We start from the raw sequence: 114196 nt of genomic DNA on the forward strand, positions 1-114196 counted from the left end.
CGGTTTAAGTCTGCGCTCTCAACCCACCAGTGAATCGACTCGTCTCGGCGGTCTGGATTATAATACCAAGGTCAGTGTGGTGGGAACCAGCAGCGATGGCCAATGGCAGCGCGTGCGTCTGTCCGATGGTCGCGAAGGTTGGATTAAAGCGGGTAATATTTCCAGAGTCCAGTAAATATTTGGAAGGGTTAGGTTTTCTAAATCTACCCCTTTCCCTAATCAGTAAATCCGTTGAGTAACGCACAGAAAACGGGTTTCTCCGAGAAACCCGTTTTCTACTCATGCAATAGGCACTCTTGCAATAGATAATCAGTCTTTAATAATCGAATTTGGTGTGATTAATTCTGTCTGGTTACTTAATAACTGCTTCAAGAACGATTATCGCGATTAACTTTTCTGATTAACCAATAACTTGCCGCTAAAGCTAAGGTTCCCACGGTGAGGGCAATTAAATCATCTTTACTGTATTTATTGGGATCGAAAATAATAATTTTTCGAGAGATGGCAATCAGGGCAGTAACTACAACTAATTCAACCTGTACGATGTGTTTTCTTAGGTAAGCAGTGACGTTTTCTAATAACTCTAAGGCAATTAAAATATTGAGAAATAATCCGAAAATTTCAATTAAAGTTTTGCTAAAAAAACCGATGGGTTCCGTAGTAAATAAATCTTGGATTAGGATAACTACTAGATCATAAAGAGAAACAATAATAACAACAATTAAGGCTACGGATAAAACCTTAGAAACTAAGTTTTCAATGAGATGAATCGACTTCATGAAATTTTCATCGCGCCATTGTTGACCAAAATTGATAATTAGTTTCCGTATCTGTTTGAGCATGATTGATTAAGTAAAAAGTAAAAATTATTATTGTATTTGATTGCTAATTGTTCTATTTAGTTGACAAGTAAGCTGATCCCCCCTTAATAAGGGGGGTGCTGATCCCCCCTTAATCCCCCCTTGACAAGGGGGGTATCTGACAATTTTTAACATCTATCTACTTAAAAATGATTTTACTTGAAGAAGGCTTCCCTAGAAAAAAAATCTAGGTGCGATCGCTTTTAAGTCAACCGCACCCCAAACTAATACAAATGCTCGCATCTAGCTGACATCATCGTGAGCGAAACGATTATAGAGGAAGTCGAGGGCATAGTTACGCAGACGATAATATTCAGGATCCTCCATAATTCTCTCCCGATCGCGGGGACGGGGGAAAGGAATATTCATCACTTCGCCGATTTTCGCTTCTGGTCCATTGGTCATCATTACCAGCTTATCAGCGAGGAAAAGAGCCTCATCGATATCGTGGGTAATCATCAACACCGTACAGCGTTTATCTTGCCAGATTTTCAGCAATTCTTCCTGTAATTCCTCTTTGGTAATCGCATCCAACGCGCCGAAAGGTTCATCGAGAATCAACACTTCCGGACGGATAGAAAGGGCCCGAGCAATCGAAACCCGTTGTTTCATCCCCCCGGAGATTTGGGGAGGGGTTTTGTCCATAGCTTCGGTTAAACCCACCATAGCTAAATGTTCGCGCACGATCGAGCGTTTTTGCGCTTCGGTCGCATTGGGAGACACCGCATCTACCGCAAGATAGACATTTTCAAAAACGCTTAACCAAGGCAACAAAGCATAGTTTTGAAACACTACCATGCGATCGGGCCCAGGTTTAGTAATTTTCTTACCGTTAACTTTAACAATGCCATCGGTGGGAGAAGAAAAACCCGACACCATATTTAATAGCGTCGATTTACCGCAACCGGAGTGACCGATCACGCAGATAAATTCACCTTCATTGATGCTGAGATTAACATCCTTGAGGACGGTGTAGGGGCCTCTAGCAGTGGGATAAACCTTAGAAACTCCTTCAATGGTGACAAAAGCTTCTTTAGTGGGGGTCTGGGTTGCTCGGTTAATTGTCTCGGTGGTGGTGTACATGATTAGTCTTTGGGGGAAATTAGTTAATAGGGGCAATGACTGGGGATAATTGGCTAGGAATTATCCCCTTAGTCGATTTTTAGGCAATTTTGCGAGATTCGCCGGCACTAGGACGAGCATCAATAGCCACTTCGGCCATGGTGATGTTTTGTTTGATCTCTAAACTATTGAGATAACCGATCGGATCCTCGGCATCAAACTCGATACCATCGAATAAAAGAATCGGTGTGCGACGATATTTAATATCCCCTAGACCCAATTCCCGGGCCGCGGTACTAAAGACACCCACCCGACAGACGCGTTCAAGAATTTCTACCCAGTTACGGGGGAAAGGAATGTGGCCCCAGCGCGCCATTTGGGTCATCATCCAGAGGTGTTCGGTACGACTGGGACGATTTACCCCTTCTCCATAGAACAGATGGTGTGCATATTCTTTCATCGGTTGATCGAGACTGCACGCGTAGGAGTTGGGATCACCCAGTTGGATATAATCGATATTGGTACTAAGATACTGACGACTGGCGAGGATTTGACGAATTTCTTCCTGATTCCCTTCCTCAGCACAGTAGCGACAACCTTCCAGCAGTGCTTTGACTAAAGCGACATGGGTATTAGGGTATTTATTGGCCCAATCTTCCCGGACTCCCAGGGCCTTACCCGGGTGGCCCTGCCAGATTTCTAAGTCGGTAGCGACGGTGTAACCGATACCTTCCATGGCGGCCCGTAGATTCCAGGGTTCACCGACACAGTAACCGTCAATACTGCCGGTTTTCAGGTCAGCTACCATTTGGGCCGGGGGAATAGTTTCGAGGTGAACATCTTTATCCGGGTCAATACCAGAGGCCGCTAACCAGTAACGCAGGAGCAAATTGTGCATGGAGGAGGGGTGAACCATGCCAAAAATATGGCGCTGCTCCCGGGATTCCAATAGCATCTGTTTTAAAGCATTACCGTCAATCACTCCCTCGTCATAGAAGCGTTTAGCGAGGGTGACACCGTTACCGTTACGAGTCATAGTCAGGGCGCTGACAATCGGCAAAGGTTGATCCTGATAACCACCGACGGTTAACCAGGTGGCCATTCCTGAGGGCATTTGCGCCCCGTCGAGGAATCCCCCTGCGATCCCGTCCACAATGCCCCGCCAACTGGTTTCCCGGACCAAATTCACCTCATCTAGACCATGTTTAGTAAAGAATCCCTTTTCTTTGGCCACTGCTAGGGGCGCGCAAGCGGTGAGGGGAACAAAACCGATTTCTAGATTGACTTTTTCTAAACCGTGACGGGCAATAACTTCGACTTTGCGAGCGCGTAGTTTTTTGATCCGTTTTTGTTGGTTGAGGAAATAGATAATTTCGCTCCGGAGACTGTAGTAACTGGGGTGTTCTACCACTTCCATGCGTTTGCGGGGACGGGGGATATCTACTTCCAAAATACCGCCAATTTTTGAGCCGGGACCGTTGGTGAGCATGACGATGCGATCGGATAATAACACCGCTTCATCCACATCGTGCGTCACCATTACCGAGGTCATTTCGTATTCTTCGCATAGTTGCATTAACTGTTCCTGTAGATTACCTCTAGTCAGGGCATCTAACGCGCCAAAGGGTTCGTCTAAAAGCAGCACTTTCGGACGGATGGCTAGGGCGCGAGCGATCGCTACCCGTTGTTTCATCCCCCCCGATAATTCGTTGGGACGTTTATCCACTGCATGACGAAGATTGACCAGATCGATATATTTTTCGACTTCGGCTTTTCTTTCATCTTCTGATAGTTGGGTGAGAACTTGATCGACGGCGAGGGTGATATTTTCTTTGACGGTTAACCAGGGCAAAAGGGAATAGTTTTGGAAGACTACCATGCGATCTGGCCCTGGTTTTTTAATGCTTTGACCTTGCAAAGTCACCACTCCTTCCGTGGGCAAATCTAAACCGGCGATCATGTTTAAGAGGGTGGATTTTCCGCAACCAGAGTGACCGATAAGGGAGATAAATTCCCCTTTTTTGATCTGTAAATCGATCCCTTTTAAGGCCACATATTCACCGCCACCACTGAGGGGGAAGACTTTATCAATGTTATCGACAGCAACAAACAAACTCATGGTTTTTTCTCCTTAAATTGGCTCAAGTTTTAGTTATTTAGAAATGGGGAAATTTTCCCCATCAATTCCCTATTGACGAACGATTTGAGTTTGCAACCAAGCCATAAAGCGATCGAGTAATAAACCCACACCACCGATATAAAACAGAGCGAGAATAATATCACTTATGTAGTTATTTTGGTAGGCATCCCAGATAAAGAAACCGATACCGACGATACCCGACATAACAATTTCAGCCGCAATAATCGCTAACCAAGCTAAACCGATCGCAATTCTCAAACCAGTGAAGATGTAGGGAAGTGCCGAGGGAATTAATATCTTGAAAAAGAATTTTTTGCTGGACAATTGCAAGACTTGTTTAACGTTGATATAGTCCTGGGGAATTTGTTGGACACCCACAGTGGTATTAATCAAAATCGGCCAAACTGCGGTAATAAAGATAACGAATAAAGCCGCGGGTTGGTTTTGTTGTAAAGCGGCCAAAGATAGGGGAACCCAAGCGAGAGGAGGAACTGTTCTCAGGAATTGAAAAAGGGGATCGAGTGCCTTATTTAAGAAAGGATTTAAACCGACCATAATCCCCACTCCAATACCCACCACTGCGGCAAAAAAATAACCGATTAATACCCGTTGGAGACTCGCTAAAGTTTGCCAGAATAGTCCCTTATCAATGCCCCCACGATCAAAGAAAGGATACATTAAATAAGTACGAGTCCGTTCATTGGTGATTAGGTCGGATGGGGGGGGTAATTTGATTAATCCCAGCATCGAGACTAATTGCCAAACAATCAGAAAACCCAAGGTACCGATAATAGGGGGAAGAATATCTTGGGAATGCTTTTTCCAGAATTTACCGAAGTTGAAACCACCTTTACCTGTTCTGCTGACGCTACTTGCCATTTTGCCGTTTTCCTTTGTTGAAGATAAAGTTACTTGATTGGGGAGAGAAGAAAACACTTTTGAGATTAATAGACTAGATTTTTTATGCACCTAACCTATCGGGAAAAACTCGCTATTTTTTAATCTCCAAACTATCGAGATAAGCTTGGGGATTGGCGGGGTCAAAAGTTTTGCCATCAAAGAATTTTTCGACACCGCGGGAGGTACTGGTGGGAATATCGGCCGCGGGAACTCCTAATTCCGTGGCTGCCGCTTTCCAAAGCTCCTCGCGGTTAACTTTGTCGATTAATGCTGAGGCAGTGGTTAAAGTTTCTTTCGGCAAGAAACCCCAACGAACACTTTCGGTTAAAAACCAGAGATCATGACTCTTGTAGGGATAGGAAACGCTACCAGCAGGATCTTTCCAGTAGAAAACCCCTTTATTTTTGTCGGTGATTTCCGGTTTACCGTCACCCATTTTCTGTATTCCTTTGAGGGGACCGGCGATAAGTTCTTCTTTGAGGTTGAAATAAGCCGGTTTAGCGAGAATTGCCGCCGCTTCTGCTCGATTTGCCTCTTGATCTAGCCATTGCTGCCCTTCCATGACTGCTTTTAACACCGCTTTGGTGGCTTTCGGGTTTTTATCCACCCAATCGGCGCGGATAGCGAGGTATTCTTCCGGGTGATAGGGCCAGATTTCTGCGGTTAAAGCTGACATAAAACCGATCTGATCAGCCACAATTCTCGCCGGCCAAGGATCGCCGGTACTAAACGCATCCATGGTTCCCGTTTTCATGTTGGCCACGGTTTGGGCTGCGGGTACGGCAATTAGGTTAATATCCGTATCGGGGTTAATACCACCGGCGGCTAACCAGTAACGAATCCAGAAGTCTTGGTTAGCTTTCGGGAAAGTATAGGCAGCTTTGAAGGGAGTTCCCGTCGTTTTCATGCCGAGGATGTAATCTTTGGCGGGTTTCAGGTCTAAACCGATATTTTTGCCCTCGTGTTTACCTGCGATCGCAATTCCGTTACCCTGGGTGTTTAACTGCGCTAACACATACATGGGGACTTTAACGTTATTTTTGGTGATTAGTCCCTCGGAAATTAGGTAAGGCATGGGCATTTGCCACTGTCCTCCGTCAATTCCGCCCGCATCTGCACCAATTTCGACGTTATCCCTAGCGGATCCCCAGTTTGCTTGTTTGGAGACTTCCACATCGGGCATCCCGTGTTTAGCGAAAAAGCCTTTTTCCTTGGCAATAATTAAAGGTGCGGCCTCAACAATAGGAATATAACCTAATTTAATTTTGGTGGTTTCGGGGGCCTCTCCGGGAGCCACCGCTACGGGAGAGGCTGCTGGGGAAGCGGGCGCGGTGGTGGTGGTTCCACCCGTACTGTCGGGGGGATTACCCACACAACCTTTCAGGACAACAGCCCCTGCCGCTGAAACTGCCGCCGTGGTTAAAAATTTCCGTCTCGAAAAATTTGACATAGAATCTCCTACCTGCTTACTAAAGCAAGTATGTGTGCTGAATTATGGGTAAAGGAATCCCTCGCTAAACTTTCCCTCTAGCCCGTGCTATAGAAATTTAGCTATGGAATATTGAGTCTCAATTGAACTTACTAAATAAGTCTAGCGGAATTTGGAAAAAATAATTAATCTGAGCGAGAATTTTATTTACAAAAATTTAATTCGATTGATAAGAATTAATTAAGACCATTGATATATCTAGTTTCTAGGCACTTAAGCCCGTCTGTGGACTTGGGGTGATGGGGAGGTTGGGGGAGTGGGGAAGTGGGGAGGTTGGGGAAGTGGGGAGGTTGGGGAAGTGGGGAGGTGGGGAAGTGGGGAGAAACAATAAAATGAGCCAAGGGTGAGTTTTAGGAATGCGGCTCCTTCCGGCTTGGTAGAATGGACAATATGCTTTCACCCCAAAGTAATGACCAGATCTAAAAAGCCGAAATCACCGAACTGCTCTGATTCGCCCACCTCACCTTCCTTGGCTCTCTCTTCCCTACATTTTCGTCTCCAAGCTTTAGAGGAGGAGCATCAGTGGCTCCTCAAGCAGATTGCCAGAAAACGCACCGAACTGAAGAAATTCCTCGACCAAATGCGTTCCTTGGCGACGGAGATTTTCCAGAGAGGGCAACCCCTCTATCAAAAACTTAGCGACCTCGACAGCGAAATACACGCCCTTTTTGACGAAATCCTCACTGCGAGAAAATTGGGGCAGCAGACGAAGAAAAGCATTCTCGGAATTTACCAGACACTTCAGTTAACGGGGGTGATTAGCCCAAAATTTGAGGATGGAGATGAAGAACTAGACGAACTTTTTGGAGACGAAGAACCAGAAGGATCATCGGAGCAATCCGCGCAGGATTTCTTCTCTGGGGGAGACTCATATAGCCGTCACGATGATGGAACAGAGCTATCACCTGAAAGCTCGCCTAAATCTCCTGAATCTAGACAAATACGCCGCACTTTCCTGAGAATGGCCGAGATTTTTCACCCCGACAAGGTTACAGACCCCGAAACTCGGATGCGTCACAACGAGATTATGAAGGAAGTCAACCGCGCCTATAAAGAGGGAGATATTGCCAAACTGCTAGAAATCGAACGACAGCATCAAATGGGGGACTCTTTCGCGGTTGAAGGCTCATCGGAAAGCGACCTCAAACGACAGTGCGAGAGGGTTGAAACCAATAACGAACTACTCAAAAAGCAATACGAGAACCTGAAAAGAGAACTGCGCTCGGTGCGAAATACTCCAGAAGGCGAGATGGTGAAGGCCAGTCGCGCTTGTGAGAAGGATGGCATCGACCCGATTGAGCAAATGCTAGAGGAGATGAAATTACAAGTTCAATCCACCGAAAAAATCTATAATTTTGTCCGGGACTTCCGCGATAAAAAGATAACGGTTAAAGAGTTTCTGCGCGGACCTGCCAGGAATATGGGCAGCAGCCCGGAAGAGATGGAAGAAATTTTTGAGCAACTTCTGGAGGAACTTTACAGAATTAGCCGTTGAAGAGAAAAAGCCAGTATTTAGGGTATGCTGAAAAAGTTTTTCGTGGGGGCTGAGTGTAGGGTTTTACCTAATTTTCAGGGAAAAAGTCCCTGAATTTTCCCCCCGATTATTCCTATATCTGGCACTTTTTGATTTTCAAAAAGTCTCAAAGTCTTAGCCAACAAGGTTTTTAGATTTATTCAGCAAACCCTATATATTCTCGAATTAGTTAGGCGATTAGCTTTAACGCCAATTTTCCCACGATAATCCTTGAATACGAGCAAATTCTTGGGGATTGGCCGTAATTAATTTAAGATTATGAGTAATCGCCGTTGCACCTATTAACAGATCGTAAGCACCAATGGGAGTCCCGGATTGTTTGAGAGCTGCTCTAATTTGAGCGGCGCAAATGGCTTCTTGATTGCCAAAGGCAAGAATTGAGATAGAAGCAAGAAATTCGTCAAGAATGGGTCTTATTTTCTTTGCCTTCGCTGGATTAAGAAATAGTCCATATTCGATTTCCATTAGAGTTATCGCAGAAACGGCAATTTCCCTAGGAGAGTGATTTTTGATCTGCACTAGAGTGTTGCTATCACCTTTGACAAAATCACTAATCGTACAAGTATCGAGTAAAACCAGCACTAAATCACCTCATCTTCTCTAGGTGGGGAAAGTTCCTCTCTATAAGCTTCAAAAATAATACCATCACTTACCCCTTGAAAATTAAGGATAGTTGACGACCATTGCGACTGTTCTTTTGTGGTAATTAAAAGCTGTATTGCTTCTCGAATCAAAGCATTCTGGGATTTGCCTGTAGAGCGAGATAAAGCCTGTAGTTGCTGACTTAATTCCTCTTCCAGATAAAGATTGAAGTTCATAACTTAAATTAAGCAAATAAGTAGCTGGTTATAATTAAATGAAAAATGGACTTTAGGTTCGATCCCCCCTGCCCCCCTTGATAAGGGGGGTGCCGGTAGGCGGGGGGATCCCCCTTGATAAGGGGGCATCTGATAATTTTTAACGCCTACCTACTTAATTTGCTGGCGTGGGTTGAACAGTGAAGCTTCTGCCTCGGTTTCTGGGTCAATCCCCGTTGTGAAGTTATAACGCCTTTCATTGCAACGACGACAGGCTAGGGCGAGGTTGTCCAGCGTATCGCTACCACCGAGGGATTGGGGTTGAATATGGTCGATCGAAAGAGGGGCGGAACTGAGGAGTTCGGGATAGTGACAGTATTCACACCGGAACCTAGCGCGTTGTCGAACAATATGGTAGAGCGATTTAGGAATGACCATTTACTCTGGCGGCAATGACAGCGTTGATGTAGCTGAAAATTTGGTCGAGTTCGCCAATCGCTTCTAGCTCAAGGACTTCCTCCGGGGTGAGATCATCAGCTTTTTTTTGTCAAGAAGCGTCTGCATCCGATCGCCCAGTTCATCTGTAAATTTGAATAGGGTGAGATTATTAATCTGTTGCACCCGCAATCCTTTGGGAATCAGGCCAGAGGGTTTGACAAGAGCGCTCATGGTTCTAGCTGGCTTTTTGATCAACTTTACTACCCATAATATCACACCACCTTCCCAACTGATAACCGATAACTCTTTCATTGCCTTAATAAAATTTAACATTAACGCCATTTTCCCCAAAAAATCGACCCGCCTAAGGGCGGGAAAGAAAGGAAAAGAGAAAAAAATAGGGAATGAGGGTAAACTATCGGCGCACCATTCCCATACGTTCCCGTGCATATCGTAGAGTCCGAAGGCATTGGGCGGAAATTGCCCGACTGGGGTGGTTTTTTCTCGATATTTTCCTTTGGGTTCATTGGCGTAGGTATTACTGGCATCATAGTTGGCCAATTCTCCGGTAATAGTTTCCCCAAAGTAAAATGGGGTGGTTGTCCCCGCTCTACAGGCGTACTCCCATTCTGCTTCGCTGGGTAGCCGATATTCCTGTTTTGTTTCCCTTGATAGTCGTTTACAGAATTCTGTTGCTTGATACCAGTTGACTTTTTCTACGGGTAGCTCATTCCCTTGAAATTTAGAGGGATTTGTCTTTAGGTCGATGTCTATTTTAGCGGTTGCGGCGATCGCTCTCCCCTAGGCCTGGGTGATGGGATATTTACCCATAAAAAAAGGGGGGACGGTCACTTGATGTTGTGGTCTTTCCCTTCTATATCCTTCCCAATTAAATTTTTTCACCAGTCTTTCGATTTCCTCGTCTTCTGTTCCGATCGTGAATGTGCCTCCCGGGATGGCAACCATTTCTAGGGTGATGTCGTTGCCCAAATCTTCCCTGAAATATTGGGACTGTTTCCACTCTTTTTTAATTTGCTCACCCTTCGTATTTACTCCCACCACCTCAAAGTTAAATACTGATAACGGTTGTTTTGGCTCTTCCGGTTCAAGCTTGAATTGATGGATAATTGCTCTTTCTAGTTGCTCAAATCCGTCTTCTTCCCAATAATCAAGCCGGTGAATATCTCGCAGATTCAAGCCAACCTCTGCAAGTCGCAGATCAGGAATTTCCCATTCTTCTAACCTCATGGGAATAAAAAAAATTGTCCCCGGTAGCATCTCTCCCAAGGTATCAACCTTCCGGTTATTTTTCTTAACGAACGATCGAATGGCGAGCTACTTGACAGACCAGTAGATGCTCTGAAACTATGCAGGACCGCTGCTTGAGATATTTGTTGTTTAGCATTGTCTTTCACCATGTCCTCCTCATCTCTATCTTGATTCTCTCACTCCTGTTGGTGATTACTCACCTCTTTGGTCGCAATAAACCTATACCTGTAAGCTCCTCCCCTCTCCCTGCTCCCTGCTCCCCCGCAACGCGCACGAAGTGGTCTCCCATCTCCCATCACCTCACCCCTAGAGGACTCGATTAAGCTTGCCGCTTTGATAACCTTCTAGATCGAGGGTGACATAGATAAAGCCTAATTTTTGCAGATCAGCGACTAATTGGCTTAAATTTGTCCGATTAATAAAGTCGGGAATTTGTGCCGAGGGTAATTCAATCCGTGCTGTATCGCCGCTCGATCGCACCCGTAATTGACGATAACCTAATTTTCGCAGATAAATCTCCGCCCGTCCGACTCTTTGCAATTTCTCCAGGCTAATTTCCTCCCCGTAGGGAAAACGGGAACTTAAACAGGGTTGCGCCGGTTTATCCCACCAAGGTAAATTTAAGTAACGAGATAGTTGACGAACTTCGCTTTTTGTGATAGCAATTTCCGCCAAAGGTGAACGAGCGCCGCGCTCCCTAGCGGCCTGAATCCCGGGACGATAATCCCTTAAATCATCAGCATTAACGCCATCAATGACGTAGGAATAACCACGAGCGAGAGCAATGGGTTTAAGGGTGTCGTGTAGCTCACTCTTGCAGAAATAACAGCGATTAACGGGATTACTGGTGTAATTGGGGTTATTCATTTCCTCGGTTTCCACCAATTCGTGCCGAATACCGATATAATCGGCTTGAGCGATCGCTTCTTCTAATTCTTCCGGCAGTAGGGAAGGGGAAACCGCCGTAATTGCCAATGCTTGACTCCCTAGCAGATCATAGGCCACTTTGGCCACTAGGGTACTATCCACGCCCCCAGAATAGGCAATCAGAGCTTTTTCACTGGTTTTTAAGAGGTTTTGTAATTGTCCGAGTTTATCAAGTAATTGACTGTCCATGGCGGCGATTTTGGCAACTGGTTGAGGCAATGCGGTAAGTAGTAGTGCAAAATAAATTTCCTAGTCAAGATAGGCACTCATGCAAGAGGCAAGAGGTGGTTAGATATGTGTAATTAATTTTGCGTGCGCTACTTAGTATAATTATAAATGTGTTTTAGCTTAACCCTCTCTACATGACAACAACTCTCACAGACTATAAACATATTGCAATTGATCATCGGGGAGTACCAATAATTGCGGGTTCTACCCTGAAAGTGATTGATCTAGTTATGGCACAAATAGCTTACGGTTGGACTCCAGCAGAAATTCACATTAACCATCGTGATTTAAGTATGAGTCAAATTCACTCAGCATTAGCTTACTATTGGGAACATAGAGATGAATTAGATCAAGCTATCCAAGCTGATTTAGAATTTGCCCAAAAAATGCGAGAAAAAGCTGGAGATTCTCCCTTTGTTACCCGACTTAAAGCACAGGCAATAAAGTAGTGAATCTCAAACTTTATCAAGAGTGATTTTTACCCAAGATAGCGATTTTTTAATAGAAGCAATTGAATTTATAGGAATTGGGGACTGTATTAGAGATTTAGAATTAATTGCCAAACTGGGAAAAAGTGAAGAATTTATCAATTAATTTTTGTTGATGATAAAATTTAGCTTGCTTCAAATGATCCCCGGATTAGGATAAAGCGATGATACCAAGATTTTGATCTCCCTCAAAAGATAAAATAGCTTTGTAGTTATCTCTTAACAATGATTCTATAGTTTTAGTAGAGCAATTTCCCAAACGAATCCAAATTACTTTAGGCGGAAAACCTTTAAGAATTAGTAATTCATTAAAATCAGAATCTTTGGTGACAATAATATAGTCTTGTATTTTAGCGATTTCCCAGACATAATAATCAGATTCTTGGTCTAATCCCAGCAAGTAAAGATGATTTGAATCGGGATAAATATCAACTAATAGACTAACTAAGCGAGGTGATAAATTGTGATCAAAAAGTAATTTCATTAGTTAACTAAAATGGTTTGACGTTCACGCTCGGCAGCATAACTCAAACAGGCTAAAATATCCGCCTTGGTTAAGTAAGGAAAATCTTCTAAAATTTCTTCATAAGTCATTCCCGAAGCCAGATAGGAGAGAACATCATAAACAGTAATTCTCATTCCTCTAATGCAAGGTTTTCCGCTTCTTTTTCCCGGTTCTATGGTAATAATATCTTTGTATGACATAATGTTGATTAACTGGTGATCAAATCTAAAATTGATGATAGGATATCGGGGCAACCCCTCTGTAGTTGCCCCTCTTAAGGATAATTTATCCCCGACGACGAAGGGAAGCGGCACCCAACGCACCCACAGCAATTAAACCCACTATACCACTAGGTTCCGGGGTTGACACAGGACCGCCACCAGTGGGAGTGATATCCCCATTAATAGCCACAAACCCACCACCTGGAATATTAGATGCGCTTACCCTGAGTTTATTCCGCTTTCCCAAAGATTCAATCCTGACAGGGATCTGACTGGGGAGGATGCCACCCTGCCACAACCCAAAACTGGCGCGCTGTTTGGATAGATGGTTCATCCCTTTGTTCATCATTAAAGTCAAAACGATAACAAGTCGCTCTACCTAGGGCTGGCTGAATAAATGTGAAATGTATGCAAAGTAAGGGTTTTGGGGCTTTACGAGCGAAACAGGTGCAAGATTTTGAGAGAATCGTGGTTCAAAACCTTGCATCTTCATCGGCCCGCGTCCTGTAGGGGCGAAGCATTCGGGCAATAACCTATCGGTGAAACCGTAGATTTTCTATCCGAATGCTTCGCCCGTACTTTTTGCTGCAAACCCTACCTATAGGAGTTATGCCGATAATTTTTAGTCCGTCTTTTGTCCAGATAAAATGTTCTCCCCACTGCTGTACTCTGGGATTAAATAGAGAGACTTCTGTTTGAGTAGAAGGGTCAATCGCTGTGGTAAAGTTATAGTGTCGCTCGTTACAACGATGACAAGCCAAACAAAGATTGTCAGGATTATCAGTCCCCCCCAAGGACTTTGGCAATATGTGGTCAAGGGTAAAAAGGTCTGGACTCAAGTATTCTGGAGAATGACAATATTCACAAAGATATTTAGCTCGTTGTCGGACTATTCTTCGAGTTGATAGGGACACCATTGACTTTTTGTGGCAAGTTGGGCGTTAATAAGCGTAAAAACGCGCTCTAGTTCAGAAAGTCCTGCATACTCCGCTTCTTCGTCAACAGAGAGACTGTCAGTTTTCTTCTTAGCTAATAACTGCTCAAAACGAGATTGTAGCTCTGAAGTAAACCTGAATAAATAAATGTTACCAAATTCGCGGAGTTCAACCCCTTCTCTCATTAAAGACGAAGGTTGAATCATTAATTGGGGAGTCATTGGCTCTATTGATTGTTATTTCTCTTTCACCTTATCACCTTAACAAATTGCCGAGGAAATGCAAAAGAATATTGATAATATTTAACCAATGTCGGGGCAACCCCTGTAGTTGCCCCTCTTAAGGATAATTTATCCCCGACGACGAAGGGAAGCGGCACCCAACGCACCAACAGCGATTAAACTCACTATACCACTAGGTTCCGGGGTTGATACAGGACCGCCACCAGTGGGAGTGATATCCCCATTAATAGCCACAAACCCACCCCCGGCAACATTGGCAGAGTTTTCACCAAAGAGGAAGACTATAAATGGATCAGCATTCAGTCCATAGAGACGGAACTGCACTGGTCCGGTTTGGGGTGCTAAACTGCTTAAGTCAAAGCTGTAGGTATTGAGGATATTTGTTAGGCTAACTTGTGTGCCTAAATTACTGGTGAACCCATCAATACTAGAGCGCAAGACTAAATTTAGCGCAGTTTCATCCTGAGCCGCATTGAGTTGCAAGTTAGTAAAATCGACTTGAAAACCTGCACCCGGTTGTACGGCAAATTCGACGTATTGGTTGGTATTAACAGTGCCACCTGTATTCCATCCAGACAGCACGAACGAAGAACTAATCACCCGATTTATCCCAGCGGTATCTAACCCAGTGCTGGTTATATTCGCACCTACAGTATCGGCTGCTTTGGGATAGGATGCGGTATTGGCATTAAATTGATTCCAACCAGCTACTATTGCCGCTTGAGCAGGAGTAACCCCAGCTAGTCCCATCAGAGTCAAGGGGGTTAACATTGTCAGGAATTTTTTCATGGATTTGATGACAGTAATGATACAAAAATATGATCATATTCAACGCTAGTTTTGCGCCAATATACTACACCCGAAGCTATCACAAGGGGGGGGGAAGTCAAGGGTTATTTAATCATTATTTATTATGATTATTATATTTAGGATAGTTTTAGCTTATATAAATATTTTTGAGTCGTTGCAAGGTTAGAGCTTGCAATGCAGATAAGCGAGGTTCTACCTCTACTTATTTCTTTGACCGAAATTATCAAAATGAACTGCTTTGGTTTTGAAGTTAAATTTTAGGGGGATGCCATCCTGCTAAGATCCATTGTTGTCTAACTGTGGTGGCAATCAAATTATTGAGTTTTAATGCCATAACTGTTGCACGTCCACAAGGCGTTTTTCCTAAAATTTGTGTTCCCTCTTGACTCCATTGAAAATGTTCTGACCATATTTGTTTTCTTGGATTAAAAAGGGGAACTATTTGCTCAGTTTCGGGGTCTTTTGCTTCGGTTTGTCTGCCCTTATAGCCATTGCATAAACGACAAGCTAACCAGAGATTATATTCATCATCGCTTCCCCCTTTAGCTTTAGGAATGATATGTTCAATCTCCAGCAATCCTAACACATATTTTTGTAAACTTAAACAATACCCACAGCGATTATTAGCTTGTTGGCGAATTTTATCTTTAATATAGTCGGGAATAGGGCTAGGATTCATGCTTCTAAGGGTGAAATTAATCCTCTTTTAACCGCTTCATTTAATCCTTGAGACTTCTTTAACAAGTTTATTTGATAAATTTGCATCAATGACCAAAGTTCCCTATTTTCAAAGGTTGATAAATCCCTCTCTTGTTGTTCATTGAGCAACTCGCTTAATCTTTGATCCTGTTCTGATGCCATTTGTAATTGAGTTAATTTGATAATTTCTTCATCTGATAATGAATTTAGGGATGAGATTTTTTCGCCTTGATAATTGGGACTAATAGAAAAAGCGATCGCTTCTACTAATATATCATTAAGATCACGGTTAATTGAATGGGCTAAGGATTGAGCTAGATTAAAAATCTCATCAGGTAAAGTTAAAGTAATTGAAATAGCCATAAGCTTTTTTGATGCTGGTTTATAGAGATATTATAATTATAACTCAAATTTTTGTTACCTCTAGGGATAAAATGGTTCAAAAGTAACAAAATAGCTCCTTTAAGCTTCTTTTATCAACCTCAGATTTCGAGGCAAGATTTACCGATAACTTAACTTACAGGAAAACTGATTAAATTTCGATATAAAATATATTGTCCTAAAGCTAGGGACTTATACTAAATCTGGTTATTAAAGACTGATTATTTATTCCCCTTTTTGCATGAGTGCATGAGTAGAAAACGGGTTTCTCCGAGTAGAAAACGGGTTTCTCGGAGTAGAAAACGGGTTTCTCCGAGTAGAAAACGGGTTTCTCGGAGAAACCCGTTTTCTGTGCGTTACTCAACGGATTTAGTATTAAAAAGCTTTTGATTTCTACAACAATTTTACGTCCATTTCTTTCAGCAGGCAAAGGTTTTTCTGCTGCTAAATCAGCAAAAATTCAACATCTTTATATTTAATTTTATAAGGGTGCTGATACCCCCTGCCCCCATAGTAGGGTTAATTCATGAATTAACCCTACCTTGGGGATTGATTCATGAATCAACCCTACCTTGATAAGGATGTTGATCCCCCCTTCCCCCCTTGATAAGGGGGGTGTTGATCGCTGGGTGGATCTGAATTAACACCCACTTACTTAGGGGAGGATTGTTGATTACTTCCCTCTAGTTTTTTCAGCCCAAACTTTGCTGGGTAATCCCCAAACATAGATGAAACCTTCGGCAGCTTTATGATCAAATTGATCCTCGGCCCCATAGGTAGCTAAATCGGGAGAATAGATAGAATTGACTGACTGACGACCGACCACTTTAGCGTTACCTTTAAACAGTTTCACTCGCACCGATCCCGTTACCTGTTCTTGGGTTTTGAGGATAAAAGCATCGATCGCTTCCTTTAAGGGACTGTACCACAATCCTTTATAAATTAACTGTCCGTAGGTCTCTTCAATTCCCCGTTTATATTGGGTAACATCTCCAGTTAAAGTTAAACTTTCTAAGTCCCGGTGAGCATCAATTAAAACTAATAAAGCTGGGGCCTCGTAAATTTCTCGGGATTTAATTCCCACTACCCGGTTTTCGATCATATCTAACCGACCAACACCGTGTTTACCCACTAGGTCATTTAATTGACTAATTAGCGTGACAGAATCGAGATTTTCTCCGTTTAAACTGACGGGAATCCCCTGATTAAAACCAATATCGACGTATTCTGGCTCGTTGGGAGTATCGGCGATCGCTTTGGTCATTAAATAGATTTCTTCCGGGGGTTCCGTCATCGGATCTTCCAAGGGACCGGCTTCAATGCTGCGCCCCAACAGGTTACGATCGATACTAAAAGGCGAGGATTTTTTCACGGGAGACTCGATCCCGAATTTTTCCCCGTAGGCAATGGTTTCTTCCCGGCTCATGCCCCATTCCCGGGCGGGAGCGAGAACTTTTAAACTAGGATTGAGGGCCATAATGCCCACATCAAAACGCACTTGATCGTTACCTTTGCCGGTGCAACCGTGAGCGACGGCATCGGCCCCGTATTTCTCGGCGGCCTCTACTAATAATTTAGCGATTAAAGGACGAGCCAGGGCGGTAGAAAGGGGATAACGATTTTCGTAGAGGGCATTAGCTTGAATTGAGGGAAAAGCGTATTCTTTGACGAATTCTTCCTGGGCATTCACCACTAAGGATTCGATCGCTCCGCAGCGCAGAGCCTTTTCTTGAATTGGTCCTAATTCGTCTCCCTGTCCTAAATCGGCGGCTAGGGTAATCACTTCTTCTACTCCCCATTCCTGTTTGAGATAGGGAATACAGACGGAAGTATCGACTCCTCCGGAATAAGCTAAAACCACTCTCTTGGCGCGTCCCATAATTTTTTCACCTAAAAACGACTGATTGATTACTCTTTTAAGTTTATTATATATCTTGGGTATTTGATGCTTCTTTTTTAATGCTTTTTTGTTGAGTTTTTGATGAAGAAAAGGCATAGGAAGTCATACTAAATCCGTTAGGTATATGCTACATATCAGGACAGGCAAAAGGCAAGAGGCAAGAGGGAAAAGGGAGAATACATAATCAGTTTTTAATAACTGGATTTAGTATCACGAGTAAAGAGCAAAAACTAAACGGGTAATCAGCCGCTATTTACGTTTACTGGCCGGACGACGAGAGGATTTTTTCGGAGCGGTATTTTGGGGATTATCGTTAGTTTTATCTTTAAATATTGGAATAGTAAAATGAAACTGACTGCCGTGATTTTTGCCCCTGGATTCTGCCCAAATTTTGCCGCCCCAACCATTAACGATCTGACGACAGATAGCCAGTCCTAACCCGGTTCCCCCGGCACTGCGTCGCAGGGCCCCTTCCTCTTGGTAAAAGCGATCAAAAACCTGTTCTAAACGATTGGGTTCGATCCCGCGTCCAGTGTCAGAAATGGTTACTTCTAGAGTTTTTGGTTTTCCCGAAGCGACTTCGATCGAGACATTTCCCTCCCGTCCGGTAAACTTACAGGCATTATCGAGCAGTTTGGAGAGTAATTCCACTAACCACTCGCCATCGGCTAAAACAAAGGGCAGATTAGGGGGGACAAGATTGCTAATTTTTGGGTTGTCGTTGTCGAGATGGCGGGAGTGAACGTGACTGATGGCTAATTCCACACATTCCGATAAAGATAAAGCTTCGGGATTCCAATTAACCCGGCCACTTTCTAACCTGGAAAGAGTTAAAAAATCTTGGATTAACTTACGCATTCGTTCCGCATCTTTCAGGGCAGTATCAAGCATAATTTGGCGCATTTCCGCCGGCATATCTGGTTCCGAGGCCAAACTTTCTAGACAGACTTGAATGGTGGACAGGGGGGTGCGTAATTCATGGCCGGTAATGGCGACTAAATTAGAACGAGTGCGATCGAGGGCAGCTAATTGTTCGTTTAAATCCTGTAAATTAGCGTATGCCTCTGCTTGAATGAGAGCGACTCCGATTTGAGTGGCCACCGCGTCCACAAGGGCGACATCCTCGCTTTTCCAAGTGGTGGTATAGGGTCCACAGTGATGCAGTTCCAACATTCCCAAGAGACGACTTTGGTAAAAAATCGGTACTAATAACCAAGAAAAGATGGAACATTCCCGCACCAGATTTTGAATGGAATCCCCGGGGAGACGGGGATCGTGAATAGCGTCTTCGATTTTTAGGGATTCTCTCAATTCCAGCACTTCCTGAAACAGAGGATTATTTTTCAGGGGCCATTTTTGTCCTTTGATGGAAGTAATGCCGGGGTTTAAAAATTCGTGTTCGATGGTGGCGTTAATGTCGGCTTCCTTACAACGATAGACCACGCAGCGACAGACTCCTAATCCCTCGCCCAATTTCTGCACTGCTACCTGTAGGATATCTTCCGGATCGAGGGAACGACGGATCGCCGCTGTCACCGAGTTGATCAGTCTTTCCTTGTGTTCTTTCGATGCCAGGGAGCGATTGGCTTTCAGCAGTTTATACTGTCCTGCTTGCAAATAAGTGACCAATCGCTGGACAAAGGGATCCGGTTCATCTTGATGATCCCTGTCCGTCAGTTCACAGATCAGGTATTCTTCTTGGGCGCGCCTAATTTTCTCCGCTAGTTCGGGACGATAATCGAGAATATGATTTAAAAGAATTTGGGCGGCCTGTTGACTTACATGGCGATCACTCGTCCAAATCCCCTCAAAACGACGATTATTATCCATAGCTGCCCCATTTTCCCCCTCTGCTGTCAGATGGGTTCGCTCCCGACAGATTAAACAACTAGCATAATGGCGACTGATAACCACTAGATGCCATTCTTGGGCTAAACTGTCCTCTGGTTGAAAAGCGATCGTCTCGTAAATGTCGGAACTATGCTTAAAATCGGTTTCTGGGGCCGACAAAACATAAACTTGCCCGCTTTTTTGGGCAATGCGTCGATAGCGATGGGCCTCTTGACGATAAAAGCGCTCACGCTGAAAACTGGCAATCACTAATGGTTGATCGTCTTCCGCTAAAACCTGATCCTCCATGGCGTGGGATAGCGCGGTCAGGGATGCTTTGAAGTACATCTGCGTTCGCCATTGGGGGAGTAACTGCAACAGTTCTGTTAAAACAGAAGTTGATCTGCTCATCGATGATCTGTTTCGAGTCGAGTGTGACTAGCAAGCGCAATAGAGGGAACTAGCAATTTCCCCCTTGACCCTATCCTACAGGCTCAAGGGGACAAGAGGTGAGATCGTGACGGCAAGAAATTTAAACCGAGTGATACCAAAAGTGAGCGAAATTATTCTAGTTAACTACAGGTGGCTGAATAAATCTAAAAACCTTGTTGGGTAAGACTTTTAGACCTTTTGGGAAATCAAAAAGTGCCTTAGCTAGGAGGGATCGGGGGGAAAATTTAGGGACTTTTTCCCTGAAAATTAGGTAATTTACCAGATGAAAATGGGTAAAACCCTACACCCTACACCCTACACCCCACACCCTGCCCCCACGAGAAACTTTTTGCCGCAAACCCTAACTAGATGTAGGCGACTTTCATTGCCCAAAGGATCAGAGCAATAATACTACCGATAACGATAATCGACGATATCGCCACTACTGCCGGTTTATCGGCTCCCTCGAATTTCATGATGCCACGATTTAAGTCTGACATTGCTCTTAACTCCTTTTCATGAGATGGATGTGGAAAGTATGAGACACTTTAGGATCATAAATTAGCGAACTCTCATCTATCCGTGTTATTAGAAATTGGTATCATTCGGCTGTCTTTAATCATTCTAGGCGTTCTTTTCGCCCTTGCCCTTTTCCTTGAGGCTATTTTAAGAATTGTCTTCGGGTTCGGTAATCCGCTTATTTACGAAGCTGATGCCGAAATTGGCTATCTTTTGGCTCCTAATCAACAAACACGCCGTTTTTCCAATCTTATCGCCGTTAATCAGTATTCGATGCGGAGCGATCCGATTACACCTCAACGGCCCCCAGAGACGACGAGAATAATGTTAATCGGTGATTCGATCGCTAATGGCTCCTGGTGGACGGATCAAAAAGAGACCATTTCTGCTTTAATCACCAAAAATTTAGGCCAGAATCTGACTGGTTCAGTGGAGGTTCTCAATGCTTCGGCCAATTCGTGGGGACCGCGCAATCAATTGGCTTATCTGCGACGTTTCGGAACCTTTGAATCCCAGGTGATTGTGTTATTAATGAACACCGATGATCTGTTCGCTTTAGCTCCTAGTTCGGCGGTGGTGGGACGAGAAATTAATTATCCCGCTCGCCGGCCGGCTTTAGCTTTAATCGAATTATATGATCGATATTTTAAGCGTTATCCTCCCCTACCACCGGTGCAAGAAGGAGGCGATCGAGTGGGCAATAATTTAACCGCTCTTGCCCAAATTCAAGCCCTTGCTCAGGCTAATCAAGCCCGTTTAATTATCGCTATTACCCCCCTCATTCGCGAAGCTCAAAAACAGGGGCGAGATTATGAATTGAAATCCCGTCAAAGACTAGCGGATTTCACCGACAACCAGCAGATTTTTTATCTAGATTTTCTGCCCATTTTTCAAGCCCATCCTAATCCTGATTCCCTCTATCGCGATAATATTCACCTCAGTGGAGACGGTAACGAGTTAATCAGTCAAAAACTGGCCGAGGCAATCAAAAAAGTCTTTTAATTAGGATTTCCTGAAAAAGTTTCTTGCTGGGGGCATAATTCAGGATTTAGGAGTCAGGAGTCAGGATTCAGGAGTCAGGGTGATAGGGATTTAGGGGTTTAGGGGTTTAGGGAAATTTCAGCCAAATGCTCCACTTCCCCACTTCCCCACTTCCCCACTTCCCCACTTCCCCCCGCAACGCGCACGAAGTGGTCACCCCACTTCCCCACTTCCCCACTCCCCACTCCCCAATTCATAATTCATAATTCATAATTCATAATTCCCTAACCACCATACCAAAGCTTTTCTATCTGCTTTGCTAGGGCTGATAACTCAGAGCGATCGCTTGTATCCCTTAACAGGGTGACATGGCCTAATTTTCGACCCGGACGGGATTTTTTACCATACCAAAAAACGTGAGCCTCCGGAATTGCCGCTAAAACTGCTCGTTTTTCGGCGTAATCGCCGTCACTATCCTCAAAACCTAATAAATTAACCATGACTGCCCCGGCAGATTTTAAATCCGTGGCTCCGAGGGGCAAATTAGCCACTGCTTGCAGTTGTAGGGCAAATTGGGAGGTAAGACAGGCAGAGAGGCTGTAATGACCCGAATTATGGGTACGGGGAGCGATTTCATTAATCAATACCTCTCCCTGCGGAGTGACAAATAATTCGATCCCGAAAACACCCACCGCCGACAAACTACTTAACAGATGATGGGCGATAGGTTCGGTTTGAGCGTGTAATGATTGGTTAAGAGCGGCGGGAGCGATTACCCAGTGACAGACTTGCTCCTCTTGATGGGTTTCCACCACGGGATAGGTGACGATTTCCCCGGTTAATCCCCTAGCGGCAACGATGGCTAATTCGCGCTCGTAGGGAATATAAGCTTCTAACATCAAGTCAAGACGCTCTAATTGCGGCTTTTTGGCGTTTAATTCTTCAGGAGTGCGAATAATAAAGGTTCCTTGACCATCATAACCGTGTCGTCGCGCTTTCAGCACTAGCGGAAAAGGATAATTTTCTAGTTGGGATAAATTATCTATCGCCCAAAAATCAGGCACAGGCAACCCTAGGGAGCGTAAATAACATCTTTGCTCGTATTTATCCAATAGGGGGCGCAGATTTGCCAAACTAGGATAGAATTTCACTCCTGTGGCCGCTAATTCTTCTAGGGCATCTAAATTAACAAACTCATTTTCAAAAGTAATCAGATCACAATGTTGAGCTAGTTTTTTTGTGCCTTCCACGTCAGCTATTTCTGCGAAGACAACCCCGTCAGCTAAAGCAACGGCGGGATCGTCGGGGTGTGGTGTTTGTACAATTAGAGAAATGCCTAATTTCTTGGCTTCCTGTGCCATCATCCCAGCTAATTGTCCACCACCAATAACACCAACCCTTGTTTGCATCATTGATCACATCCTAAAGATTCCGGGGTAGAGACGCCGGTTTTTGAGTTTACACCCTCGGCTCTTTCACAGAGATTTTTGATTTGTTGAGCGTCAAGCACGGCAAAACTAAAATCAGCACCGTTGATATTTACTCCCTCGAAAATGGTACGCAGCATAATTGCTTCGGCAAAAATGGCATCGCTTAAATCGGAATTTTTAAAGGTACTCAGATAGGCTAACCCATTGGTTAAGTCCGCTCCATGAAAGTTGCCTTCGATGATAGAGGCTCCGTTAAACACCGCCCCGCGCAAATCGGCAGAACTAAAGTTAGAATCTTGGAGATTAACGTTAGTAAATTGAGCAGATTGCAAATTTTGTCCCGAAAAATCCTTTCCTGTCAGATTCTGGTTTTCATAACTGGCATTGGCTCCTGTGACAGCAGCAGAACTGGCAGCTAAGGCATTGACAGGAGATAGGATAAATAGTATTGCAAAAAAAGCGATCGCTAATCGAAAGATAGTTTTCATCAGGGGAAAATTCCATCAGTGGGCATTCTTGATTTTATAGCAGTAAGCCATCGGCCGTCAGCTTTTCGCTGGCCGCTAGAAATTGCTGGCACAGAAACCTTTATAATAGCTGTCTAAGCTTATCTGCCATGCAATTTAGTCTAAACAAAAATATTTAAGCAACAGGCCATCAGCTTTCAGCTAAATAAAGACAAAAGTTAATTAATTTTCTCTCTCCTGACTCCTATCTCTAAGGACAATTTCTGATTTATACAAGAGGTTTGATGGATACACCGCAACTTTTATTCAATGGTTTAGCCGTCGGCAGTATTATTGCTCTGGCTGCTGTTGGGTTAACCCTTACCTGTGGCATTTTGCGTCTGTCTAATTTTGCCCACGGCGATTTTATGACTTTGGGTGCTTACATAACTTGGGTGGTAAATGCTCAAGGGATTAATCTCTGGTTAGCGATGCTGGTGGGGGCAGCAGTGACAGCTATTGCCATGCTCATTGCCGAGAGATTATTATGGAAACCTATGCGCGATCGACGGGCTGATTCTACCACTTTAATTATTATTTCGATCGGTTTGGCTTTATTTCTTCGCAATGGTATTTTAATGATCTGGGGCGGTAGTAATCAACGCTACGATCTGCCTGTGATGACCGCTACAGAAATTTTTGGGATTAAAGTAGCTTTCGATCGATTGTTAGTCATTGGTTTGGCAATTATAGTTATTATTGCCCTCCATTTTTTATTACAAAAAACTAAGATCGGTAAGGCGATGCGCGCCGTAGCTGACAGCACCGATTTAGCTAGAGTAACTGGAATTAACGTCGAATGGGTTGTGTTCTGGACATGGATAATTACGGGAGTTTTAACTGCTTTAGCCGGAGGGATGTTCGGGTTAATTACTGGGGGAGTACGTCCCAATATGGGCTGGTTTTTAATCTTACCAATGTTTGCGGCCGTTATTTTAGGTGGTATTGGTAATCCCTACGGAGCGATTGCTGGGGCTTTAATTATTGGTGTTGCCCAAGAAATTAGTGTTCCCTTAATTGGTTCTGATTATAAATTAGCCGTGGCTTTATTAATTATGATCTTGCTGTTATTATTCCGTCCCCAAGGGTTATTTAAAGGCACGGTTTAACAGTTATCAGTTATCAGTTATCAGTTATCAGATGTAAGTTTTAAGTTTTAAGTTATTTATCTTCATCTTTATCCCTGTTTACTGATTACTGTTCAATGATTACTGAAAAGCCCAATTTTTAATCCTGAATATATTCTTCCCCGGTGATTAAAGCGTATTCAGCGCGGGTAAATTCTCGACCTAAATAAGCAGCATGATCGAACATAGTAATGGGACAAGGTTGGGTTTCTTCGATCACTTTGACGGCTAATTCTTTGGCGGTTCTTGCGGTGTAAATAGTCTCAGGATTGCGATCAAGTTTTTGCCTAACACCGATAACTTTTCCCGTTTCTGGATCGACGGCTAAACCTTTTTCGTTGATAATATTGCTGTAATGTTTGGCACAGATTAACCCAGCTTCTCGGTCGAGATAAATAATAAAATATCCTGCGGGATCGAGAGCGATCGGACGTTTGGAAAGTTGATGATCAATAGCCGTGATTTGGGATTTTAATTCGCTCATTTTCTTGACAAAATCACTTAAATATGTAGATGAAAGCAAGAGCAAATTATATCACATACCATCATCCTTGTCCTCTGGCAACATGAGGATAAACTCAGAAAAACATAAACAGGGACACTTGTAGGATAACCCAAGGGCTAGTATTACTGGACTTACCCATACAGAAGTAATAAACAATGCTAACACTGAAGAAGTTACTAGCCTGAAGGCCTGACGATATCCAGAAGCAGCAAAAACCATAACGCCAAATCGCAGAGAAAGGTCAAGGAGGGGCAAGAGAGCCGTTATTCGGGTTTGAGACGGACGCGTTTGCCACCACCAGAGACTTGTAAGGTTTGACCGCTCACCCAAGAACCAGCTGGAGAAGCTAACCAGAGGAAAGCGTTAGCAATATCTTGGGGTTTACCAGCGCGTCCGGTCAGGTTGTCGGGATGAGCTAGAGCATATTGGGCTTTTTCATCCAAACCCGCCGCCGCATAGCCTTCGGTGATCACGGTCCCAATTAAGACAGTATTGACGCGGACCTGTTTAGCAAAATAGTGAGCCAGACCTAGCATCAGATGGTTAAGGGCGGCTTTAGCGGCAGAATAGGCAATAAAGTCAAAAGCTGGCAAAACCCCCACCAGCGAACCGGAGTTAGTAATCGTGGCATTTTCCGCTTTCAGCAAATAGGGGCGACAAGCGGAAGTCATCCGCGTCGCCGCTAAGGTATTGAGTTTATAGCTTTCGATCATTTCCTCCATGGGAACCTCTAGGGGGTCGTCGTAAGCTTTACCCCAACCAACGTTATTAACAAGGGTAGAAATGCCGCCAAAAGCTGCCACCGTTTTGGCCACACATTGTTGAATATCTTCCTCCACAGTGACGTTGCAGCCGATCCCTAGAACTTGATTCCCTGTGACAGCTTGAATAGCCTCGGCTGTTGCTTGGGCCTTCTCTCCATTCAGGTCGGCAATCATGACCTTGGCTCCCGCGCCGGAAAAGGTTTTCCCAATGGCTTCCCCAATATTTTGGGCCCCGCCGGTGACAATGGCCACATGACCATCCATCCGAAAATCAGCAAAAGCATCAAAATTGCTCATATTCTCTCCTTTTTGTCGTTAAATACGGTTAAATGAATCGATAATAGACTGTTAATCCAATTCCTGAACCCCGCCGCCGCTAACGGTGAGGAGCTGCCCACTCACCCAACTGGCCGCCGGTGAACAGAGGAAAAGGGCAGAGTAGGCAATATCACTGGGTTCCCCTAAGCGGGCGAGGGGGGTATGCTTGAGCATCACTTTTTCAATATCCGGAGTCAGCACCTTAGCCAAGGCATCGGTTTTGATCGCGCCAGGTGCAATCGCATTGACGCGAATTCCTTTCGGTCCGAGATCAAAAGCAATATTGCGGGTGAGGTGGCTAACGGCGGCTTTAGAGGAGCTATAAGAGGCCATATTGATATTCTTGTTCTCTGCCGACATCGAGGAGATATTTAAAATCGCTCCTCCCCCCGCCGCTTCCATATAAGGGACACATAATTGACAGAGATGAAACGTCGAAAATACATTGATTTTATAGGCCCAGATGAAAGTATCCATGGGCATATCAAAGGGTTTTGGCCCACCACCGCCGGCATTGTTTACCAGCAGGGTGATTTTGCCAAAAGCATCCAGGGTGGACTTGACTAAGTTTTCTAAGGCCTGTTCATTGGTAACATCACAGGCAACCGCGATCGCTCTGCCGCCCTTTTCCTTAATGCCATCAGCAACAATAGCGGCGGTGTCTTCCTTGAGGTCACTGACCACCACCGCTGCCCCTGCTTGGGCAAATAATTCGGCAATGCCCCGGCCAATGCCCGCACCTGCCCCGGTTACAATCGCTACTTGTCCATCGAGCTTAAATGCGTCCAAAACGGTCATAAAATCTCCATAATATTCAATGATACTCGGTCATACCTCAAAAATCTACTCAGGCCGCCCGATGGCTTTCATCACCGCCGCATTAATAAACCAAGAGGCTATCCCGGCGATAATCCCTAAGATAATTGCGCCGACAACAGGTGTTACCAGAATCGTCCCCAAAAACTTTTGCAAGAATAGAGCAGCCAAGGCCACTGTACCAAAGACAAACAGAGCATAAAACAGGACTGTCCTGACCCCAAAAAAGAAGAAAGGGCGCTCTAAAAGTTCTGGGGATGCGATGTGGAAATCTTTGGCTTTTTGGCGGAAGGTAAAAAAGGCAATCATCCCTAAGATGAGGGAAAGTATAAAAGCGGTCATCACTCCCGTGGAGAAGACCGTTTTTTCATGCCCTGATATGGTATCCACAGTAAGCGGTAGAGTATCTTTTCCTCGAAACATAAACCAGCCAATCACACCATTGATGATAGCGTTGGTGACACCACTGCTCCGGGCATTTTTTTGAATGAAATCATTGGCTTGATCTGAAGTTGGAACCATATAGCCACCCTTTGAGAGCCGATCTTGACTTTCCAGGGGAATTGTACCATCAAAAGTCAAATTTTTCGGCAGCAAGGGGCTGATCTTGCCTAGATCCGCTCAAAATCGCTCCCTAATCTCTATTCTCTCAGCGGAGAAAATCCCTCTTCCCCGACCGACGACCGACTCCTAATGGACTTGCGCTTTGATAATGTACCTTTTGGGCGAACGCAGTTCGCTCCTACATTGTGGACAAAATCCGTTACTGTCGGGGCGCTAGGAACCTGCGCCCTCCGATAGACGGAGAAATAACAGGCTGATAGCTGATAGCTTAATGCTATAAATCTTCTTCTACCAAAGCCTCGACCCGTCCTGTTTTAACCGCATCCACCAAAGCGGCGTGATCTCGTTCTGTCTGCTCGGCATAAGCGATCGCAAATTCGCCCATCGCTAGATCGAACTGATCTCCTTTCCCCAAATAACCGCTAATGGTGGCCGCGTCTCCAGATTTAGCGTGGGCGCGGGCTAAGGTCCAGCCACAGAACTCGGCGTAGCGTTGCAGTTGGACAGCCGACACTCCCTCAATGGGTAGGGAAAACTTCATATCCCGCAGTTGCCGTAAATAGAAGTCTTTCCCCCGTCTTCCCTGGGTCCAGCCTAAAAATATGTCGCTAGAGGATTGCATCAATCTCTGGCCTGTAACCACCCGTTGTCCCTGATTTTCGTACTGGCTCTTGGCGGTATAGGGTTCAAGAACCGAAGGGCAGGCTTCCTTAACTTGTAGGATGAGGGGATGGTTGTCTTCCGAGAAAAATAGGGCGATATAACATCTAGTGCCGACACTGCCAATGCCTACCACTTTCAGGGCAAAGTCCTCTAACTGGTAGCGATCAAAGAGGACCCGGCGTTCCTCCGGCAGGGATTGGCGATAGTCTTCCAGACCCTCGCGCACGAGAGTCTCCCAATCCGGTTCGTTGACATGGTAGAGAATGGGCGGCTGATCGACAAAGCGATTGCGTCCCCCGGTTTGAGTGACGATCTTGGGGTAAAGATGTTCGATGATGCGCTCGCGGGCTTTTGCCATCATCTGTTCCCGTATCTTCCGCGTCTTTTCGTCGGGAGCCATCTCGATCGCCTGTTCTGCTCCTATGCGCGTGTACCATACCTCTAAGGGACTGAGGCGAGAATATTCCCGCAGGTGTTCTCGATAGGAACGAGCGCAATCGATCGCCGCCGCCTTCGATTCTTGATCGGATAGATCGCTATCCCTGCCGGCAATGACAAAGCTGACCACGAGACGCTTGAGATCCCATTCCCAAGGTGCGGGCAGCGTTTCGTCGAAATCGTTAATATCGAAGACTAAATTGCGTTCGGGGGTGGCAAAAAATCCGAAGTTCAACAGGTGGCAATCCCCGCAGGCCTGCACGATCAGGTCAGTTTTGGGAGTGGTGGCCAGATCGTAGGCCATCAAAGAAGCGGAACCGCGCAGGAAGGTAAAGGGACTCCGCAACATTCGTCCGTAGCGGATAGGAATCAATTCCTGTAATCGCCCTCGATTTGATGCTTCGATGATCTCGATCGGCTCTCGACCAGCTGCGGGGGGTTGCCAGATAGCGTGGCCAGAACGCGGCAATCGCTCCCGCAGGGATTTACCGATCTGGATGCGCTCCTCCCGCGAACGGAATCGAGCTTGAGAAGGTGAGCGGATCGGGGTTTCTATTTGGTGGTTCATAGCGACTTTTTCCCCTGAATGAGATTACATCCCTTGCTGTTAGATGACTAAATGAATACAAGCAATAGGAAATAGATAAGTTAAGACTGATGGTTCCCCGAATGGGATAACTTTCTAACATTTCCCCCTTTAGAGATAGCTTCTGATGCTCGGTTCAACAATTAATCTTCACTCGTTCCTTATCTGGGGAAGATCAACATCATCGATGATCGATTTTTTCTGAAATGGCTATCTATTAAATTTGCTTAACTTTTAGCCCAATGGCAGCCCTGCTACTTCGATTATATCTTGCTCAAAAATTGCTGGCGGAATGCTCGTAACAAAATTTTATCTCATGGTCAGCCTTCAGCCGGGGGCTAAAATCTCGCTCTTTTGTTGGGAAAAGGGGGGTATATTCCAGGTTAAAGCTGAAAATTTCCCCCTTGCCCCACTTCTATAAGAAGTTTTCTGTTGATTTTTTTGGGTAATGATTCGGTAAGCTAAGACGCATTTTAACCGCCCATCCTTAGATTAGCTAAATCTCCTTCAATCCCTTTACTGTTGCCTCTTGCCTGTTGCCCCTTGCCTCGTCTGGCCCAAGCAATTTAAATTATGAACAGCTTATTAGTTTAGGTCTGTGAACTGAGAATTTACCCCTAGATTGCCTAGAAATGAGCGGTAAAAGTGTCAATCTTGAGAAGGGGATGATGGGGGTGAGTTACGATAATGAAACGCCTCGATCGCTTCCTCTAGGGTTGCATAAATACGTTCGGTCGAGATCGTCTCGGATAGGTCTCCTTTTTTTAATTGCTGATATAAATCTTGCTTCACCCGCGCCATAGCGAAAGTAATACCACGGCCGATTAATTCTCGATGTAATTCTTTCAACATATCGACCGCCGTAATATCGATATCTAGAATCGCTTCGGCGTTGAGAACGAACCACTCGACGGGGGTTTTCTCCGCCTCGATCGCCGCTATTGCCCTTTTCCGAAAATTCTCGGCATTGGCGAAACAGAGGGGCGCGTCGTAACGGTAGAGAACCAATCCGGGGATCGTCGTCGCACCCTTCCAATCCTCGATATCGTGCAGACCTGCGAGATTCGGCACTTCCCCCAAAACCGCATCGTGTGGTCGCATCAGCCGCGTGAACAGATCCACCACCGATAACCCCACGGCAACCCCTACCCCGACGAGGATATCGGTGGCCAGGACACCGAACATGGTGACGAGTGCCAATCGGAACTCACTGGTTTTGAAACAACGCAGACGGTTGAACTCCGATATCTCGATCAGACGGAGCGCGGCGTAAATCACGATCGCCCCCAGGGCCGCTTTCGGAAACAGGGATAGCAGCGGACGTAAGAACAAGAGTACCAAAATCACGATCAGAAAAGCCACGAGGGAAAACAGTTGCGATCGACTGCCCAGAGAATCGCCGATCGCCGTGCGACTGCCGCTACTGCTGACGGGAAAGCCTTGCATTATCCCGTTGCCAATATTCACCGCTCCCAGCGCAAGTAATTCCTGATTGCCATTGATGCGATAGTCGTTTTTCGCCCCGAACGCGCGCGCGGTCAAGACGTTATCGGAATAGCCGACGAGGGCGATACCGATGGCCGAGGAGAGTAAATAGACGAACTGCTGGGAAGAAAAACCCCTCGGTACTTTCAAACTCGGTAAACCTGCGGGAATTTCCCCGATCACGGCGATGCCTCGCTCGTTCAGCTGGAACAAATATACTGCCGATGTCGCCAGTAGAACCGCGAGTAAAGGGCCGGGGGCATTGGGAAAGCGACGTTGTACCACTAGCAGGAAAATTAGAACAGCGGCGGCGAGAATCAGAGTTGGTGGGTGAATCTCCGATAAATGTCGGGAAAATTCCCCGATCTGTCCGAAAAGCGATTCCGCTTTTAGTGACATCCCGCTAATTTTTCCCAACTGACCGACGATCATGATCACCGCTACTCCGGCCATGTAGCCGACGAGAATCGGTTTGGAGAGGAGATCGGCGAGAAACCCCAACTGGGCGAAAGCGGCGACGCAGCAGACGCTCCCCACGAGTAGGGCCAATAGACTGCACAGACTGGCGTAGTTGCTACTATCCCCGGCGACGAGGGGCATGATGGCGGCGGCGGTCATCACTGCCGTCGTCGATTCTGGCCCGACGGAGAGTTGTGGTGAGGAACCGAGCAGCGCATACATAAGCATAGGCGGTAGGATCGCCCATAATCCGGCGATCGGTTGTACTCTGGCCAGTTCCGCGTAGGCCAGACATTGGGGAATGAGATAGGCCGCCACGGTGATCCCCGCGATCACATCTCCCTGTAACCAAGCCGAGCGATAGGATCGCAGACGCTTTAACCCGGGTAGGGAAAACCGCTCCCTAGAAAAATTTAATCGAGTCGCCATCCTCACTCTTCTCCTGTCATCGAAAATGTCCCAAAAATCTCGCAACCCGATCAACCACTGGTAGCGATACTTTTTCGCCAGTTTAACCGGGTTTTTCCAGTTTATTTTTGCTTACATCCAAACCGAGAAATTTATCTTCCAAGGTTTTAATCACGATGTATAAAATAGGAGCGATCGCTAAACTTAAGAGAGTGGCAACCAAATAGCCCCCGAAGCTTACCGTACCGATCGACCAACGACTGAGCGCACCGGCTCCCGCCGCCGTCATTAAAGGTATATAACCGACAATTCCCGATAAAGAAGTCATCATGATCGGTCGGAAACGTGACTTGGCCGCCTCTACCGCCGCCTCGGTAAAATCCAGACCCATCTCGCGGTTTTGATTGGCAGTTTCCACGATCAGGATCGCGTTTTTAGAGGCCATACCGATCAACATTAACAACCCCACTTGAGCGTAGATATCGTTACTGATAATCGGCCAAAAACTCCCTGCCTGTAGGATATTTGCCCGGAACCAGATGGCGCATAATGCCCCTAAAGTAGAGAGAGGAACCGTGAGCATAATAATCGTTGGGTCGATATAACTCTCGTACTGGGCGGCCAGTACCAGAAAAACGAGAACAAAACCTAAGCCAAAAATGAGAATAGTCGCATTGCCAGCAGATAGCTCTTCGAGAGCGCTTCCCGTCCACTCGTAGCCGAAACTAGGGGGTAAAGTCTCCTTGGCCACCGCTTCCATCACCTTAATCGCTTGACCAGAACTATAACCCGGGGCTGGAGCCGCTTGAATTTTAATCGAGGGGTAAACGTTATAGTGGGTGAGGGTGGGGGGATAATTAAGACTCTGCACCGTAACCACGCTACTTAACTGCACCAAGGCACCATCCCGGCTTTTCACATAAAAGCCCTCAAGATCGGCGAGATTCGAGCGAAACTGCGGATTAACCTGGGCATACACGCGATACTGACGATTAGCAAAGACAAAATCGTTAACGTAGTTAGAACCGATATAGGTTTGCAGAGTTCTCAGCACCTCGGCCACATCGATATTCAGGGCATTAATTTTTTTTCTATCTAACGAGATTTCCGACTGATCGGTGTAGAAAGTAAACTGGGTAAACACACCTTGCAGTTCGGGACGTTGGCTCGCCGCCGCCATATATTTCTGGGTCACTTCGATCATCGTCTCCATCGGTAAACCCGCCCGATTTTGTAGCTGAAATTCTAGTCCACCGGTGGCACTCAACCCGTCCACCGCCGGAGCGTTAATCGCCACAGCTTTAGAGCCAGTAATCTCGCTGCGGAGTTTGGCGTTCAGGGTTTTTAGCAGAGCGAAAACCGATTGATCCTGACCGGGACGTTCCTCCCAGGGTTTGAGACGAGCAAAGAAAAGATATTTATTGTAGTTATTGCCCTCGAAACTGTTGCCCGCAATACCGAGAAAGGCCTGCATTTCTGGCATCTCCTCCAGTACCCGACCCACATCGGCCACTTGCTGACGACTGTAGTTCAGGGAGGTATTCGAGGGGGAATTGCCTAGAACAAAAAAGTAGCCCTGATCTTCTTCCGGGATAAAACCGGAGGGAACGACTTGGTACATAAAAACCGTCGCCACCAAGCCCGCGGCGAAAATTATCATGATCATCGGTTTGATCCGGGTTAAAGCCTCGATAAATTGACCGTAACGCCTCTCGATCCAGCCAAAAATGCGATTGAAAAGATCGAAAAACCAACCGAACAGAAAGCGAAATATCCGATCGATCGGGTCGGGGGTAGCGTTCGGGGGACGGAGAATTAGGGATGCCAGCGTCGGGGAGAGGGTAATGGCGTTAAAGGTGGAGAAAACGATCGCCGCTGCCAAAGTAACGGCAAACTGACGGTAAACGATACCCGTCGTCCCCGGAAAGAAAGCGACCGGAATAAAAACAGCCAGTTGGGTCAAGGCCGAGGCAATCACCGCCCCGCCTAACTCGTTCATGGCATCGAGGGAAGCTTGCAGCGGTTTCATTCCCGTGGCCATTTTCACCTGTACCGCTTCGACGATTACCACCGCATCATCGGTAACGGTGCCGATCGCTAGAATTATGCCGAACAGAGTCAAAAGATTTAATTCCAAGCCAAAACCTAACACCGCCGCCATCGCACCGATCATGGCTACGGGCATAGCGATCGCTGGAATCATCGCTAACCGCCAGTTTTGCAGGAAAATCATGATCGTGATGATGGCGTACAGGATGGCCTCCATGGTGTTATCCTTGACATCAGCGATCGCTACATTGACAAAGGTAGTCGTATCAAAAGCGACCTCGACCTTTAGCCCCGGCGGAAAACTTGCCTGTAGGCGAGCGATCGCCTTTTTAATCGCCTCTCCCGTGGCCAGGGCATTAGTTCCGGGTAGTTGGTACACCGCCAAACCGATCGCTGGTTCACCGTTGTAGAATGCGGCGGTATCGTAATTTTCTGCCCCCAATTCCACCCGTCCCACGTCCGCCAAGGTGATTAAGGCACCATTATCTCCCACCTTAACCACCAGTTCCCCTGCCTCCTCTACTGTGCGAAAGCGTCCCGAACTCCGCAGGGGAATCTCGAACTGTTGATCGGGAAGGGTGGGTTCCTGACCAATACGTCCCGCACCTACCTGTAAATTCTGCTCTTCGATCGCCCGTACCACATCGCCGGCGGTGAGATTGCGAGCTGCTAATTTATCGGGATCGAGCCAAAACCGCATAGCATATTTTCTTTCCCCGAACATGGTAATTGACCCGACCCCGAACAGCCGTTTAATTTCATCGGTGATATTGAGATCGATATAATTACTAATAAAAATCGGATCGTAAATTGCCTTTCCTGACGGGTCTTTCTCCGAGAAAAAAGCGTAGGCGAGCAGAATATTCGGCGAGGCTTTATCAACTTTAACCCCCGTTTGTTTGACCCCATCTGGTAATCGGGGTTCGGCCAGACCGACTCGGTTTTGGACATTGACCTGCGCCTGATTACGGTCTATATTCGTGGGAAAGGCCACCGTGATATTAGCAACCCCATCATTACTCGTATTAGAGCTAATGTATTTCATATTCTCCACGCCGTTAATTTCCCGCTCCAAGATGGTCGTTACCGTATCTTCGGTGGTGCGGGCATCGGCACCGATATAGGTGGCGGTTACTTTCACCTGGGTGGGGGCTAGTTGCGGTAATTTGGCGACGGGCAGCAAAGGAAAAGCGATCGCTCCAGCTAAGACGATTAACAGAGAACAAACCGTCGCTAAAACGGGACGTTTGATAAAGAGGCTCGATATACTGAGTACCATGGAGGGATCACGATAGGATGAACGGCAGACGAATTCTTTTTTCCGCTATCTTCACGGCGGCGATCGGTTTTGTTATTGGTTTGGGATTAGTCAAATTTGGCCAGCCAGAGGTTGATCAACTCAAGTACGATACGGATTCCTACCGGCAATTATTACACACCTACGGCTGGTGGGGAGCGGGAATTGGTTTATTCGTGGGAGCGGGACAAGAATATCTCCGACAGGCGAGAATTTTGCGCGATCGAGAGGATAATTGATCGGCTTCTGTTGCCTCGTCGCTGCGGATGACCGTCGGTAGAGAGTTCGGAATCAAAGCGATCGCTATTTACAGGCCATTACGGCGATCGTGTAGGCGTTATTATTTGCCCCGTTGATATTGAGATTGATTTGATAGGGCTGTCTTCCCGTGGGAGATTGGAAAGGGAGCGAGTAGGTTTGTCCTCTCTTCATCTCGACATTTTTCTGGAAGGCACTATTAACCGAATTATCGGGATACTTGAGATTGATCGTTACTCCGTATTTGCCATCGTTTTCGGGAACCATTACCCCTTTAAAAGAGGCAAATTTCACCCCGGAGGGAACGGCGAAATCGGTGTTAAAGTTATTCTTTCCTATGGCATCGATCTGTTTGCGGATATGGGTCTGATTAGTGGCTACTTCCTTGAGGTACTGACAGTTTTTCGGAAGTTCGGTAGCCTGATCTTTGGTACTGGCGACAACGGCCATCGAGGTCAGTCCGAGGATTAAACCAGCCCAGAGAAAGCTGAAAGTTTTTGTCAACATGATAGTTTTTCCCGTTAAGTTTTTCTAAAATTGGCTCTTCGGGGACGATTAAAGATAATTAAGCCTTAATTGTCCCGCCTTGACTTTTTCCGTGACCAAAGTTCTCACTAATTCTAATTCTTGGCGCGGGACTTGGTCATGCTCGCTCGCAGTGGAGCGAGTTCTCCTGTTTCTTCTGGGGTTAATTTCTGTGCGTCAACCCGTGAGATTTTCAGAGAATTGCTCCTCGTTTTTACTCTCCGAACCAAGCACAAACCCCGCTCACATACCCGAGAAAGCTAGGATTCAATATTTACTACTAATATTTAACGTTGGCAGACTCGGAGAAACTATCAAAATTCTGCAAATCTAACTTTTATTTTGTTAAAGAATTATCTCGCAAAGTTGCCGACGGACACTCACCGAACATTTTCTTATAATCTTTGGCAAATTGACCCATGTGCCAGAATCCCCACTGTATGGCGATCGCACTAACGGTGATTCCCCTACCCGCAGACGCTTTTAGTTGTCGTCGTACCCCGTTAAGACGTTGAATTTTGAGATAAGTCGCAGGTCCCAGGCCAAAACATTCCTGAAAACCGTAACGGAGGGTACGTTCACTGATGTGAAGTTCTTGGCAGAGATCGAGGATCGAGAGGGGGCGATCGAGATTGTCCAGTAAGATCTCCTCTGCTCGCTTAATGTAGGGATGTCGTATTGAAGGGCGCAGCGGCGGATCGTTTTGATGGGAATCGAGTACATCTAGAACCAGAGAGATAAAATCCTCTCGGATCAGCGATTGCATGGCTGGCTGTAGAATTGTCTGGGGTTGTCTCTGGAAAAGCTCAAAAATATATCTTAAATGAGAGCGAAATCGTCTCAGGACAGTCGGCTCTGGTTGAATTGCAAGGGTTGAATCGGTAATTAAAGATGCTACCCGGGGCCGATCGGTTTGTTCAACCAGAGAAAACAAAGAATCGTTATCGATAGTAACCAGTGCTAGGGGGAAGTTTCCCGATCGAAGCATATCGATCCCCCTGGAACTTTTCTGCAAGAGAGCGGAATTCGACGATAAGGAATACCCGTGCCACTTGAACACCTGGGGTGTGGACAAGGGTATGCCGACGGTGATTGTCCTGGGAGGAGAATCCCCTTGAGAACGAATTCCTCGATTGTAAATCGGTCGGGCGAATTGTATGCCCCCGACTTGAGCTACGAACAGTTCCCCCTCGAAAGTTCCCACCTCGATCGGTCGATGAACCATGTCCCAACGAAAAGCTCTCATCCGCGACCCTAGTTCATCGATATCGTGAAAGGAAATAGTCTCGATCAGGGGCTGTAAATTAATATTCATTTTGTCTGGTTTAGAATAGCGGAATTATTAAAAATAATTAAGTATTATTAAGAGTTATTCTCTTGTAAATATGTAATATACCTCACTAATCGGCTCTTCTCGACTTTGTGTGATAATTTTTGCTTATGGAATCGTGAAATGCTTATCGGGCAAGACTTTTAGGGCTATTTTGCGGATATTCTATCAGTATAGACCTCGTTTCCACACATAAACCAGAAGAGCCACTAATCTTAATTGTAGAGTTTTTTGGCTTTTATGGGTTAATACTAAATCCGGTTATTAAAAACTGATTATGTATTCTCCCCTTTGCATGAGTGCCTCTTGCATGAGTGCTTCTCCTCATAACTAGCCTATACTCAACGGATTTAGTATAATAACGTCAGACTCTGACTTTTTTCCTTGATTGAAAGAAATAGGGGTTTCTCGTTATCCGCAATATTTTTTAAAATTTACGATCAATTCTTAATAAAAAATACCGAAAAGTTCTATCTATAAGTCTAAGTTTGCCATTTTTTGATAGCGATCGCTCTTGCCAAGCTTCTATAATAGTCTTCTAGAGGCTAATAGATAGAAACTCGCTGTTTATTCAAGCAAGAAAATTTAGAAAGAAGATAGGAGATAAATGCCCTTAAAATTGATGAGCAGGAGGAAATATTCCCAATTAAAGGTTCGCTGCTATGAAATTCCGTCAATTGATACAGGCCACAGAAAATAAATACAATCGGCTGCTGGCAAATCTGCTCTCGCTCTACATTATTTACCCGTTTTTAGTATATCTACCCCTGGGAGATTGGCTGATTTTCTTTTTCTTCTCCCTCATTCTCATTATCGCCGTCTATCAGATCGATCGAAGTAAATTGGCTTTAAGATTTAATATCGGTCTGTTTTTGATTGCCCTCCTCCTGCGAGCATTCAGCACGATTATCCCTATTTATAGCGATTTCAACCGTTGGTTCGAGCTATCTAGTACATTAATTTTTCTAGCTTTTATTAGTTTATGTGTGTACTCGATTTTACTAGAATTAATTCCCGCCGAACAAGTCACGTCCGATATCATCAAAGGGGGAATTTGTGTCTATTTTCTCTTAGGATTTTTCTGGGCGGCCGCTTATAATATCATCCAGATTTTCGACCCCGATTCCTTTAGCTCTGCTGCTAAAACCATCAACCAGGCAGATATACTTCATTTCAGCTTTACTACCCTGGCTACGGTTGGCTACGGTGATATAGTTCCTACCAGTAAAATCGCTAGAGTTTTAGCCAATTTAGAAGGAATGACTGGAGTTCTCTATCCCGCCGTTTTTATCGCTCGTTTAGTCAGTTTACACAATGGTCGTTAACCAAAACAATCGATCGCCTTGGAGAATATTAGATGATTATGCGTCGCTTTATGCCGATTCTTTCTTTACTTTTGCCTTGGGTCGCTGCCGCAGGAGTCTTGGCGGAAATACCGACTCTATCCCAGGAAATCCGCCCAAAAACGGCGGAACAGGTGATCGAGCAGCTCTGTGCTAATTTAACCAAACAGCGCTCGTTCACCGTCAATATGGATGTCACCTATGACGATGTACTCGAATCCGGGGCGAAAGTTCAGTACAGTGCCTATCAAAACATCTGGGTAGAGAAACCCGATCGCCTGCGCTCGGACTATACTGGGGATGAACGAGTTACCCGCTTTTTTTACGACGGTAAAACCTTCACCCTTGCGGATCTGGAACGGGATCTATACGTCACGAAACCGGCGCCGAATACTCTAGATGAAGCCTTAGACCAAGTAGAGCAAAGGTACGGGATCAGCATTCCCATGTCAAATCTGGCAGCGAACGATCCCTGTGCAGATCTAAAGGCCGATGTCAGGCAAATTATTTTTATCGGCAAAGACATGGTCAACCGCGAACCGATGTATCACCTGCTGCTGATCGGTAGCGATCGCGATTATCAAATCTGGGTCACACAAGATGCCACCCCCCTACTGAGGAAAGCGATTATTACCTATAAAACTCTACCCGGTTCACCCCAGTACAAGGCAATATTATCCGACTGGAATTTTAATCCCAGTATAACCGCCGATACTTTCACTTTCCAACCGGGGTCAGAGTCGATCGGTATCGAACTTCTACCCGCTAGGGATAATCAATCCCAGCCGTAAAGCCCGTTGATAAAATGCGATCGCTTGTCGGTATTCCCCTAAATCAGCGTTTTGATATACTTTGAATATCTAACGAATTCGAGGTGGGATCATGAAGTCGCAGATTGGACGCTGGGGTAATTCTTTAGCGATTCGGATTCCTAAGTATGCGGTGGAGGCGCTGAACCTCAATCCTAAGGACGTTGTTGAATGTTCTGTGGAAAACGGAAAGCTAGTAATTGAGCTAATTCAAGCCTTGCCTGAGTTAAGCCTAGAAGAACTACTGGCTGAGGTTGTTGAATCACCGGAGCCGGAAGTGGATTGGGGACGGCCAATGGGAGAGGAGGTTTGGTGACATACATTCCAGTTGCTCCAGGATGTTCTCAGAAGAATTAAGCCGATTCTGTTCTAATCGGGACATTCTCAAAAGCCTTACTCTATCCGAACCCAACCCAGATTTATCAGGTGGTTCGCTTCTAATCGGTTTCTTCTTCATCAATAATTGCCGATCGATCTAATAATAATAAATCTCGCAGGCGATCGGTATCTAATTCTGTTAACCAATTTTCCCCAGCATCTACGGTTTGTTCCGCTAATTGTTTCTTGCTTTCGATCATCTCATTAATGCGTTCCTCTAGGGTTCCCGTACAGATGAATTTATGTACCTGAACATTGCGTTTTTGTCCGATACGGAAAGCGCGATCGGTGGCCTGATTTTCTACGGCCGGATTCCACCAACGATCGATATGAAAAACGTGATTAGCGCGGGTTAAATTTAATCCTGTTCCCCCCGCTTTCAGGGAGAGAATAAAAATCTTTGGTCCTTGGGGATCATTTTGAAAGCGCTCGATCATTTCTACCCGATCTTTTGTTTTGGTAGAACCGGAGAGAAATAATATTTCCTCGGCTAATTTTTGATGGAGATGGGTTTGTAGGAGTTTTCCCCACTCGGCAAATTGTGTAAAAATCAAAGCTCGATCGCCTTCGGCTATCACTTCCTCTACCATGGCTTCTAAGCGTAATAATTTCCCCGATCTTTGACTGGTTTCTAAACTATTTTCTTTCAAAAAATGGGCGGGATGATTACAAATTTGTTTAAGTTGCATTAGCAAGGTTAAAATTAATCCATGTCTCTGAATTCCTTGGGTTTCTTCAATTTTCTGGAGGGTTGTCTCGACTAATTGTTGATAAAGTTGTCCCTGTTCTTTCGATAAACCACACAGGACGTTCATTTCCTGTTTTTCTGGTAAATCTTCAATAATAGTTTTATCGGTTTTTAATCTCCTTAAAATAAAAGGACGGACGAGGGAACGCAAATTATGCAGGGATTCTTGATCGCCGTATTTTTCAATAGGAAGGGCAAAACGACGCTGAAAAAAGGCTTGAGTTCCTAAAAAATTGGGATTGAGAAAATCCAAAATTGACCATAATTCCGTCAGGCGATTTTCTACGGGAGTTCCCGTTAAGGCAATGCGAAATCCTGCGGGTATTTTTCGCACTGCTTGGGATTGTTTAGACGCAGAATTTTTAATATTTTGAGCCTCATCTAAAACTAACCCTTGCCATTGTACTGCTTCTAAAGTGGACAGATCGCGATAGATTAAAGGATAACTGGTAATAACAACCGATTTATTTTTTACCTCTTGAGCAAAAGCTGGACCTTTTAATCTTTTTTCGCCATGATGCACAAAAACCGCCAGGGTGGGAGCGAATTTTCTTAACTCATGTTCCCAGTTATTGACCACAGAAGTGGGAGCAACCACTAACACGGGATTAACTAACATATCCTCTTCTTTTAATGCTAGTAAAAAAGCGATTAGTTGCGGGGTTTTTCCTAAACCCATATCATCGGCCAAACAAGCACCTAAACCCCACTTTTCTAGGAAAGCTAACCAACTAACTCCCTTGAGTTGATAGGGACGTAATTCCCCCCGAAATTCCCTAGGTGGGTGGATTAATTGAATCCCTTGATTGTTATTTAAATTATCAATTAATTCCTTTAATGCTCCCTCCGCTTGGAAATTGACTACCGGCAGTTTAGCAATTAGATTATTATCTCCTGAACTCAAGCGCAGAGCATCTTCCACCGAGAGATTCAGGGGAGCGATGGTATTATTTAAAATTCCCTGAGCTGCTTTAACATCGCTAGGTTGTAGGATTAACCATTTGCCCCCCACTTCCACCACTGGCGATTTTTTCTCTAATAACTTATCAAAATCTTTTTTCGATATTTCCTGTTCCCCTACCACTAATTTAAGCTGAAAGTTTAACAAACTGGTTAAACTTAATCTTTCTCCTTTTTTGGGAGTTACACTGGCAGCAATCTTAATTCCTAATCTTTGTTCATTACTACCAGCAGTTAAACCCCTTGGCAAAATTACCCCTAATCCCTGCTCTTGCAATTGCCAAGCGATCGAGCGAATAAACTGATAAACTTCGAGCGAATCAAGAGAACATTCCTCTGGGTGTCTCTGCTCTAAACTAATTCTAATCGGTTCGTACAATCGCGCTGCTAATCCCAATCCTTTTAAGAGAATTTCCTGGGGATTATTGACAACTCTTTGATAACTATGATAACTTTCTTTCCCCTCTAACCAAATCAACTTGGCACTAATGAGAAATTCGGGATCATCTAACGCTTGTAAATAATAGGTGAGTTTCCACGCTGTACCTAAACTGGGAGGTTGTAAACATAAACAAACACGGTATTGATTCTCGATTAATTGGCGATTATTGCCATTAACTAAACTTTCTTGGATAGGAAACACCCAGTTATTATAAGCATTTTCTAGACGCTGTAAATTCTTGGCTTCTAAAGCAATGTCATGATGATCACCGCTTAAAGATTGTAGCCATGGTTTCACCATCAATGACGGCGAAATATTAACAGTACTATCTATTTTTTGTCGTAAACGAGCATCGACAATATTTTTTAAGCAATCGAGAATAATTGTTTGTGGTTCGCTATTTTCTTGATAGGCAAGACAAACCGGGGGGATGGTTTGGATAAACTTAGCTAAACGAGTGCGATCGATGGTACTATCTAGCAGCGGATACCAGCAACTTTCACCTTGATTTATTCCTGCTAAAAATTTCCCCCTTGCTAATAAATCTAAACTCCAACGGTGCAAATACAGCCAAAATCGTAGATCATTGCCGATAAATTCGGCCTTAGCTAGGGGTAATTTCTCCCATAACTGTACTATCATCCCCGCAGAAAAAGTTAATCCCGATACCTGCCATGGTTGCCAAGACAAGGATTTAGGTGTGGGTTCGAGAATTTGCCCCGACAGCAGCGGTAAAAAATATTTTTTTCTTGGGGGAGAATAACTAGGCAGACTGAGCTTGATTGATTCTGGAGAATAGCGGTCAAGCTGAGGGGAAAATTTATCGATAAATTGGGCTAATTGCCCTGATTCTAGACAAAAAGGATGATTTTCCTTGGTTTCACTTAATTCTTTCCCTTGCCACTGTTCACCCCAAAGAAAAAAAACACTATCCTGCGGACGAATCAGCCAATTACCGTGTAGAGTAGTCATTATGAAATAGGGAAATTCCTCTAAAAAACTTGCTGTTGAAAAGGCAAAAAATCTCGATTTTGTCGCTGCTTCTGACGTTAAGAGCCTCTAATCTTCTATTTTAGTGGACAAGGGCTGATTTCTCAAGCAAAATCTAGTTCAGCGATTAGCCCCGATCGAATGGTTATTATCAGTACTAATAAATAGAGTTATTTTTAAACTATGTACAAATCGATCGCCCTAACCCTCGTCCTCAGTCTTCCCCTTAACTTGTCCCTAGTGGGTTATGGGGAAGATTTAAACCACCTACAGCAATTATTATCCACCCGAAAATGTCCCCAATGCGATCTGAGCGGTTCGGGGTTGGTGCAATCGAATCTAACCGGGGCAAAATTAAATGGGGCCAATCTCGTCGGTGCTAATCTTAGTCAAGCTAATTTAAGTGGGGCGGATCTGAGGGGTGCCAATTTAACCGGTGCTTCTTTCTTTGGTGCTAATCTCACTGGAGCGAACTTAAGCGGGGCAATCTTGACGGGTGCGGATTTAAGAGGCGCTTATCTCAATAATGCTAACCTCGAAAACACCAAACTAGACACTGCATACGTGCAGGGTGCGGTGGGAATTCCCAGTAGTGCCGGTACTCCTGAACTATTCTACGGTCTAGGGATGGTGGAAGGAAAACAGGGACGCACCAGCGCCGCTGTAGAAAATTTTAATAAGGCCTTGACAATTAACTCGGAATATGCTCCAGCTTATCTGGCCCGGGCCATGGCTCACTATCGTCTGGGACAAAATGCTCTAGCGGCCCAGGACGCTCAAATGGCTTCGACCCTCTTTGAACAGCAAGGTAACACCCCCGGTTACGAAGCAGCAGAGAATTTTATTAAAGGCATGGAAATCGCCCTAAAACCGAAAGAACAAGGTGGTGGCAACGCTCAATTAGACCAAATGGTGCAGGGGATTGGTTCTCTGCTCTTACAGTTCGTTTTACCCGCTTTGGGACTGTTTTAGTCCTCGTCCGCTGGCTCTTCTAAATGTTCCGAGACCGCGTAATAAAGGTCAAGGACATGATGATCGGCAAGACGATAAAAGACTCTTCGTCCCTGTTTTTGGTATTTAACTAATCTTAAGGCTCTTAGGGTTCTTAACTGGTGCGATACGGCTGATTCACTCATCCCTAAATCGTCGGCTAAGTCGCAAACACATAATTCTTGTTTGGCTAAAAGCGACAAAATTCTCAGGCGGTTGGCATCCCCCAAAAGGCTGAAAAATTCGGCCATTTTTTGGGCTTTTTCTAGTTCTAATCCCTGCAAGTGCTGGAATTTCCCCTCTTGGTGATGGGATTCCCCACAAACCGGTGCTATTTTCTCTATGGCCATGTTTTTTCCCGATCGGTTTTAAGGAAAAGTTGAGAAAGGGAGGTATCGATCGAATTTTCAATGCCGATACTTGTCCCTTTCTCCTCAATAACTAAATTTAACCGCAACCACAGCCTTTGTGTCCACAGCCTTTTTCGTTAACGTGACCATCGGCACAAGCTTGGCAACAGTAGTATTGATCGTTTTTTTCGATGGCATCGGCGATCGATACTACACACAAACAGGATTCACAAGCACATTTCATGGTGGTGACAGCGATCATGGTTACTACCTCTGAACTTCTTTACTGACTTTAGTATAACATCTGAACAGATGTTCATGGATTGAACAAAGTTAAATTTTTCTAAAACTCAGACGGGAAAGTTATACTAAATCTGGTTATTAAAGACTGATTATTCATTCCCCTTTTTGCATGAGTGCATGAGTAGAAAACGGGTTTCTCCGAGAAACCCGTTTTCTGTGCGTTACTCAACGGATTTAGTATTAGAGCAGTCATCTCAAGGGTGAGGTGGGAAGTTCTCCTTGATCAGTGATCAGTTATCAGTGATCAGTTATCAGTGGGTAAGTTAACAGTTATCAGATGTGAGTTTTTAAGTGTGCAGTATTAAACAGGGTCTGCTGAAAAAGTTTATTGGTGGGTTTAGGAGTCAGTAGCCGGTAGTCGGTCGTCGGTCGGGGAAGTCAGAATAACAGAATGACCTCGCAGGTCTGGAAGCGGAACCCTCCGAAATCGAAGAGCGAAAGTGTAAGGGTTTTGAGTCCTTCGGATCGATTTCTCAAGGTTTGTTTATTGCACTTTTTTGGCTAAAAAAGTCCCAAAACCGTTTTCTAGCAAGGCTTCCAGTAATTTTTAGCAAACGCTATATAATATAATCTAAGGTAGAAAAAAGTTAAATACCGACTAAACCGCCCAATCATAACAACTGAGCCGACAAATTCTGATGTTATTAGCATTAAAACAACTAACTGTTACCCCAGGCGATCGCCTGTTGTTAACTTCACTCACTTGGCAAGACTATGAAAAAATTCTTGACGAATTGGGAGAGCGACGGTCAATTCGTCTATCTTATAGTCAGGGAACTTTAGAAGCAATGACTCCTCTTTTTATTCATGAAAATACCAAAGTTTTAATCGGGGATTTGGTTAAAGTTCTCCTGGATGAATTAGGGTTAGACTATGAACCCGCTGGATCGACAACCTTTAAAAATCAGCAAATGGATCAAGGAATAGAACCAGATGAGTCTTTTTATATAGAAAATTGTAACGCTATTCGGGGGAAAATGCGCCTTGATTTGGCGATTGATCCCCCTCCCGATTTAGCAATTGAGATTGATATTACTAAGCGAACCCGATTTAATAATTATCAGCGATTGGGTGTTCCTGAATTGTGGCGATATAATGGAGAGAGACTGGAAATCAATGTTTTGCAAGGATCAGAATATGTTGAATCTTGCCAAAGCCGACTATTTTCTCAATTTAATCTAATAGAAAAAATTCCAGAAACGCTACAAAATAGTCAAAAAATAGGTAGTGCCATGGCATTAAAACAATTCCGAATTTGGGTCAAGCAAACGCTTAATCCCTAACTTCAAATGGACAACGAAGTCAGGGAACTTTTGCCGATGATAATTTAGGGGTTACAGTTTTCGCTTTAAAGCCGCACCTATTCCTAATACTCCTAAACTCAGTATTCCTAGAATTGATGAGGGTTCGGGAACGGAACTAACAGGAGGTGATGATGGAGATACGAGAAAAACGTTGTCTATTGTGGTAGTATCAGTTCCAAATTGAAAGTCACCATTAAATTCTAGAGAAGTTAAGTTGGCAAGAACTACTTGAATTTCTGCATTAGTGGCAGGCACAAAGGTCGAGTTGTCTGGAAGAATATTAAACCACACATTTTGATTGGTATTACTAAGAGCCAAACTATAGGTTTCCCATTGATTAGGATTTGGAGTCGAAATGAATGATGCAAGAGTCAATCCTGCACCTCTCAAAAATGCACCATAACCTCCAGGGATAATAAAGGAAGTTGTAAGATCGAAACTTAGGCTTCCATTAAGGAAAGTAGACTTATCTCCTAAAAATTTAGAAGGAGCAATAAAGGTTAAATCGTTCGCCGAAAAATCGGAAGCTGCAATATATCCTCCTGGATTGCCACCAGTAGCAAAATAGGTAAGGTTAGCAGGGGTACTGGGAGGATTATTACTTGCTGAGTTTTGATAATAAACTGTTGTCCACCCTTCGGCATCTGTATCAAATGTGCTACTAACAGTTGCAGCTTGAACAGGTACAATCACGAAGGTACTAACAGCTAAAACAGAGGAAGCGATCGCAACTTTTAATAAGTTTTTCTTACCTCCCCCGCAAAATCAATCAGTTTTACTAATGTCATGATTGAAAAGCCTCCGGAGAATTAGATTTGAGTGATTGTTTAGGGACTTGCGTGGGAATAATATCCCCAGCTTTGAAAATCGCTCTGTAGAAGAATCAGACTAGCCAGATGGCACATTATCAAAGCGCAAGTCCCTTATTGGAAGGGGGTTCTCGAAGGCTCTCCCCCTACTTAGGGTGATCAGCAAACCCCCTCCGCGCGGAGGGCGCAAGCTTTGCGCCCCTACAGTAACGGATTTTGTCCACAATGTAGGGGCGAACTGCGTTCGCCCAAAAGGTACATTATCAAAGCGCAAGTCCCTTAGTTGTATAGTAGTATAGTAATGAAGCTTTCTGGATTGCTCAGGGGAAATTTAAGGAAGTCTTTGGGATCGCTTTAGGAAAGTTAATCATTGGATAAAATCAATGCTAGGGAATATTTAAGGATTTTTTGAGGGCAGTTTGAACTTGGTTTAGGATGTCTGAGGGTAAAATGCCTAGTTTAGGATTGAAAAACGGACTGGTTGACCGTCGCAATCTTGTCAGTTCTGATTACAGAGGTCTTCGAGGTCTTCTAAGAGAGAAATTTGTTCTGAGAGGGGAAGTTGATAGACTAGGGTTTTGATTTCTTCAAGGGTTAGGGTGGAAATCATAAGACTCTGGGGTTGTCGAGATATACATTTATGTCAAGCAAACGCTTAATCCCTGACTTCAAATGGACAACGAAGTCAGGGAACTTTTGCCGATGATAATTTAGGGGTTACAGTTTTCGGTTTAAGGCTGCACCTATTCCTATTGATCAGTCATCAGTGATCAGATGTGAATTTTTAAGTGTGCAGTATTAAATAGAAGTTTCCTACTGTCTTTTTACTGATTACTGCTCACTGTTTACTGCTCACTGATTACTGTTTACTGCTCACTGATTACTGTTTTTAGACGCGGAACGGACTACCAGCGATCGCCAGCCTCATAAATTGTTAAACGTCCGGCCCCTAGATATAATCCAGGGGAATTCTCCCCGGGGGGATAAGCAGTAATTCCAAACTGATAGACACCACCATAATCAGGATTTCGTACTGGTTTCAGACCGATGGAAACGGTATTACCGGGGGGAACAGGAGGATCAAAAATGACCGTGATCGTCTGAGTATTGGGGTCAAAAGTGGTGGATTTTAGGGTTAATTTTTCGCCTCGCTGATTGCGATCGCCAAGAAAAGCAAAGGTTTGATCGACCAGAAAAGCAATAGTTTGAATATTAGGCTGCTGTTGTAGGGTTACTTTGCCCAAGGGCGCCCCGAGAGACGGCGGCAGAGCGATGGTAAGATAGTATTTTGCTCCCCAAGCACGCACGGATTGGAAAGTAGCGAAGAAATTAACCAGAGTGGGAGAGCTATCAAAAAATACTCTGCCATCGGGAAATTGTCCTGCGAGGGAAACAGAAGCATCAAAAGCGAGTATAGCAATCAAAGCGAGTTTAGATAGACTTTCAGTCTGTTTTAAAGGCAAAAAAGGAATTTTCAAGGTAAAAGCTACAATAAAATATTGATTGTCAAGGGGAATTATAGCAAATTCACTTAACCCTAAACCGCTGCCAAAAGTCAAAAAGCCTTGATTATTTATCATTGCCACTTTTAACAGTTCTTCGGTAGGTAGTATGCTAGGGACTCTTTGCTTATCCTGAAAACCCTATGTGTCAAGTCCGGTATTTGTGATTGCATAACAAGTACCGAAGAGCCGAAATTTTCAATCCCTGCCTAATTATTGAAGTTTTATCCCCTTCCACCTCCGGTTATGATCGGGGTGATCAATTTCGTTATCATCGTTCTATACCCCAATTAAACCAATATCTTCTCGTCAGTCAAGGGGAGATACGAATAGAATCCTATAGGCAAACATCAGAAAATCATTAAAAGGGAATTATCTCCCTAGATTCTTTAGGAATTAGCTTAAATCTTGCCGATATTTACGAAGAAATTCATTTTAATTGAGGAATAATTTATGAATGATAACCTTTTTTCTGTGATCTAGGTTATAATCGGGAGGATTAAAAATTCTGTGACAGAGAAAATGCTAACTCGATCTCCTACCAAAACCCTCAGCTTAGAAGAATATCGTAATTTAGAAACTAGAGCAGAAACTAAACACGAATATCACGACGGGGAAATTATCGAGATGACAGGGGGAAGCATCAATCATAATCGACTGGTACGCAATTTAATTCGCTTGTTAGACAATGCTTTAAGGAAAACTATTTATGAAGTCTTTCCCAGTGATTTGCGACTATGGATACCCCAATATAATCGCGGTTTATACCCAGATTTAATGATTATTGCCGGGGAACCATTATTTAGTGATAATCGCAACGATGAAATTTTAAATCCCTGTCTGATTATCGAAGTTTTATCCCCTTCCACCTCCAGTTATGATCGGGGTGATAAATTTCGTTATTATCGTTCTATACCCCAATTAAACCAATATCTTCTCGTCAGTCAAGGGGAGATATTAATAGAATCCTATAGCAAAACCTCAGAAAATAATTGGTTGCTGCAAGAATACACCCTAGCAAGGGGAATTATCTCCCTAGATTCTTTAGGAATTAGCTTAAATGTTGTCGATATTTACGAAGGAGTCGATTTTAATCTCAACTCCTAACTTTAGCTATCTTTTAAGAAGACGTACTAAAAATAATTTTACCGTCTTTTACCGCCACTAAACGCAAAGTTAAAGGTCCAGATGTATTAGTTTTACTAGCAGCAACTGCCTCAAGTGTCTCGATAGAATTACCCGACTTTTTCACTTGACCGATAAAGTTAACTACCGTAGTTAATAAACCATCTTCCACTTGAATTGACCCTAAAACTCCCGCACTTCTAGCGCGAAATTGAGCCGAAGCTAAAAGTAAATCTAAGCGCTTTTGTAGGTCTTCTTCTGTCATATTTTGGGGATCAATGGAAACGGCAGCGATCACCTGTTTCTCCTCAAAAACTCGTTGATTGGGAACCACATCAGCAAAGACACGAATCTCGGTTTCTCCTAAGACATAATTACCTGCGGAAAGGATTCTCACCACATATTCTTTACCGTCCTGTAATTGTTGACTTAACTGTTCTACCTGTGCTTTTGTGATCTTAACTAAACGCTGGTCAAAATTAGGCTGATTCGGTTGGGTAGCACGGATAGCATTCATATTCGCTTCTCGCAATAACTTATCGATAACAGCGACAATAGCTTGGGGATCGACAATACGAAAAGCTCCGAAAGATAACACCTGTCCCCGGAAAATAGCGATTTGTTTTTCCCGCAATTCTTGATAGGTTTGATAGTATTGTTCTAAAACTTCCACTTCCCGCTTAAGAAAAGCCATTTGGGTTTCTAAATCTTTTAATTTTCCCTCGCGCTGTTCCAAAGCCAAATTTTTATCCACAATCGATCGATCGAGTTCTCCAATACGTTGATCCCGGCGATCAATTTCTAGCTGTAGGGTTTTTTGTTGAGTTTCCAACTGTTGAAGTCGCGCTTGTCTGGTTGTTAATAACTTTTGTTGATTAGCTAACTCTTTATCTCTAGCTTGAACGGTGGTTTGTAGTTGATTTATCTGACTAGAAAGAATTGATTTTTGTTGGGACAATTGATCCCGTTGACCAGTTAACTGTGCCTTTTGATTAGTTAAAATAACTCGTTCATTATTTAAATTAGCCACTTCCTTCCGAAACTTTTCCAACTGTCCCGAAACTAATCGCAAACGTTGACGAGAAGCTTGATAATTTTTGTTAAGAACCTCTAGACGTTTCTGCACGGCTATCTGTTCACTTTTAGCCGTTTTTAAAGCCTTTTCCACCTGATTTTTTTGTTCGGTGGTTTTTCTTACCTGACTTTCCAAATCCTTAATAGCGGCACGACGTTCATTTAAAAGGCGATCCAGTTCAAAAACCCCTTGACGCAGGGATTTACTAGAAGCAAACAAGACAATTAAAGTCGAGCCAGCGATCAAAATTCCCGTTACAATCGTCATTAAAGTTGCGGTTTGTTTCGGACGCAGATTAAATAAACGCATCCTTTTCTTACCGATACGGCTACCTATGCGATCGCCAACCGCCGCTATCAGACCACCTAAAACCACGATGGCCAAAACTAAAATATAAGCGCTAGTCATCCAGAATTTAGGTAAATTGTTGACTGAGAGCGACGGGATTATGGACGGTAATTTTCTTCTTGTAAATTGAGACCATTTCCTGATCCCGCAGCTCTCCCAATAAACGGGTGACAGTGACGCGAGTAGAACCGATCGCTTCGGCGATCGCTTGGTGAGACAATTTTAGATCCACCCGGATGCCATCGGTGGTGGGAACCCCAAAATCACGACAGAGAATTAATAAAAAACTGACCAAACGTGAACCCATATCCCGGTGAGCTAAGGTTTCGATCATCATTTCCGTTTGCAGAATCCGCGAGGACAACCCCTGCAACATCAACATTGATAAATCGGGATTATTGCGGAGGGATCTTTCTACCTGCTCGATCGGGGCCGAGAGTAATTCTACCGGAGTAAAAGCCACGGCATGATAAAAACGATCCGATCGCTGACCAGTCAGTAAGGATAGCACACCAAAGACGCTATTTTCCCGCAGTAGAGCCACGGTAATTTCTTCTCCCGCTTCATAGACTCGCGACAACTTAACGGCTCCTTTCAGCAAAAAATAGACTCTTTCAGCGGGATCTCCGGGGAAAAAGATAGTTTTGCCACGCTCGAACAACTCCACCACCGGGGGGAAATTGCCGCTGCCGATTCGACGGAACACATCTGCTAGGGGTTTATCTTGTATTAATGATAAGTCCATCTCACATCCAAAAAAGGGGAAAATTGTTTTTATTATGCAACGAGTGTCACCTCTATTAAACATAACCGCTGCCTAAACTGGGAAAAGTTTTGGGCGCTTTTTGCCAGACAATGGGGAAGGGGTGATCATTGCTGCCCCCTTATCTGTATCCCTATTATACCGAATCTCGCTGGGGTCGGCTATTGGGGAGATTTTTGTAAGAGAAACGAGAACTATGTTAGATTTAACGGGAAAAAACGCCCTAGTGACAGGAATTGCCAATAATCGCTCGATCGCTTGGGGAATTGCCCAACAACTCCATCAAGCTGGTGCAAATATCGGTGTCACCTATCTCCCCGACGAAAAAGGCCGCTTTGAGAAAAAGGTGCGAGAATTGGCCGATGAACTTAATCCCGCTTTTTATCTCCCCTGCGATGTCCAAAATGACCAACAGGTAGAAGATACTTTCGCTACAGTGGCGGAAAAATGGGGCAAACTGGATATTTTGATTCACTGTCTCGCTTTTGCCGATAAAGAGGGTTTAACGGGGGATTTTACCGCTATCCCCCGGGAAGCTTTCACTAAATCCCTAGATATTAGCACTTTTTCCCTAACCCGTCTAGCGCGATCGGCTAAACCCTTGATGACGGAAGGGGGAAGTATTATTACTCTTACCTATCTCGGTGGTGTCAAGGTAATTCCTAACTATAATTTAATGGGGGTGGCAAAAGCTGGTTTAGAAATGAGTGTTCGCTATTTAGCTGCGGAATTAGGGGGCCAAAAGATCCGAGTTAATGGTATTTCTGCCGGTCCAATTCGCACCTTAGCATCTTCGGCCGTGGGGGGAATTCTTGATATGATCCATCATGTGGAAGAAATCGCCCCTTTACATCGCACGGTGACACAAATTGAGGTGGGAAATACGGCTGCTTTTTTAGCCAGTGATCTTTCTAGTGGTATTACCGGACAGATTATTTATGTAGATTCCGGTTACGAAATTATGGGAATGTAGTTTTAAGTAGGTAGGTGTTAAAAACCATCAGCACCCCCCTTATTAAGGGTAGTAGGGTTGATTCATGAATCAACCCTACTATGAATCAACCCTAGGATCAAGGGGGTATCAAAGGCGAAATCTATCTTCAATTTAATTGAAACGACTATCATAAAAGACTATGATCGTGTTTGTTGCGAAGTTGCTGAAGGGTCTTGCGATCGCTCTCTAGATCGACTTCATCGTAATGTAAATCGGCATCGTGGTTTTTCAAAAAAGCATCCACCACCCAACGAGACGATAGACCTAAAATACGTCCGACCTCGGCACTGGTGATTTTTTCCGCTCGGTAGGCCCGCACCACCAAAGCCTCTAAAATTTCACGGGGAAGATTATTGTAGTTGTAATGTTGAAGCAATTCATCGGGAATATCGATAGTAATTTTCATGATTTAGCTTTCTTTTTTTGGGTTTACTGATAATGTTTATAGAACTTAGGTTGAGTTAAAGCATGAAACCCAACATCTTAGTAATCGTCCAATTTCTTTGAGCGATCGCTGTAGATATTCTGGCAAAGGTTCAGTCTGCTGTGCGAGGGCGATTAGCAGCGCTTCAAGATCGATAATTGTTTTGGGAATTTCCATAAGTTATACCATTTTTCAAAAGTAATGACAGAGATGGTTATGCCTGGTACATCTCAATTTTGTCGAAATATCTAGATGACATTTTGGGCGCACGCGGTGCGCCCCTACCATTGGCGCAATGATATGATTGTAGGGGCGAATTGCCTTCGCCCTCTTTGAACAACTTCTGCTGCTCACCTATAGGTGAGAGAAAATCACCAACAGGAGATGCACCCGGTTATGCCTGCTACGAATAAAGAAAAATGGTATTAGTCCTGTCCAGTCAGGGTATAGGCTGCCCAATAGTAAGGATCGCTATATTCTGTTAGCTGATCTAGCCCTATTGTACCCAGAGAACAAATCGCCCACCCTCCGTCTCAGAAAGCTTCATGGTCATCGGGTTTAATTTCTAAAGCTTGATCGAAGGATGAGATCGCTTCTTCATACCTTCCTAAGTTATCTAACGCAATCCCTCGGCCGTTCCAAGCTTCATGGAAATCGGGTTTAATTTCTAAAGCTTTGTCGTAGGAGGCGATCGCGCCGATCAAATCCCAATTCATGTATTTCTGGTTTCCTTGCTCAAACCAAAATTCGGCATCCTGAACCACTTCCGTTAAATCCGTCTCCTTTGAGCCTAGATTTTCCCCCTCCACACTGGAAACATCCCTCACCGCGTCGCGTAACTGGAGACTAATCCGTTGGCACACTTCCCCCAGATTTCCCGTCATCACTTTCCCTAAAGCCGCCAGATCCCGCCCTAAAGTTTGATAATCTTCCGGATACTGTAGCCATTCCTCGCTTTTGTCCTCTAACCACCGCGCCAGCTTTTTATCGTCACAATAGCGACTGTATAGCCATCCCCGTAACCCGTCGGTAGTGGTTCCCGCCGCCACCTGCTCGAATAACCCCATCAATATCCCTTCATATTCCCCATCGCTGGGTTCTGGAGGAATATTTTTGACTTTTTTGGGGTTAATTGCCTTTGGACTGCCAATAAAGAGCGATTTTAGCCAATTCCAGAGCTTTTTTAGTAAGGATAGCATCGAAGAAAAGCGTAAAGGAGATAAGGAAATTATATCTCTACTGCCGAAAGTCGTCCCTTTCGGGGTTAGGGACTGGCGTGGGAATAATATCCCAGCTTTGAAAATCGCTCTGTAGAAGAATCAGACCAGCCCTAAATGGCACATGATCAAAGCGCAAGTCCCTTAGCTGCGGGGGAACTCGAAAACTCTCCCTCTACTTAGGGTGATCAGCAAACCTAATCGCTCGGAGGGCGCAAGCATTGCGCCCCTACAGTAACGCATTTTGTCCACAATGTAGGGGCGAACTGCGTTCGCCCAAAAGGTACATTAATGTAGGGGCGAACTGCGTTCGCCCAAAAGGTACATTAATGTAGGGGCGAACTGCGTTCGCCCAAAAGGTACATTAATGTAGGGGCGAACTGCGTTCGCCCAAAAGGTACATTAATGTAGGGGCGAACTGCGTTCGCCCAAAAGGTACATTAATGTAGGGGCGAACTGCGTTCGCCCAAAAGGTACATTAATGTAGGGGCGAACTGCGTTCGCCCAAAAGGTACATTAATGTAGGGGCGAACTGCGTTCGCCCAAAAGGTACATTAATGTAGGGGCGAACTGCGTTCGCCCAAAAGGTACATTAATGTAGGGGCGAACTGCGTTCGCCCTAAATGGCATATTATCAAAGCGCAAGTCCCTTAGCTGCAGGGGATAACGTACTAGGGGTTTTCTGCATCGATCCAATTTTTTCTAGAATGGGGAGAGAATTAATTGCCATCGATCCATGATTCAGAGTATCTCGTCCTCTTGGTTGTCTGAGTATTCCTCGGCATTTGCTGCGGGAATTTGCGCTATTTTAGTCTTTTTTGGTTGGTTATGCCTACACTTTAACCTGATCGGCCTAGCTTTAATCCTACTACCGATCGCCTATGTGGTGGGGGGATACGAGAGTACCCAAGCAGGATTAACGACTTTATTCGAGGAAAAAGAACTGGATGTGGACCTCTTAATGATTGTAGCGGCGTTAGGGGCGGCGATTTTGGGACTCTGGGACAGTAATTACTATCTCATCATCGATGGAGCCGTTTTAATCCTGATTTTCGCCATTAGTGGCGCATTAGAACAGATTGCCCTGGCGAAAACCGATCGCAATATTCGTTCTCTCATGGCTATGACTCCCGATACTGCTAGATTAATCACGGGAGACAGCGAAAAAGAGGTTCCGATCAAGCAATTACACATCGGTGATACAGTTTTAGTCAAACCGGGGGAATTAATCCCTATTGACGGCATTATTATCGATGGAAACAGTCCCATCAATCAAGCACCAATTACGGGAGAATCGCTTCCCGTGGATAAAACCATTGGGGAAGAAGTCTTTGCGGGAACTCTCAACGGTGCAGGAGTGCTACGTTTAAAGGTGGAAACTCCCCCCGAAAGTCGCTTAATTGAAAGGGTGATTCGTTTGGTAGAAAAAGCGCAAAATGAATCCCCTCCCTCCCAACAGTTTATCGAAGGTTTCGAGCGAGCTTATGCGAAAATTATCGTGATTTTAGGCTTAATTTTCGGGATTTTACCGCCTTTTTTCTGGGGGTGGACCTGGGAAACCACTATCTATCGGGCCTTAATTTTTCTCGTGGTGGCTTCTCCCTGTGCTTTAATGGCCTCAATTATGCCAGCTTTGTTATCGGGTATCGCTAACGGGGCAAAACAGGGGATTTTATTCAAAAATGGCGCAAGATTGGAGATGATCGGCCGCATACGAGCGATCGCTTTTGATAAAACTGGCACTCTCACCCTTGGTAAGTTGCAAGTGGTGGAAATTATCCCTATCCATGGAGTCAGCGAAAATGAGGTGTTAGCGGTGGCTGCATCCCTAGAATCCTGTTCCGAACATCCCATCGCAGAGGCAATTACCAGCACAGCGCTCGAACGTGGTATAAATTTCTTCAGTGCTAATCAGGTACAAGCGGTATCGGGACGAGGTATCACGGGAAAAATTGCCGATAAGTCGGTATCTGTGGGCAATTTTGCCTATATTCGTGACCATATTGCTGATCTTGACCAGAATATCCTAGCTATCCGCGAACGTTTACAAAAAGAAGGTAAAACCCTCGTTTGGGTAGTACAAGAGAATCAAATGCTCGGTGCGATCGCTGTGGCCGATACCCTTCGTGACTCGGCAGTTAATCTGGTGGAGAAACTAAAAAAGATCGGTATCGAACATATCGTTTTAATTACGGGTGATAATCAACAAAGTGCCGATAAAGTCGCTGAAAAACTCGGCATTGAGGAGGTTTACGCTGATTTACTGCCCGAAGATAAGTTAACCGTCATCCAAAATCTGCAAGAAAAATATCACACTGTCGCGATGGTGGGAGATGGCATTAATGACGCGCCCGCTTTAGCCATGGCTAATGTGGGGATTGCCATGGGAAAAGCTGGTAGTGATGTCGCTTTGGAAACGGCCGATATTATCCTCATGTCCGATAATTTAGCCAAAATTCCCAGCGCGATTAACCTTGGTCGTCGTGCCAATCGCATTGTTAAACAGAATATCACTTTCGCCCTCGCGTTTATCGGCATATTGCTCCTAGCTAATTTTGCCGGTGATATAACTTTACCTCTAGGTGTCGTCGGTCATGAAGGATCGACGGTATTAGTGACTCTCAGCGGTTTAAGATTGTTCAAATAGGGATAAAAATACAGAGAACTATGGGCGAAATCCAGGCAATCCGAGGCACAAAAGATATTTTACCGGCGGAGGTCGGTTACTGGCAGTGGTTAGAGGAAACTGCCAGCAGAATTTTAGGGACTGCGCTGTATCAAGAGATACGAACTCCCATTTTTGAACAGACGCAACTTTTTGAACGGGGTATCGGGGAAGCGACGGACGTGGTAGGTAAAGAAATGTACAGTTTCCTCGATCGCGGTCAACGTTCCCTGACTTTGCGACCGGAAGGAACAGCTGGGGTCGTTCGCGCCTACATTGAACACAAATTACAGGCCGCAGGAGGAGTACAAAGACTCTGGTATAAGGGGCCGATGTTTCGTTATGAACGTCCGCAAGCGGGTAGGCAGCGACAGTTTCATCAAATCGGGGTCGAATTGTTGGGAAGTGATGACCCTAGGGCGGATGTGGAAGTAATTACCCTTGCCAGCGAGATATTAAAAGCTGTGGGGCTAGAAAACCTAAAATTAGACCTTAATTCCCTGGGAAATGCCCAAGATAGGCAAAATTATCGTCAGGCCTTGCTAGATTATTTGACTCCCTACAAAGCTGATTTAGACGCAGATTCTCAACAGAGATTAGAAAAAAATCCCCTGCGAATTTTGGATAGTAAGGACGAGAAAACCAAGATTATTTGTGAGAATGCCCCCAGTATTCTTGAACATCTCGGCAGTGATTCTCAAAAGCATTTTGAACGGGTACAATCTTTACTAACTGATTTGGGAGTTATCTATAATCTTAATCCCTGTTTAGTGCGAGGATTGGACTATTACACCCATACGGCCTTTGAAATTCAGTCCGATGATTTAGGCGCTCAAGCTACGGTTTGCGGTGGTGGTCGTTATGATGGTTTAATAGCTCAATTAGGCGGTCTAGACACACCAGCAGTGGGTTGGGCGATCGGTTTAGAACGTCTGATTATATTATTACAACAAAAGCAATCTTTATCTTTTTTGGTTCCCGATTTTTATCTCGTCTCCAAAGGAGAAAAAGCTGAGGCACGCAGTGTGGTGTTAGCGCAGCAATTACGCGGATTGGGGTTTAGCGTCGAGTTAGACTTAAGCGGCAGCGCTTTCGGGAAACAATTTAAACGGGCCGATCGAGCTAAGGCCGTGGGCTGTATAATTTTGGGGGATGCTGAGGCTGAAAATGGCACAGTACAACTGAAATGGATGGCCACCCAAGAACAAATTAGTCTAACCCAAGCGGATTTATTGACACAAGCAGGGGAATTAAAAGCGCAAATCTCTCGGCACAAATCCTAAGTTTTAGCGTCATGGCCAAACATTAGGCCTAGGCTAAGATTATGGAATTTATACTGCAAAAACAAGGGGAAAATCACGGACGCACAATTTCTACTAATTCCCTAGAAATTGTCTCGGGAAACTATCGTCTCTTGGCCCGTCTGGATTCTCCTTTTGCTCATATTGAAGTGCGTATCGATTACGAATCTCCCGAAAGTAGTGAACGATATACCCATTATTATCGATCGGATGCCGGGGGTTTGCTGGAAATTTTTTCCTATCGAGATTTAGGAATAGGTAGCTGGAAAATTCGCTGTTATGGGGATATTCTGGCAGAATTAAAGGGGCAAGGTTGGCAAGAAATGTTAACTTTAATTGTTACTCCTGTTAAGGTCAATTATCTGGCTCAATTAGAACAGTTAATTAAAACCGAAATTGAACCTTTATTAGCACGAGAATCCCCTCCAGAGATGGTAAAACTAGAACTGGCCGATTTAACCAATAATTCTGCCTTTGTTTTTGATTTATGCCTACCGGGGGAAACAATGACTGCTAGAGAAGGGGTAACTCTAGAACTGCCGGACCCTGCTAATATGAAAAAGAGCCTTCAAGCTTTATCTAATCGCAATTATGCACCCCTACCCCCGAAAATATCTGGTTCTAATTCTCGCCGAAAATCACCGCAACTTCCCCCAATTCCTAAAAATAAATAGGGTTTGCTTAATAAATCTAAAGACCTTGTTGGGTAAAACTTTTAGACCTTTTGTCCATCAAAAAGTGCCGACCCTTGCAGTGATTGGGGGGAAAATTCAGGTACTTTTTCCCTGAAAATTAGGTAATTGACCAGATGAAAATGGGTAAAACCCTACACCCTGCTCCCAGGAAAAACTTTTTCAGCAAACCCTATGTAATGATAGGGTGCGGCCAGAACTTAAATCTAAGATTTTTTCAAGAACTTCTGACGAACTCGCGAGATTAATAGGTCTAATTCCGGTAACTTCAATAACATCGCACCGAGGAGGAATAAACCCACTGCTACGGTCGAAGCAACACCTAACTGTAATAATTGTAGGAAAATATTACCAGCACCAAAAATCTTTTCCCAACCCCAACTAGCGCCCCAACTAGCAACACCAGAAAGCATTGTAATTACCGTTAATCCCAATAAGGATAAACCCCATTCTCCCAAAGGTAAACCCCCTAAACGACGATTTAAAATCACCGTAAAAATGCCCATAGAAAGGATATTAACCCCCACGGTTGCTAAAACAATCCCCGGAGTACCAAAAGGTTTATACAAGAGAAAATCCAGCGCACCATTGAGGAAAATATTCACCATACTCACCTTAAAAGGAGTTTCGCCATCACCCAAAGCATAGAACACTCGTACTAAAAGATCGCGACCGAGATAGAAAAACATCCCGAAACCGTAGGCCATTAATACGGGAACCACCTGTTCCGAGGCAGCCAGATTAAAGGCCCCCCGTTGATAGATAACCCGCACTACCGGGAAAGCGAGGGCGATAAAGATAGCGGTGAAGGGTAACATGGTTAAAGCCGTCAATAATAAACCCTGACGGATTCTTTGCTTCAATTCTCCCCAATTTTCCGGTTCCGTCAGTCGAGAAAATATCGGCATAAACGGCACGAGAATCATGTTGGACATGATGCCCAAGGGCGTGAGAACGATAAAACTGGCGTAACGCATGGAAGCGGCGGCATTTTCGATAAAAGAAGCGAAAAAGAGGTCAGTATAAACGTTAATATGCAACATTCCCGAAGATAAGGTCGCCGGAATCATCACCCGCAACACCTCCGACACCCCCGGGATCCGCCAATCCCAACGAAATGTTAATTTTCCTAAACCTGACTTGACTTGTGCGCCCACTTGTGCTAACCATTGCCAGAGCGCCCCGACGAGAGTACCGCCGGCGAGGACAAAACCCCCTAGTTGCACATATTGCGGCTGATCAATGCGATCGCCAAGTAACCAAGCCAGCAAACCCACCCCGAAAATTACCGCCACACTGGAAAAAAGCGGACTGAGACTCGGTAGCCAGTATTGGTCCGCCGCGTTGAGAGTACCGAAACCGATGCCGATTAAACCGGCTAAAACCGCCATGGGGGCCATAATTTGCAGTTGTTGAATGGCCATGCTGCGGGTGGCGGCATCTAAACCGGGAGCGAGAACATCAATAAAAATATTGGCAAAAACGATTAAAAAGACGGTGACAGCTAATAAAATCGCACTGACTAGGGTGGTGATAGTCTCGACAATCGGCGCGGACTCGGATTTATCTCTTTTAGCCAACACACTGACCAAAGCGCTGTGAAAGGGGCCGTTAATGCCACCGAGGAGAATTAACAGAAAACCGGGGATAACGTAGGCAAAAGCGTAGGCGTTCACCACCGGCCCAACACCGTAGGCAGCGGCGATTACCTGTTCACGGACCAAACCAAAAACCTTACTGATTAAGGTGGCAACGGCGACAATTCCGGCAATACCGGCTAAGGAACGGGTAGCTTTCTTAGTAATGATGACACCTCGAAAGAAAACAACTGCATTGACTGATTCTACCCGTTTCTGTGTTTCCCGCCGAAAAGCGATCTAAGTGGGGAGCTAGTGGCTGGAAAAGCTTAATATTTGAGATGAACCGATCGAGCGGGGATATCGTCTAGAATTAATTAGCTCAAAAAATCCCGACTGAATCTACTCTTAAGCAAACTTTTCTAAAAATGACGGCTGAATTACTGAGTCTAGTTCCTGCCAAGTCCCTCGAAACCGATGTAGTGGTAGGGGAAGCGTCGGCAGTATGTCCCCTTCCTCCAGTCACGGTTAGTAATGATACCCTACTTATTTCCCTGATCGATCGCCTGCGACGTACTTTGGAAAATCACCGCGGCGAAAATCAAATTGTGGTGATGCAGGATTTCCCAGATCCCGATGCTCTTTCTAGTGCCTGGGCCTATCAAATTATCGCTGAACAGTACGATATTCACTGCGATATAGTCTATGCGGGTACTCTCTCCCATCAGGAAAATGTCGCTTTGGTAAAACTAACGGGTTTACCAGCTAAACGTTGGGGAGTCCATACCCTCAAAGATAGAGATCTCTCCGTTTATCAGGGTTGTGTTTTTGTCGATGGTCAGGGAACCAATAGTCAGTTAACCACTCTGGTTAAACAGGCAAAAATCCCTATTATTGCTGTGATCGATCATCATACTCGCCAAGGGGATCTAGACGCAGAATTTGTCGATATTCGCCCCCAAATCCGGGCAACGGCGGCGATGTTAACCCAATATATCCAAAAAGGGTTACTGAATTTTAATAGTAGCGATACCGTCCATGTTAAGTGTGCCACAGCTTTGATGCACGGATTGCGATCGGATACGAATAATTTAATGCAAGCGCAAGAGTGTGAATTTATTGCTGCCGGTTATCTCAGTCGTTTCTACGATGCCCAATTATTAAACGCTGTCCTGCAATCGGCCAGATCCCGACGGGTGATGGATGTGATTGAACGGGCTTTAAAAAACCGTATTATTAAAAATAATTATTCGATCGCCGGGGTCGGTTATTTGCGTTATGATGACCGAGATGCGATTCCCCAAGCTGCCGATTTTTTGGTGACAGAAGAAAATGTTCACACGGCTTTAGTTTACGGTATCGTTCACGATGAAGATGAGGATATCGAGTTAGTCATTGGTTCTATGCGTACCAGTAAAATTACCCTAGATCCCGATGAATTTCTTAAGGAAGCTTTCGGACAGGATAACCAAGGTCGCTTTTTTGGTGGTGGTCGTTACATGGCCGGAGGTTTTGAAATTCCTATCGGTTTCCTCGGTGGTTTTAATAATAATGCCGAATACGCAAAACTGAAGTGGGAAGTCTATGACACCCAAATTAAACAAAAACTTTCCCATCTAGTTAACCCCGATGAAAAGGTAATTCGCACCTAGCTATCGGACCTCAGCTATCTATTATCATCGCCAAGACCGACCCTAAACTGATATGAAACTTTATTTTGTGCGTCATGGATTAGCAGGACAATCTGGGGATTATCTCAACGACAGGGAACGTCCTTTAACCGAGGAAGGTAAGGCAAAAACTGCTAAAGTTGCCCAAAGATTAGGACAGTTGGGGGTGAAATTTGACCTAATTCTCACCTCTCCCCTGGTGCGTGCCGTGCAAACTGCCGAAATTTTGCAAAAAGCGGGTTTAAGCCGTAAATTGAGCAATTTAATCCCCTATCACCCAACGGCAATATTCAAGATTGGGTGCAATGGTGGCAAAAGTCGGACTATCAGCGAGAGGAAAACGCGATCGCAATGGTAGGCCACGAACCGGATTTAGGCTATTGGACGGAAATGCTAGTTTGGGGCAAGTTTCAAGGAAAATTATCGGTCAAAAAAGCGGGAATAATTGGTCTAGAGGTTCCCAATCAGGAAAATCCGCTAGGTAAGTGTCAGTTATTCTGGTTGACAGCCCCGAAATTACTCCTCTAGGAATTAACCTGGGTGTATCTATCCTTTTTGGGGACTACAATCGATGTTTAGTTAATAGTTAAAAAATCATGAACGATGTAGAATTACGCCAGTTATTAACTGAGAAGTTAGCAATTTTGTCCGCAGACAATCTTAATTTAGTTGGGCAATTTATTGATAAGTTAACTCATCAAGAGGCAGCAAACAAATCCGACAATTACCTAACAGAAAAAGCATTACAAAAATGGCAATTTTTAGTTAAAAATAACCAAGAAATGGACAATACAAATCCTTTAAGTGAAAATGAAATTAAGATAATTTGGCAATTTTTAAGTCAATCTCATCGATCTCGTCCGGTAGGATTAGCTAGAGGAGAATTTACCATCTCTGATGATTTCAACGAACCTTTACCAGAGGAAGTTTTAGACTTGTTTTATCCACAATGAGATTGTTACTAGATACACACATTTTTCTTTGGTTAATTAGTGATCATCCGCGCTTGTCTGAAAAAATATGCCGTCAGATAAAAAATAGCAATAACGAAGTTTTTTTGAGTGTAGTCTCTGTTTGGGAGTGCGTTATTAAGTATCAGTTAGGCAAATTAAATTTTCCTGAGCGTCCTGACCTATATCTTCCCAAAAAAAGAAAACAGCATTTAATTAACAGTTTGGTTATTGATGAAAAAAGCCTAGTACATTTAAAAGATTTACCACTCCTTCATAAAGACCCTTTTGACCGTCTTTTAATCTGTCAAGCTTTACAGCATAATTTAGTAGTGGCTACTGAAGATAATGCAATTTTAGCCTATCCTAACTTACAGTTTTTTTGAGTATCAATCAGGGACGTAAACTCGATCGCTTACGTCCCCTAAAAACATCAATTAACTATCATTACTATTGTCTTGATTGCGCTTTTTAGACAGCAATACACCTAACCCTAATATTACTATTGCCAAAATTGTAGAAGGTTCGGGAATAGCTGTCGATGAACCCACTTGAACTATTTTTATAAACTGACTTTGATTACCAGAATAACTGGCAACACTGCCATCGCTAAAACCAGTTTGAGATAAATCAATATTAAGTACCAGACTAGAATTACCATTGCCGATTACTTGAAAGTGCAATAAACTAAAAGTATCCAATTGATTAATTCCCAGAGGTGAACCAATGCCCAAAAATGGTAAAGAACCGCCTCCTAAGTTAGTAATTGAACCATTGGTATTGTCTAAGATTCCCGTGCGTCCAAAGGGGAAATTAGGGGTAATAAGAAGACTATTAATATCTGAGGGATTGAAAGGATTGTCGATGTTTTGAATTGAGCGAGGATCGAAGGATAAATTAATAGCACCGCTAGTGATACCGACAGGATTAATATCACTATTTTCCATTAAAATTTCTACAAAAAATCTATCGCCTAAACGAAGAGGATTATTAATAATAGTTCCCGCTAGGCCACTATTATCAGTTTTGAGGTTGAATTGAGTAGTCAGACTAGACATAATGTAGTTCTCCTGAGTTAAAAAAGTTAGCGAGTTAAAACAAATGCTACGCCAAGCAGCATTTATTCAAAAATCTGGTAAGGGAAGTCACACTAACTGGGTACATCATTTGTACTCTGGTAAAGTTACTGTTTCTGAAAAAGACAGTGCCGATGCAAAGTTGTATCAAGAAAAAGAAGTTAAGAGGAATCAAGAAAATGGCACAAATTAAATATCGCATGGTAATCCAATGGTCTAATGAAGATAATTGTTTTTTGGTTGCATTGCCTGATTTTCTAGGGCAATATTGGCGTACTCATGGAGATACTTATGAGGAAGCTGTCGCTAATGGAAAAGAAGCAATAGAATCGCTAATGATTGCTTATCAAGTAGATAATGAACCCTTACCTAAACCGTTATTTTGTAGGATGGGTTAGCGCACTTCGTAACCCATCAAACCTAATCAAAAGTCATCATAATTAATCTGAATTGTTGGGTTTCCTTGGGTCAACCCAACCTACAGAGTTAATCTAAATAACTAACCCAAATTCAGAATTGAAGGGAACTAATTCCGCAAGATTAATTTTTCCATCTCCGGTAATATCAGCAGTAGGGTCATAATTTGTTTGTCCACTACTACTACCAAATAACCCCGGACGTTGTAAGGTAGTTAAGTCGGTTAAATTTACCCGTCCATCGTAGGAAATATCACTGTTAAAGGTTGATTTTCCTGTTAGTTGAATGTTCAAAGCGGAATTGTTTTGAGCATTACTGTTGATGACTAAACCGTTAGCCAAATTGAAGTTTTCTCGCGCTGCTTTGGGTGTATATGTTAAAGCGATACGTCGAGTTTGTCCGGGATTTAGCAGTATGTCTCCATTGGCAAAATTGGCATCTGTGGTGACATTTTGTGCATTAATTGTGATTCCCGATATAGCAAGTACATCGTTAGTTCCCGATGCGGTATTAGTAATGTCAATGAATTGGGTTTTGTCAGCAAAATTGGGACGAACAAACAGGCTATCGGTTGCATCTGTACGGTACTGGGAGAGTTTTGTGCCGAAGGTGATGGCGTTTTTATCTACTACTATTGTCCCTTCATTAACGTTAGTAATATTGACGTTAAAAGTGCGTTCGGTAGAGAGTTTATAACCGTCAGTTGCTTTGACTCCCAATTGATAGGATGTAACTCCACTTTCAAAGTCAATGGTATTAGAACCTGCTTGGGTTAAAGTAATTTCTCCGGTGGTAGCATTGATGGCAAAAAGGTCATTTCCTGAACCATCTTTAGGAGAGGTACTAAGGCTAAATGTAGGAGTTTGTCCGTAAGCATCATCGGTCGCATCGACTAAGTTTCCGGCGACAACTACGGTTCCTACTGCACTTCTTTCTGCTAGGTTGACGTTATTAATGGTACTCACAATGGGAGCATCATTAATGATAATATTACGGGTTAAGCTAAGATTACCATTAGGATCAACTAATGTGCCATCAGCAAAACCGATTTGAGTGGGATCAAAGGTGAGATTTAAGTTAGAGTTATCCCGCGTTCCCACGACGTTAAAGCGTAGCAAACTGAAGCGATTTAATTGATTAATCCCAATCGCTGTACCTTGACTTGCTTCGGGAACTGCACCACCACTTAAGTTATCAATTAAACCGTTGGTATTGTCTAATGTACCGCCTCGGAATAGGGGGAAAGCGGAGGTAATTAGGGGACTGTTGACATTGCCAATATCAGCAAAGTTATTGATATTTTGAGCAACATCAGCAGCAAAGCCAAAGTCAAGGGAGTTGATGATTAAACCTGCTGCATTGGTGCGAATATCACCTACTAGGATTTCCGCAAAGAAGCTGTTACCAAGAATGGCATTATTGCTTGTAATTTCACTGCCAACTGTCCCGTTATTATCCTCATAGAGTTTCAGTTGGAAGCTGAGAGGGTTAACATTATTTAGGTTAATGGTAGCGATACCCGTATCGGTTAAAGCACCATCATTTGCTTGAATTGTCAGGTTAAAGGGGTTAGTTTGTGCGCTGACATCATCCGCATCCGTAACCGTAATTACTCCCGTATTACTAATAGCAAAGGCTTTGATAGTGTCGCCATCAGTGTCTGGATTTCCGGCGGTGATACTGTAGGTTAAGGGGTTATTATCGGGGTCAGTGGCGTTAATTGTCCCGACGACTGTACCGTTGGGACTGGTTTTAGAAATGCTGAAAACAGCATCATTAACGACTGGGGGACGGTTAACAGGACTGGTTAAATTAACGGTAATCGCAGCCGTATCATTTAAGTTACCATCGCTAACCGTAACTGTTAGGTTAAAGGGGTCGGTTTGACTGCTAATATCATCAGGGTCAGCAACCGTAATTACGCCACTACTACTAATACTAAATGCCTTGATATTGTCGGCATCGGTGTCCAAATTTCCAGCCGTAATACTGTAGGTTAAAGGGTTATTATCGGGGTCAGTTGCGGTGACAGTTCCGACTGTGGTATTAACCGGACTGGTTTTAACGAGGCTAAAAGTAGCATCATTAGCGACGGGGGGACGGTTGGGGGTTTCGTTAACATTGGTGAGGTTAACGGTGATAATAGCGGTGTCGGTTAAAGTTCCATCGCTGACGGTGACGGTTAGGGGGTTATTTGGGTTAACTTCAAAGTCGATGTCATCGGGGTCAGCTACGCGAATTTGTCCGCTATTATTGATGGTAAAGGCGGAGATACCGTCCCCATCGAGGTTAGGATTCCCTGCGGTGATATTGTAGGTTAAAGGGTTATTATCGGCATCAGTGGCGGTAATAGTGCCGACAAGGGTGTTTAAGAGGCTATTTTCGGGAACGGTTAAGGTAGTATCATTGAGGACGGGTGCGCTATTTTGGGTAAATTCAAAAGCACCCATATCGACGTTTGTACCGTTAACGCGAGGATTTCGGGCAATATCAAGGGGTATTGCTTCGGTGATGTTGCTATCGCCGTCTAAGTCGCGGGCATCGGCAGGAAGGGAGGCGTTATTTCCTGCGTTGATGGCGGGAGAAGTGCTTTGTAAGCGTAAGTCGTCGTTGATGGCATCGACAAAGAGGGGGTCAACATTTAGGTTGCCTGTGCCTGTAAATCCGCCTTGTACTATGCTGTTGGTAACTGTATTTGTTCCAAAAGTATTGCTAAGTGCTGTTCCACCATTCCCCCAGATAATACTATTACGAATAACGGCATTGGCAGAGATAGTTATTGGAAATGTTGCGCCAAAGTTACCAAAATCACCCTGTCCAGAAATCGCACTTCCTGAACCAGAGGCATTTCCGCTAAAACTGCTATTGGTAATAGTGATAATATCAATAGATCCTTCTGGTACTGTTTTTCTATGGTAAATAGCACCACCAGCAGAAGCAGCATTATTACGGCTAAAAGCAGCATTGGTGACTTGGAGGTTATTGCTATTTTGATTAAAAATCGCACCACCTGCACTATTAGCACCATCAGCAATATTTAGCGTAAAATTAGCATTCGTGACACTAACATTATTACTGTTGTTGTAAATTGCCCCACCATTAGCAGAACGGTTTTGTAAGAAATCAGCTTGAGTGATTGTAGCACCAGTAGTTTGAAGGAAAACAGCACCACCTAAACCAGCAGTAGCACGGTTTTGAACAAAATCACCTTGAGTCAGGTTGAAAGTACCACCTGTGCTGAATATTGCGCCACCATCACTACTGGCAGTGTTATTATTAAAAGTCCCATCTTTGAGAGTTAAATTGCTACCAGTATTATAGATAGAACCTCCATCTAAAGTAGCTGTATTGCTGGAAAATGTTGCATTATTTAGTGTGGCGGTACTAGAAGTGCTATAAATTGCACCACCATTTGCACTAGAGTTACTGGCAAAAGTTGCATTATTTAGAGTAAAGCTACTATCATTGTTAGAGATTGCACCGCCATTAGAAGTCGCAGTATTGCTGGTAAATGTGGCATTAGTTAGAGTGGGATTGCTTTTATTATTACGGATGGCTCCCCCAGTACCACTAGCCGTATTGTTGCTAAATGAGACATCAATAACAGTAGGACTGCTGGTAAAGAAATAAATTGCTCCTCCTTCACCAGCAATACCTGTACTGTTAATTGTGGTATTATTTCGGAAAATTGAATTAGAGAGAATTAAATTGCTCCCTGCATAAGCATAAATTCCTCCACCATTGATAGCCGTATTATTCTCAATAATTAAGTTGCGAAGAATAGGACTACCATCACTAATAAAAATTCCTCCACCAATAGACCTCAAATCAGCAGTATTTGCAAAGTTAGCATTTCCTCCTGAAATCGTAAATCCATCTAAAATGGTTGTATTAGATGTATTACTACCCGTAACAACATGATAAACATTATCACCCGCAGTATTAACCGTCCCAATATCCCCACTTAAAATAGTGGCATTAGTAGCAACATTTCGCTGACTTAAACTCGTCTCCGAACCAGCAAACCCCCCATAAATCTCCACATGATTCTTGAGGGTAAAAGTTGCATTTCTGTCCGTTCCCGTAGTCGGTTTATAGGTTCCCCCCGCAACCCAAATCGTATCCCCACTTTTCGCTGCTGCTAACGCCCCTTGTAAATCCGTAAACGCATCAACCCAAGACGTACCATTATTACTTCCCCCCGCATTTGCCCGTACAAAAATCGTGCGAACTGCTGCAGGAGTAGGCGTAGGAGCGAGTTCTGCCCCTTCATACGCCCCTAAATCCACATTTGCACCCACAACACGGGAATTACGCGACAAATCGAGGGGTATCCGTTCAGAAGTATTGCCATCCCCATCCAAATCTCGACTATCGAGAGGCAATAAAGTAGAATCTCCCGCATCCAAAGCAGGAGAACCCGATTTTAAGCGTAAATCATCCGCTTTCGCATTGACAAACAGAGGGTCATTATCCGTCGCACCCGTAAACCCTCCCCCTTGGATAATACTATTAGCAACCGTAACACTACCACCGGAACCATTATTAACCTGATTCCCCGTACTGCTACTATCCTGATTTCCCCAGAGGATACTATTTCGCAATGCTACACTACTCGAAACATTATGTAGCGCACCCCCAGTTACCGCCACGTTACCACTCAAGGTACTATTAATCAAATTGGGGTTACTCAGATTACTAAAAATCGCGCCACCACTGCCCGTATTAGCCGAATTTCGACTAAAAACCGAATCAACAATGGTGGGATTACTGCTACTGGTGTTATAAATCGCCCCCCCGTCATTAATTGCCGTATTCAGGCGAAAAGTGCCATTAGTAATCTGGGGACTACTTAAATCATCGTAAATCGCCGCCCCTCGCGTTGCCGTATTGTACTCAAACAACACATCTGTCAGGACAGGATTACTACCATTCTCGTTATATAAAGCACCTCCATTTGTTCCATTATTATCGCGGAAAGTGATATTTCTCAGGGTTGGACTAGCACCCGAAACATACATCCCACCCCCATCATCTTGATTTCCCGTTGTACCATTCGCATTACCACCAGTAATAGTAAACCCATCCAGAATAGAACTGTTACCTAGAGGAGTAGAAATCGTACCCGTTGCGCTTATCACATGATACGAATTATCGGCAATTCCCGCCGCACCAATTTCACCACTTAAAATAGTAATATTATTAGCAATATTACGCTGATTTAGGGCAGTTTCCGTTCCTGCAAACCCGCCATAGATTGCTACATTATTTTTCAGGGTAAAGCTTGCAGTTCTGTCGGTTCCCGTAGTCGGTTTATACGTCCCCGCAGCCACCCAAATCTCATCACCAGCTTGTGCTGCAGTAATAGCACTTTGTAAACTGCCATAAGCATTGTTCCAAGCGGAGCCATTACCTGTTGAACCAGACTTAACGTAAAGAATAGCCATGATATACCTCGTGTGAAAAAGACGGTAGAGAGTTGATAGGGAATATCGACCCGAAACTTAGTTCGAGTTAGATAAAGTTGATAAGTAAGCGAATAGTGGAGAAAACTGTCTCTAAAGACAGCAAAACCATTAATCAAGCTGAGATGTCAGAAAATTTAGCACTGGTTAGGGATGATGCTTAGATTGTAGAGGCGAATAATTATAAGCTCCGTTTATTTTTTTTTCATTCATCAGCAGAGCTTATTACATAAATCGAGCAGAGAGAAAATATCTGGTATAATCCCACTTCTGAGAAAATTTACCTAGAGATAAGCCGATTTGTGTTGCTAAGGCTATATTTTGATTAACTTTTGTCAATTTATTCGGAGAATCAAGTTATTTTGTCATCAGTTAAGGTAGGGAGATGACTACAGCCTTGTCATCGGAGTCAGCCATGGCAATTTGGCCGCTATTATGGATTGTCTGGCTATAATATAATAATTAATATTGACATATTTGCCCACTCAATTCAATCGACTTATCATGAGTATTGTTATTTCTAACGAGATGATACAAGCTACTGGTAAAACAGAAAATTTACTGAAGCTTGACCTAGCTATTATTATGTTTAAAGATTATCACATTAGCAGTGCTAAAGCTGCTGATTTTGCGGGTTTATCTTTAATCGAATTTCGTCAAGAATTAGCCAAAAGAGATATTTGTGTTAATTACGATGTTGCAGATTTTCAATTAGAGTTACAAACTTTAAATCGATTGGGGGATTTGTGATCGTTGTTAGTAATACTTCTCCTATTACCAGTTTGTCTGCTATCGGTTATGTCAATTTGCTACATGATATTTATGGAACAATTATCATTCCATCAGCCGTTTATGAAGAAATGACCCATGTAGGTTATGCTGTCCCCGGAACAATAGAAGTTACAACTTTATCTTGGATTGAAAAAAGGACGTTAGAAAATCGTTCATTATTTGAACAATTAAATCATGAATTACATCGAGGAGAATCAGAAACAATCGCCTTGGCAATTGCTTTGGGTGCTGATAGGGTAATTATGGATGAAAATCCAGGCAGAAAAAAAGCACTGAGTTTAGGACTGAATGTAATTGGCGTTTTAGGAATTTTACTAATAGCAAAACGTCGAGGATTAATTACAGCAATTAAGCCGTTAATGGATGATTTAATATCTCAAGCTGGCTTTCGGATTAATCGAGCATTATACTTAGATGTTTTACAATCAGCACAAGAGGAAAAGAGCGTTTTATGATTTGCTTTTGTGTCGTTAGAAACTGCAATTACAACAAAATTAGTAAAAAGAGACGTAAATGCTATCGCTCACGTCCCCTCCAAACATCAATTAATCATCGTTATTGTCGTCTTGTTTATGCTTTTTAGAAAACAATGCTCCTAATCCTAATCCTAATGTTACTATTCCTAGAATTGTAGAAGGTTCGGGAACAGACTGGATCGATTTAGTTGCCACTTGTAAATTATCAATTGAAAAAAGTCCATTACCACCAACGGGAGATATTTCGATACGAGATGCAGGAATAGATGTGACAATTCCTAAAAACTTAAACGAGTTTGGGTTAAGATTGCTACCTGAAACTGTAGCTTGCTCAATTAGATTGTTGGAAGCATCAAAAGCAGATAATTGTAGCGTATCATCGCCACCAGTATTAAAAAAGCCGTAACCGTTCAGGGGGGGTACGAAATCTGGTAATCTGAGAGACATGGATGAGAAGCAGCTACTAGAGATGTCAGGAATAGACGCAGAGGATTGGGAGCAGACCCCAGCCAGCGTCAGACGGCTAGTAGTGCAGTTAGGCTTGAAGATAGAGCAACTAGAGCAACACCTCAAAGAATTACAAGACTCAAAAGAGGGGCTAGAAGAGAAAGTCAATCGAAACTCACAGAACTCCCATAGCTCTCCTGCCTCAGACTCTCCCAACGTCGAGAAGACCAAGAAAAAAAAACCAACAGGAAAAAAGCGAGGGGGGCAACCCGGACACCCAGGTCATAGTCGTTCCCTGTATCCAGTGGAAGCGTGTGATAGCGTCACCAACCACTATCCTAAAACTTGCCCCTGTTGTGGCGAACCCCTACAAGGAGTTGACCCCAGCCCCTACCGCCATCAAGTAGTAGAAATTCCCCCGATTAAGCTCCAAATCGCGGAGCATCGCCTACACCAACTAACTTGCACTCGCTGCGGCCAGACAAGCAGAGCCACTCTACCAGAAGAGGTAGAAGCCAGTGGCTACGGCGAAACAGTGGTAGCCATCGTCTCAGTGCTGAGCGGGATGTACCGTCATTCAGTAAGGATGGTGGTTTCGGCGATGTCGGACTTGTTTGGGGTGAAAATCTCTCTGGGGACAGTCAATCGTCTGAGAAAAGAAGCCAGTGAGGCGGTCTCAGCCTCAGTAGAGGAGGTCAAAGCCTACATTCAAGCTGCGCCGATAGTGGGAGCCGATGAGACAGGTTTCGGACAAGGAAATGCCGATGGGGAAAATCCTCAGTCCAAGAGAGCCTGGTTGTGGGTGGCCGTCACTCCCTTGGTCAGCTTCTTTTGTGTGGAGTTGTCGCGCTCGACGGCGGCGGCTCAAGGGTTATTGGGAGAGAACTTCGAGGGGATTCTCAACAGCGATCGCTATAAGGCCTACAATTGGGTCGATGTTGACCGAAGACAACTGTGTTGGGCACATCTCAAGCGAGAGTTCACCAAAATCTCTGAACGCAGTGGAGTCTCCCGTCAACTAGGACGAGATTTGCTCGCCCAACAGAAAAAGTTGTTTCGCCTCTGGCATCGAGTCCGAGATGGGACTTTGAGCCGGACTCAGTTTCAGTCATTAGTGTCGCCAATTCGAGAACGAGTCAGAAGTTTACTCTCTTCAGGAGCGGATTATCAGATTGGCTCCAGGGAGAAGACTCCTTTGGCTAAAACCGTTCGCACCTGCCGGCAACTGCTGAAGGTGGAGTCCGCCCTATGGCTGTTCGTCACGGTGGAGGGGTTAGAGCCAACGAACAATGCGGCTGAGAGAGCCATTCGCCAGGCTGTCCTCTGGCGGCGCACTAGCTTTGGCTCTCAAAGTGAGGCGGGTAGTATTTTTGTGGCGCGGATGCTGACGGTAGTCACCAGTCTGCGTTCTCAGAACCGCAATGTCTTGGAATTCATGACCGACGCTGTTCGAGCCTCTAGGAAAGGTAGTGCTTCTCCTTCTCTGCTACCCCAGGAGAGTACTTCTACAGGGTCAATACCACTGGCTGCTTGACACCCCCCCCTGAACGGTTACAAAAAGCCAACTCCAACAATACCATTGGAGGGATTCATTGGCTGGAATACTATACTGCCCCTTCCAGGAAAACTACAAGCGTTATTATTAACAAGAGCATTGGGAGAACTAAAAGTAGGTCCGGGACAATTAGCCAAGATAGAATGAGGCTGAATACCAGCATTCATCGGATTAAAGGTGATACCCAATGAAGATAATTGCAATATTGGACCAGTAAAGCTATCAAATGTCTCAAGTGCTAAATTACCAGCAATCGATGCCGCGGCCTCAAATGTGGTTTTATCGTTAAAGATTGCAGCCGATGCAGAAGATGAGGTAAATTCAAGAGAAATAAGAATACCCAACCACACAGCACACTTTTTGGCTAACTTTATTCTTGACAACGCTCCTTGTAAATCCGTAAACCCATCAAGGATAGCACTGTTTGTCAGAGGATTAGAAACATTACCCGTCGCGCTTACCACATGGTAGGAATTATCCGCAATCCCCGCTATACCGATCTCACCACTTAAAATAGTGGCATTTGTGGCAATATTACGCTGATTACGGGCAGTTTCCGTCCCTGCAAACCCCCCATAAATCCCCACATTGTTTTTCAGGGTAAAACTCGCGGTTCTGTCCGTTCCCGTAGTGGGTTTATACGTCCCCGCAGCCACCCAAATCTCATCACCAGCTTGTGCTGCAGTAATAGCACTTTGTAAACTGCCATAAGCATTGTTCCAAGCGGAGCCATTACCTGTTGAACCAGACTTAACGTAAAGAATAGCCATGATATACCTCGTGTGAAAAAGACGGTAGAGAGTTGATAGGGAATATCGACCCGAAACTTAGTTCGAGTTAGATAAAGTTGATAAGTAAGCGAATAGTGGAGAAAACTGTCTCTAAAGACAGCAAAACCATTAATCAAGCTGAGATGTCAGAAAATTTAGCACTGGTTAGGGATGATGCTTAGATTGTAGAGGCGAATAATTATAAGCTCCGTTTATCATTCATCAGCAGAGCTTATTAAATAAATCGAGCAGAGAGAAAATATCTGGTATAATCCCACTTCTGAGAAAATTTACCTAGAGATAAGCCGATTTATGTTGCTAAGGCTATATTTTGATTAACTTTTGTCAAGTTATTCGGAGAATCAAGTTATTTTGTCATCAGTTAAGGTAGGGAGATGACTACAGCCTTGTCATCGGAGTCAGCCATGGGAATTTGGCCGCTATTATTGATGGTAAAGGCGGAGATACCGTCGCCATCGAGGTTAGGATTACCTGCGGTGATATTGTAGGGTTAAGGGGTTATTATCGGCATCAGTGGCGTTAATTGTGCCGACAAGAGTGTTTAAGAGGCTATTTTCGGGAACGGTGAGGGTAGTATCGTAGAGGACTGGTGCGCTATTTTGGACGAATTCATAAGCACCTATATCAACTGTAGCACCGTTAATACGAGGGTTGCGGGCAAGGTCAAAGGGTATTGCTTTATCAATTAGGAATAATATTTTGCCATAAATCAGCTTGGATAAATCGAGATAAATGACCTACATTCGTAGTGGCAATTATCACATCTGGAATAGATAGAGTTATCGCTTGTGCAACTAAAATCATATCACCGTCAATTGTCTTATCTCCTGCTGTGGGTTGTCCTTGTTGACGCGCTTGCGCCCAAAATAAGGCAGCTTGTCGCATTGTGTCCGTTGTAATGGGTAGATATTCTATCAATTCACATAACTCATCTAGTCGTTTAATTCCCTTAATCTTGTTAGCGCGTAATAATTCTCGGCGAACTTCATAATCAGCTATTTCGGGAAGAATAACTCTAATACCTTCTTGAGTTAAAGTTTGCAGCCAACGAGTACAAGCTAGACTTTCATGCGATCGCTTAGGATTGGTAATTAAACCAATAATTCCAGTATCTAATAAAACAACTCGACTCACCAAGTTATCCCTTTTAATTGTGACGGAAATAAAGGACGATCAGATAAACGATCTTGATCGAGTACCTCAATTAAATATTCACCTGTTTCTTGTTGTTCTTGCTCATCTTCTTCATCGATCCAAGACTGAAGAAGGTTAACCAGTTTGATCTGTTTTTCTTGGGATAAAATGTTATCTGTGAGCAGTTTTAGAGCATAAGATTCTAGGGAAAGTCCCTGCTCTGTTGCTCGTTGGGTAAGATATTGCTCTATTTCCGGTGTTAGATTAAGGGTTAGTGCCATAGTCGTTTTTTTTAGAGTTATTTCACCCCATTCTATCTTAACTAATCAGTTTTGTATTGAACAAAATCTACACACAGAGACGTAAACGCGATCGCTTACGTCCCCAATTCATCCTCAATCAAAGTTTACTGATTCAATAACCGGGAAATCACCGCTTTTTAACCGCATTGCCTAGCATTAAACCACTAAGAGTTATAAAACCAATAAGGTTACTAGGTTCGGGAACGGAAATCGGGGGTGGAGGTGGTGGGGGAGGGGAACCATTACCTGTTGAACTGGATTTAACGTAAAGAATAGCCATGATATACCTCCTGTGAAAAAGATGGTACAGAGTCAATAGGGAATCCACCCGAAACTTAGTTCGAGTTAGATAAAGTTGATAAGCAAGCGAATAGTGGAGAAAACTGTCTCTAAAGACAGCAAAACCATTAATCAAGCTGAGATGTCAGAAAATTTAGCACTGGTTAGGGATGATGCTTAGATTGTAGAGGCGAATAATTATAAGCTCCGTTTATTTTTTTTTCATTCATCAGCAGAGCTTATTAAATAAACCATGCAGAGAGAAAATATCTGGTATAATCCCACTTCTGAGAAAATTTACCTAGAGATAAGCCGATTTGTGTTGCTGAGGCTATATTTTGATTAACTTTTGTCAATTTATTCGGAGAATCAAGTTATTTTGTCATCAGTTAAGGTAGGGAGATGACTACAGCCTTATCATCGGGGTCAGCCATGGGAATTTGGCCGCTATTATGGATTGTCTGGCTATAATATAATAATTAATATTGACATATTTGCCCACTCAATTCAATCGACTTATCATGAGTATTGTTATTTCTAACGAGATGATACAAGCTACTGGTAAAACAGAAAATTTACTGAAGCTTGACCTAGCTATTATTATGTTTAAAGATTATCACATTAGCAGTGCTAAAGCTGCTGATTTTGCGGGTTTATCTTTAATCGAATTTCGTCAAGAATTAGCCAAAAGAGACGTAAATGCTATCGCTCACGTCCCCTCCAAACATCAATTAATCATCGTTATTGTCGTCTTGTTTGTGCTTTTTAGAAAACAATGCCCCTAATCCTAGTGTTACTATTCCTAGAATTGTAGAAGGTTCGGGAATAGGTGTTGTAGATTCAGGGATATTAGAGATAGGAGAAGGTTGAATTTGAAATTCAGCAATAAAGCTTCCTGTGTTATCGCCGTAAAATCCAACGGGAATTTCTCCTGTAGAAGAAACACCAGGTCCATCAAAAAAGCCTAAAAAAAGTCGGGTTGCTTTTTCTGGTACATTAAATTTCTGAATATCACCGAAGCCTGTTCCTGTTAGTCCGTCTCCAATGAAAAATGTTTGTTTTAGCAGTGGTGATAGCTCTTTAAAATTGTAATTTCCACTAAAATTTAAAGGGTTAGGTGCTGGAGATGTTGGTGTTGAATTATCTAGAAAGACACCGACTAAATATCTACCTATTCCCTCACCAATTATACCTGAGATTCCATTTAGAGATGGGTGAAAATAAGCTCCTTTAGTAACATCTCTGATATCTGCACCATCAGGTCCATTAGACAAAGGAACACCATAATTAATAATCCCTGTGATTTGGGAAAAGGTAAGAACTTGTTTTGCGGCTGCTGAAAAATTATAGACTGGAGGTAAGATTCCAGCACCGCCAACTTGAGATGGCGGAATACTCTGTCCAGCACCATAGATATTTGACTGAGCATTAACATTCATAGTTACTGCTTGAGCAAAATTATTTCCTCCAAGAATAGTCAGAGAAAACGTTATAACTCCAAAAGCCAAAGCATTTCGCAAACTATAAAATAAATTATAATCCCCTGCATCCAAAGCAGGAGAACCCGATTTTAAGCGTAAATCATCCCCTTTCGCATTCACAAACAGAGGATTATTATCCGTCGCACCCGTAAACCCTCCCCCTTGGATAATACTATTCGTAGTCGCCGTGTTGTACTCAAACACCGTATCAATCAGAACAGGATTACTGCCATTCTCGTTATATAAAGCACCTCCATTTGTTCCATTATTATCGCGGAAAGTGATATTTCTCAGGGTTGGACTAGCACCCGAAACATACATCCCACCCCCATCATCTTGATTTCCCGTTGTACCATTGGCATTACCACCAGTAATAGTAAACCCATCCAGAATAGAACTGTTACCCAGAGGAGTAGAAATCGTACCCGTCGCGCTTACGACGTGATACGCATTATCCGCAATCCCCGCTATACCAATTTCACCACTTAAAATAGTGACATTAGTGGTAATATTACGCTGATTTAGGGCAGTTTCCGTTCCTGCAAACCCGCCATAGATTGCTACATTATTTTTCAGGGTAAAGCTTGCAGTTCTGTCGGTTCCCGTAGTCGGTTTATAAGTACCCGCCGCTATCCAAATCTCATCCCCTGATTGTGCGGCAGTGATAGCACTTGTTAAACTGCCATAAGCATTATTCCAAGCGGAACCATTACCTGTTGAACCAGACTTAACGTAGATGATAGCCATGATATACCTCGTGTGAAAAAGACGGTAGAGAGTTGATAGGGAATATCGACCCGAAACTTAGTTCGAGTTAGATAGGGCTTGCTGAATAAATGTGAAATGTAGGCAAGGTAAGGGTTTTGTGGCTTTTCTTGCGAAACAGGTGCAAGATTTTGAGAGAATCGTCGTTTAAAACCTTGCGTTTTCATCGGCCCGCGTCCTGTAGGGGCGAAGCATTCGGGCAATAACCTATCGGTGAAACCGTAGATTTTCTATCCGAATGCTTCGCCCGTACTTTTTGCTGCAAACCCTAGATAAAGTTGATAAGTAAGCGAATAGTGGAGAAAACTGTCTCTAAAGACAGCAAAACCATTAATCAAGCTGAGATGTCAGAAAATTTAGCACTGGTTAGGGATGATGCTTAGATTGTAGAGGCGAATAATTATAAGCTCCGTTTATTTTTTTTTCATTCATCAGCAGAGCTTATTAAATAAATCGAGCAGAGAGAAAATATCTGGTATAATCCCACTTCTGAGAAAATTTACCTAGAGATAAGCCGATTTGTGTTGCTGAGGCTATATTTTGATTAACTTTTCTCAATTTATTCGGAGAATCAAGTTATTGGCTCTCCTCGACTTTGTGTGATAATCGGTGCTTATCATTCGTAGGAGTCTTGCCAGACAAGGCTTTAAAGACTATATTTCCCGAAAATTATCGGCTGCATCTCCTATTTATGACTTTCCCTCACCTATGGTGAGCAGCAGCAGTTATTCAAAGAGGGCGAATGCAATTCGCCCCTACAATAATATGATTGCGCCAATGGTAGGGGCGCACCGCGTGCGCCCAAAATCTCCTCTAGATATTTCGACAAAATTGAGATGCACCCAAATTATCCCTATTCTTCTTCCTTTCACACAAAAACCAGAAGAGCCAGTTATTTTGTCATCAGTTAAGGTAGGGACATTAATCGGGCCTTATCATCGGGGTCAGTTAATGGCGGGTTATACTAGAAGTCAAATCCTTTCCGTTATTTATTTGTTAACAAAATGACACGAGATACTTTACACACAAGCACTCGGGTTTTACCCGGTAACAAAATAGAAATTCAAACTCCTGAACTAGCGGTTGGTGAAATAGTTGAGGTTTTTATTGTTTCTTCAACTTCTGAAAATGATCAAGATAAAAATGAATCTGACCCGCTAATTGGTTTGTTCAGAGGTTCTCCAGATTTAGCAACTCAATCTGAAGAAATTTTACAACAGGAGATTAAAGAAAATTCAGGATGGACATGGAAAGAAAAATAACAATAAGTGATACAGGATTTGTAGTTGCTTTGCTAAATCAATCAGATATAAAACATAGTGATGTCGTAGCTATTTATCAGAACTATCAGCAAATATTATTACCCCAAACAGTTTTAGCAGAAGTCGCTTATTTAGTAGGTCGTAGTGCAGGTGTTAGCACTGTTGCGGCTTTTTTAAAAGGATTGTCTGCAAGTCGGTTTCATTTAATTCCTTTAAGTGAAACTGATGTAATTCGAGTATCTGAGATTTTAGAAGAATACAAAGATAGTCGTATTGATTTTGTTGATGCAACTGTAATGGCGATCGCTGAAAGGCTTAAAATTACTCTTGTATTAACATTAGATCGCTGATATTCTGGTCGGATTTCATCCCCCGCAAAGGTGAGTATCTTGTCGAAAAATCTAGCGGGGGCATTGATCCGACATTTTAGGTAACTAAAGACCTTTTTTTTGGTAAGATCAAAGCTAAACTAACCATCACGCCTCCTTGAGGAAAGATTTATTTATGAGCGATATAGGGTTTATTTTGACGATAATCAACAATTTCCTGCAAATTTACTCGGTAATCCTAATTGTTAGGGTTTTACTGACTTGGTTCCAAAATGCCGGTTGGGCCTATCAGATTATGTCTTTTCTCAGTCCGATTACCGATCCCTATTTAAACCTCTTTCGCTCGATTATCCCACCCCTAGGCGGGATGGACTTGTCCCCGATCCTCGCTTTCCTGCTGCTCAACGTCGTTCAGAGTGTCGTAGCCACAGGAGCCAGCAGTCTGGTCAGTAGCAGTTTCTAAATCCGCGGATCAACACTACTGGTAAAACCAGAAGCTTTGAATTTTTCCAGTCGCAAGGGGGTTGGTTGATTGGTAGAAACAGAAATTCTGATCTCGAAATCACTAATCCCCGGTGGCACTTCTGGAATTGCCCCGACTCGGCTACGATTTTGTAAAGCTGGTTCCCCGTTAGCATCGTAAATCCGACCAAAAACATCGGCATCATAGACGGTTTTTCCAGAATTATTTTTAGCTTTGCCAGTGATTAAAAAACAATTAGCCGGAAAACTGGTTCCCCCACTGGTGACACTCCCCTCGGCTAATTCCGGGGGACAGTCTTTATAAGATACATCTAATAGTTGAATTGGGGTCAAAGCTTGAGCAGTAGGGATGATAAGCCAGCTAGACAGCCAGAAAAGAACGGAAAGCAGCAAAACGGTGAGCGAGCGTGATGTCATAGATGAGTGATTTTACGGTATGATTTCCCCAATACTTAGATTATCGTCGATCGTCACCATTTAAAATCAACTTTTTGAGGACTTTCATCGAAAATTTTGGGTGGGAAACCCCGCCGTTCTAGGTTGGCTTTACGTTAGAATTAAAAAGACCGTCTCGAAAACCAAGTGGGCGGACAGCACCTTGAAAACTCGGCTTAGGGGGTTCCGTTCAGAAAAGCTTGTCCTGGTAAAAAGTCGCGCGCAACAAGTACAAGAAGCGTTTAGTCAGAACCGTACCGTGGGACACAAGGAATCGGGCTTCTGAAAGGTCGCGAAAGTCTGTGGACTTTGTGTAAGACAGTACATGGTTTTTTAACCGTGGTATGCAACGGTGGTTGAAGCAGAAACTTAAATCGTGAGGTTTAGGAATCGCCGCACTTTTAGGGCGGCGAGGATGTCAAGGATCGAGATGAGATTGAAACTCCCCTCAAAGTCGCCTTTCTCCAGTGTGAGGCTTGATCCTGTCGAGTTAATGAACAACAAAAAGAAATTTTGTTAGAGGGGTGAGGGAGGAACAACAAACTCTCAAGAACTGAAGTCTCCCTCTCCGGGGAGAGGGGTTGAGGGGGAGATATTTCAGTACCCTTGTTATTTCGGTAATTTAGGCAGCGATTAAAGATTTGCTCAAAGGTTGCCAACGGAAATATCTTTCCCCACCCAATTCGAGGACAAATTTTAACCTGGTTTCCTGTTGACTAAGATTAATTAAGTATTGTTTTTCTTGCGAGGATAAAACAAAACTTTCAATAATCCAAATCACTAAACCTTTAGATTTGGGAGGTAAATTTTCCAATTGATAGGTAGCAATGGGAGGAACAAAATAAACCGGTCCCACGGCTGCTTCCCGACCAATATTTTTTTTACCTAAATGGGGGGGACGGACTCCATGAATGCCGGTAAGATAGGCACTTAAATCGCCTAAACCTCTAGCGGTGATATGCAGGACATTATAACCAGTGGCCCGTAAACGTCTTTGATAGCGTCCCTCGTAACCCCCTTCTAAGGGTGCGTAAACGCCTAAAGCACCGTATTGTTCCAGATCGCGAATAAATGGTTTTCCTGTGGTCAGTAATGCCATAGCTAGTAAAAAAAATCTTTTTCCCTATAATCGCACGTTTTGTTAAGTTGTGCGTCAGGTGAACAGAAAAAGACTTAGGATCAAAGATAGAGAGGGACAATCGCTACTCTCTCCCGAGGAGGTAATATGTTTCACGATCTCCTTTATCCCAACGGACTGCTTTATATCCTGATTAAACTAACTGTTTTAGCTTTAGCAGTCTTGCTCTGGTTTATGGTCGTTTCGGCCCCGGCTGTCTGAAAAAAACACGGCTCTTGTCGCAGGTTAGCCTTGTCTTCTACAATTAGCGTTCTATGCAATGCCTAAATTTTGTCGATGACTCCTGTTAAATTGCCGATCGATCCTTTTCTGAAACCCAACCTAACCACTAAGCTCCTAGGGGTTGGGTTGGTATTGACAATTATTTTTATCCTGATTGCCCTGTTTTCGCCCCTTCTGCAAGCGATCAGCCTGATTCAGGATCCAACCGACATTTTAAGCAATTATCCCCTACAAGCCCCCAGTTCCGCCCATTGGTTCGGGACGAATGTGCGCGGTTATGATGTCTTTTCCCGCACCCTATTCGGGTCCCGGGCGGCCTTGTCCGTGGTATTTTTGGCCACAGGATTATCTTTAGTCATCGGGGTTCCTTTGGGGTTAATTAGCGGTTATTTGGGAGGTAAGATTGATCGCATTCTCCTCTTCCTCATGGATACCCTCTACACCTTGCCGGGGTTATTATTATCGGTGGCTCTGGCCTTCGTTTTGGGTCGTGGTATCCTCAATGTAGCGATCGCTGTTAGCATTGCCTATATTCCCCAATATTTTCGCGTGGTCAGAAATCAAACCGCCAGCGTTAAAAATGAGTTATTTATCGAAGCAGCGCGAGCGATCGGGGCTACACCGGGTCGTATATTATCAAAATATCTTTTCTTTAATGTCGTCCAGAGTGTCCCGGTTCTGTTTACCCTCAACGCAGCAGATGCGATCCTGGTTTTAGGCGGTTTAGGCTTTTTAGGCTTAGGATTACCAGAAGAAGTGCCTGAATGGGGTCATGATCTCAAGGAAGCTTTGGCGGATTTATCTACAGGTATCTGGTGGACCACTTTATTCCCCGGATTGTCAATGACGACCATGGTGGTGGGTTTATCTCTCTTGGGAGAGGGATTAAGTGAAATTTTTAACCCCCTGAGTCGTCAACGCTAAAAGCGAGGGTGAGAGTTCGAGACACCCTCAGCCTCTCTGTCCAGTAACGATGTAGGATACCCTTTGGGCGATATTGGTGGCGTGATCGGCCATGCGTTCCAGATGACGGATTAGTAAAGCCATCAGCAGGATTGGTTCCACCACACCCTTGATATCTCTTTGATGGGCGAGAGTGTGATAGAGATAATCATAGGCTCGATCGACTGTATTATCTAGTTCTTTGACCTTTGGACCGGCTTCTTGATCGAGGTCGGCCAGGGCGACAAGGCTCATGGCTAACATATACTGAGCATGGTGGGACATAGCCTCGATCTCACTCATACAATCGTGAGGGGTATAGGCGAATAATTTGAGAGCTATTTCCGCCAAATCCTTGGCATAATCGCCGATACGTTCCAAATCGCGCACTAATTGCATAAAAGCACTTAAAAGCCGCAAATCTTGGGCGACGGGAGCCTGTAGCGTCATGAGAGTGGCACAATCTAACTCGATTTGACGGTAGTAGCGATCGATTTCCTTGTCAAGGAGGGGGATTTTTTTCGCCATTTCCAAATCCCTAGCAAAAAGGGACTGATGGCTAAGACGAAAGGATTCTTCGACCAAGGTTCCCATTCTCAGCACATCCTGTTCCAATCGCTGGAGAGAACGCGCGAAATAGGTGCGATCGGGATGATTGGTTTCTTTGGATAGGCTCACGGTCAGATTCGCTTAACATAAAACTACTCTTTCTCTACAGTGATAACAAGAAAATTTTCGATTTTGTACAGTTGTCCAGAGAACTTGACAGATTTTTTTCTCTAGGGGAAATGGGGGGATGGGGAAATGGGGGGATGGGGAAATGGGGGAATGGGGAAATGGGGGAATGGGGAAATGGGGAAATGGGGGGATGGGGAAGTGGGGGAATGGGGAAATGGGGAAATGGGGAAATGGGGAAATGGGGGGATGGGGAAGTGGGGGAATGGGGAAATGGGGAAATGGGGGGATGGGGAAGTGGGGGGATGGGGAAATGGGGGGATGGGGAAGTGGGGGAATTCAACTAAAACCCTAAAACCCTAAAACCCTAACACCCCAACACCCTAACACCCCAACACCCTAAAACCCCAACACCCTAAAACCCCAACACCCCAACACCCTAACACCCCAACACCCTAAAACCCCATCACCCCACACCCATCACCTCATCTCCTTTTTTTGACGGGGGAGAGTGACTTGTAGGCGAGCGCCGCCGGTGTTAGGATCGTTTTGAGCGACGATCGAACCGCCATGGGCTTGAATAATCTCTTTGGCAATCGATAAACCTAAACCGGTACTATGATCCTTGCTGCCTTGTTTTTGACGGGTGCGGGAAGGATCACCGCGAAAGAGGCGATCAAAAACGTAGGGTAGATCCGCTTGGTTAAATCCCTTCCCGTTGTCGATAACGTCAATTTTCAGCCATTTTTCCCCGATAGTATCGGATATTTCCCGAATTTCTAGGCGAATTTTCCCCTGATCAGGACTATACTTAATGGCATTATCAAAGAGATTCAGGAAAACTTGCAGCAGACGAGAACGATCAACTTCTACCGTCCAATCCACCGGAGAGGAATAATCTAAGCTAATCTGTTTTTGGGCGGCTATTGGGGTGACAGTCTGCCAAGCGGCCGTGATTAGCTCCTGTAGATTAATCATCTGGTATTGTAAAGATCGCCCCGCATCCGCTTGTAATTCACTGATTTCTAGCCAATCGCGCACTAATTGGCTCAAACGCTCCACTTCTTTCGCCATTTGTTCTAACCAGCGTCTTTCGGGAGCTTGGAGGCGTTTTTGTAAAGCTTCGGTGAGCAGAGAAATGGAAGTTAAGGGAGTGCGTAACTCGTGAGTTAAGTCAGAGAAAGCTCGCTCGCGATTTTGCGATAATTCCACTAAAGGCTGTCTATTTTCGATAAATACAGCGATTTCACCTTCTGGCAAGGGATAACCGTAACCTTTCAAGGCCATCGATTTAGGAGCAATCACTTGGCGATCGCTAATGGGGGTGACAGGATAATTAGTCGGGTAAAAAGTCCAAGTTTGCACCTGTGGACTCTGTTTTTGGCGAGTTTCTTGAATTAATTGATCTAACTCATAGGAGCGCACCAATTCCAGCAGCAGACGTACTTGATCTGGCTGCCAGCGATCGAGTTTTAAGAGGGTAATTGCCTGTTGATTGCACCAGAGTAGTTGATTATCGGCATCTATATGAAGATAGGCGATCGGTGCTAGTTCTAGCAAGGATTTCTGAATTTCTAAGCTCTTTTCTCGCTCTTGCAGACTTTGGGAGAGAAACTGTAATTCTCGACGCACCAGGGAGGTAACGGGAAAAGAGGCCGACAAATCCACCGAATCCGAGAGAGCGATCAGGTTTCGCTTTAACTCTCTATTTAAGCGTGAGACTTGCCAGTAACAAATACTCAAACCTAAAACTACTCCGAAAATAAAAGCGAAAATAGTCATTGTCTGCGCGAGCGGCGATCGCTAAACTTGAAAATATAATCGCTCACCTAGCCAAAACGATAACCGAAACCGCGTACAGTAATCAGGTATTCCGGTTGACTGGGATCGATTTCTAGTTTTTCCCGTAACCAGCGAATGTGAACATCGACGGTTTTGGTATCTCCTAAAAAATCTGGTCCCCAAATTTGTTCAATTAACTGCTCTCTTGACCAAACTCGGCGCGGATAACTCATAAATAGGTCGAGGAGACGGAATTCTTTAGGAGAAAGGTTGATTTCTTCATCTCGCACTATCACCCGACATTCCTGGGTATAGAGAAAAACATCGCGGAATTTCCGCACGGGAGCGGCAGCGAGGGAAGTAAATCCTTGACGACGAATCAGAGCGCGACAACGAGCGACTAATTCTCGCATACTAAAGGGTTTAGTCAGATAATCATCGGCACCCACTTCTAAACCCAAAACTCGATCGGTTTCGCTGGCCTTAGCACTTAAGATTAAAATCGGGATAATATTGCCGTGATAGCGCAACAGACGGCAGATATCAAGACCACTGATTTGGGGTAACATTAAATCCAAAACGACCAAATCAAACCGAGATTTACCTTGATTAGATTCTTGACTTTGCAGTAATTCTAGGGCAGCGCGACCATCACTAACACCGAGTGCCTCGTAACCTTCTTCTTCCAAAGCTAAAATAATCATATCCCGAATCACTTCTTCATCTTCCACGATTAAAATCCGATGATTGGGAACGAAATTCGTACTCGCCGACAAGGGGGGGTTGTCAAGGGTTAACATAAAAATACTTGATTATTCGTCCTAATTTTATCTCAATTTGTCAACCCGCATTCGTTTTGGAAGGCTAGAGCCGAATGTTATTACAGTTATCTACCTGGTTAGAGGTGGAATCCTATCTAGAACAATCTCAGGGAATTATTATTCCCATTGGTTCCACGGAACAACACGGGCCGACGGGACTTATTGGTACAGATGCTCTATGTGCGGAAGCGATCGCTAAAGGAGTAGGGACACAGGTACAAGCAATGGTAGCACCGACCTTAAATGTCGGTATGGCCCTACATCATACGGCTTTCCCCGGTACAATTAGCCTGCGTCCTAGCACTTTAATTCAAGTCATCCTCGACTATGTGACTTGTTTAGCTAGAGCCGGTTTTCGTCAATTTTTCTTTATCAATGGTCACGGGGGCAATATTGCCACCCTAAAAGCCGCTTTTGCGGAAACCTATTATCATTTGGATTCCTTCAATTTGCCTAACACAAACGAGGTTAAATGTCAAGTGGCCAATTGGTTTATGGTGCGAGAAGTTTATCTTTTAGCCAAAGAATTGTATGGAGAGCAGGAGGGTTCCCACGCTACACCGAGCGAAGTGGCCTTAACTCAGTATCTTTACCCTGAGAGCCGTAAAAACGCCTTTTTATCCGAAAAAGTGGCTTCTGGTCATGATATTTACGGTGCGGCTAATTTTCGCCACAATTACCCCGATGGTCGTATGGGTTCCAATCCTGCTTTAGCGACTCCCGAACACGGTCAGAGATTCTATGAATTAGCCGTGAAAGAATTGAGTAATACTTATCTAGAATGGCTCTCTTGTCCTGTATCTAAGTTGATTAGTGACTAGGCCACCGAGACCCGGAATAATTTAACTGTCACCCTAGAGACAAAACTTAAATATCCAAGGAGAAAATTGATGACTGCCACCAATGACAATAACTCCAATCAACCTCTGGCTAGTTTGCGGGAAATACAAGAACTTTCCATCGCAATTACAGCCAAAAGCCTCAATCCCGCCATGCTAACGGTTGATTTCCTCAAATATTCGGGAATAGTTCCCCCCGACTGGGAATTAAATGGCCAGCCGGTACTCAATCCTAATTACGCTCAAGTTAATTTTCAAAATGGCATCGGCATCGTCGCCCAACCCCGGAAAATTACCTTTGTGGAGATGATTAACTCTCCCGATAGCCTGAACCTGAAACTGCCAGAAATTGTCGGTTTATATCTAGATAAACTCCCTTTGGCCGAATATCAAGCCCTGGGTATCGCCCCGAAAAGTATTGTTCCTCTCCCTAGTAGCCCCGATGCCGCTAAAAAATATATCACCGAAACTCTTCTGGCCCCCGGTTCCTGGCACAACTTCGGTACAGCACCCCTACAAGCCAGCATCAATCTACTTTATCAGTTAGAAACCTCTCAGCTATCCGTGGCGATTAACGAAGCAAAATTGCAATTACCCGATGGCAAAACCCTAGCGGCACTATTATTTGCCGGCAACTTTAACTATAATCTGGCCGAGGGCAGCGATCGATTAAATCTGCTCAAACAATATCTGGGACAATGGCAAAAAGACCTAGAGATTTTCCGAGAATTAGTCACTCAGCGTTTTCTGGAAAGACAAGTGCCAGTTTTCCCCTCTAATATCAATCTGCCCCTAGGACCCCAAGCTGGACTGTAATCAGTAATAGAACTCTTGCAAATTAATTATATGTTATAATAATGGGTTAACTAATTTTCCCCAAAAAATTAGTTAATCAGTACATTCGTCCTGAATGAAAACTTGAAGTTTAACTTTTAACTCAAAACTCTTTAGAGCTGCTTTAATTTGGTTATCAAAACCTCTTTATTTAAGCGGCACAAACTATCTCAATTATAAAAATTGAGAATAAATTATCCTTGACTTGCTTAATCTTTAGGCAACTTTTAAGAAGCTGCTATACCTATCCCTAACTCACAGTTATAAATAGCCGCCAACAAGTTAACTCTTAAACTATATCTTCGACGACGATTCCGATATTTACAGGATAAGATTTTAAAGATTTTGAGTTTCCTATTTATATGTTCAATGATAATCCTTTCTTTGGCTAAAGCCTTGTTATACTCTTTTTCTAACTCTGTTAATTTTCTATTTTTCGATTTCTTTTTCGGTGTATAACTATTACTATGGTATGCAGCTATTCCCTGATAACCACTGTCTTCTATGCTGGTAGTTAAAGGATGAAAACGAACTCGACTTTTTTTAAATAAACTAAAATCATGACCTCTACCTTTCCCACAAAAGACACAGATAATTTCCTCGGTATTTTGATCAGCTACTAATTGGGATTTTAAAGTATGATAACCTCTTTTACCCGAAAAAAAATCTTTCTGTTTCTTTTGGGGGCGTTCAATGGGAGTTTCCGTTACATCCATTACCGTTATGACCGGTATCTCTGCTTGATTGAGTAAAGCTTTTTTTCCTTTTAAACGGAAGTTTCCCGATTGTAAAAGCATTTTTTCCGTCTTATTTACAATCCGACATATAGTTGATTCTGATAGTTCCCAGCTTGTACCAATGTGAAAATATGTTCTATATTCTCGCCAATATTCTAACGTTACTAAAACTTGTTCTTCTATAGATAGTTTAGGTTTCGGTCCCCTTTTAGATGGTGAATTAGAGTCGGCTTCAACACTTTTTACTGATTCTACCATCTTTCTATATGTTTGTTTATACACACCGAAACGGCGTTTGAATTGTTCATCTGATAAGTTTTGATAATCCATAATTTTGCTAATAAACATAGCAAAATTATAGATGATTTCCTGACCTAAGATCACATTTTATTCTTTTTTCCACTTCAATCTAAGAATTGAGAAAAAAGCAAAACCTTACATTATACCATAAAAAAATTATGCAAGAGGTCTAATCAGTCATCAGTAATCAGTCATCAGTAATCAGTAATCAGTCATCAGTCAGAAAAATCATTAAACCTCTTGCATAATTAATTTTTCATGGTTCAAAAACAGCAAAAATAAGGATTAAATGGCATAAAATTTGTAAATAGACGATTTAATTGATTATTATTCATTCTTAATTCTCCTGACTACTGACTACTGGCTACTGACTCCTAACCCTAACAACGATTTTTGATTTCTGCAAGAGGTCTATTACTGCCGATAACCTAAAACACATCCACCCCCGCAAACCCTTGCATTTTGGCATTAGCGGCTTCCCCACAGCTGCGCGGGGTGGGGAATAATTTCCCCGGGTTAGCCAAACCTTTGGGATTAAAGCAATCCCGCACATAGCCCATAGTTTCTAAGTCAATCTCGTTAAACATGGCCGGCATATAACAATTTTTATCGATACCGATACCGTGTTCGCCCGATAAACTGCCGCCAACCCGCACACAAAGTTTGAGAATTTCACCGCCTAATTCCTCCACTTCTTCCCAAGCCCCCTCTACCTTATTATCGTAGAGAATCAACGGGTGTAAATTACCATCTCCGGCGTGGAAAACATTGGCGATTTTATAGCCGTATTTTTCACTTAAAGCCTTAATTTCCTGAAGAACATACACCAATTGAGTGCGGGGAATCACCCCATCTTGCACAAAATAATTAGGGCTAATTTTCCCCGCCGCCGCAAAAGCCGCTTTTCTGCCCTTCCAGAGTTTAAAGCGGGTTTCGGCATCATTAGCCGTGGTGATATTTCTCGCCCCATTTTGACGGCAAATCTCGGCAACCCGATGCTTATTCCTGGTTACTTCTACCCCTAAACCATCCAATTCCACTAATAAAACTGACTCGGCATCCCGGGGATAACAGCCGGTAGCCACCACGTCTTCCACGGCGTTAATACTGAGATTATCCATAATCTCCATCCCCGCCGGAATCATTCCCGATTTAATAATATCCGCCACCGCTTGGCCCGCCGCCTCGATACTGGTAAAATCGGCCAGTAAAACACAGATAGATTCCGGAGTTTTCAGGATTCTTAAGGTGATTTCCGTGGCAATGCCTAAAGTTCCCTCGGAACCCACAAATAAACCGGTTAAATCGTAGCCCGGTTGTTCCGGTACCGCACCCCCCACATCGATAATTGAACCATCGGGAAGGACGATTTTTAAGCCGATAACGTGATTGGTAGTCACACCGTATTTTAAACAGTGAACCCCGCCGGAATTTTCTGCCACATTACCACCGATCGAGCAGATAATTTGACTAGAGGGATCCGGTGCATAATAAAATCCCGCCCCGCTTACTGCTTGCGTTACCCAATTATTAATCACCCCGGGCTGCACCACCACCCTTTGATTATCTAAATCAACCCCCAGAATCTGATTCATCCGCGCCGTGACGATGAGAATCCCCTCTTCTAAGGGTAACGCCCCTCCCGATAAGCCCGTTCCTGCACCCCTCGCTACCCAGGCAATCTCGTTATCGTGACAGAGTTTCACCACCGCCGCAATTTCTGCGGTGCTGCGAGGCAATACCACAAGAGCGGGTCTTTGTCTGTATCCTGTGATACCATCGCACTCGTAGGTTAATAATTCATCTTTGCGACGGATGACTCCATCTTTACCAAGGATCGCTTCTAGCTGTTTGATCAGATTGGGGGAGATTTTCGGGGGATTTTTGAGTAACATAGGTTTCAGGGCGGCGTAGTCGCAATAAAATCGCTCTATGGGTTAAAATATCGCAAAAAAGCCAGAAATGAAGCTTTAAAAACTGCTCTCTCCTATTTTACCACTACAACCCCTTCCTCTGTAGATAGAAACCTGCAAGAGTCCGGATTATGAACATCGAGACCAAGAACGATCTCATAGAAGAAATTCTCGCTGCATGGAAAGACCGAATCGGTGATGACTACCTGGGTTACAGGGGTCATGTCTATCGAATGTTCAATTTCTGTTTGGCCCTCCATTCCTGCACCGAAGAAGAAAAGACCAAGTTGGCGATCGCCGCCTGCTTTCACGATCTAGGTCTTTGGTCGGCTCATACCGTGGACTACATCCCACCTTCGGTGTCTGAAGTAAAGAGGTACTTATCCGAAACTGGGCAACAGGAATGGTCTGAGGAAATTGGACTAATGGTCGAGATGCACCACAAGGTTCGCACCTACAAGACAGACCGCTATCCGCTGGTGGAACTCTTCAGAAGGGGTAGTTGATTTCTCCCTTGGTTTCTTTAAGTTCGGCCTTCCTGGCTCCTATGTGGGCGCAGTCAAAAAGGCCATTCCAAATAACGGATTTCACCACTTTCTCATGAAAGGCGCGCGCCAGTGGTTTGCAAAACATCCCTTCAGTCCACCACCCTTTATGAAGTGGTAATGCGATCGCTGATGGCGTAGGATGGGTTAGCATAGCGTAAACCGTCAAAAACATTGATGATTAAAAGCGATCGCTTTTGGGCATGGTTAAATTTTTCTCAACTTGGCGATCGCTTTTTGGGGTCAATCGACGACCGACGACCGGCTCCCCAAAACAAAAACTTCCTATCTCACCATTGAGATAAGGGACTTGCGTGGGAATAATATCCCAGCTTTGAAAATCGCTCTGTAGAAGAATCAGACCAGCCAGATGGCACAGGATCAAAGCGCAAGCCCCTTATTGGAAGGGGGTTCTCGAAGGCTCTCCCCCTACTTAGGGTGATCAGCAAACCCCCTGCGCGCGGAGGGCGCAAGCTTTGCGCCCCTACAGTAACGGATTTTGTCCACAATGTAGGGGCGAACTGCGTTCGCCCAAAAGGTACATTATCAAAGCGCAAGTCCCTAACTGCTCTATCTAATACTAAATCCGTTGAGTATAGGTAACATATTAGGATAGGCACTCATGCAAGAGGCAAGAGGCAAAAGGGGGAATAGATAATCAGTTTTTAATAACTGGATTTAGGATAAAATCCTTATTCATCCCCTAAATAAGCTTCAATCACCGCAGGATTCTCCCTGACTGTAGCTGGATCTCCCAAAGCGATTAACTTACCGAAATCTAACACCGCCATGCGATCACATAATCCCATCACTAAAGGCACATGATGTTCGATTAACAGGACGGTTAGAGCTAAATTATCGCGAATTTGTCGAATTAGCTGACTTAATGCCCCCTTTTCGCTAGGATTCATCCCGGCTGCCGGTTCATCGAGGAGTAATAACTGGGGTTGCAAAGCTAAAGCGCGGGCAATTTCCAAGCGTCTTTGATCACCATAGGCTAAATTACGGGCTTTCCGATTGCTTTGGTCGGTTAATCCGACTAAATCTAATAATTCCCCTGCTCTTTTGTAGGTTTTTTCCTCCTCCCTTCTCGAAACTGGTAAACCTAAAATTCCTGTCCAGAGATTGGAGCTATTGTGAATGTGACCAGCGATCGCCACATTTTCTAAAGCCGATAATTCACCAAATAAGCGTAAATTCTGGAAAGTACGGGCAATTCCTGCCTGAGCAATCTGATGAGGACGATAGTTGGCCAGACTGCAGCCTTGATAAATTAAATCGCCACTGGATAGGGGAATTAAACCGGTGATCAGATTAAATAAAGTCGTTTTTCCCGCCCCATTGGGTCCAATTAAGCCAAAAATCTCGTTTTTTTGTACCTGAAAGGAAACCCCATCCACAGCGACTAATCCCCCAAATCGACGGGTGGCTCCCCGCACTTCTAATAAATTTGCTTGCATTCTTGTTAATAGGTTAAATTAGTCGATTTTACTCGATCAAGACGATTGCAAGTAAGCATTGCACCGACCAAAAAAATATTTCTCAGGAGATTTACCTTGAAAGAATCAGTTTTAAAGATTTATTGGGCAATTATTTTGATGAGGAAATACTTTACACAATCCTGACTGGATAAACAAGAAGGCTCACCACTACTAGGGAATCAAAATGCGTCTTAGCTTACCCTAGGGCCGATCGAGCTTGATCAGATAATCTGCCACAGCTTGGTAAGCTGGTAGAGTGGTAGGGTCGTTGGCCGCATTACCTGCTACGGGATAGGAAGCAAAACGAGCGATTACCATATCTGCACGGGGATCGATGTAGAGGGATTGACCGTGAACCCCCCGCGCCATAAAAGCACCATTCTCGTTGTGAGTAATCCACCACATACTGCGATAACTCCATCCCTTTAAGGCCGAGTATGACGCTCTCGCAAATACCTGTGGATCTCCCCCCTTGCCAATCTTGCGGATGACTTCTGGCGGCACTACTTGGCGATCACCAACCTTGCCCTCGTCGAGGATCATTTGGCCGAAGCGCGCCAGGTCTCGTAAACCCGCATTTAAGCCGCCACCGGCGAAGGGAGTCCCGATCGAATCTACGGTAAAGTAAGCATCAATATCGGCACCGATTTGACTCCAAATTTTTTCCGAGAGAACTTCCGTCAGTGGTTGCCCCGTGACTCTAGCAATTAACCAACCAAGAACATCAGTATTAATAGTTTTATAGCCAAAACTCTGACCGTGTTCTCCTTTTTTTTGGACAGTTTGCAGGAATTGAAAATAAGTGCTAGGGCCCGTATAACCTTCTGGTTTCGGTAAAGGATTCCCGGCGGCCGCGTGTTGCCAGACCCCTGCCTTGGGATCGGCATAATCTTCACTATAATCTAGGGCAGTGGTCATATCGAGAACTTGACGCACCGTGGCATCGCCAAAGGCACTTTTCGTCAATTCCGGAATATAATCCCTAACCAGTTTATTTTCCTCTAATTTATTTTCGGCCACTAACATTTCTCCCAATAATCCCACAAAGGATTTAGTTAGGGACATGGCCCCATGACGTTCCACCTGGTTCAAACAGCCGAAAAACTTTTCATAAACCATTTGACCATGGTGCATCACCAGGATCCCATCGGTAAAGTTAGCTTCTAGGGATTGTTGCCAAGTCATCTTGTCCTTGGCCCCCCAGGGCAGAAAAGTCACTTGGTCAATATCTGATAATTCTTTTTTCACCAAAGGAACAGCTAGAGATAATCCCCGACTAACGGCTTTAGTGGGCATAAGCTGTTGAAAATGGCAAACACTCCAGCGCATTTGGGGAAATTGAAAATAACTACCGTTAGCAAAACGGATAATTTTATCGGGGGGGGGCGGCGAACCCTGCATCCAGCCTAAAACCCTTGGATCGGAGTTGGCTGCCGTCCAAGTTATCTTAGTCGCTGCCGTGGTTCTTTCCTCTGCGATCGCCTTGAGGGATAGATGCCAGCCGCTTGCTAGTACACAGGCACTAAAAAAAAAGATTAAGAGAATTCTCCGGAGTTTCATGGAAGATCAGGGAGATTAGGAAAACTGACTAGATTTAGTCTGGGGATGAAAAGATAGTGGAAGAGATCAAGACTGACCACTGTAGCCAAATATATAACGAAAAACTGCCATAATTGCAGCAATGTCCTCATCTAGCCAAAAGGCGATCGCTATTGATGAACAATGACGCTAAAATTATCGATCTCGTCATCCGGCTGTTTTTTCTCGGCCTGTTGTTATTTGCTGGTTTTACCCTGCTGCGTCCCTTCCTAACCATGATCCTCTGGGGAGCAATTCTAGCGATCGCTTGGTATCCCCTCTTTCTCTGGTTAAAAAAGTTGCTCGCGGGCCGGACGAAACTGGCCACAGTTCTCCTCACCCTAATTTGTCTAGGGATTATTATCGGTCCGGTGAGTGCCATCGCAGCGGTTCTGGCGGGTAATCTGCGAACGCTGGCCGAATATATCGATACCGGTGCGGCGGTGATTCCCCCTCCCCCCGCCGATGTGGCCACCTGGCCGCTGATCGGCGAAAGGATTGCCAGTCTCTGGCAGCAGGCATCAGATAACACTGGTCAATTTCTTCAACGCTTCGAGCCACAATTAAAAGAATTGGGGAAAATCTCCCTTTCCCTAGCTACCAGCACCGGTCTGACGGTGCTGAAATTTATCGTCTCGATTCTGATTGCGGCGGCACTGACCCTCTCGGCTAAAAATCTGACTCACCTGATGAACCGGTTAGCGGAAAAAATCGCCCCAGGTCGAGGAATTGCGCTGGCCAGTCTTACCGCCTCCACCGTGCGTAATGTTAGCCGCGGTATTATTGGCGTTGCCATTATCCAGAGTCTTTTGATCGGCATCGGTTTAGTGACCGTGGGAACGCCTGCGGCCGGTTTATTAACTTTTCTCGCCCTACTTTTGGGCATTCTCCAAATTGGCCCCGGTTTGATTGTCTTGGGGGCGCTCATTCACGCTTGGGCAACACTACCCTATTCCACCGCCCTCTTGTTTACAATCTGGATGATTCCCGCCACCTTGGTCGATAATTTCCTCAAACCCATCTTAATGGGGCGCGGCCTGCCCATTCCCATGGTGGTGATTCTGCTAGGGGTGTTCGGGGGAGTAATCGCCTACGGGATTATTGGTTTGTTCGTCGGGCCAGTTCTCCTCGGTCTCTGCTACGAGTTAGTCAGAGCTTGGATTGGCGAGGATAGCCCCGAACCAGTGGCCAATAGTCATGATCAGTCAGTCTAAATCTTTCCGGGGAACTTTGAGAGCAGCTAAGGAAAAGAGATTAATTTAGCCACAGTGTCCACGGTTTGCCGGCGACAGGTGCGACCATCGGCCAAGGTTCTTTCACCGTCCATATAAGCCATAACCCCGTTATGATGGGTAGGCCCCAGGGAGATAATCTTGATAATGCCGAGACGACGAGCTTGATTCCAGTAGGACAACCAAGCGATCGGCCAGCGTTCGGGAAAAATCGTCCAGCCGATCGGTTCTACTGTATCCCGTTCACCGACTAAATGATAGAACCGATCCAACTGCAAAAAACCGACATTGCCGCTAAAAACCCCCCCCAGAGAAATCATTTCGGGCGTTGCTGATTTGAGATATGAATCTTCTTGTGTGGGATTTTTAAAACCTAGACCCAAACTAACTTTTGGATGGGTGCAAGGTTGTCATTCATACCTTGATTCAGCAACGCCCATCTTTCCTCTTCTGATCTGACAACGACATTTTTTTCTTGGCATAAGTTGCTATTTAACAGACAAAAATATAGAAGCATCTGATTATTTACCAACCTACTTTTTTTAAATTTTTAACGGGTTAGGACTGAGATATACTGAAATGGTTGCTTATAGATCACTACTATGGGACGTTTAGCGCTGATCAGCGTGACTGACAAAACTGGAATAGTTGACTTTACCCGTCAGCTAACAGAAGAATTTGATTTTGAAATTATTAGCAGTGGAGGAACCGCCAAAACACTGCAATCGGCGGGAATTCCCGTGATTAAAGTGGGAGAATATACAGGATCTCCTGAAATCTTGGGCGGAAGGGTGAAAACTCTCCATCCTCGCATCCATGGCGGTATTTTGGCTAGAAGGGATTGGCAGTCAGATTTAGCGGAAATGGCGGCTAATCAAATTCGTCCCTTTGATTTGGTGGTGGTTAATCTCTATCCCTTTGAACAGACGATCGCTAATCCTGATGTTACCACTGCTCAGGCGATCGAACAAATCGATATTGGTGGTCCGGCGATGTTACGCGCCGCAGCTAAAAATTTCGCCCATTTGACTGTCATCAGTAACCCCAAGTATTACGAGCAGTATTTAAGCCAATTACGGCAAAATAACGGCGAAATCTCCCGAGAATTCCGTCAAAAAATGGCGGGGGAAACCTTCGCTTTAACCAATGCCTACGATGGTGCGATCGCATCCTATTTCGCCAGCTTAAACGGAGAAACGACGCGCTTTAATTTGGCGGGAAATGCCCTACAAACCCTGCGTTACGGCGAAAATCCCCACCAAAGTGCCACTTGGTATGGCAGCGGTACAATGGCTCACGGTTGGGGAAAAGCGACCTTATTACAGGGAAAAGAACTAAGTTATAACAATTTAGTCGATTTGGAAGCAGCCCGCCGTTTAATCGCCGAATTCGGCAGGGAAGAACCGGCCGCCGCTATCTTGAAACACACTAATCCCTGTGGGGTGGCGATCGGTGATAGTTTGGTAGAAGCTTATACTAAAGCTTTTAATGCCGATTCTACCTCCGCTTTTGGGGGTATTGTTGCCCTAAATCAAGCCATAGATGAAGCAACCGCTAAAGAATTAACGAAAACCTTCCTAGAATGCGTGGTTGCCCCCGATTGTAGCCCGGTCGCCCGGGATATTCTGGCTAAAAAGTCAAAAGTAAGGATTTTAACCCTACCAGATTTAAGTCAGGGGGAAAAACAAACGGTAAAAGTTATCGCCGGCGGTTTTCTAGTGCAAGCATCGGATGACGTGATAGAAACCCCGGACGAGTGGCGCGTGGTGACGGAAAAACAACCCACCCCTGCACAATTAGCGGAATTACTGTTTGCTTGGAAAGTCTCTAAGCACGTTAAATCTAACGCTATTGTGGTGACGAAAAATCAAACTACTTTAGGTGTTGGTGCGGGGCAAATGAATCGCGTTGGTTCGGTAAAAATTGCCCTTGAACAAGCAGGAAAAGCAGCCAAAGGGGGCTATTTAGCTAGTGATGGTTTTTTCCCTTTTGATGATTCTGTTCGCACGGCGGCCCAGTTTGGTATCGAGGCAATTGTTCAACCCGGAGGTTCTTTAAAAGATCAGGATTCAATTAAAGCCGCTAATGAGTTAGGTTTAATTATGGTTTTGACGGGAATTCGTCATTTCTTGCATTAATACAAGGTTAGGGTGTTTCTCATCAAGATGAAGTGTAACCTAAAAAGAGGGCGAATGCAATTCGCCCCTACAATAGATATTCTTGCGCCAATGGTAGGGGCGCAACGCTTGCGCCCATAATGTAATATTGTGAACATTTTTTACCCAATATCCAAGATAGCCTTCAGAGACTTAAGGTTTTTAAGAATCTCTGGGATTGCTTGCCAAGGTGCTGCCATACTTTTGAGAAAGGTTTTCATGGATTTTAACTACAATTAACGAGTATTTTTGGATTCAATCGGTTGCTTAGATAATACCTGTGAATAACGGAGTCGGAGAAGAATTTTTTTTGCCCAATGTTGAAACACTTTCAACTGATGGCGTTTGCTGGGTAAACGTAGCCGATCTTGTAGGGTGCGTTCCCTAATCTGGCTCCTACTGCTCCACCGATCGATTTTTGGGAACGCACCATGCACATTGATTGAAGCTGTGAGTTTAGGGACTTGCGTAGGAATAATATCCCAGCTTTGAAAATCGCTCTGTAGAAGAACCAGACCAGCCAGATGGCAGATTATCAAAGCGCAAGTCCCTAACATCTCGAAGGCTCTCCCCCTACTTAGGGTGATCAGCAAACCCCCTCCGCGCGGAGGGCGCAAGCTTTGCGCCCCTACAGTAACGGATTTTGTCCACAATGTAGGGGCGAACTGCGTTCGCCCAAAAGGTACATTATCAAAGCGCAAGTCCCTAGCCATATTTCTCCTCTGGTAATTTTTGCCACTACCCTTCTACTCCATCAGCGAGAGTTTGCCCCCATGTCTGCCTTTCAGAAATTTCCTCTTGCCATAAAGTCTCATTCTTCCCTAAGGCGGCGAAGGCTTCATTCGCTTGAACTAGAAAAACATATCTGCGATAATTTTCGATGGCTTTGTCTAATACTGTTGGGAGCGTATCCCCAGAGGAGTCAACAAGTGCTAACAGCGTTTTGTGGGCAGCCTCACTAATACTAATTTTTAATTCAGGCATACTTTTCTCTCGTAGCTTGTGTAGGGCTATTGTAGCCAATTGTGTAAGGACTAACAACCTGGTTGGAACTGATTATTTATTCTCCCTTTTGCCTTTTTCCTCTCCTGATATGTAGCCTATACTCAACGGATTTAGTATTAGATAACACCTGTGAATAACGGAGTCGGAGAAGAATTTTTTTTGCCCAATGTTGAAACACTTTCAATTGATGGCGTTTGCTGGGTAAACGCAGTATATAGACAAATCGACGCATTATATCGGCTAATCTACCAGTAATATTAATGCCAAAACTGGAGACAAGGGCTGATTGTTTACCCAGGGTTAACATATCTCCTAAATGCAGATAATAATAGGGTTGGGGCGATTTTTTTCTGATCACTGCCGAGATATTTTTGGCTACTACACTGGCTGCTTGATAGGCTGCCTGTGCTGTGGCAGGAATTACCTGTTTATTAGGATAAATTTCGGCTATATCCCCAACGGCAAAAACTTCGGTATAGTCCAATAATTGTAAACTGGAACGGGTTAATAATTTGCCTTGTGCTGTTTTCTGACAATCTAAATTATTGATCCAATCCTGTGCTTGGGTTCCTGCTGTCCACAATAATAAATCAATGGAGATGAATTCATTTGTATTATCTTTAAATACGGTTATGGAATTAGCGGTAACTTCCTTTAATCCCGTGTTTAAATAGATACTAACATTCTTGGCTAAAAGGGAACGATAGGAAGCAACACGCACGGATTTAGGGAAGTTTTGCAGTATTTCCTCGTTCCTTTCCACTAGGTGAACTTTGCCTTTTTTTCCTAAACGATCAGCCACCTTACAGGCTAATTCTACCCCATTGGGACCGCCGCCAATAATTGCTAAATTAATTGAGGATTTTCCTTGAGTTTCTAAGTCATGAATTGCCGTTTGTAATCTTTCCACATCCTCTAAACTCCGAAAAGTTAGCCCATAATCAGCTAACCCCGGTATAGCCGGCCAACGATTGCGAACTCCCACCGCTAAAACGAGGTAATCGTAAGCTAAAATTTCCTCATTTTCTAAATATACTTGACGATTATTTAAGTCAATATTACTGGCTTTTTGAGTTTTTAAATTAACCTGAGTTCCTGTTAATAATTGACGGTAGGAGGGGGCAATTTCCCAGCGTTGCAATTCTCCTGTAATCAGTTCATAGAGAAGGGGAGTAAAGAGAAAATGTTCTTTTGGTTCGACTAAAGTTATTTGCCATTGACCCGATTTTACTGCTGTTAATCGACTCAAATCGAGTGCCGTGTATAAACCACCAAAACCACCTCCCAGAATGCAAATCTTAGTTATAGGTTTATTCATGGATTTTTGTTCTCAGTTGTGTTTAAGAGGGGTTTCAGTTCCGAAACTAATTGTTCTGAACGAATAATTCTCGCCGGGGGCAAAAGATGATAGTGAGTGTCAGCAAAAATAGTAGAATCGGTCTTAATATTCAAGTCTTTTGGGTCGTAAATTGTTGGCACAACCCGACTTAATTCTTCAGCCGACTTGCGAATATTAGCAACGGTTTTACCATCATTTTTAGCATAAACCCAGGGCAAAGAAACCACTAAAGTCGCACCTTTTGCTTCTAAATCTTTCTTGAGCTTTTCAATAGCTTTAATCGAGTGAGCAGAGGCAGGAGTATCAAAGGTCATTTGCCACCATTTCCCTGTTCTTTCCTTAACTATAGTCGGATCACCTGTATTAGTAATTGGATCGGAAAGATAACCCGTCATTCTGCCTTTAGTGAATAAATCAACCATCGATTTAGTAACTGGACGCATCCCCGGAATACCTAATAACCAAGTATCCTCGATCATGGTTTTTAAAGGTATCTCACCTAACCCCGGTTTGCCAATAGCGACGCTAAAAGGTGCGGATCCCCAAAGTCCTTCGCCGCGATTAAAACCGTCCTCATCCATGAGCATGAGATATTCAGGAATCAGCAGAATGACATCCCCTTGGCGTGCTTTTTCGAGAATCATAGCGGCAATGACATTTAACCCGATGTCCCCCTGTAAACCGAAGTTAACCACGGGCATTCCCAATTCTTTGGCCATTAATTCCGAATTTATGCTATAATGCGCCCCCGATCCCGCCGTGACGATTAAACGCCGCGGTCCTTCGACCCTAGCAGCGATCGCAGATTTTTCTTCGTACATCATCCGCAACCAGCTTAATTCGCCGCCGTAGATGACATTGTAAACAAAGCCGAGGGACCAAGCGACTCCCAGAGAAGCTAACCAGGGGAAAATGTTGAAGGATTTAGTATTCATCAGAATTCAAAGTAAATAAAGTCACCGGTATTAGTGGAAGCGAGGAGAATAGTTAAACCTAGCAATATTTTAGACAGCCAAGGGGATAACAATAGTTCATATTCAAACTTTTTCTGGGCAATAGCCAGATGTTCGAGGATTAAAACAATGATACCAAGAACTAAAGCGACGCTTAAAACTGCTCCTTGATTAAGACTATAGGAACTAAAAATTTCCCCGATATTAGCCAGGGAATAATTGAAAGGATTGGCAATAACCAGCATTTTGCCGATTAATCTTCTGGTGTTAATCTCCATGAAAAAGAGACAGCCAAAAATGACAGCCAATTGCGTTAAGGCCCAGGAGACAATTTGCGGCTGAGAAACGTATTTCCCGACGAAAGCATAGAAAGGTCGGCCTAGATAACGCAGTAATAATAATAATGCTCCGTGGTAAGCACCCCAAAAGATAAAATTCCAAGCTGCACCGTGCCAGAAACCTGAAAGAGTAAAGGTGATAAATAGATAAAAAGGCGCCCAATTTTTATTGGAACCCATCAGGGGTAAAAACACATAATCCCGAAACCAGGTGCTAAGGGTAATATGCCAACGTCGCCAAAATTCGTTAATACTTTGGGATGTGTAGGGAGCTAAAAAGTTTAATTCCAATCTAATGCCGACAAAATAGGCTAAACCAACAGCAATAAAGCTATAACCGCCGAAGTCAAAATAGATTCTCAGGGTGAATAAAAAGGCCTCAAACCAGATATACCAAGCATTGTCAATCATCTTATCTAATTCGATGTAGGGAGCAAGGTTATCGGCGAGGACAAATTTCATAAATAAACCGAGGGAAAGCCAACGCAAACCCTTCTCGAAGTTTTCTCCTGTAAATTTGAGACGAAAGGATTCAATTTGTGGTAATAAATCCCGGCGACGCTCGATCGGACCTGCGACAATTTGCGGGAAAAAGGAGATAAAATTGACATAATCGAGGACGGCTAGGGGTTTCTTTTTCTTTTCCCGTAGGGAGTCCACCACGAAAGCCACCATCTGGAAGGTATAAAAGGATACCCCCGGCGGTATTTGGGTAGGCACGGGGATTGGGGAAAGTTCCTTCCAGTTAGGGGGGAGAGAAACGAACAATCCGATGACTTCCTGGACAAAAAAGCCGAAATACTTGAAGTAGGCGAGGACAAGAATATCGATGACGATAACGATAGTAGCGAGGAGATTCGCCTTCCAGCCGCTCATTTTCAGCACTAGCCAGACCATAATGTAGTTAAAGGCTAGGGAGACGATGAAAACGAGGAAACTGGTGCGACTGGCGTAATAAAACAGGATTAGGGACAGCGCCGCTAATCCGACCCCATCAAAAACACCTCGCCAGAGATTGAAGGACTTCGCTATATAGCGTGCCGTTAAGAAAGGAACGCTAAAAAGGATTAATATCCACCAAAATATAAAATCAGAGTAATTCAAGGCGTGTTAACTCCTGATGGTCTGTGTTACCTTGTTTGAGATGGGTTTCCTCACTTCTGATGCTCAGAGACGAGGGATTTTCTTGACAAGCCTATCAAACTTTGTCAAACTTGTCCATAAAATTACCTTCATCCATCCTAAAAAATCGAGGCTAGACAAGCAATGCTTTATCAAAAACTGTTAGATGCACATAAACGCTATCGACAATTTAAGACTTACCCCCATATTGCCGATCAATATTGGTCTAGTCAATTGGCAGAGCATAATATTAGTCCTAATTATGTGGAATATGATGCTAAATCTGGTCAACTTTTCTATAAACCTTTAGGTGTCAGTTTAAGCAAAAATAAGCAAGATTTCCTCTTGGGTAGTAAAGTTTTTAACAAAGCTAACGCCTTAAAGTCTCTGGCTGATTGTAAATTTTACATCGATGAGCAACAGGAATTAATTATCGAGATCGATGGAGTTAAGTTAATTATCGAGACGGGACAGGATTTAGATATCGCTCATGAAATTTTCCTTTTAGGTGTCTATAATTTCCTCTATGATCAGCCCTGTGTAGCGATCGATATTGGTATGAATACTGGTTTTGCTAGTCTCTTTTTTGCCAATCGAGCTAATGTGAAAGCTGTCTATAGTTACGAACCTTTTAAGGCTACCTACGACCAAGCTTTAAGAAATTTTGCCCTCAATCCTAATCTAGCGGAGAAGATTAAAGCTTTTGATTATGGAGTCGGCGCTCGTGATGAAATTATTCAAGTAGAGTACGATTACACCGTGAAAGGTAGTGTTGGTATTTCTGGTATTGACAACCAATTAAAACCTTTTGCCTCGAAACAACCCGCTACAGCCGATTTAATTCTTAAACCTTTCACCGATGTGTTCAAAGGTATTACCTCTGATTATCCCGATAGCGATATTGTTGCCAAGATTGATTGTGAAGGTTCCGAATACGAAATCCTCGATTCTTTAGCGGCAACTGGTCAATTAGGACAGATTAAAATTATCATGATGGAATGGCATAAAAAGGGTCCCGATGCTTTAGTTAAGCATCTGCAAGACTTCGGTTTTATCATCTTCTCCCGGATGCCTCGCAGTAAAAATGTCGGCACTTTGTACGCAATTAAACCCTAAAGTATAGGAGTGAGGTGATGGGGAAATGGGGAAATGGGGAAATTTCCACTAATACCCCAAAACCCTAACACCCTAAAACCCCAACACTTTCGCGCCTGATAACTGATTCCCAGCTGACGGAGTAGTGGCTGATAGCTAAAATTAACGGTTCTTCCGAACTTACACTGTAGAAAATTCCTCAAGCTCCCTCTCTGCCCTGCAATGCTCTAAAGTTGATAAATATCAATTTAACAAAAACTCAAAGCCTTAGTATACAAGCTTTACAAGCATGAGTTATTGATAGTTTTACATGACAGATTCGGTAGAGCCGTATTTACGGGAGATTTTCTCTTATCAGTTATCAGTTATCAGTTATCAGTGGGTAAGTCATCAGTTATCAGATGTGAGTTTTTAAGTGTGCAGTATTAAATAGAAGTTTCCTACTGTCTTTTTAATGTTTAATGTTTACTGATTACTGTTTACTGATCACTGATTATAGATTGTCTTTCTTTTCGTAGATGACTTGACATAATTAGCAGACCTAGTTGCAATAGAATGCAGACACACATATTTTAACTCAATGAAAGCAAGGTATCAATACCGCATTTACCCAACTAACCAACAAAAGAGGCTTTTGTCTCAATTGTTCGGGTGTGTGCGTGTTGTCTGGAACGATACCTTAGCTTACTGCCAAGAACTCTATCAACAAGGAGAGAAAAAGCCAAAATATACAGAGTTGTCCAAAAGACTAACTCAAATTAAAAAGACAACAGAAAAAGTCTGGCTGACTGAGGTTTCTTCTATTCCTTTACAACAGTCTTTGAGAGATTTAGAGACAGCCTATTCTAACTTTTTGGCATCTTGTAAGGGAGAAAGAAAAGGAAAGAAAGTAAAACCTCCTAAGTTTAAAAAACGTAAATCTAAACAATCAGCAAGATTTACCGATAATGGCTTTATCGTCAATCAACACCACGTTACTTTAGCAAAAATCGGTGATTTAAAAGTCGTTTGGAGTCGTCCATTATCAGTTATCAGTTATCAGTTATCAGTTATCAGTTATCAGTTATCAGGTTTGAGTTTTCCGTTAGTAGTTATCAGTTAGTAGTTATCAGTTATCAGTTATCAGGTTTGAGTTTTCCGTTAGTATTATCAAGTGGCAAGTTCGGAGCTTTCTTTTCACTGATTACTGGTTACTGATTACTGACTAGGGATTGCTACTTTTGCCACATTAGACACAGGAGAAAAAATAGATGCACCAAAACCTTTAAAAAGACGATTAAAACGGCTTAAAAAAGCACAGAGAAACCTTTCTAGAAAACAGAAGGGAAGTAACCGACGGGAAAAAGCCAGAAAACGAGTAGCTAAAATCCACGCAAAGATTAAGGACACTCGCACTGATTTCTTGCATAAACTATCCACTAGAATTGTTCGTGAAAATCAAACGATAATTTTAGAGGATTTAAACACATCGGGAATGGTTAAAAATCGGAAGTTATCCCGTGCCATATCAGACTTAGGATGGCGTTATTTTCGAGATATGCTATCGGCAAAATCTGATAAATATGGGCGTGATTTTCGGATAATTTCTCGATGTAAACGTCTCAGAGATGTTCCTGTTGTGGGAATATTGGCGGGAAAAAGGCGTTAAATATCCGCGAGTGGGAATGTCTTTTCTGTGGGACTTTCCATGATAGGGATGTAAACGCCGCAATTAATATCAAGGTCGCCGGTGGGCAATCGGAGACCACAAAAAACGGACGGGTCGGAAAACGTAAGACTTCTGTTAAAGAAGCAGTATCCTGGGTCGCGTCAACCCAGCCGAAGATCATTCAATTAAGCTTGTTTGATCTGCCGGTCATCACCGTCCGGCCCCGGCGGTGAGGATGTCAAATCCTAGCAATTTTCAAAGCTTAACTAGGTGGCGATTTTATTCCTGAGCGCTGCTTTCAAGCAACTCTTTATCTCCTTCCCCCCAGCCTGAACAAAATCTATGAATAACCCGGAAGAATATATTATAATCATGGCGAAAATCCTTGATTTAACCATTCCCGATCGCTATTTAAATTCTGTGGTTGAAAACTGGCAACGCTTGCAAGAAATCGCCAGTTTAGTGACAGAATTTCCCTTAGAGGATGACGGGGAAAGCGCCCTCAGCTTTGAACCATGACTATTTCTGTGAGCAATTTAGCTCGATCGATCCAAAATCGTCAAACTAGAGCCTTAGAAGTTATTAGCCAGACTTTGGCGGTGATAGAGGCGAAAAATCGCCATTTAAATTGTTTTACCGACATTTTACACCCTAGGGCGCTCGCTCAAGCCCAAAAAATCGATCAAGCGATCGCTAATGGGGAATCCGTCGGTGTCTTAGCAGGAGTCCCCTTCGCCGTCAAAAATCTCTTTGATATCGAGGGTATTGTCACTTTAGCCGGTTCCAAAATCAATCGGGATAATCCCCCAGCAAGACAGGATGCGAGCGCTATTCAAACCCTAGAAGCGGCCGGGGCAGTTTTGGTGGGGGCGACCAATATGGATGAGTACGCCTACGGTTTTGTCACCGAAAATGCCCATTATGGGGCCACTCCCAACCCCCGCGATCCTAGTCGCATATCGGGGGGATCCTCCGGCGGTTCCGCCGCTGCCGTTGCCGCTAATTTAGTGCCTCTCGCCCTCGGTTCTGATACTAATGGTTCGGTGAGGGTTCCCGCCGCTTGCTGTGGCGTGGTGGGGCTAAAACCCACCTTTGGGCGCGTATCCCGTCAGGGACTATTTTTGTTCGTTAGTAGTTTGGATCATCTGGGATTTTTTAGCGGCAATGTGGCGGATATGGCGGCTATTTGGAGTCTTTTTGCCAAAAATAACCTTAAAGCCCCTTTTAATGGCTTAGAGGGCGTAAAAATAGCCCTTGCCGACGATTATTTTCAGCAGGGAGCCGAACCAGAAGTAATCGAGGCGGTGACAGCGATCGCCGAACGTTTAGGAGTGACCAAAAAAATCACCATTCCCGAAACCGCCCGCGCCAGGGCAGCCGCCTATATAATTACCGCTGCAGAAGGAGCAAATTGGCATTTACCGCGTTTACAGGCCAGATTAGAGGATTTTGACCCCGCAACCCGGGATCGCTTCTTGGCAGGGGCATTAATTCCCTCTAGCTGGTATTTACAGGCTCAACGTTTTCGCCGTTGGTATCGCGATCGTCTGCGAGAGATTTTCACCGAAGTCGATATTATTCTCACCCCGACGATTCCCTGTATTGCGCCGCCGTTAGGAGTAGAAAAAATGATTATTGACGGGCAAGAGCTATTAATTAGACCTAATTTAGGTAGATTCACCCAACCTTTTTCTTTTATCGGTTTACCTGCCCTTTCTTTGCCGATTAAACGTCCATCCCAACTACCTTTAGGTTTGCAAATCATCGCTGCCCCCGATCGCGAAGACTTAATCCTAAGCGTAGCCAGGGTTTTAGAGGAAATGCTTGCCTAAGAATCCGCTTCAATCACATCTAACCAAGCGGCGGCTGATCGCTCCCAGGTGTCAGTTAGGGCAATTTGACGACATCTTTCGCGCTCTTGGGCTAAAAGCTGGGGATTTTTCAGTAATTCGACAATTTTCCAGGCTATAGCTTCCTGAGTAGCCGGATCGGTTACTTCCCCCGGTACTTTCACACAGTAGTCTTTTTCTCGAAAAACGGCAAAATCCGTCACCACTGGCAGAGAGCCCACCACTGCCGACTCGCGCACGGAAATACAATCGATCTCACGATAGGTGCAACCGTAGTAATGAATAGCAGAGCGCGCTTTTTCCTCGATTAGTTGACGATAACCGATCATTCCGCGATCAACTACCCCCGCACTAGCTTTAATCAAAGCGATTAAATTATCGCGCCATTGCCTGCGATCGCCAATGCCATCCCGTTTAGTAAAACCATAGTAGAGGTGTAATTCTGTCTCTGGGATTTCCGCCTTGATAATCGGCCAGCCATACTTTAACATCGACTCTAGGCCGCGATAATAACGAGAGGCATAGACTAGACGATAGGGAAGATAGTCACTTTCCGGCACTGTCTCACTTACAGCCAAAAGGGAAGTATCGATACCATTAGGAACAATCGGACATTGATGATCGGCACAGAAATCCAGTAAATCCCGTTGATATTGGCTTTTACAGAAAATTTTGTCATATCTAGCCAAAATTTCGGGGGTATAGGAGGCTGCCGGCACTTTAATATCTTGCCAATCAAAAAAAATTCGTTCTGCCTTGGTACCAGGACGGCAATAGGTGGGATGACGAGAGATCACCAATGTCTCAAAGTGATCTTGCCAATTCATGTGGTAATAATTAACATAGCGAATACCGTCCTGTTCCCCTTCCATACCCTCACAATTGCCAAAAATCGTCACTTTATAGCCGCATTTCGTCCATTCTTGCGCTAAAAAAGCCACCGATGCCTGGGTGCCACTGGCCCCCCGTTGCCAAATTTCCGCCGGAAGCATGGGACGATATTTTTCTGTGTAAATAACGATCGATTTTTTCGGCCAACGACGGGTACTCAAACGCTGTTTAATTTTAAATAGGGAAGGTGCGCTGGCTCGTAGCCATTGTTTGAGATTAGATTGTAGGGATGGAGTAGCTTGTGACACTCTTTTTCTCCAAGATCGAGGGAAAATAGGGGCGATGGGTGATAGAGTCTTAGTTGCTTGAATTTAACTCGATTTATCGACTCAGTAAAACAATTCGAGCCTATCATATAATGGGTTCATGTCAAAAATCAATCTTTTTATTGCCAGCTATCGACAAGGAAATCTATGAAAATTGTCATCCCGATCGTGTTTTATCGCAAAGGAGGAGTAGAAAGAGTCATTATCTCTTTAATACCTAGCTTATTAGAATACGTCGAACAAATTATTATCGTACTTCCCCGTAATGATATTGAATATTTTAAGTCTTTAATGCCCGATTCCGATAAAATTATCTACGAAAATTTTGATTTTTATACTCAGAGTTTTGAGACGAAACTAATCTATTTTTATGGTCTTCTTGCGAATTTTTATAAAACCCTAAGACTGACTTCTATTCATCGTCTTTTCTCTCGTAGAATTGAACTTTTACGCATCGAGACAAGAATTAATCAGATTATCAAGCGTTACCAAGCTGATCATTGTTTGTATGGGATGACTAATCGGATTTCTCCTCCTAATGTCAAGGTTACTTTAAGTGGCATTATTTATGATGTCTTTTGGCAATTTGCTCCCTTAACCTACTCAGAATCCTATCAAGAACCCTACAATGAAGTCTTAAAAGAATGGTTAGATCGGGCCGATCTACTCTTCACAATTTCCCAAAAAACTAAAGACGATGTTTTAAAAGTTTTTCCCAATGCTACCTATGCTAGTAAGTTAAAAGCTGTACCCTTAGCAGGACTTATCGAGCAGTCTAATCCCAAGAGTGATTTAGTCAAAAGTGAGCTAGTTAATTTTTATTTTCCCTCCTCCTTTGGTATCTACAAAGATCATCTGACTTTGCTCAAAGCAGCCATTAAACTAGCGAAACAAGGTTTAAAATTTCAAATAGTTTTTATCGGTAAAGAAACCGATAATCTAGTTAGTGGAAATCTGCAATTATCTCAACAATCCAAAACCCAAGAATACCAAGACTATCTCGCCGAATGTACCCAACTTTATCAGGAAAATAAAGAAATTTTCGAGAGTCATATCAAGGGATTAGGTTATCAAGACTATGAAACCTTACAATTTTATTATCAAACCTGTTCCTGTGTGGTATTTCCCTCAAAATACGAAGGTTTTGGATTGGCAATAGCGGAAGCAATTTTACAAGGTATTCCCGTTATCGCTTCCGATTTAGAAGTGTTTCAAGAACAGGTAGAATTATATAATTGTCCCGAAAGAGTGCAATTCTATCCTAGGGGAGATGCGGACAGTTTAGCCAACTGTTTAGAACAATTTATCCTCAATCCAATTCCTCGCTTGTTACCCGAAGATATTCCCAATAAAATTAATCTCTGGACTTGGGAAGATGTGGCGAAAAAATATGTAGAACTACTGAAAGAAAATGCAGGTTACTGATCTTTATATCTACCCGATTAAATCCTGTCGAGGTATTCAATTATCCCAAGCTGAAGTGACTCCTAAAGGTTTACTCTGGGATCGGGAAATGATGTTAGTGGATGGCAAGGGTAAATTTATCACCCAAAGAGAATATCCGCAATTAGCCACCGTTTCTGTCACCATAACAGAGGATAACTTTTCTCTGAAAACATCTCAATATTCCCTGACTTTCCAGCCTAATTTCACAGGAGAAAAAAGAGCGGTTCAAATCTGGGAATCTCAAACCATAGCCATCGATCAAGGGAATGAAATTGCCGAATGGTTTGAGAAAATTCTGGACATTCCCTGTCGTTTATTGCGACAATCTCCCGATTATCCACGTCCCGCGAATCCTCGCTATGCAGGGAATGATCATACTCCCGTCAGCTTTGCCGATGGTTATCCAATTTTATTGACTAATACTGCTTCTTTAGCGGACTTAAATCAGCGTTTAGTCGCACCAGTGCCGATGAATCGTTTTCGGCCTAATATTGTTATTAGTAGCGATCGAGCTTTTAGCGAAAGTAGTTGGCAAAAGATCACAATTGGAGAGATAAATTATGTTCTGGTTAAACCCTGTAGTCGCTGTATTATCACCACCACCGATCAAGAAACAGGTAGGAGAAATTCCCAGATGGAACCCCTAAAAACCTTAAGCACTTTTCGCAGTTTCCCCGGGGGCATCATGTTCGGAGAAAATGTCATCCCAGAAAAGACAGGTACAATTAAAGTCGGCGATCCTATTACCGTAATCTAGAGATATATGGGGAAATGGGGGAATGGGGAAGTGGGGGAATGGGGAAGTGGGGGAATGGGGAGGTGGGGAATGGGGAGGTGGGGAATGGGGGAATGGGGGAATGGGGAAATGGGGGAATGGGGAAATGGGGGAATTTCAACTAAAACCCTAACACCCTAACACCCTAAAACCCCAACACCATCCAACACCCAACCCCCCACAAGGTTAAGATAAATAACCATAAGAACAATACTTGACTAGAGACACTGAAACCATGCCCCTTGATACCGCATCGATTTTAGAAGTATTACGTCCCGTTCAAGATCCAGAACTGCAAAAAAGCTTAGTGGAATTGAACATGATCCGCAATGTGGCGATCGATGGCGGAAAAGTTAGCTTTACCCTAGTTTTGACCACTCCTGCCTGTCCTTTACGCGAATTTATCGTGGAAGACTGCCAAAAAGCCGTTAAACAGCTGCCCGGGGTGGAAAGTGTCGCTGTGGCAGTAACTGCCGAAACCCCGCAACAAAAAGCTTTACCCGATCGCCAAGGTGTGGAGGGGGTTAAAAATATTATCGCTGTTTCCAGTGGTAAGGGCGGTGTGGGAAAAAGTACCGTGGCTGTCAATATCGCCGTCGCCTTGGCTCATTTAGGGGCAAAAGTGGGGCTATTAGACGCGGACATCTACGGCCCCAACGCCCCGACAATGTTGGGCTTAAATGACGCACAAGTGACCGTACAGGGCGCAAATGGCGAGATATTGGAACCCGCTTTCAACCATGGCATCAAAATGGTTTCCATGGGCTTTTTAATTAACCCCGATCAACCGGTAATCTGGCGCGGTCCGATGTTAAACGGCATTATCCGTCAGTTTCTCTATCAAGTCAACTGGGGCAATTTAGACTATTTAATCGTCGATATGCCTCCCGGTACCGGGGATGCACAATTAACTTTAATTCAATCGGTCCCCCTCGCCGGTGCGGTGATTGTTACCACTCCCCAGACGGTTTCTTTAATTGATGCGCGCCGGGGTTTAAAAATGTTCCAACAGCTAGGGGCGCGGGTTTTGGGTATCGTGGAAAATATGAGTTATTTTATCCCCCCCGATCAGCCCGATCGCTCCTATGATCTATTTGGGTCCGGTGGTGGGGAAAAAACCTCGCAAGAATTGGGCATTCCTTTACTGGGATGTGTGCCTCTGGAAATATCCCTCCGGGAAGGTGGTGATACTGGTGTACCAGTAGTCTTGGGGCAACCAGAATCGGCCTCAGCTAAAGCCTTGATAGCGATCGCTCGTCAGGTGGCGGCGAAAGTATCCGTAGCAGCCTATAGTTAGTCAGTAAATGTGGGGAGAGAAATGGTGAGAAGACAGTCCCTTGTTAGTAGGAAACTAAGCGGTTTTAGTGAGCAGTTTAGCTTTATTTTCCGGGATATAGCCCAAATTGATTGGCTTTTGTTCGTTTTGGTGACGGGTTTAACCGTTTTCGGTGGTTTAATGATTCGTAGTGCCGAAAGACATACCACTGCTCTCGACTGGTGGCAACACTGGTTATTCGGATGCGTGGGAGTGGCGATCGCTTTATTGCTGGCCCGTTGTCGTTACGAAAGTCTGCTGAAATGGCACTGGTTAACCTATCTTCTCACCAATCTCTCCCTAATTGCGGTAATTGTCCTAGGGGTGACGGCGAATGGGGCGCAAAGTTGGATTAATATCGGCAGTTTTAACGTGCAACCGTCGGAATTTGCCAAGGTAGGTTTAATTATCACCCTGGCAGCCCTCCTACATCATCGTCCCGCCGATAATCTTTTTGCGATCGCTCGTGTATTTGCCGTCACTGCCGTACCCTGGGTATTAATTATGGCGCAGCCGGACCTGGGAACGGGATTAGTCTTTGGTGCAATTACCCTAGGCATGATTTACTGGGCTAATGCGAAACTGCCTTGGATGATTATCCTCTTATCTCCCCTCGCATCGGTTTTTCTGTTTAATTTACTTTTTCCTGCTTGGATTGTTTTAGCAATTATCATCGCTGTACTTGCTTGGTTTACCCTTCCCTACCGTTTTTTATCTACTTTCCTCGTGGTGGCAACTAATCTGGTAGTGGGTAAATTGGGCGAGGTTTTTTGGGGTTTATTAAAAGAATATCAAAAAGATCGTTTAACCCTATTTCTTGACCCAGAAAAGAATCCTTTGGGGGGAGGTTATCAATTAATTCAATCCCGCATTGCCATCGGATCTGGAGAATTATTGGGACGGGGATTACACCAAGGCACCCAAACCCAATTAAATTTTATTCCTGAACAACACACCGATTTTATCTTCACCGTAGTCGGGGAAGAATTTGGTTTTGTTGGCAGTATTCTAGTTTTAATAGCTTTCTGGTTGGTTTGTTGGCGTTTGTTAGTCATTGCTAATACTGCTAAAGAAAACTTTGGTTCTTTAATAGCGATCGGTGTTCTCTCGATGATCGCTTTTCAGGCAATTCTTAATATTAGCATGACCGTGGGATTAGCCCCGATTACAGGGATTCCTTTACCCTGGTTAAGTTATGGACGTTCATCTTTATTAACCAATTTTATCGCCTTGGGTTTAGTGGAATCCGTGGCTAATTATCGCCCCCGTAAGCGTTTGTACTAAGTAGTCGTGCAAAATTAGAAATCCTCAATGCTCAGGAGCAGATGAACAATCCGCAGTCTTGTGAATATTCGATTCTGACGACTAAACCAGAATTAGTCGCCACTTAAGAGAGACAAAAAGAAATTTAAATACAGGAATTTCCCCCTGATATGAAAGAATCGCCTAAAGTTGTTTTATTGTTGACCCATAGCGGCGATTTTTTCACGATTGACCGTGTGGCTGAGGCGATAGAAAAAAAAGGAGCCATACCTTTTCGCTTAGATACCGATAAATTTCCCTTAGAGGTTCAACTAACAGCCCAATTTAATGGTAAAAAAAGTTCTTATCAATTAACCTATAACCATCAATCTATTGATAGTGAACAGGTGCAATCTGTTTGGACAAGACGTATTTGGCAACCTGAACTAACAGAGGATTTAGATCCTCAGTTTCGGGAGGCTTGTGTGCGAGAATCCCAGACGACTTTGGCTGGTTTTTGGGATAGTTTAAGGTCAGCGCGTTGGTTAGATAATTTAGCGCAAATTGAGAAGGCTAAAAATAAGTTATTACAACTTCGTTTGGCCTCAGAAGTTGGCTTGATTATTCCCCCCACTTTAGTGACCAATAATCCTGATGCTGCCCGGGAGTTTTTTTCCCAGGTTCAGGGACGAATGGTGAGTAAATTGTTAACTGCGATCGCCCACAGTATGGAGTCGCCGGAATTTTTTCTTTATACCAGTAGGGTGAAAGCAGAAGACCTTGAGGAAGCGGAATCTTTACGTTATTGTCCTATGGTTTTTCAAGCGGAAATTCCTAAACAATTAGAATTGAGAATTGTCGTGGTTAATGGACAAACATTTGTGGGTGCTTTAGATTCTTCTCAGTATAATCATTCAGCCGTAGATTGGCGAAGACCGGGTATTAATCCAGGTGCTTGGCAACATCATACTTTACCCGATTCACTATTGCAGCAACTTCAGATTTTTATGGCTAATTTAGGGTTGAATTTTGGCGCGTTTGATTTTATCTTAACTCCAGGGGGAGAATACGTTTTTTTAGAAGTTAATCCTGTCGGTGAGTGGGGAATGTTAGAACGGGATTTAGATTTACCTATTTCTCAGGCGATCGCTGATTTTTTAGTCTTCGATTGATCGGCAAAGCTGGCGCACAAAAAATTGTTAATCCTACGTTTTCAAGGAGATTTATGACCGTTTTAATTGTTACTTTTAGCCGCGATAATGAAAGTATTCCTCTGGTAATCAAAGCCATAGAAACGATGGGTAAAAAAGCCTTCCGTTTTGATACCGATCGCTTCCCTACAGAGGTGAAAGTTGATCTTTACTCAGACGATAAAAAAGGCGG

General features: G+C 43.9%; 110 protein-coding genes and 9 pseudogenes (2 of these 119 cut by a window edge). 49 read left to right on the top strand and 70 right to left on the bottom strand.

Translation table 11 applies throughout. The annotated features are described in order from the left end of the window. A protein-coding gene (locus GQR42_RS17255; RefSeq protein ID WP_158200889.1) for an SH3 domain-containing protein crosses the window boundary here: on the top strand, positions 1-175 show its final stretch. Its footprint begins 347 nt before the window's first position; 175 of the gene's 522 nt are visible here — the last part of the coding sequence; its start codon lies off the left edge, out of view; its stop codon occupies positions 173-175. A 193-nt stretch (positions 176-368) separates the two neighbouring features. Here GQR42_RS17255 and GQR42_RS17260 read toward each other — a convergent pair whose 3' ends face one another. From GQR42_RS17260 to GQR42_RS17280, 5 genes are all read right to left on the bottom strand, one after another. Then, positions 369-842 (bottom strand): phosphate-starvation-inducible PsiE family protein, encoded by a 474-nt coding sequence (locus GQR42_RS17260; RefSeq protein WP_158200890.1) that lies wholly within the window; start codon positions 840-842, stop codon positions 369-371. A gap of 261 nt (positions 843-1103) precedes the next feature. Continuing rightward, positions 1104-1943, bottom strand: a complete 840-nt coding sequence (locus GQR42_RS17265) for a nitrate ABC transporter ATP-binding protein (protein ID WP_158200891.1) — start codon at positions 1941-1943, stop codon at positions 1104-1106. A 79-nt stretch (positions 1944-2022) separates the two neighbouring features. Continuing rightward, positions 2023-4041 carry an ABC transporter ATP-binding/substrate-binding protein gene (locus GQR42_RS17270; protein WP_158200892.1) on the bottom strand — a complete coding sequence of 673 codons (2019 nt, stop codon included), beginning with the start codon at positions 4039-4041 and terminating at the stop codon, positions 2023-2025. Between the two features lie 69 nt (positions 4042-4110). After that, entirely contained in the window at positions 4111-4941 is an 831-nt protein-coding gene (ntrB, locus tag GQR42_RS17275; protein ID WP_158202504.1) for a nitrate ABC transporter permease, read from the bottom strand. A gap of 112 nt (positions 4942-5053) precedes the next feature. Beyond that, on the bottom strand, positions 5054-6412 hold the full coding sequence (locus GQR42_RS17280; protein ID WP_158200893.1) for a CmpA/NrtA family ABC transporter substrate-binding protein: 1359 nt from the start codon (positions 6410-6412) through the stop codon (positions 5054-5056). A 448-nt stretch (positions 6413-6860) separates the two neighbouring features. On the opposite strand from GQR42_RS17280, the gene GQR42_RS17285 reads away from it, so the two are divergent. Further along, entirely contained in the window at positions 6861-7946 is a 1086-nt protein-coding gene (locus GQR42_RS17285) for a molecular chaperone DnaJ (protein WP_158200894.1), read from the top strand. Between the two features lie 222 nt (positions 7947-8168). Here the strand turns inward: GQR42_RS17285 and GQR42_RS17290 are convergent, their stop codons facing one another. From GQR42_RS17290 to larE, 5 genes and pseudogenes are all read right to left on the bottom strand, one after another. Continuing rightward, positions 8169-8567: a type II toxin-antitoxin system VapC family toxin gene (locus tag GQR42_RS17290; protein WP_103112640.1), complete on the bottom strand. Its 399-nt coding sequence runs from the start codon at positions 8565-8567 to the stop codon at positions 8169-8171. Further along, positions 8567-8803, bottom strand: coding sequence for a CopG family transcriptional regulator (locus GQR42_RS17295; RefSeq protein ID WP_158200895.1), 237 nt, complete (start codon positions 8801-8803; stop codon positions 8567-8569). Before GQR42_RS17295 ends, GQR42_RS17290 begins: the two co-directional genes overlap by 1 nt. 150 nt (positions 8804-8953) lie before the next feature. Continuing rightward, positions 8954-9220, bottom strand: coding sequence for an HNH endonuclease (locus GQR42_RS17300; RefSeq protein WP_158200896.1), 267 nt, complete (start codon positions 9218-9220; stop codon positions 8954-8956). A gap of 414 nt (positions 9221-9634) precedes the next feature. Beyond that, positions 9635-10516, bottom strand: a pseudogene (locus GQR42_RS17310) (formylglycine-generating enzyme family protein); the annotation flags it as partial. A 279-nt stretch (positions 10517-10795) separates the two neighbouring features. After that, entirely contained in the window at positions 10796-11605 is an 810-nt protein-coding gene (gene larE / locus GQR42_RS17315; RefSeq protein ID WP_158202505.1) for an ATP-dependent sacrificial sulfur transferase LarE, read from the bottom strand. A 173-nt stretch (positions 11606-11778) separates the two neighbouring features. Between larE and GQR42_RS17320 the strand changes: the two genes are divergently transcribed. Further along, positions 11779-12093, top strand: a complete 315-nt coding sequence (locus GQR42_RS17320; protein WP_158200897.1) for a DUF433 domain-containing protein — start codon at positions 11779-11781, stop codon at positions 12091-12093. 190 nt (positions 12094-12283) lie between these two features. On the opposite strand, the gene GQR42_RS17325 is transcribed toward GQR42_RS17320, so the two are convergent. The 12 genes and pseudogenes from GQR42_RS17325 to GQR42_RS29570 all read right to left on the bottom strand — a co-directional run bounded on the left by GQR42_RS17325 (position 12284) and on the right by GQR42_RS29570 (position 20587). Then, a complete protein-coding gene (locus GQR42_RS17325) occupies positions 12284-12616 on the bottom strand; it encodes a DUF5615 family PIN-like protein (protein ID WP_158200898.1) in 333 nt (110 codons plus the stop codon). Further along, a complete protein-coding gene (locus GQR42_RS17330) occupies positions 12616-12837 on the bottom strand; it encodes a DUF433 domain-containing protein (protein ID WP_002750124.1) in 222 nt (73 codons plus the stop codon). Before GQR42_RS17330 ends, GQR42_RS17325 begins: the two co-directional genes overlap by 1 nt. 85 nt (positions 12838-12922) lie before the next feature. Continuing rightward, a pseudogene (locus GQR42_RS17335) lies at positions 12923-13069 on the bottom strand (PEP-CTERM sorting domain-containing protein); the annotation flags it as partial. 322 nt (positions 13070-13391) lie between these two features. Continuing rightward, positions 13392-13775 carry an HNH endonuclease gene (locus GQR42_RS17340; protein ID WP_158200899.1) on the bottom strand — a complete coding sequence of 128 codons (384 nt, stop codon included), beginning with the start codon at positions 13773-13775 and terminating at the stop codon, positions 13392-13394. After that, complete coding sequence (locus GQR42_RS17345) at positions 13748-14014, bottom strand: hypothetical protein (protein WP_052278253.1); 267 nt, start codon at positions 14012-14014, stop codon at positions 13748-13750. Before GQR42_RS17345 ends, GQR42_RS17340 begins: the two co-directional genes overlap by 28 nt. A 129-nt stretch (positions 14015-14143) precedes the next feature. Then, the gene (locus GQR42_RS17350; RefSeq protein ID WP_158200900.1) at positions 14144-14824 is read right to left on the bottom strand and encodes a PEP-CTERM sorting domain-containing protein; all 681 of its coding nucleotides are present in this window, start codon (positions 14822-14824) and stop codon (positions 14144-14146) included. A 271-nt stretch (positions 14825-15095) separates the two neighbouring features. Next, a complete protein-coding gene (locus tag GQR42_RS17355; protein WP_158200901.1) occupies positions 15096-15524 on the bottom strand; it encodes an HNH endonuclease in 429 nt (142 codons plus the stop codon). After that, positions 15521-15907 carry a hypothetical protein gene (locus tag GQR42_RS17360; RefSeq protein WP_158200902.1) on the bottom strand — a complete coding sequence of 129 codons (387 nt, stop codon included), beginning with the start codon at positions 15905-15907 and terminating at the stop codon, positions 15521-15523. Before GQR42_RS17360 ends, GQR42_RS17355 begins: the two co-directional genes overlap by 4 nt. Positions 15908-16109: 202 nt before the next feature. Continuing rightward, positions 16110-16355, bottom strand: a complete 246-nt coding sequence (locus tag GQR42_RS17365; protein WP_233271057.1) for a hypothetical protein — start codon at positions 16353-16355, stop codon at positions 16110-16112. A gap of 243 nt (positions 16356-16598) precedes the next feature. Continuing rightward, on the bottom strand, positions 16599-17804 hold the full coding sequence (locus GQR42_RS17370) for an argininosuccinate synthase (RefSeq protein WP_046663067.1): 1206 nt from the start codon (positions 17802-17804) through the stop codon (positions 16599-16601). Positions 17805-18074: 270 nt separating this feature from the next. Continuing rightward, positions 18075-20066 carry a DICT sensory domain-containing protein gene (locus GQR42_RS17375; protein WP_158200903.1) on the bottom strand — a complete coding sequence of 664 codons (1992 nt, stop codon included), beginning with the start codon at positions 20064-20066 and terminating at the stop codon, positions 18075-18077. 386 nt (positions 20067-20452) lie between these two features. Continuing rightward, positions 20453-20587, bottom strand: a complete 135-nt coding sequence (locus GQR42_RS29570) for a hypothetical protein (protein WP_002736350.1) — start codon at positions 20585-20587, stop codon at positions 20453-20455. 82 nt (positions 20588-20669) lie between these two features. On the opposite strand from GQR42_RS29570, the gene GQR42_RS17380 reads away from it, so the two are divergent. Continuing rightward, complete coding sequence (locus tag GQR42_RS17380) at positions 20670-21608, top strand: SGNH/GDSL hydrolase family protein (RefSeq protein WP_158200904.1); 939 nt, start codon at positions 20670-20672, stop codon at positions 21606-21608. A 98-nt stretch (positions 21609-21706) separates the two neighbouring features. Here the strand turns inward: GQR42_RS17380 and GQR42_RS17385 are convergent, their stop codons facing one another. The 3 genes from GQR42_RS17385 to GQR42_RS17395 are packed head-to-tail and all read right to left on the bottom strand — an operon-like array spanning position 21707 to position 23505. Then, complete coding sequence (locus GQR42_RS17385; protein ID WP_158200905.1) at positions 21707-21844, bottom strand: hypothetical protein; 138 nt, start codon at positions 21842-21844, stop codon at positions 21707-21709. A gap of 27 nt (positions 21845-21871) precedes the next feature. Further along, positions 21872-22999 carry a 5-(carboxyamino)imidazole ribonucleotide synthase gene (locus GQR42_RS17390; protein ID WP_158200906.1) on the bottom strand — a complete coding sequence of 376 codons (1128 nt, stop codon included), beginning with the start codon at positions 22997-22999 and terminating at the stop codon, positions 21872-21874. After that, complete coding sequence (locus GQR42_RS17395; RefSeq protein ID WP_045359278.1) at positions 22996-23505, bottom strand: pentapeptide repeat-containing protein; 510 nt, start codon at positions 23503-23505, stop codon at positions 22996-22998. The genes GQR42_RS17390 and GQR42_RS17395 overlap by 4 nt, the downstream gene beginning before the upstream one ends. Before the next feature lie 263 nt (positions 23506-23768). Between GQR42_RS17395 and GQR42_RS17400 the strand changes: the two genes are divergently transcribed. Continuing rightward, positions 23769-24632, top strand: coding sequence for a branched-chain amino acid ABC transporter permease (locus tag GQR42_RS17400; RefSeq protein WP_158200907.1), 864 nt, complete (start codon positions 23769-23771; stop codon positions 24630-24632). A 118-nt stretch (positions 24633-24750) separates the two neighbouring features. On the opposite strand, the gene GQR42_RS17405 is transcribed toward GQR42_RS17400, so the two are convergent. The 7 genes from GQR42_RS17405 to GQR42_RS17440 form a co-directional block, all read right to left on the bottom strand. Further along, positions 24751-25134, bottom strand: coding sequence for a DUF4346 domain-containing protein (locus GQR42_RS17405; RefSeq protein ID WP_002747361.1), 384 nt, complete (start codon positions 25132-25134; stop codon positions 24751-24753). A gap of 284 nt (positions 25135-25418) precedes the next feature. Beyond that, positions 25419-26216 (bottom strand): SDR family oxidoreductase, encoded by a 798-nt coding sequence (locus GQR42_RS17410; RefSeq protein WP_158200908.1) that lies wholly within the window; start codon positions 26214-26216, stop codon positions 25419-25421. 51 nt (positions 26217-26267) lie between these two features. Further along, positions 26268-27035 (bottom strand): 7-alpha-hydroxysteroid dehydrogenase, encoded by a 768-nt coding sequence (gene hdhA, locus GQR42_RS17415; RefSeq protein WP_158200909.1) that lies wholly within the window; start codon positions 27033-27035, stop codon positions 26268-26270. Positions 27036-27080: 45 nt separating this feature from the next. Continuing rightward, complete coding sequence (locus tag GQR42_RS17420) at positions 27081-27575, bottom strand: permease (RefSeq protein ID WP_158200910.1); 495 nt, start codon at positions 27573-27575, stop codon at positions 27081-27083. Positions 27576-27891: 316 nt separating this feature from the next. Beyond that, on the bottom strand, positions 27892-29286 hold the full coding sequence (locus GQR42_RS17430) for a DUF2252 domain-containing protein (protein ID WP_158200911.1): 1395 nt from the start codon (positions 29284-29286) through the stop codon (positions 27892-27894). 666 nt (positions 29287-29952) lie between these two features. Continuing rightward, positions 29953-31677, bottom strand: a complete 1725-nt coding sequence (locus GQR42_RS17435) for a solute carrier family 26 protein (RefSeq protein ID WP_158200912.1) — start codon at positions 31675-31677, stop codon at positions 29953-29955. Between the two features lie 82 nt (positions 31678-31759). Further along, entirely contained in the window at positions 31760-34984 is a 3225-nt protein-coding gene (locus GQR42_RS17440) for an efflux RND transporter permease subunit (protein ID WP_158200913.1), read from the bottom strand. Positions 34985-35001: 17 nt separating this feature from the next. On the opposite strand from GQR42_RS17440, the gene GQR42_RS17445 reads away from it, so the two are divergent. After that, the gene (locus tag GQR42_RS17445) at positions 35002-35241 is read left to right on the top strand and encodes a hypothetical protein (RefSeq protein WP_158200914.1); all 240 of its coding nucleotides are present in this window, start codon (positions 35002-35004) and stop codon (positions 35239-35241) included. Positions 35242-35305: 64 nt separating this feature from the next. Here the strand turns inward: GQR42_RS17445 and GQR42_RS17450 are convergent, their stop codons facing one another. Both GQR42_RS17450 and GQR42_RS17455 read right to left on the bottom strand, forming a co-directional pair. Beyond that, the gene (locus GQR42_RS17450; RefSeq protein ID WP_158200915.1) at positions 35306-35767 is read right to left on the bottom strand and encodes a hypothetical protein; all 462 of its coding nucleotides are present in this window, start codon (positions 35765-35767) and stop codon (positions 35306-35308) included. Positions 35768-36122: 355 nt separating this feature from the next. Next, complete coding sequence (locus GQR42_RS17455; RefSeq protein ID WP_158200916.1) at positions 36123-37100, bottom strand: helix-turn-helix domain-containing protein; 978 nt, start codon at positions 37098-37100, stop codon at positions 36123-36125. Between the two features lie 677 nt (positions 37101-37777). Here GQR42_RS17455 and GQR42_RS17460 point away from each other — a divergent pair. The 3 genes from GQR42_RS17460 to GQR42_RS17470 all read left to right on the top strand — a co-directional run bounded on the left by GQR42_RS17460 (position 37778) and on the right by GQR42_RS17470 (position 39583). Next, entirely contained in the window at positions 37778-38440 is a 663-nt protein-coding gene (locus tag GQR42_RS17460) for a potassium channel family protein (RefSeq protein ID WP_158200917.1), read from the top strand. Positions 38441-38472: 32 nt separating this feature from the next. After that, complete coding sequence (locus tag GQR42_RS17465) at positions 38473-39249, top strand: DUF2092 domain-containing protein (protein WP_158200918.1); 777 nt, start codon at positions 38473-38475, stop codon at positions 39247-39249. Positions 39250-39340: 91 nt separating this feature from the next. Next, positions 39341-39583: an AbrB/MazE/SpoVT family DNA-binding domain-containing protein gene (locus GQR42_RS17470; RefSeq protein WP_002760402.1), complete on the top strand. Its 243-nt coding sequence runs from the start codon at positions 39341-39343 to the stop codon at positions 39581-39583. Positions 39584-39704: 121 nt separating this feature from the next. Here GQR42_RS17470 and GQR42_RS17475 read toward each other — a convergent pair whose 3' ends face one another. Further along, on the bottom strand, positions 39705-42767 hold the full coding sequence (locus GQR42_RS17475) for a DEAD/DEAH box helicase (RefSeq protein ID WP_158200919.1): 3063 nt from the start codon (positions 42765-42767) through the stop codon (positions 39705-39707). Positions 42768-42968: 201 nt separating this feature from the next. Here GQR42_RS17475 and GQR42_RS17480 point away from each other — a divergent pair, with 201 nt between their 5' ends. After that, on the top strand, positions 42969-43757 hold the full coding sequence (locus GQR42_RS17480) for a pentapeptide repeat-containing protein (RefSeq protein ID WP_158200920.1): 789 nt from the start codon (positions 42969-42971) through the stop codon (positions 43755-43757). On the opposite strand, the gene GQR42_RS17485 is transcribed toward GQR42_RS17480, so the two are convergent. Further along, entirely contained in the window at positions 43754-44125 is a 372-nt protein-coding gene (locus tag GQR42_RS17485; RefSeq protein ID WP_147072326.1) for an ArsR/SmtB family transcription factor, read from the bottom strand. The two genes, GQR42_RS17480 and GQR42_RS17485, sit on opposite strands and share 4 nt — an antisense overlap. A gap of 97 nt (positions 44126-44222) precedes the next feature. Further along, the gene (locus tag GQR42_RS17490; RefSeq protein WP_158200921.1) at positions 44223-44387 is read right to left on the bottom strand and encodes a metallothionein; all 165 of its coding nucleotides are present in this window, start codon (positions 44385-44387) and stop codon (positions 44223-44225) included. A 679-nt stretch (positions 44388-45066) separates the two neighbouring features. Here GQR42_RS17490 and GQR42_RS17495 point away from each other — a divergent pair. After that, a complete protein-coding gene (locus tag GQR42_RS17495) occupies positions 45067-45711 on the top strand; it encodes a Uma2 family endonuclease (RefSeq protein ID WP_158200922.1) in 645 nt (214 codons plus the stop codon). 51 nt (positions 45712-45762) lie between these two features. Here GQR42_RS17495 and GQR42_RS17500 read toward each other — a convergent pair whose 3' ends face one another. Both GQR42_RS17500 and GQR42_RS17510 read right to left on the bottom strand, forming a co-directional pair. Next, positions 45763-46425 carry a PEP-CTERM sorting domain-containing protein gene (locus tag GQR42_RS17500; RefSeq protein WP_158200923.1) on the bottom strand — a complete coding sequence of 221 codons (663 nt, stop codon included), beginning with the start codon at positions 46423-46425 and terminating at the stop codon, positions 45763-45765. A 1021-nt stretch (positions 46426-47446) separates the two neighbouring features. Beyond that, a complete protein-coding gene (locus tag GQR42_RS17510) occupies positions 47447-48019 on the bottom strand; it encodes a DUF2808 domain-containing protein (RefSeq protein WP_158202506.1) in 573 nt (190 codons plus the stop codon). A 191-nt stretch (positions 48020-48210) separates the two neighbouring features. Here GQR42_RS17510 and GQR42_RS17515 point away from each other — a divergent pair. Continuing rightward, positions 48211-48486: pseudogene (locus GQR42_RS17515) on the top strand (Uma2 family endonuclease); the annotation flags it as partial. A gap of 79 nt (positions 48487-48565) precedes the next feature. Next, complete coding sequence (locus GQR42_RS17520; protein WP_158200924.1) at positions 48566-49150, top strand: Uma2 family endonuclease; 585 nt, start codon at positions 48566-48568, stop codon at positions 49148-49150. A gap of 13 nt (positions 49151-49163) precedes the next feature. On the opposite strand, the gene GQR42_RS17525 is transcribed toward GQR42_RS17520, so the two are convergent. Further along, positions 49164-50651 (bottom strand): DUF3084 domain-containing protein, encoded by a 1488-nt coding sequence (locus GQR42_RS17525; protein ID WP_158200925.1) that lies wholly within the window; start codon positions 50649-50651, stop codon positions 49164-49166. A gap of 7 nt (positions 50652-50658) precedes the next feature. Then, positions 50659-51336, bottom strand: a complete 678-nt coding sequence (gene ntcA, locus GQR42_RS17530) for a global nitrogen regulator NtcA (protein ID WP_002750097.1) — start codon at positions 51334-51336, stop codon at positions 50659-50661. Between the two features lie 214 nt (positions 51337-51550). Here ntcA and fabI point away from each other — a divergent pair, with 214 nt between their 5' ends. Continuing rightward, positions 51551-52327: an enoyl-ACP reductase FabI gene (fabI, locus tag GQR42_RS17535; protein WP_158200926.1), complete on the top strand. Its 777-nt coding sequence runs from the start codon at positions 51551-51553 to the stop codon at positions 52325-52327. Positions 52328-52475: 148 nt separating this feature from the next. Here the strand turns inward: fabI and GQR42_RS17540 are convergent, their stop codons facing one another. From GQR42_RS17540 to GQR42_RS17550, 3 genes and pseudogenes are all read right to left on the bottom strand, one after another. Beyond that, positions 52476-52754, bottom strand: a complete 279-nt coding sequence (locus GQR42_RS17540; protein WP_158200927.1) for a UPF0175 family protein — start codon at positions 52752-52754, stop codon at positions 52476-52478. Between the two features lie 45 nt (positions 52755-52799). Next, complete coding sequence (locus GQR42_RS17545) at positions 52800-52949, bottom strand: hypothetical protein (RefSeq protein WP_158200928.1); 150 nt, start codon at positions 52947-52949, stop codon at positions 52800-52802. 359 nt (positions 52950-53308) lie between these two features. After that, positions 53309-53971, bottom strand: a pseudogene (locus tag GQR42_RS17550) (tetratricopeptide repeat protein); the annotation flags it as partial. Positions 53972-54725: 754 nt separating this feature from the next. Between GQR42_RS17550 and GQR42_RS17555 the strand changes: the two are divergent. From GQR42_RS17555 to GQR42_RS17565, 3 genes are read left to right on the top strand one after another with little or no spacing between them, the layout of a single operon-like run. Beyond that, the gene (locus tag GQR42_RS17555; protein WP_158200929.1) at positions 54726-56636 is read left to right on the top strand and encodes a heavy metal translocating P-type ATPase; all 1911 of its coding nucleotides are present in this window, start codon (positions 54726-54728) and stop codon (positions 56634-56636) included. 20 nt (positions 56637-56656) lie between these two features. Next, a complete protein-coding gene (gene hisS / locus GQR42_RS17560; protein WP_158200930.1) occupies positions 56657-57937 on the top strand; it encodes a histidine--tRNA ligase in 1281 nt (426 codons plus the stop codon). 41 nt (positions 57938-57978) lie between these two features. Beyond that, positions 57979-58629, top strand: a complete 651-nt coding sequence (locus GQR42_RS17565; protein WP_158200931.1) for a hypothetical protein — start codon at positions 57979-57981, stop codon at positions 58627-58629. A 224-nt stretch (positions 58630-58853) separates the two neighbouring features. On the opposite strand, the pseudogene murJ reads toward GQR42_RS17565, so the two are convergent. Further along, positions 58854-60567, bottom strand: a pseudogene (murJ, locus tag GQR42_RS17570) (murein biosynthesis integral membrane protein MurJ). An 85-nt stretch (positions 60568-60652) separates the two neighbouring features. Here murJ and GQR42_RS17575 point away from each other — a divergent pair. The 4 genes and pseudogenes from GQR42_RS17575 (at position 60653) to GQR42_RS17590 (ending at position 63230) form a co-directional block, all read left to right on the top strand. Next, a complete protein-coding gene (locus GQR42_RS17575; protein ID WP_158200932.1) occupies positions 60653-61876 on the top strand; it encodes a DHH family phosphoesterase in 1224 nt (407 codons plus the stop codon). Between the two features lie 52 nt (positions 61877-61928). Further along, positions 61929-62422, top strand: a pseudogene (gene sixA / locus GQR42_RS17580) (phosphohistidine phosphatase SixA). Between the two features lie 68 nt (positions 62423-62490). Further along, positions 62491-62847, top strand: a complete 357-nt coding sequence (locus GQR42_RS17585; RefSeq protein WP_002797815.1) for a hypothetical protein — start codon at positions 62491-62493, stop codon at positions 62845-62847. Next, positions 62844-63230, top strand: coding sequence for a type II toxin-antitoxin system VapC family toxin (locus tag GQR42_RS17590; RefSeq protein WP_158200933.1), 387 nt, complete (start codon positions 62844-62846; stop codon positions 63228-63230). The genes GQR42_RS17585 and GQR42_RS17590 overlap by 4 nt, the downstream gene beginning before the upstream one ends. A 51-nt stretch (positions 63231-63281) precedes the next feature. Here GQR42_RS17590 and GQR42_RS17595 read toward each other — a convergent pair whose 3' ends face one another. Continuing rightward, positions 63282-63902 carry a PEP-CTERM sorting domain-containing protein gene (locus GQR42_RS17595; protein WP_158200934.1) on the bottom strand — a complete coding sequence of 207 codons (621 nt, stop codon included), beginning with the start codon at positions 63900-63902 and terminating at the stop codon, positions 63282-63284. Positions 63903-63945: 43 nt separating this feature from the next. Here GQR42_RS17595 and GQR42_RS27860 point away from each other — a divergent pair, with 43 nt between their 5' ends. Together GQR42_RS27860 and GQR42_RS17600 are read left to right on the top strand one after the other, a co-directional pair. After that, positions 63946-64113, top strand: a complete 168-nt coding sequence (locus tag GQR42_RS27860) for a type II toxin-antitoxin system HicA family toxin (protein ID WP_199273203.1) — start codon at positions 63946-63948, stop codon at positions 64111-64113. Continuing rightward, positions 64100-64318 carry a type II toxin-antitoxin system HicB family antitoxin gene (locus GQR42_RS17600; protein ID WP_158200935.1) on the top strand — a complete coding sequence of 73 codons (219 nt, stop codon included), beginning with the start codon at positions 64100-64102 and terminating at the stop codon, positions 64316-64318. Before GQR42_RS27860 ends, GQR42_RS17600 begins: the two co-directional genes overlap by 14 nt. A 93-nt stretch (positions 64319-64411) precedes the next feature. On the opposite strand, the gene GQR42_RS17605 is transcribed toward GQR42_RS17600, so the two are convergent. After that, on the bottom strand, positions 64412-69784 hold the full coding sequence (locus tag GQR42_RS17605) for a cadherin domain-containing protein (protein WP_158200936.1): 5373 nt from the start codon (positions 69782-69784) through the stop codon (positions 64412-64414). Between the two features lie 522 nt (positions 69785-70306). On the opposite strand from GQR42_RS17605, the gene GQR42_RS17610 reads away from it, so the two are divergent. Then, positions 70307-70552, top strand: a complete 246-nt coding sequence (locus tag GQR42_RS17610) for a UPF0175 family protein (RefSeq protein ID WP_158200937.1) — start codon at positions 70307-70309, stop codon at positions 70550-70552. Beyond that, positions 70549-71049 (top strand): DUF3368 domain-containing protein, encoded by a 501-nt coding sequence (locus GQR42_RS17615; RefSeq protein WP_158200938.1) that lies wholly within the window; start codon positions 70549-70551, stop codon positions 71047-71049. The genes GQR42_RS17610 and GQR42_RS17615 overlap by 4 nt, the downstream gene beginning before the upstream one ends. A 90-nt stretch (positions 71050-71139) precedes the next feature. On the opposite strand, the gene GQR42_RS17620 is transcribed toward GQR42_RS17615, so the two are convergent. Next, the gene (locus GQR42_RS17620; RefSeq protein ID WP_158200939.1) at positions 71140-71517 is read right to left on the bottom strand and encodes a PEP-CTERM sorting domain-containing protein; all 378 of its coding nucleotides are present in this window, start codon (positions 71515-71517) and stop codon (positions 71140-71142) included. Between GQR42_RS17620 and tnpC the strand changes: the two genes are divergently transcribed. Next, positions 71516-73051: an IS66 family transposase gene (tnpC, locus tag GQR42_RS17625; protein ID WP_158198643.1), complete on the top strand. Its 1536-nt coding sequence runs from the start codon at positions 71516-71518 to the stop codon at positions 73049-73051. The two genes, GQR42_RS17620 and tnpC, sit on opposite strands and share 2 nt — an antisense overlap. A 17-nt stretch (positions 73052-73068) precedes the next feature. On the opposite strand, the gene GQR42_RS27865 is transcribed toward tnpC, so the two are convergent. The 4 genes from GQR42_RS27865 to GQR42_RS17650 all read right to left on the bottom strand — a co-directional run bounded on the left by GQR42_RS27865 (position 73069) and on the right by GQR42_RS17650 (position 75579). Next, positions 73069-73842: a hypothetical protein gene (locus tag GQR42_RS27865; protein WP_199273204.1), complete on the bottom strand. Its 774-nt coding sequence runs from the start codon at positions 73840-73842 to the stop codon at positions 73069-73071. A gap of 702 nt (positions 73843-74544) precedes the next feature. Further along, entirely contained in the window at positions 74545-74997 is a 453-nt protein-coding gene (locus tag GQR42_RS17640; RefSeq protein ID WP_199273205.1) for a PIN domain-containing protein, read from the bottom strand. After that, entirely contained in the window at positions 74994-75278 is a 285-nt protein-coding gene (locus GQR42_RS17645; RefSeq protein WP_158200940.1) for a hypothetical protein, read from the bottom strand. Before GQR42_RS17645 ends, GQR42_RS17640 begins: the two co-directional genes overlap by 4 nt. 148 nt (positions 75279-75426) lie before the next feature. Continuing rightward, complete coding sequence (locus GQR42_RS17650; protein WP_158200941.1) at positions 75427-75579, bottom strand: PEP-CTERM sorting domain-containing protein; 153 nt, start codon at positions 75577-75579, stop codon at positions 75427-75429. 520 nt (positions 75580-76099) lie between these two features. On the opposite strand from GQR42_RS17650, the gene GQR42_RS17655 reads away from it, so the two are divergent. Then, positions 76100-76363, top strand: coding sequence for a UPF0175 family protein (locus GQR42_RS17655; RefSeq protein ID WP_158200942.1), 264 nt, complete (start codon positions 76100-76102; stop codon positions 76361-76363). Here the strand turns inward: GQR42_RS17655 and GQR42_RS28940 are convergent. Next, on the bottom strand, positions 76310-77806 hold the full coding sequence (locus GQR42_RS28940; protein ID WP_233271059.1) for a PEP-CTERM sorting domain-containing protein: 1497 nt from the start codon (positions 77804-77806) through the stop codon (positions 76310-76312). The genes GQR42_RS17655 and GQR42_RS28940 overlap by 54 nt on opposite strands. 627 nt (positions 77807-78433) lie before the next feature. Here GQR42_RS28940 and GQR42_RS17670 point away from each other — a divergent pair. From GQR42_RS17670 to GQR42_RS17685, 4 genes are all read left to right on the top strand, one after another. Further along, positions 78434-78832, top strand: coding sequence for a hypothetical protein (locus GQR42_RS17670; protein WP_158200943.1), 399 nt, complete (start codon positions 78434-78436; stop codon positions 78830-78832). Continuing rightward, entirely contained in the window at positions 78829-79086 is a 258-nt protein-coding gene (locus tag GQR42_RS17675; RefSeq protein ID WP_158200944.1) for a hypothetical protein, read from the top strand. Before GQR42_RS17670 ends, GQR42_RS17675 begins: the two co-directional genes overlap by 4 nt. After that, the gene (locus GQR42_RS17680; RefSeq protein ID WP_158200945.1) at positions 79065-79436 is read left to right on the top strand and encodes a type II toxin-antitoxin system VapC family toxin; all 372 of its coding nucleotides are present in this window, start codon (positions 79065-79067) and stop codon (positions 79434-79436) included. Before GQR42_RS17675 ends, GQR42_RS17680 begins: the two co-directional genes overlap by 22 nt. A gap of 154 nt (positions 79437-79590) precedes the next feature. Then, entirely contained in the window at positions 79591-79878 is a 288-nt protein-coding gene (locus GQR42_RS17685) for a YggT family protein (protein ID WP_002763635.1), read from the top strand. On the opposite strand, the gene GQR42_RS17690 is transcribed toward GQR42_RS17685, so the two are convergent. Next, positions 79875-80315: a hypothetical protein gene (locus GQR42_RS17690; RefSeq protein WP_158200946.1), complete on the bottom strand. Its 441-nt coding sequence runs from the start codon at positions 80313-80315 to the stop codon at positions 79875-79877. The two genes, GQR42_RS17685 and GQR42_RS17690, sit on opposite strands and share 4 nt — an antisense overlap. Before the next feature lie 640 nt (positions 80316-80955). After that, entirely contained in the window at positions 80956-81432 is a 477-nt protein-coding gene (locus tag GQR42_RS17695; RefSeq protein WP_158200947.1) for an NAD(P)H-quinone oxidoreductase subunit N, read from the bottom strand. Positions 81433-81747: 315 nt separating this feature from the next. Here GQR42_RS17695 and GQR42_RS17700 point away from each other — a divergent pair, with 315 nt between their 5' ends. Then, the gene (locus tag GQR42_RS17700) at positions 81748-82617 is read left to right on the top strand and encodes an ABC transporter permease (protein ID WP_158200948.1); all 870 of its coding nucleotides are present in this window, start codon (positions 81748-81750) and stop codon (positions 82615-82617) included. A gap of 27 nt (positions 82618-82644) precedes the next feature. On the opposite strand, the gene phoU is transcribed toward GQR42_RS17700, so the two are convergent. After that, positions 82645-83313, bottom strand: a complete 669-nt coding sequence (gene phoU / locus GQR42_RS17705; protein WP_158200949.1) for a phosphate signaling complex protein PhoU — start codon at positions 83311-83313, stop codon at positions 82645-82647. A 118-nt stretch (positions 83314-83431) separates the two neighbouring features. Between phoU and GQR42_RS27875 the strand changes: the two genes are divergently transcribed. Then, positions 83432-83665: a hypothetical protein gene (locus GQR42_RS27875; protein WP_199273372.1), complete on the top strand. Its 234-nt coding sequence runs from the start codon at positions 83432-83434 to the stop codon at positions 83663-83665. Between the two features lie 125 nt (positions 83666-83790). On the opposite strand, the gene GQR42_RS17710 is transcribed toward GQR42_RS27875, so the two are convergent. After that, on the bottom strand, positions 83791-85092 hold the full coding sequence (locus GQR42_RS17710) for a sensor histidine kinase (RefSeq protein WP_158200950.1): 1302 nt from the start codon (positions 85090-85092) through the stop codon (positions 83791-83793). A gap of 47 nt (positions 85093-85139) precedes the next feature. Beyond that, entirely contained in the window at positions 85140-85892 is a 753-nt protein-coding gene (locus tag GQR42_RS17715; protein ID WP_158200951.1) for a response regulator transcription factor, read from the bottom strand. 74 nt (positions 85893-85966) lie between these two features. On the opposite strand from GQR42_RS17715, the gene GQR42_RS17720 reads away from it, so the two are divergent. Beyond that, the gene (locus tag GQR42_RS17720; protein ID WP_158200952.1) at positions 85967-86734 is read left to right on the top strand and encodes a creatininase family protein; all 768 of its coding nucleotides are present in this window, start codon (positions 85967-85969) and stop codon (positions 86732-86734) included. A gap of 69 nt (positions 86735-86803) precedes the next feature. Next, positions 86804-87568: a hypothetical protein gene (locus tag GQR42_RS17725; protein WP_158200953.1), complete on the top strand. Its 765-nt coding sequence runs from the start codon at positions 86804-86806 to the stop codon at positions 87566-87568. A 245-nt stretch (positions 87569-87813) separates the two neighbouring features. On the opposite strand, the gene GQR42_RS17730 is transcribed toward GQR42_RS17725, so the two are convergent. Then, positions 87814-88671 carry an IS5-like element ISMae4 family transposase gene (locus tag GQR42_RS17730; RefSeq protein WP_002732125.1) on the bottom strand — a complete coding sequence of 286 codons (858 nt, stop codon included), beginning with the start codon at positions 88669-88671 and terminating at the stop codon, positions 87814-87816. Between the two features lie 380 nt (positions 88672-89051). Continuing rightward, complete coding sequence (glcD, locus tag GQR42_RS17735; RefSeq protein WP_158200954.1) at positions 89052-90518, bottom strand: glycolate oxidase subunit GlcD; 1467 nt, start codon at positions 90516-90518, stop codon at positions 89052-89054. A gap of 149 nt (positions 90519-90667) precedes the next feature. Between glcD and GQR42_RS17740 the strand changes: the two genes are divergently transcribed. Then, on the top strand, positions 90668-91042 hold the full coding sequence (locus tag GQR42_RS17740) for a hypothetical protein (RefSeq protein WP_199273206.1): 375 nt from the start codon (positions 90668-90670) through the stop codon (positions 91040-91042). A gap of 220 nt (positions 91043-91262) precedes the next feature. Here GQR42_RS17740 and GQR42_RS17745 read toward each other — a convergent pair whose 3' ends face one another. The 3 genes from GQR42_RS17745 to GQR42_RS17760 form a co-directional block, all read right to left on the bottom strand. After that, a complete protein-coding gene (locus GQR42_RS17745; protein WP_158200955.1) occupies positions 91263-91466 on the bottom strand; it encodes a hypothetical protein in 204 nt (67 codons plus the stop codon). 307 nt (positions 91467-91773) lie between these two features. After that, positions 91774-92541 carry an ABC transporter ATP-binding protein gene (locus tag GQR42_RS17755; protein ID WP_158200956.1) on the bottom strand — a complete coding sequence of 256 codons (768 nt, stop codon included), beginning with the start codon at positions 92539-92541 and terminating at the stop codon, positions 91774-91776. Between the two features lie 222 nt (positions 92542-92763). Continuing rightward, positions 92764-94122 carry a serine hydrolase domain-containing protein gene (locus tag GQR42_RS17760; RefSeq protein ID WP_158200957.1) on the bottom strand — a complete coding sequence of 453 codons (1359 nt, stop codon included), beginning with the start codon at positions 94120-94122 and terminating at the stop codon, positions 92764-92766. A 155-nt stretch (positions 94123-94277) separates the two neighbouring features. On the opposite strand from GQR42_RS17760, the gene GQR42_RS17765 reads away from it, so the two are divergent. Then, positions 94278-95354: an AI-2E family transporter gene (locus GQR42_RS17765; RefSeq protein ID WP_158200958.1), complete on the top strand. Its 1077-nt coding sequence runs from the start codon at positions 94278-94280 to the stop codon at positions 95352-95354. A gap of 26 nt (positions 95355-95380) precedes the next feature. On the opposite strand, the gene GQR42_RS17770 is transcribed toward GQR42_RS17765, so the two are convergent. Further along, positions 95381-95692 (bottom strand): hypothetical protein, encoded by a 312-nt coding sequence (locus GQR42_RS17770; protein WP_233271060.1) that lies wholly within the window; start codon positions 95690-95692, stop codon positions 95381-95383. Positions 95693-95974: 282 nt separating this feature from the next. Here GQR42_RS17770 and purH point away from each other — a divergent pair, with 282 nt between their 5' ends. Further along, the gene (gene purH / locus GQR42_RS17775; protein WP_158200959.1) at positions 95975-97510 is read left to right on the top strand and encodes a bifunctional phosphoribosylaminoimidazolecarboxamide formyltransferase/IMP cyclohydrolase; all 1536 of its coding nucleotides are present in this window, start codon (positions 95975-95977) and stop codon (positions 97508-97510) included. 254 nt (positions 97511-97764) lie between these two features. Here the strand turns inward: purH and GQR42_RS30075 are convergent. The 5 genes and pseudogenes from GQR42_RS30075 to GQR42_RS17795 form a co-directional block, all read right to left on the bottom strand. Next, positions 97765-97890: pseudogene (locus GQR42_RS30075) on the bottom strand (NAD(P)/FAD-dependent oxidoreductase); the annotation flags it as partial. A gap of 376 nt (positions 97891-98266) precedes the next feature. Beyond that, positions 98267-98512: a toxin-antitoxin system protein gene (locus tag GQR42_RS17780; protein ID WP_158200960.1), complete on the bottom strand. Its 246-nt coding sequence runs from the start codon at positions 98510-98512 to the stop codon at positions 98267-98269. Positions 98513-98588: 76 nt separating this feature from the next. Further along, positions 98589-99851, bottom strand: coding sequence for an NAD(P)/FAD-dependent oxidoreductase (locus tag GQR42_RS17785; RefSeq protein WP_158200961.1), 1263 nt, complete (start codon positions 99849-99851; stop codon positions 98589-98591). Next, positions 99848-100807, bottom strand: coding sequence for a hypothetical protein (locus tag GQR42_RS17790; RefSeq protein WP_158200962.1), 960 nt, complete (start codon positions 100805-100807; stop codon positions 99848-99850). Before GQR42_RS17790 ends, GQR42_RS17785 begins: the two co-directional genes overlap by 4 nt. After that, positions 100807-102267 (bottom strand): MBOAT family O-acyltransferase, encoded by a 1461-nt coding sequence (locus GQR42_RS17795; RefSeq protein ID WP_158200963.1) that lies wholly within the window; start codon positions 102265-102267, stop codon positions 100807-100809. Before GQR42_RS17795 ends, GQR42_RS17790 begins: the two co-directional genes overlap by 1 nt. 162 nt (positions 102268-102429) lie before the next feature. Between GQR42_RS17795 and GQR42_RS17800 the strand changes: the two genes are divergently transcribed. The 4 genes and pseudogenes from GQR42_RS17800 to GQR42_RS17815 all read left to right on the top strand — a co-directional run bounded on the left by GQR42_RS17800 (position 102430) and on the right by GQR42_RS17815 (position 106860). After that, positions 102430-103401: an FkbM family methyltransferase gene (locus GQR42_RS17800; RefSeq protein WP_158200964.1), complete on the top strand. Its 972-nt coding sequence runs from the start codon at positions 102430-102432 to the stop codon at positions 103399-103401. 559 nt (positions 103402-103960) lie between these two features. Further along, positions 103961-105261, top strand: a pseudogene (locus tag GQR42_RS17805) (RNA-guided endonuclease InsQ/TnpB family protein). A 109-nt stretch (positions 105262-105370) separates the two neighbouring features. Further along, positions 105371-105547, top strand: coding sequence for a DUF4089 domain-containing protein (locus tag GQR42_RS17810; protein ID WP_158200965.1), 177 nt, complete (start codon positions 105371-105373; stop codon positions 105545-105547). Beyond that, complete coding sequence (locus GQR42_RS17815; protein ID WP_158200966.1) at positions 105544-106860, top strand: AtzE family amidohydrolase; 1317 nt, start codon at positions 105544-105546, stop codon at positions 106858-106860. The genes GQR42_RS17810 and GQR42_RS17815 overlap by 4 nt, the downstream gene beginning before the upstream one ends. Here the strand turns inward: GQR42_RS17815 and GQR42_RS17820 are convergent. After that, positions 106857-108017, bottom strand: a complete 1161-nt coding sequence (locus GQR42_RS17820) for a glycosyltransferase (protein WP_158200967.1) — start codon at positions 108015-108017, stop codon at positions 106857-106859. The two genes, GQR42_RS17815 and GQR42_RS17820, sit on opposite strands and share 4 nt — an antisense overlap. A 165-nt stretch (positions 108018-108182) precedes the next feature. Between GQR42_RS17820 and GQR42_RS17825 the strand changes: the two genes are divergently transcribed. From GQR42_RS17825 to GQR42_RS17850, 7 genes and pseudogenes are all read left to right on the top strand, one after another. After that, complete coding sequence (locus tag GQR42_RS17825; protein WP_158200968.1) at positions 108183-109460, top strand: glycosyltransferase; 1278 nt, start codon at positions 108183-108185, stop codon at positions 109458-109460. Next, a complete protein-coding gene (locus GQR42_RS17830; protein WP_158200969.1) occupies positions 109447-110238 on the top strand; it encodes an MOSC domain-containing protein in 792 nt (263 codons plus the stop codon). Before GQR42_RS17825 ends, GQR42_RS17830 begins: the two co-directional genes overlap by 14 nt. Before the next feature lie 6 nt (positions 110239-110244). Beyond that, positions 110245-110397 (top strand): hypothetical protein, encoded by a 153-nt coding sequence (locus tag GQR42_RS27880; RefSeq protein WP_199273207.1) that lies wholly within the window; start codon positions 110245-110247, stop codon positions 110395-110397. Positions 110398-110491: 94 nt separating this feature from the next. Then, positions 110492-111553: an Mrp/NBP35 family ATP-binding protein gene (locus GQR42_RS17835; protein WP_158202511.1), complete on the top strand. Its 1062-nt coding sequence runs from the start codon at positions 110492-110494 to the stop codon at positions 111551-111553. Positions 111554-111574: 21 nt separating this feature from the next. Next, positions 111575-112855: a rod shape-determining protein RodA gene (rodA, locus tag GQR42_RS17840; RefSeq protein ID WP_158200970.1), complete on the top strand. Its 1281-nt coding sequence runs from the start codon at positions 111575-111577 to the stop codon at positions 112853-112855. Between the two features lie 149 nt (positions 112856-113004). After that, positions 113005-113985: an MvdC family ATP-grasp ribosomal peptide maturase gene (locus GQR42_RS17845; RefSeq protein WP_158200971.1), complete on the top strand. Its 981-nt coding sequence runs from the start codon at positions 113005-113007 to the stop codon at positions 113983-113985. A gap of 53 nt (positions 113986-114038) precedes the next feature. Then, positions 114039-114196: pseudogene (locus GQR42_RS17850) on the top strand (MvdD family ATP-grasp ribosomal peptide maturase); it runs 818 nt beyond the window's last position.

It is taken from the genome of Microcystis aeruginosa FD4 (assembly GCF_009792235.1).
In the GTDB taxonomy this organism is placed as follows: domain Bacteria; phylum Cyanobacteriota; class Cyanobacteriia; order Cyanobacteriales; family Microcystaceae; genus Microcystis; species Microcystis viridis.

Bases quoted from the DNA above. Each gene is read 5' to 3' on its own strand.
- GQR42_RS17260 (WP_158200890.1), bottom strand. From the start codon at position 842: ATGCTCAAACAGATACGGAAACTAATTATCAATTTTGGTCAACAATGG.
- GQR42_RS17265 (WP_158200891.1), bottom strand. From the start codon at position 1,943: ATGTACACCACCACCGAGACAATTAACCGAGCAACCCAGACCCCCACT.
- GQR42_RS17270 (WP_158200892.1), bottom strand. From the start codon at position 4,041: ATGAGTTTGTTTGTTGCTGTCGATAACATTGATAAAGTCTTCCCCCTC.
- ntrB (WP_158202504.1), bottom strand. From the start codon at position 4,941: ATGGCAAGTAGCGTCAGCAGAACAGGTAAAGGTGGTTTCAACTTCGGT.
- GQR42_RS17280 (WP_158200893.1), bottom strand. From the start codon at position 6,412: ATGTCAAATTTTTCGAGACGGAAATTTTTAACCACGGCGGCAGTTTCA.
- GQR42_RS17285 (WP_158200894.1), top strand. From the start codon at position 6,861: ATGACCAGATCTAAAAAGCCGAAATCACCGAACTGCTCTGATTCGCCC.
- GQR42_RS17295 (WP_158200895.1), bottom strand. From the start codon at position 8,803: ATGAACTTCAATCTTTATCTGGAAGAGGAATTAAGTCAGCAACTACAG.
- GQR42_RS17300 (WP_158200896.1), bottom strand. From the start codon at position 9,220: ATGGTCATTCCTAAATCGCTCTACCATATTGTTCGACAACGCGCTAGG.
- larE (WP_158202505.1), bottom strand. From the start codon at position 11,605: ATGGACAGTCAATTACTTGATAAACTCGGACAATTACAAAACCTCTTA.
- GQR42_RS17320 (WP_158200897.1), top strand. From the start codon at position 11,779: ATGACAACAACTCTCACAGACTATAAACATATTGCAATTGATCATCGG.
- GQR42_RS17325 (WP_158200898.1), bottom strand. From the start codon at position 12,616: ATGAAATTACTTTTTGATCACAATTTATCACCTCGCTTAGTTAGTCTA.
- GQR42_RS17330 (WP_002750124.1), bottom strand. From the start codon at position 12,837: ATGTCATACAAAGATATTATTACCATAGAACCGGGAAAAAGAAGCGGA.
- GQR42_RS17340 (WP_158200899.1), bottom strand. From the start codon at position 13,775: ATGGTGTCCCTATCAACTCGAAGAATAGTCCGACAACGAGCTAAATAT.
- GQR42_RS17345 (WP_052278253.1), bottom strand. From the start codon at position 14,014: ATGACTCCCCAATTAATGATTCAACCTTCGTCTTTAATGAGAGAAGGG.
- GQR42_RS17350 (WP_158200900.1), bottom strand. From the start codon at position 14,824: ATGAAAAAATTCCTGACAATGTTAACCCCCTTGACTCTGATGGGACTA.
- GQR42_RS17355 (WP_158200901.1), bottom strand. From the start codon at position 15,524: ATGAATCCTAGCCCTATTCCCGACTATATTAAAGATAAAATTCGCCAA.
- GQR42_RS17360 (WP_158200902.1), bottom strand. From the start codon at position 15,907: ATGGCTATTTCAATTACTTTAACTTTACCTGATGAGATTTTTAATCTA.
- GQR42_RS17370 (WP_046663067.1), bottom strand. From the start codon at position 17,804: ATGGGACGCGCCAAGAGAGTGGTTTTAGCTTATTCCGGAGGAGTCGAT.
- GQR42_RS17375 (WP_158200903.1), bottom strand. From the start codon at position 20,066: ATGAGCAGATCAACTTCTGTTTTAACAGAACTGTTGCAGTTACTCCCC.
- GQR42_RS29570 (WP_002736350.1), bottom strand. From the start codon at position 20,587: ATGTCAGACTTAAATCGTGGCATCATGAAATTCGAGGGAGCCGATAAA.
- GQR42_RS17385 (WP_158200905.1), bottom strand. From the start codon at position 21,844: ATGAATTGGGGAGTGGGGAGTGGGGAAGTGGGGAAGTGGGGTGACCAC.
- GQR42_RS17390 (WP_158200906.1), bottom strand. From the start codon at position 22,999: ATGATGCAAACAAGGGTTGGTGTTATTGGTGGTGGACAATTAGCTGGG.
- GQR42_RS17395 (WP_045359278.1), bottom strand. From the start codon at position 23,505: ATGAAAACTATCTTTCGATTAGCGATCGCTTTTTTTGCAATACTATTT.
- GQR42_RS17400 (WP_158200907.1), top strand. From the start codon at position 23,769: ATGGATACACCGCAACTTTTATTCAATGGTTTAGCCGTCGGCAGTATT.
- GQR42_RS17405 (WP_002747361.1), bottom strand. From the start codon at position 25,134: ATGAGCGAATTAAAATCCCAAATCACGGCTATTGATCATCAACTTTCC.
- GQR42_RS17410 (WP_158200908.1), bottom strand. From the start codon at position 26,216: ATGAGCAATTTTGATGCTTTTGCTGATTTTCGGATGGATGGTCATGTG.
- hdhA (WP_158200909.1), bottom strand. From the start codon at position 27,035: ATGACCGTTTTGGACGCATTTAAGCTCGATGGACAAGTAGCGATTGTA.
- GQR42_RS17420 (WP_158200910.1), bottom strand. From the start codon at position 27,575: ATGGTTCCAACTTCAGATCAAGCCAATGATTTCATTCAAAAAAATGCC.
- GQR42_RS17430 (WP_158200911.1), bottom strand. From the start codon at position 29,286: ATGAACCACCAAATAGAAACCCCGATCCGCTCACCTTCTCAAGCTCGA.
- GQR42_RS17435 (WP_158200912.1), bottom strand. From the start codon at position 31,677: ATGGCGACTCGATTAAATTTTTCTAGGGAGCGGTTTTCCCTACCCGGG.
- GQR42_RS17440 (WP_158200913.1), bottom strand. From the start codon at position 34,984: ATGGTACTCAGTATATCGAGCCTCTTTATCAAACGTCCCGTTTTAGCG.
- GQR42_RS17445 (WP_158200914.1), top strand. From the start codon at position 35,002: ATGAACGGCAGACGAATTCTTTTTTCCGCTATCTTCACGGCGGCGATC.
- GQR42_RS17450 (WP_158200915.1), bottom strand. From the start codon at position 35,767: ATGTTGACAAAAACTTTCAGCTTTCTCTGGGCTGGTTTAATCCTCGGA.
- GQR42_RS17455 (WP_158200916.1), bottom strand. From the start codon at position 37,100: ATGAATATTAATTTACAGCCCCTGATCGAGACTATTTCCTTTCACGAT.
- GQR42_RS17460 (WP_158200917.1), top strand. From the start codon at position 37,778: ATGAAATTCCGTCAATTGATACAGGCCACAGAAAATAAATACAATCGG.
- GQR42_RS17465 (WP_158200918.1), top strand. From the start codon at position 38,473: ATGATTATGCGTCGCTTTATGCCGATTCTTTCTTTACTTTTGCCTTGG.
- GQR42_RS17470 (WP_002760402.1), top strand. From the start codon at position 39,341: ATGAAGTCGCAGATTGGACGCTGGGGTAATTCTTTAGCGATTCGGATT.
- GQR42_RS17475 (WP_158200919.1), bottom strand. From the start codon at position 42,767: ATGACTACTCTACACGGTAATTGGCTGATTCGTCCGCAGGATAGTGTT.
- GQR42_RS17480 (WP_158200920.1), top strand. From the start codon at position 42,969: ATGTACAAATCGATCGCCCTAACCCTCGTCCTCAGTCTTCCCCTTAAC.
- GQR42_RS17485 (WP_147072326.1), bottom strand. From the start codon at position 44,125: ATGGCCATAGAGAAAATAGCACCGGTTTGTGGGGAATCCCATCACCAA.
- GQR42_RS17490 (WP_158200921.1), bottom strand. From the start codon at position 44,387: ATGATCGCTGTCACCACCATGAAATGTGCTTGTGAATCCTGTTTGTGT.
- GQR42_RS17495 (WP_158200922.1), top strand. From the start codon at position 45,067: ATGTTATTAGCATTAAAACAACTAACTGTTACCCCAGGCGATCGCCTG.
- GQR42_RS17520 (WP_158200924.1), top strand. From the start codon at position 48,566: ATGCTAACTCGATCTCCTACCAAAACCCTCAGCTTAGAAGAATATCGT.
- GQR42_RS17525 (WP_158200925.1), bottom strand. From the start codon at position 50,651: ATGACTAGCGCTTATATTTTAGTTTTGGCCATCGTGGTTTTAGGTGGT.
- ntcA (WP_002750097.1), bottom strand. From the start codon at position 51,336: ATGGACTTATCATTAATACAAGATAAACCCCTAGCAGATGTGTTCCGT.
- fabI (WP_158200926.1), top strand. From the start codon at position 51,551: ATGTTAGATTTAACGGGAAAAAACGCCCTAGTGACAGGAATTGCCAAT.
- GQR42_RS17540 (WP_158200927.1), bottom strand. From the start codon at position 52,754: ATGAAAATTACTATCGATATTCCCGATGAATTGCTTCAACATTACAAC.
- GQR42_RS17545 (WP_158200928.1), bottom strand. From the start codon at position 52,949: ATGGAAATTCCCAAAACAATTATCGATCTTGAAGCGCTGCTAATCGCC.
- GQR42_RS17555 (WP_158200929.1), top strand. From the start codon at position 54,726: ATGATTCAGAGTATCTCGTCCTCTTGGTTGTCTGAGTATTCCTCGGCA.
- hisS (WP_158200930.1), top strand. From the start codon at position 56,657: ATGGGCGAAATCCAGGCAATCCGAGGCACAAAAGATATTTTACCGGCG.
- GQR42_RS17565 (WP_158200931.1), top strand. From the start codon at position 57,979: ATGGAATTTATACTGCAAAAACAAGGGGAAAATCACGGACGCACAATT.
- GQR42_RS17575 (WP_158200932.1), top strand. From the start codon at position 60,653: ATGACGGCTGAATTACTGAGTCTAGTTCCTGCCAAGTCCCTCGAAACC.
- GQR42_RS17585 (WP_002797815.1), top strand. From the start codon at position 62,491: ATGAACGATGTAGAATTACGCCAGTTATTAACTGAGAAGTTAGCAATT.
- GQR42_RS17590 (WP_158200933.1), top strand. From the start codon at position 62,844: ATGAGATTGTTACTAGATACACACATTTTTCTTTGGTTAATTAGTGAT.
- GQR42_RS17595 (WP_158200934.1), bottom strand. From the start codon at position 63,902: ATGTCTAGTCTGACTACTCAATTCAACCTCAAAACTGATAATAGTGGC.
- GQR42_RS27860 (WP_199273203.1), top strand. From the start codon at position 63,946: ATGCTACGCCAAGCAGCATTTATTCAAAAATCTGGTAAGGGAAGTCAC.
- GQR42_RS17600 (WP_158200935.1), top strand. From the start codon at position 64,100: ATGGCACAAATTAAATATCGCATGGTAATCCAATGGTCTAATGAAGAT.
- GQR42_RS17605 (WP_158200936.1), bottom strand. From the start codon at position 69,784: ATGGCTATTCTTTACGTTAAGTCTGGTTCAACAGGTAATGGCTCCGCT.
- GQR42_RS17610 (WP_158200937.1), top strand. From the start codon at position 70,307: ATGAGTATTGTTATTTCTAACGAGATGATACAAGCTACTGGTAAAACA.
- tnpC (WP_158198643.1), top strand. From the start codon at position 71,516: ATGGATGAGAAGCAGCTACTAGAGATGTCAGGAATAGACGCAGAGGAT.
- GQR42_RS17620 (WP_158200939.1), bottom strand. From the start codon at position 71,517: ATGTCTCTCAGATTACCAGATTTCGTACCCCCCCTGAACGGTTACGGC.
- GQR42_RS27865 (WP_199273204.1), bottom strand. From the start codon at position 73,842: ATGGCTATTCTTTACGTTAAGTCTGGTTCAACAGGTAATGGCTCCGCT.
- GQR42_RS17645 (WP_158200940.1), bottom strand. From the start codon at position 75,278: ATGGCACTAACCCTTAATCTAACACCGGAAATAGAGCAATATCTTACC.
- GQR42_RS17650 (WP_158200941.1), bottom strand. From the start codon at position 75,579: ATGGCTATTCTTTACGTTAAATCCAGTTCAACAGGTAATGGTTCCCCT.
- GQR42_RS17655 (WP_158200942.1), top strand. From the start codon at position 76,100: ATGAGTATTGTTATTTCTAACGAGATGATACAAGCTACTGGTAAAACA.
- GQR42_RS28940 (WP_233271059.1), bottom strand. From the start codon at position 77,806: ATGGCTATCATCTACGTTAAGTCTGGTTCAACAGGTAATGGTTCCGCT.
- GQR42_RS17675 (WP_158200944.1), top strand. From the start codon at position 78,829: ATGACACGAGATACTTTACACACAAGCACTCGGGTTTTACCCGGTAAC.
- GQR42_RS17680 (WP_158200945.1), top strand. From the start codon at position 79,065: ATGGACATGGAAAGAAAAATAACAATAAGTGATACAGGATTTGTAGTT.
- GQR42_RS17685 (WP_002763635.1), top strand. From the start codon at position 79,591: ATGAGCGATATAGGGTTTATTTTGACGATAATCAACAATTTCCTGCAA.
- GQR42_RS17690 (WP_158200946.1), bottom strand. From the start codon at position 80,315: ATGACATCACGCTCGCTCACCGTTTTGCTGCTTTCCGTTCTTTTCTGG.
- GQR42_RS17695 (WP_158200947.1), bottom strand. From the start codon at position 81,432: ATGGCATTACTGACCACAGGAAAACCATTTATTCGCGATCTGGAACAA.
- GQR42_RS17700 (WP_158200948.1), top strand. From the start codon at position 81,748: ATGACTCCTGTTAAATTGCCGATCGATCCTTTTCTGAAACCCAACCTA.
- GQR42_RS27875 (WP_199273372.1), top strand. From the start codon at position 83,432: ATGGGGAAATGGGGGGATGGGGAAATGGGGGAATGGGGAAATGGGGGA.
- GQR42_RS17710 (WP_158200950.1), bottom strand. From the start codon at position 85,092: ATGACTATTTTCGCTTTTATTTTCGGAGTAGTTTTAGGTTTGAGTATT.
- GQR42_RS17715 (WP_158200951.1), bottom strand. From the start codon at position 85,892: ATGTTAACCCTTGACAACCCCCCCTTGTCGGCGAGTACGAATTTCGTT.
- GQR42_RS17720 (WP_158200952.1), top strand. From the start codon at position 85,967: ATGTTATTACAGTTATCTACCTGGTTAGAGGTGGAATCCTATCTAGAA.
- GQR42_RS17725 (WP_158200953.1), top strand. From the start codon at position 86,804: ATGACTGCCACCAATGACAATAACTCCAATCAACCTCTGGCTAGTTTG.
- GQR42_RS17730 (WP_002732125.1), bottom strand. From the start codon at position 88,671: ATGTTTATTAGCAAAATTATGGATTATCAAAACTTATCAGATGAACAA.
- glcD (WP_158200954.1), bottom strand. From the start codon at position 90,518: ATGTTACTCAAAAATCCCCCGAAAATCTCCCCCAATCTGATCAAACAG.
- GQR42_RS17740 (WP_199273206.1), top strand. From the start codon at position 90,668: ATGAACATCGAGACCAAGAACGATCTCATAGAAGAAATTCTCGCTGCA.
- GQR42_RS17755 (WP_158200956.1), bottom strand. From the start codon at position 92,541: ATGCAAGCAAATTTATTAGAAGTGCGGGGAGCCACCCGTCGATTTGGG.
- GQR42_RS17760 (WP_158200957.1), bottom strand. From the start codon at position 94,122: ATGAAACTCCGGAGAATTCTCTTAATCTTTTTTTTTAGTGCCTGTGTA.
- GQR42_RS17765 (WP_158200958.1), top strand. From the start codon at position 94,278: ATGAACAATGACGCTAAAATTATCGATCTCGTCATCCGGCTGTTTTTT.
- GQR42_RS17770 (WP_233271060.1), bottom strand. From the start codon at position 95,692: ATGATTTCTCTGGGGGGGGTTTTTAGCGGCAATGTCGGTTTTTTGCAG.
- purH (WP_158200959.1), top strand. From the start codon at position 95,975: ATGGGACGTTTAGCGCTGATCAGCGTGACTGACAAAACTGGAATAGTT.
- GQR42_RS17780 (WP_158200960.1), bottom strand. From the start codon at position 98,512: ATGCCTGAATTAAAAATTAGTATTAGTGAGGCTGCCCACAAAACGCTG.
- GQR42_RS17785 (WP_158200961.1), bottom strand. From the start codon at position 99,851: ATGAATAAACCTATAACTAAGATTTGCATTCTGGGAGGTGGTTTTGGT.
- GQR42_RS17790 (WP_158200962.1), bottom strand. From the start codon at position 100,807: ATGAATACTAAATCCTTCAACATTTTCCCCTGGTTAGCTTCTCTGGGA.
- GQR42_RS17800 (WP_158200964.1), top strand. From the start codon at position 102,430: ATGCTTTATCAAAAACTGTTAGATGCACATAAACGCTATCGACAATTT.
- GQR42_RS17810 (WP_158200965.1), top strand. From the start codon at position 105,371: ATGAATAACCCGGAAGAATATATTATAATCATGGCGAAAATCCTTGAT.
- GQR42_RS17815 (WP_158200966.1), top strand. From the start codon at position 105,544: ATGACTATTTCTGTGAGCAATTTAGCTCGATCGATCCAAAATCGTCAA.
- GQR42_RS17825 (WP_158200968.1), top strand. From the start codon at position 108,183: ATGAAAATTGTCATCCCGATCGTGTTTTATCGCAAAGGAGGAGTAGAA.
- GQR42_RS17830 (WP_158200969.1), top strand. From the start codon at position 109,447: ATGCAGGTTACTGATCTTTATATCTACCCGATTAAATCCTGTCGAGGT.
- GQR42_RS27880 (WP_199273207.1), top strand. From the start codon at position 110,245: ATGGGGAAATGGGGGAATGGGGAAGTGGGGGAATGGGGAAGTGGGGGA.
- GQR42_RS17835 (WP_158202511.1), top strand. From the start codon at position 110,492: ATGCCCCTTGATACCGCATCGATTTTAGAAGTATTACGTCCCGTTCAA.
- rodA (WP_158200970.1), top strand. From the start codon at position 111,575: ATGGTGAGAAGACAGTCCCTTGTTAGTAGGAAACTAAGCGGTTTTAGT.
- GQR42_RS17845 (WP_158200971.1), top strand. From the start codon at position 113,005: ATGAAAGAATCGCCTAAAGTTGTTTTATTGTTGACCCATAGCGGCGAT.